Source organism: Agromyces sp. H66 (genome assembly GCF_004959775.1).
Lineage (GTDB): Bacteria > Actinomycetota > Actinomycetes > Actinomycetales > Microbacteriaceae > Agromyces.
Genome location: NZ_SJZG01000002.1, coordinates 173,015 through 286,179 on the forward strand (window position 1 = coordinate 173,015; position 113,165 = coordinate 286,179).

Annotated in this window: 106 protein-coding genes, 2 tRNA genes, 1 other RNA gene and 1 pseudogene (1 of these 110 cut by a window edge); 56 read left to right on the forward strand and 54 right to left on the reverse strand. The window is 70.5% G+C overall.

All coding sequences use genetic code 11. The features are described 5' to 3' along the window. Positions 1 to 332: the beginning of a glucose-1-phosphate adenylyltransferase gene (locus tag EZM51_RS04105; RefSeq protein WP_136706974.1), read on the reverse strand. The gene continues 916 nt to the left of window position 1, outside the view; only the first 332 of its 1,248 coding nucleotides appear in the window; its start codon is at positions 330 to 332; the stop codon falls past the left edge of the window. A 118-nt stretch (positions 333 to 450) separates the two neighbouring features. Here EZM51_RS04105 and glgA point away from each other — a divergent pair, with 118 nt between their 5' ends. The 4 genes from glgA to EZM51_RS04125 all read left to right on the forward strand — a co-directional run bounded on the left by glgA (position 451) and on the right by EZM51_RS04125 (position 3,625). Further along, positions 451 to 1,638 carry a glycogen synthase gene (gene glgA / locus EZM51_RS04110; protein WP_136706975.1) on the forward strand — a complete coding sequence of 396 codons (1,188 nt, stop codon included), beginning with the start codon at positions 451 to 453 and terminating at the stop codon, positions 1,636 to 1,638. Between the two features lie 83 nt (positions 1,639 to 1,721). Then, positions 1,722 to 2,513 carry an ABC transporter ATP-binding protein gene (locus EZM51_RS04115; protein WP_136706976.1) on the forward strand — a complete coding sequence of 264 codons (792 nt, stop codon included), beginning with the start codon at positions 1,722 to 1,724 and terminating at the stop codon, positions 2,511 to 2,513. 132 nt (positions 2,514 to 2,645) lie between these two features. Next, positions 2,646 to 2,894, forward strand: coding sequence for a type B 50S ribosomal protein L31 (locus tag EZM51_RS04120; RefSeq protein ID WP_136706977.1), 249 nt, complete (start codon positions 2,646 to 2,648; stop codon positions 2,892 to 2,894). Positions 2,895 to 3,340: 446 nt separating this feature from the next. Beyond that, positions 3,341 to 3,625 carry a hypothetical protein gene (locus tag EZM51_RS04125; protein ID WP_136706978.1) on the forward strand — a complete coding sequence of 95 codons (285 nt, stop codon included), beginning with the start codon at positions 3,341 to 3,343 and terminating at the stop codon, positions 3,623 to 3,625. Between the two features lie 195 nt (positions 3,626 to 3,820). Here EZM51_RS04125 and EZM51_RS04130 read toward each other — a convergent pair whose 3' ends face one another. Then, positions 3,821 to 4,522, reverse strand: coding sequence for an exonuclease domain-containing protein (locus tag EZM51_RS04130; protein WP_136706979.1), 702 nt, complete (start codon positions 4,520 to 4,522; stop codon positions 3,821 to 3,823). Positions 4,523 to 4,583: 61 nt separating this feature from the next. Here EZM51_RS04130 and EZM51_RS04135 point away from each other — a divergent pair, with 61 nt between their 5' ends. Next, a complete protein-coding gene (locus EZM51_RS04135) occupies positions 4,584 to 5,477 on the forward strand; it encodes an alpha/beta hydrolase (protein ID WP_136706980.1) in 894 nt (297 codons plus the stop codon). Beyond that, on the forward strand, positions 5,474 to 6,583 hold the full coding sequence (locus EZM51_RS04140) for a glycosyltransferase family 1 protein (protein WP_136706981.1): 1,110 nt from the start codon (positions 5,474 to 5,476) through the stop codon (positions 6,581 to 6,583). Before EZM51_RS04135 ends, EZM51_RS04140 begins: the two co-directional genes overlap by 4 nt. A 25-nt stretch (positions 6,584 to 6,608) precedes the next feature. On the opposite strand, the gene EZM51_RS04145 is transcribed toward EZM51_RS04140, so the two are convergent. After that, positions 6,609 to 7,391, reverse strand: coding sequence for a Sir2 family NAD-dependent protein deacetylase (locus EZM51_RS04145; RefSeq protein WP_136707293.1), 783 nt, complete (start codon positions 7,389 to 7,391; stop codon positions 6,609 to 6,611). A 153-nt stretch (positions 7,392 to 7,544) separates the two neighbouring features. On the opposite strand from EZM51_RS04145, the gene EZM51_RS04150 reads away from it, so the two are divergent. After that, the gene (locus EZM51_RS04150; RefSeq protein WP_136706982.1) at positions 7,545 to 8,366 is read left to right on the forward strand and encodes an RNA methyltransferase; all 822 of its coding nucleotides are present in this window, start codon (positions 7,545 to 7,547) and stop codon (positions 8,364 to 8,366) included. Then, positions 8,359 to 9,639 (forward strand): serine hydrolase, encoded by a 1,281-nt coding sequence (locus tag EZM51_RS04155; protein WP_136706983.1) that lies wholly within the window; start codon positions 8,359 to 8,361, stop codon positions 9,637 to 9,639. The genes EZM51_RS04150 and EZM51_RS04155 overlap by 8 nt, the downstream gene beginning before the upstream one ends. Here the strand turns inward: EZM51_RS04155 and EZM51_RS04160 are convergent. Next, entirely contained in the window at positions 9,621 to 10,403 is a 783-nt protein-coding gene (locus EZM51_RS04160; protein WP_136706984.1) for an SGNH/GDSL hydrolase family protein, read from the reverse strand. The two genes, EZM51_RS04155 and EZM51_RS04160, sit on opposite strands and share 19 nt — an antisense overlap. Positions 10,404 to 10,467: 64 nt before the next feature. On the opposite strand from EZM51_RS04160, the gene EZM51_RS04165 reads away from it, so the two are divergent. Beyond that, a complete protein-coding gene (locus EZM51_RS04165; protein WP_248305456.1) occupies positions 10,468 to 12,264 on the forward strand; it encodes a DEAD/DEAH box helicase in 1,797 nt (598 codons plus the stop codon). 9 nt (positions 12,265 to 12,273) lie between these two features. Here the strand turns inward: EZM51_RS04165 and EZM51_RS04170 are convergent, their stop codons facing one another. Next, complete coding sequence (locus tag EZM51_RS04170) at positions 12,274 to 13,494, reverse strand: aminotransferase class I/II-fold pyridoxal phosphate-dependent enzyme (RefSeq protein WP_136706986.1); 1,221 nt, start codon at positions 13,492 to 13,494, stop codon at positions 12,274 to 12,276. Between the two features lie 113 nt (positions 13,495 to 13,607). On the opposite strand from EZM51_RS04170, the gene EZM51_RS04175 reads away from it, so the two are divergent. Then, entirely contained in the window at positions 13,608 to 14,084 is a 477-nt protein-coding gene (locus EZM51_RS04175) for an Lrp/AsnC family transcriptional regulator (protein ID WP_136706987.1), read from the forward strand. Positions 14,085 to 14,126: 42 nt separating this feature from the next. Here the strand turns inward: EZM51_RS04175 and EZM51_RS04180 are convergent, their stop codons facing one another. From EZM51_RS04180 to EZM51_RS04210, 7 genes are all read right to left on the reverse strand, one after another. After that, the gene (locus tag EZM51_RS04180) at positions 14,127 to 15,218 is read right to left on the reverse strand and encodes a VIT1/CCC1 family protein (protein WP_136706988.1); all 1,092 of its coding nucleotides are present in this window, start codon (positions 15,216 to 15,218) and stop codon (positions 14,127 to 14,129) included. A 171-nt stretch (positions 15,219 to 15,389) separates the two neighbouring features. After that, positions 15,390 to 16,253, reverse strand: a complete 864-nt coding sequence (locus tag EZM51_RS04185) for a DUF3097 domain-containing protein (RefSeq protein ID WP_248305457.1) — start codon at positions 16,251 to 16,253, stop codon at positions 15,390 to 15,392. A 49-nt stretch (positions 16,254 to 16,302) separates the two neighbouring features. Then, positions 16,303 to 17,496 (reverse strand): MFS transporter, encoded by a 1,194-nt coding sequence (locus tag EZM51_RS04190; RefSeq protein ID WP_136706989.1) that lies wholly within the window; start codon positions 17,494 to 17,496, stop codon positions 16,303 to 16,305. 158 nt (positions 17,497 to 17,654) lie between these two features. Beyond that, positions 17,655 to 21,128, reverse strand: coding sequence for an error-prone DNA polymerase (locus EZM51_RS04195; protein ID WP_136706990.1), 3,474 nt, complete (start codon positions 21,126 to 21,128; stop codon positions 17,655 to 17,657). Between the two features lie 48 nt (positions 21,129 to 21,176). Then, positions 21,177 to 22,721 (reverse strand): DNA polymerase Y family protein, encoded by a 1,545-nt coding sequence (locus EZM51_RS04200; protein ID WP_136706991.1) that lies wholly within the window; start codon positions 22,719 to 22,721, stop codon positions 21,177 to 21,179. Continuing rightward, positions 22,718 to 23,455: a hypothetical protein gene (locus EZM51_RS04205; protein ID WP_136706992.1), complete on the reverse strand. Its 738-nt coding sequence runs from the start codon at positions 23,453 to 23,455 to the stop codon at positions 22,718 to 22,720. The genes EZM51_RS04200 and EZM51_RS04205 overlap by 4 nt, the downstream gene beginning before the upstream one ends. A 135-nt stretch (positions 23,456 to 23,590) precedes the next feature. Continuing rightward, positions 23,591 to 23,674, reverse strand: a tRNA-Leu gene (locus tag EZM51_RS04210). Positions 23,675 to 23,787: 113 nt separating this feature from the next. On the opposite strand from EZM51_RS04210, the gene EZM51_RS04215 reads away from it, so the two are divergent. Together EZM51_RS04215 and EZM51_RS04220 are read left to right on the forward strand one after the other, a co-directional pair. Further along, positions 23,788 to 25,113, forward strand: coding sequence for a M20/M25/M40 family metallo-hydrolase (locus tag EZM51_RS04215; protein WP_136706993.1), 1,326 nt, complete (start codon positions 23,788 to 23,790; stop codon positions 25,111 to 25,113). Between the two features lie 15 nt (positions 25,114 to 25,128). Next, on the forward strand, positions 25,129 to 25,977 hold the full coding sequence (locus EZM51_RS04220; RefSeq protein WP_136706994.1) for an undecaprenyl-diphosphate phosphatase: 849 nt from the start codon (positions 25,129 to 25,131) through the stop codon (positions 25,975 to 25,977). Between the two features lie 42 nt (positions 25,978 to 26,019). On the opposite strand, the gene EZM51_RS04225 is transcribed toward EZM51_RS04220, so the two are convergent. Beyond that, positions 26,020 to 26,961: a PAC2 family protein gene (locus tag EZM51_RS04225; RefSeq protein ID WP_248305458.1), complete on the reverse strand. Its 942-nt coding sequence runs from the start codon at positions 26,959 to 26,961 to the stop codon at positions 26,020 to 26,022. A gap of 75 nt (positions 26,962 to 27,036) precedes the next feature. Between EZM51_RS04225 and EZM51_RS04230 the strand changes: the two genes are divergently transcribed. The 9 genes from EZM51_RS04230 to lnt all read left to right on the forward strand — a co-directional run bounded on the left by EZM51_RS04230 (position 27,037) and on the right by lnt (position 37,066). Beyond that, positions 27,037 to 27,711 carry an HAD family phosphatase gene (locus EZM51_RS04230; protein ID WP_248305459.1) on the forward strand — a complete coding sequence of 225 codons (675 nt, stop codon included), beginning with the start codon at positions 27,037 to 27,039 and terminating at the stop codon, positions 27,709 to 27,711. Beyond that, positions 27,708 to 28,757: a tRNA (adenine-N1)-methyltransferase gene (locus EZM51_RS04235; RefSeq protein ID WP_136706995.1), complete on the forward strand. Its 1,050-nt coding sequence runs from the start codon at positions 27,708 to 27,710 to the stop codon at positions 28,755 to 28,757. Before EZM51_RS04230 ends, EZM51_RS04235 begins: the two co-directional genes overlap by 4 nt. Positions 28,758 to 28,800: 43 nt before the next feature. After that, on the forward strand, positions 28,801 to 29,736 hold the full coding sequence (locus EZM51_RS04240; RefSeq protein ID WP_169053787.1) for an FKBP-type peptidyl-prolyl cis-trans isomerase: 936 nt from the start codon (positions 28,801 to 28,803) through the stop codon (positions 29,734 to 29,736). Positions 29,737 to 29,786: 50 nt separating this feature from the next. Then, complete coding sequence (locus EZM51_RS04245; protein WP_248305460.1) at positions 29,787 to 30,806, forward strand: WYL domain-containing protein; 1,020 nt, start codon at positions 29,787 to 29,789, stop codon at positions 30,804 to 30,806. Next, positions 30,806 to 31,828 (forward strand): WYL domain-containing protein, encoded by a 1,023-nt coding sequence (locus tag EZM51_RS04250; RefSeq protein WP_136706998.1) that lies wholly within the window; start codon positions 30,806 to 30,808, stop codon positions 31,826 to 31,828. Before EZM51_RS04245 ends, EZM51_RS04250 begins: the two co-directional genes overlap by 1 nt. A 95-nt stretch (positions 31,829 to 31,923) precedes the next feature. After that, positions 31,924 to 32,190, forward strand: a complete 267-nt coding sequence (gene tatA / locus EZM51_RS04255; protein WP_136706999.1) for a twin-arginine translocase TatA/TatE family subunit — start codon at positions 31,924 to 31,926, stop codon at positions 32,188 to 32,190. Between the two features lie 4 nt (positions 32,191 to 32,194). After that, positions 32,195 to 33,004 carry a twin-arginine translocase subunit TatC gene (gene tatC / locus EZM51_RS04260; RefSeq protein WP_349236057.1) on the forward strand — a complete coding sequence of 270 codons (810 nt, stop codon included), beginning with the start codon at positions 32,195 to 32,197 and terminating at the stop codon, positions 33,002 to 33,004. A 25-nt stretch (positions 33,005 to 33,029) separates the two neighbouring features. After that, positions 33,030 to 35,459 carry a DEAD/DEAH box helicase gene (locus tag EZM51_RS04265; protein ID WP_136707000.1) on the forward strand — a complete coding sequence of 810 codons (2,430 nt, stop codon included), beginning with the start codon at positions 33,030 to 33,032 and terminating at the stop codon, positions 35,457 to 35,459. A 29-nt stretch (positions 35,460 to 35,488) separates the two neighbouring features. Beyond that, positions 35,489 to 37,066 carry an apolipoprotein N-acyltransferase gene (gene lnt, locus EZM51_RS04270; protein WP_136707001.1) on the forward strand — a complete coding sequence of 526 codons (1,578 nt, stop codon included), beginning with the start codon at positions 35,489 to 35,491 and terminating at the stop codon, positions 37,064 to 37,066. A 9-nt stretch (positions 37,067 to 37,075) separates the two neighbouring features. Here lnt and EZM51_RS04275 read toward each other — a convergent pair whose 3' ends face one another. The 5 genes from EZM51_RS04275 to EZM51_RS04295 form a co-directional block, all read right to left on the reverse strand. Next, positions 37,076 to 37,441: an RNA polymerase-binding protein RbpA gene (locus EZM51_RS04275; protein WP_136707002.1), complete on the reverse strand. Its 366-nt coding sequence runs from the start codon at positions 37,439 to 37,441 to the stop codon at positions 37,076 to 37,078. 86 nt (positions 37,442 to 37,527) lie between these two features. Continuing rightward, positions 37,528 to 38,280, reverse strand: a complete 753-nt coding sequence (locus EZM51_RS04280; protein WP_248305461.1) for a glycerophosphodiester phosphodiesterase family protein — start codon at positions 38,278 to 38,280, stop codon at positions 37,528 to 37,530. Between the two features lie 13 nt (positions 38,281 to 38,293). Then, entirely contained in the window at positions 38,294 to 39,256 is a 963-nt protein-coding gene (locus tag EZM51_RS04285; RefSeq protein ID WP_136707004.1) for an SPFH domain-containing protein, read from the reverse strand. A 28-nt stretch (positions 39,257 to 39,284) separates the two neighbouring features. Next, on the reverse strand, positions 39,285 to 39,755 hold the full coding sequence (locus tag EZM51_RS04290) for an NfeD family protein (RefSeq protein ID WP_136707005.1): 471 nt from the start codon (positions 39,753 to 39,755) through the stop codon (positions 39,285 to 39,287). A gap of 55 nt (positions 39,756 to 39,810) precedes the next feature. Next, entirely contained in the window at positions 39,811 to 40,281 is a 471-nt protein-coding gene (locus EZM51_RS04295) for an NfeD family protein (protein ID WP_248305488.1), read from the reverse strand. A 141-nt stretch (positions 40,282 to 40,422) separates the two neighbouring features. Between EZM51_RS04295 and EZM51_RS04300 the strand changes: the two genes are divergently transcribed. Next, positions 40,423 to 41,190 carry an SDR family oxidoreductase gene (locus EZM51_RS04300; RefSeq protein WP_136707007.1) on the forward strand — a complete coding sequence of 256 codons (768 nt, stop codon included), beginning with the start codon at positions 40,423 to 40,425 and terminating at the stop codon, positions 41,188 to 41,190. An 83-nt stretch (positions 41,191 to 41,273) separates the two neighbouring features. Here the strand turns inward: EZM51_RS04300 and EZM51_RS04305 are convergent, their stop codons facing one another. Further along, positions 41,274 to 41,882, reverse strand: coding sequence for a DUF308 domain-containing protein (locus EZM51_RS04305; RefSeq protein WP_136707008.1), 609 nt, complete (start codon positions 41,880 to 41,882; stop codon positions 41,274 to 41,276). Between the two features lie 241 nt (positions 41,883 to 42,123). On the opposite strand from EZM51_RS04305, the gene EZM51_RS04310 reads away from it, so the two are divergent. From EZM51_RS04310 to EZM51_RS04325, 4 genes are all read left to right on the forward strand, one after another. Further along, positions 42,124 to 42,567 carry a helix-turn-helix transcriptional regulator gene (locus EZM51_RS04310; protein ID WP_136707009.1) on the forward strand — a complete coding sequence of 148 codons (444 nt, stop codon included), beginning with the start codon at positions 42,124 to 42,126 and terminating at the stop codon, positions 42,565 to 42,567. A 9-nt stretch (positions 42,568 to 42,576) separates the two neighbouring features. Next, complete coding sequence (locus tag EZM51_RS04315; protein ID WP_136707010.1) at positions 42,577 to 42,987, forward strand: VOC family protein; 411 nt, start codon at positions 42,577 to 42,579, stop codon at positions 42,985 to 42,987. Between the two features lie 2 nt (positions 42,988 to 42,989). Beyond that, complete coding sequence (locus tag EZM51_RS04320) at positions 42,990 to 45,338, forward strand: excinuclease ABC subunit UvrA (protein ID WP_136707011.1); 2,349 nt, start codon at positions 42,990 to 42,992, stop codon at positions 45,336 to 45,338. Positions 45,339 to 45,427: 89 nt separating this feature from the next. Continuing rightward, the gene (locus EZM51_RS04325) at positions 45,428 to 45,814 is read left to right on the forward strand and encodes a DoxX family protein (protein WP_136707012.1); all 387 of its coding nucleotides are present in this window, start codon (positions 45,428 to 45,430) and stop codon (positions 45,812 to 45,814) included. A 34-nt stretch (positions 45,815 to 45,848) separates the two neighbouring features. Here the strand turns inward: EZM51_RS04325 and dgt are convergent, their stop codons facing one another. The 3 genes from dgt to EZM51_RS04340 form a co-directional block, all read right to left on the reverse strand. Continuing rightward, positions 45,849 to 47,363: a dGTP triphosphohydrolase gene (gene dgt, locus EZM51_RS04330; protein WP_136707013.1), complete on the reverse strand. Its 1,515-nt coding sequence runs from the start codon at positions 47,361 to 47,363 to the stop codon at positions 45,849 to 45,851. Positions 47,364 to 47,554: 191 nt separating this feature from the next. Continuing rightward, positions 47,555 to 47,995 carry a hypothetical protein gene (locus tag EZM51_RS04335; protein WP_136707014.1) on the reverse strand — a complete coding sequence of 147 codons (441 nt, stop codon included), beginning with the start codon at positions 47,993 to 47,995 and terminating at the stop codon, positions 47,555 to 47,557. A 147-nt stretch (positions 47,996 to 48,142) separates the two neighbouring features. Further along, positions 48,143 to 49,552 (reverse strand): PLP-dependent aminotransferase family protein, encoded by a 1,410-nt coding sequence (locus tag EZM51_RS04340; protein ID WP_136707015.1) that lies wholly within the window; start codon positions 49,550 to 49,552, stop codon positions 48,143 to 48,145. Between EZM51_RS04340 and EZM51_RS04345 the strand changes: the two genes are divergently transcribed. After that, positions 49,551 to 50,573, forward strand: coding sequence for a DMT family transporter (locus EZM51_RS04345; protein WP_136707016.1), 1,023 nt, complete (start codon positions 49,551 to 49,553; stop codon positions 50,571 to 50,573). The genes EZM51_RS04340 and EZM51_RS04345 overlap by 2 nt on opposite strands. A gap of 309 nt (positions 50,574 to 50,882) precedes the next feature. Here the strand turns inward: EZM51_RS04345 and EZM51_RS04350 are convergent, their stop codons facing one another. Then, positions 50,883 to 51,143, reverse strand: coding sequence for a hypothetical protein (locus EZM51_RS04350; RefSeq protein WP_136707017.1), 261 nt, complete (start codon positions 51,141 to 51,143; stop codon positions 50,883 to 50,885). 240 nt (positions 51,144 to 51,383) lie between these two features. On the opposite strand from EZM51_RS04350, the gene EZM51_RS04355 reads away from it, so the two are divergent. Together EZM51_RS04355 and EZM51_RS04360 are read left to right on the forward strand one after the other, a co-directional pair. Next, positions 51,384 to 52,025, forward strand: coding sequence for a helix-turn-helix domain-containing protein (locus EZM51_RS04355; RefSeq protein WP_211195811.1), 642 nt, complete (start codon positions 51,384 to 51,386; stop codon positions 52,023 to 52,025). A gap of 109 nt (positions 52,026 to 52,134) precedes the next feature. Beyond that, on the forward strand, positions 52,135 to 52,896 hold the full coding sequence (locus EZM51_RS04360) for a hypothetical protein (RefSeq protein ID WP_136707019.1): 762 nt from the start codon (positions 52,135 to 52,137) through the stop codon (positions 52,894 to 52,896). 420 nt (positions 52,897 to 53,316) lie between these two features. Here the strand turns inward: EZM51_RS04360 and EZM51_RS04365 are convergent, their stop codons facing one another. The 3 genes from EZM51_RS04365 to EZM51_RS04375 all read right to left on the reverse strand — a co-directional run bounded on the left by EZM51_RS04365 (position 53,317) and on the right by EZM51_RS04375 (position 55,382). Further along, on the reverse strand, positions 53,317 to 54,558 hold the full coding sequence (locus EZM51_RS04365) for a DUF6596 domain-containing protein (RefSeq protein ID WP_136707020.1): 1,242 nt from the start codon (positions 54,556 to 54,558) through the stop codon (positions 53,317 to 53,319). Further along, a complete protein-coding gene (locus tag EZM51_RS04370) occupies positions 54,555 to 54,890 on the reverse strand; it encodes a YciI family protein (protein ID WP_136707021.1) in 336 nt (111 codons plus the stop codon). The genes EZM51_RS04365 and EZM51_RS04370 overlap by 4 nt, the downstream gene beginning before the upstream one ends. A gap of 99 nt (positions 54,891 to 54,989) precedes the next feature. Continuing rightward, the gene (locus EZM51_RS04375) at positions 54,990 to 55,382 is read right to left on the reverse strand and encodes a VOC family protein (RefSeq protein WP_136707022.1); all 393 of its coding nucleotides are present in this window, start codon (positions 55,380 to 55,382) and stop codon (positions 54,990 to 54,992) included. Positions 55,383 to 55,476: 94 nt separating this feature from the next. Here EZM51_RS04375 and EZM51_RS04380 point away from each other — a divergent pair, with 94 nt between their 5' ends. Then, positions 55,477 to 56,418, forward strand: coding sequence for a WYL domain-containing protein (locus tag EZM51_RS04380; protein ID WP_136707023.1), 942 nt, complete (start codon positions 55,477 to 55,479; stop codon positions 56,416 to 56,418). A 3-nt stretch (positions 56,419 to 56,421) separates the two neighbouring features. Here EZM51_RS04380 and EZM51_RS04385 read toward each other — a convergent pair whose 3' ends face one another. Next, a complete protein-coding gene (locus EZM51_RS04385; RefSeq protein WP_136707024.1) occupies positions 56,422 to 56,754 on the reverse strand; it encodes a hypothetical protein in 333 nt (110 codons plus the stop codon). 65 nt (positions 56,755 to 56,819) lie between these two features. Here EZM51_RS04385 and EZM51_RS04390 point away from each other — a divergent pair, with 65 nt between their 5' ends. Further along, positions 56,820 to 57,584, forward strand: coding sequence for an SDR family oxidoreductase (locus EZM51_RS04390; RefSeq protein WP_136707025.1), 765 nt, complete (start codon positions 56,820 to 56,822; stop codon positions 57,582 to 57,584). 44 nt (positions 57,585 to 57,628) lie between these two features. On the opposite strand, the gene dhaM is transcribed toward EZM51_RS04390, so the two are convergent. From dhaM to dhaK, 3 genes are read right to left on the reverse strand one after another with little or no spacing between them, the layout of a single operon-like run. Next, positions 57,629 to 58,357: a dihydroxyacetone kinase phosphoryl donor subunit DhaM gene (dhaM, locus tag EZM51_RS04395; protein WP_248305462.1), complete on the reverse strand. Its 729-nt coding sequence runs from the start codon at positions 58,355 to 58,357 to the stop codon at positions 57,629 to 57,631. 1 nt (position 58,358) lies between these two features. Continuing rightward, complete coding sequence (gene dhaL / locus EZM51_RS04400) at positions 58,359 to 59,006, reverse strand: dihydroxyacetone kinase subunit DhaL (RefSeq protein WP_136707026.1); 648 nt, start codon at positions 59,004 to 59,006, stop codon at positions 58,359 to 58,361. Between the two features lie 9 nt (positions 59,007 to 59,015). Beyond that, complete coding sequence (gene dhaK / locus EZM51_RS04405; RefSeq protein ID WP_136707027.1) at positions 59,016 to 60,017, reverse strand: dihydroxyacetone kinase subunit DhaK; 1,002 nt, start codon at positions 60,015 to 60,017, stop codon at positions 59,016 to 59,018. A gap of 251 nt (positions 60,018 to 60,268) precedes the next feature. On the opposite strand from dhaK, the gene EZM51_RS04410 reads away from it, so the two are divergent. Together EZM51_RS04410 and glpK are read left to right on the forward strand one after the other, a co-directional pair. Beyond that, entirely contained in the window at positions 60,269 to 61,009 is a 741-nt protein-coding gene (locus tag EZM51_RS04410) for an MIP/aquaporin family protein (protein ID WP_136707298.1), read from the forward strand. A gap of 103 nt (positions 61,010 to 61,112) precedes the next feature. Then, a complete protein-coding gene (gene glpK, locus EZM51_RS04415; protein WP_136707028.1) occupies positions 61,113 to 62,633 on the forward strand; it encodes a glycerol kinase GlpK in 1,521 nt (506 codons plus the stop codon). 61 nt (positions 62,634 to 62,694) lie between these two features. On the opposite strand, the gene trpD is transcribed toward glpK, so the two are convergent. Continuing rightward, complete coding sequence (gene trpD, locus EZM51_RS04420) at positions 62,695 to 63,747, reverse strand: anthranilate phosphoribosyltransferase (protein WP_136707029.1); 1,053 nt, start codon at positions 63,745 to 63,747, stop codon at positions 62,695 to 62,697. 131 nt (positions 63,748 to 63,878) lie between these two features. Between trpD and EZM51_RS04425 the strand changes: the two genes are divergently transcribed. From EZM51_RS04425 to EZM51_RS04450, 7 genes and pseudogenes are all read left to right on the forward strand, one after another. Further along, a complete protein-coding gene (locus EZM51_RS04425; RefSeq protein WP_136707030.1) occupies positions 63,879 to 64,517 on the forward strand; it encodes a heme-copper oxidase subunit III in 639 nt (212 codons plus the stop codon). Positions 64,518 to 64,567: 50 nt separating this feature from the next. Beyond that, complete coding sequence (locus EZM51_RS04430) at positions 64,568 to 65,362, forward strand: c-type cytochrome (RefSeq protein ID WP_136707031.1); 795 nt, start codon at positions 64,568 to 64,570, stop codon at positions 65,360 to 65,362. Between the two features lie 38 nt (positions 65,363 to 65,400). Then, the gene (locus EZM51_RS04435) at positions 65,401 to 66,477 is read left to right on the forward strand and encodes a Rieske 2Fe-2S domain-containing protein (RefSeq protein WP_136707032.1); all 1,077 of its coding nucleotides are present in this window, start codon (positions 65,401 to 65,403) and stop codon (positions 66,475 to 66,477) included. After that, positions 66,474 to 68,111: a cytochrome bc complex cytochrome b subunit gene (locus EZM51_RS04440; protein WP_136707033.1), complete on the forward strand. Its 1,638-nt coding sequence runs from the start codon at positions 66,474 to 66,476 to the stop codon at positions 68,109 to 68,111. The genes EZM51_RS04435 and EZM51_RS04440 overlap by 4 nt, the downstream gene beginning before the upstream one ends. 38 nt (positions 68,112 to 68,149) lie before the next feature. Continuing rightward, positions 68,150 to 68,272: pseudogene (locus EZM51_RS21310) on the forward strand (putative RNA methyltransferase); the annotation flags it as partial. 48 nt (positions 68,273 to 68,320) lie between these two features. After that, complete coding sequence (locus EZM51_RS04445; RefSeq protein ID WP_248305463.1) at positions 68,321 to 68,998, forward strand: methyltransferase domain-containing protein; 678 nt, start codon at positions 68,321 to 68,323, stop codon at positions 68,996 to 68,998. Positions 68,999 to 69,019: 21 nt separating this feature from the next. Continuing rightward, positions 69,020 to 69,673, forward strand: coding sequence for a methyltransferase domain-containing protein (locus EZM51_RS04450; RefSeq protein ID WP_136707035.1), 654 nt, complete (start codon positions 69,020 to 69,022; stop codon positions 69,671 to 69,673). A 67-nt stretch (positions 69,674 to 69,740) separates the two neighbouring features. Here EZM51_RS04450 and EZM51_RS04455 read toward each other — a convergent pair whose 3' ends face one another. The 5 genes from EZM51_RS04455 to EZM51_RS04475 all read right to left on the reverse strand — a co-directional run bounded on the left by EZM51_RS04455 (position 69,741) and on the right by EZM51_RS04475 (position 74,860). After that, positions 69,741 to 70,163, reverse strand: coding sequence for a cytochrome c oxidase subunit 4 (locus tag EZM51_RS04455; RefSeq protein WP_136707036.1), 423 nt, complete (start codon positions 70,161 to 70,163; stop codon positions 69,741 to 69,743). Next, a complete protein-coding gene (gene ctaD, locus EZM51_RS04460; RefSeq protein WP_136707037.1) occupies positions 70,164 to 71,900 on the reverse strand; it encodes a cytochrome c oxidase subunit I in 1,737 nt (578 codons plus the stop codon). Then, the gene (gene coxB / locus EZM51_RS04465) at positions 71,897 to 72,793 is read right to left on the reverse strand and encodes a cytochrome c oxidase subunit II (protein WP_136707038.1); all 897 of its coding nucleotides are present in this window, start codon (positions 72,791 to 72,793) and stop codon (positions 71,897 to 71,899) included. Before coxB ends, ctaD begins: the two co-directional genes overlap by 4 nt. A gap of 202 nt (positions 72,794 to 72,995) precedes the next feature. Beyond that, positions 72,996 to 73,346 (reverse strand): iron-sulfur cluster insertion protein ErpA, encoded by a 351-nt coding sequence (gene erpA / locus EZM51_RS04470; RefSeq protein ID WP_136707039.1) that lies wholly within the window; start codon positions 73,344 to 73,346, stop codon positions 72,996 to 72,998. Between the two features lie 89 nt (positions 73,347 to 73,435). After that, on the reverse strand, positions 73,436 to 74,860 hold the full coding sequence (locus tag EZM51_RS04475) for a dipeptidase (RefSeq protein WP_136707040.1): 1,425 nt from the start codon (positions 74,858 to 74,860) through the stop codon (positions 73,436 to 73,438). Between the two features lie 37 nt (positions 74,861 to 74,897). Here EZM51_RS04475 and EZM51_RS04480 point away from each other — a divergent pair, with 37 nt between their 5' ends. Continuing rightward, the gene (locus EZM51_RS04480; RefSeq protein ID WP_248305464.1) at positions 74,898 to 75,482 is read left to right on the forward strand and encodes a DUF3043 domain-containing protein; all 585 of its coding nucleotides are present in this window, start codon (positions 74,898 to 74,900) and stop codon (positions 75,480 to 75,482) included. Positions 75,483 to 75,500: 18 nt separating this feature from the next. On the opposite strand, the gene EZM51_RS04485 is transcribed toward EZM51_RS04480, so the two are convergent. Continuing rightward, positions 75,501 to 76,649, reverse strand: a complete 1,149-nt coding sequence (locus EZM51_RS04485) for a nucleotide pyrophosphatase/phosphodiesterase family protein (RefSeq protein WP_136707042.1) — start codon at positions 76,647 to 76,649, stop codon at positions 75,501 to 75,503. Positions 76,650 to 76,724: 75 nt separating this feature from the next. Between EZM51_RS04485 and EZM51_RS04490 the strand changes: the two genes are divergently transcribed. After that, complete coding sequence (locus EZM51_RS04490; RefSeq protein ID WP_136707043.1) at positions 76,725 to 79,199, forward strand: DNA topoisomerase IV subunit A; 2,475 nt, start codon at positions 76,725 to 76,727, stop codon at positions 79,197 to 79,199. 340 nt (positions 79,200 to 79,539) lie between these two features. Here the strand turns inward: EZM51_RS04490 and EZM51_RS04495 are convergent, their stop codons facing one another. Beyond that, positions 79,540 to 81,618: a DNA topoisomerase IV subunit B gene (locus tag EZM51_RS04495; RefSeq protein ID WP_136707044.1), complete on the reverse strand. Its 2,079-nt coding sequence runs from the start codon at positions 81,616 to 81,618 to the stop codon at positions 79,540 to 79,542. A gap of 145 nt (positions 81,619 to 81,763) precedes the next feature. Here EZM51_RS04495 and EZM51_RS04500 point away from each other — a divergent pair, with 145 nt between their 5' ends. Then, on the forward strand, positions 81,764 to 82,000 hold the full coding sequence (locus tag EZM51_RS04500) for a hypothetical protein (protein WP_136707045.1): 237 nt from the start codon (positions 81,764 to 81,766) through the stop codon (positions 81,998 to 82,000). A 93-nt stretch (positions 82,001 to 82,093) separates the two neighbouring features. Here EZM51_RS04500 and EZM51_RS04505 read toward each other — a convergent pair whose 3' ends face one another. The 4 genes from EZM51_RS04505 to EZM51_RS04520 form a co-directional block, all read right to left on the reverse strand. Beyond that, complete coding sequence (locus EZM51_RS04505; RefSeq protein WP_136707046.1) at positions 82,094 to 82,837, reverse strand: cobyric acid synthase; 744 nt, start codon at positions 82,835 to 82,837, stop codon at positions 82,094 to 82,096. Next, entirely contained in the window at positions 82,834 to 84,090 is a 1,257-nt protein-coding gene (locus EZM51_RS04510; RefSeq protein WP_136707047.1) for a MurT ligase domain-containing protein, read from the reverse strand. The genes EZM51_RS04505 and EZM51_RS04510 overlap by 4 nt, the downstream gene beginning before the upstream one ends. A gap of 7 nt (positions 84,091 to 84,097) precedes the next feature. Then, positions 84,098 to 85,531 carry an RNA polymerase sigma factor gene (locus EZM51_RS04515; protein WP_136707048.1) on the reverse strand — a complete coding sequence of 478 codons (1,434 nt, stop codon included), beginning with the start codon at positions 85,529 to 85,531 and terminating at the stop codon, positions 84,098 to 84,100. Positions 85,532 to 85,822: 291 nt separating this feature from the next. Further along, the gene (locus tag EZM51_RS04520; RefSeq protein WP_136707049.1) at positions 85,823 to 86,749 is read right to left on the reverse strand and encodes a PAC2 family protein; all 927 of its coding nucleotides are present in this window, start codon (positions 86,747 to 86,749) and stop codon (positions 85,823 to 85,825) included. An 87-nt stretch (positions 86,750 to 86,836) separates the two neighbouring features. Between EZM51_RS04520 and EZM51_RS04525 the strand changes: the two genes are divergently transcribed. The 3 genes from EZM51_RS04525 (at position 86,837) to sucB (ending at position 91,462) form a co-directional block, all read left to right on the forward strand. Then, the gene (locus tag EZM51_RS04525; protein WP_136707050.1) at positions 86,837 to 88,300 is read left to right on the forward strand and encodes a leucyl aminopeptidase; all 1,464 of its coding nucleotides are present in this window, start codon (positions 86,837 to 86,839) and stop codon (positions 88,298 to 88,300) included. A gap of 96 nt (positions 88,301 to 88,396) precedes the next feature. Further along, positions 88,397 to 89,770 carry a dihydrolipoyl dehydrogenase gene (lpdA, locus tag EZM51_RS04530; protein WP_136707051.1) on the forward strand — a complete coding sequence of 458 codons (1,374 nt, stop codon included), beginning with the start codon at positions 88,397 to 88,399 and terminating at the stop codon, positions 89,768 to 89,770. Positions 89,771 to 89,836: 66 nt separating this feature from the next. Next, on the forward strand, positions 89,837 to 91,462 hold the full coding sequence (gene sucB / locus EZM51_RS04535) for a 2-oxoglutarate dehydrogenase, E2 component, dihydrolipoamide succinyltransferase (RefSeq protein ID WP_136707052.1): 1,626 nt from the start codon (positions 89,837 to 89,839) through the stop codon (positions 91,460 to 91,462). On the opposite strand, the gene EZM51_RS04540 is transcribed toward sucB, so the two are convergent. Continuing rightward, positions 91,459 to 93,036, reverse strand: a complete 1,578-nt coding sequence (locus tag EZM51_RS04540) for a hypothetical protein (protein WP_136707053.1) — start codon at positions 93,034 to 93,036, stop codon at positions 91,459 to 91,461. The genes sucB and EZM51_RS04540 overlap by 4 nt on opposite strands. Before the next feature lie 163 nt (positions 93,037 to 93,199). Between EZM51_RS04540 and lipB the strand changes: the two genes are divergently transcribed. The 3 genes from lipB (at position 93,200) to EZM51_RS04555 (ending at position 95,624) form a co-directional block, all read left to right on the forward strand. Beyond that, positions 93,200 to 93,841, forward strand: coding sequence for a lipoyl(octanoyl) transferase LipB (gene lipB, locus EZM51_RS04545; protein WP_136707054.1), 642 nt, complete (start codon positions 93,200 to 93,202; stop codon positions 93,839 to 93,841). Next, positions 93,838 to 94,827, forward strand: coding sequence for a lipoyl synthase (lipA, locus tag EZM51_RS04550; RefSeq protein WP_136707055.1), 990 nt, complete (start codon positions 93,838 to 93,840; stop codon positions 94,825 to 94,827). The genes lipB and lipA overlap by 4 nt, the downstream gene beginning before the upstream one ends. Positions 94,828 to 94,901: 74 nt before the next feature. Then, complete coding sequence (locus tag EZM51_RS04555; RefSeq protein ID WP_136707056.1) at positions 94,902 to 95,624, forward strand: DUF4191 domain-containing protein; 723 nt, start codon at positions 94,902 to 94,904, stop codon at positions 95,622 to 95,624. A gap of 53 nt (positions 95,625 to 95,677) precedes the next feature. Here EZM51_RS04555 and EZM51_RS04560 read toward each other — a convergent pair whose 3' ends face one another. Then, positions 95,678 to 96,112, reverse strand: a complete 435-nt coding sequence (locus tag EZM51_RS04560) for an RDD family protein (RefSeq protein WP_136707057.1) — start codon at positions 96,110 to 96,112, stop codon at positions 95,678 to 95,680. A 141-nt stretch (positions 96,113 to 96,253) separates the two neighbouring features. Between EZM51_RS04560 and glnA the strand changes: the two genes are divergently transcribed. Further along, complete coding sequence (gene glnA / locus EZM51_RS04565) at positions 96,254 to 97,678, forward strand: type I glutamate--ammonia ligase (RefSeq protein ID WP_136707058.1); 1,425 nt, start codon at positions 96,254 to 96,256, stop codon at positions 97,676 to 97,678. 89 nt (positions 97,679 to 97,767) lie between these two features. Here the strand turns inward: glnA and EZM51_RS04570 are convergent, their stop codons facing one another. Continuing rightward, positions 97,768 to 100,785 carry a bifunctional [glutamine synthetase] adenylyltransferase/[glutamine synthetase]-adenylyl-L-tyrosine phosphorylase gene (locus EZM51_RS04570; protein ID WP_136707059.1) on the reverse strand — a complete coding sequence of 1,006 codons (3,018 nt, stop codon included), beginning with the start codon at positions 100,783 to 100,785 and terminating at the stop codon, positions 97,768 to 97,770. Between the two features lie 10 nt (positions 100,786 to 100,795). Continuing rightward, positions 100,796 to 102,133 carry a glutamine synthetase family protein gene (locus tag EZM51_RS04575; protein ID WP_136707060.1) on the reverse strand — a complete coding sequence of 446 codons (1,338 nt, stop codon included), beginning with the start codon at positions 102,131 to 102,133 and terminating at the stop codon, positions 100,796 to 100,798. A gap of 87 nt (positions 102,134 to 102,220) precedes the next feature. Here EZM51_RS04575 and panB point away from each other — a divergent pair, with 87 nt between their 5' ends. After that, on the forward strand, positions 102,221 to 103,108 hold the full coding sequence (gene panB / locus EZM51_RS04580; protein ID WP_136707061.1) for a 3-methyl-2-oxobutanoate hydroxymethyltransferase: 888 nt from the start codon (positions 102,221 to 102,223) through the stop codon (positions 103,106 to 103,108). A 17-nt stretch (positions 103,109 to 103,125) separates the two neighbouring features. Here panB and EZM51_RS04585 read toward each other — a convergent pair whose 3' ends face one another. Continuing rightward, the gene (locus EZM51_RS04585; RefSeq protein ID WP_136707062.1) at positions 103,126 to 103,311 is read right to left on the reverse strand and encodes an SPOR domain-containing protein; all 186 of its coding nucleotides are present in this window, start codon (positions 103,309 to 103,311) and stop codon (positions 103,126 to 103,128) included. Between the two features lie 11 nt (positions 103,312 to 103,322). Here EZM51_RS04585 and map point away from each other — a divergent pair, with 11 nt between their 5' ends. Next, the gene (gene map, locus EZM51_RS04590; RefSeq protein WP_136707063.1) at positions 103,323 to 104,186 is read left to right on the forward strand and encodes a type I methionyl aminopeptidase; all 864 of its coding nucleotides are present in this window, start codon (positions 103,323 to 103,325) and stop codon (positions 104,184 to 104,186) included. Between the two features lie 34 nt (positions 104,187 to 104,220). Then, entirely contained in the window at positions 104,221 to 104,976 is a 756-nt protein-coding gene (gene ppgK / locus EZM51_RS04595; RefSeq protein WP_136707064.1) for a polyphosphate--glucose phosphotransferase, read from the forward strand. 3 nt (positions 104,977 to 104,979) lie between these two features. Here ppgK and rnpB read toward each other — a convergent pair. The 5 genes from rnpB to EZM51_RS04620 form a co-directional block, all read right to left on the reverse strand. After that, positions 104,980 to 105,372, reverse strand: an RNA gene (rnpB, locus tag EZM51_RS04600) — RNase P RNA component class A. 14 nt (positions 105,373 to 105,386) lie between these two features. Further along, positions 105,387 to 105,809 (reverse strand): reverse transcriptase-like protein, encoded by a 423-nt coding sequence (locus EZM51_RS04605; RefSeq protein WP_136707065.1) that lies wholly within the window; start codon positions 105,807 to 105,809, stop codon positions 105,387 to 105,389. Beyond that, positions 105,809 to 106,546: a C4-type zinc ribbon domain-containing protein gene (locus EZM51_RS04610; RefSeq protein ID WP_136707066.1), complete on the reverse strand. Its 738-nt coding sequence runs from the start codon at positions 106,544 to 106,546 to the stop codon at positions 105,809 to 105,811. Before EZM51_RS04610 ends, EZM51_RS04605 begins: the two co-directional genes overlap by 1 nt. Positions 106,547 to 106,583: 37 nt before the next feature. Beyond that, on the reverse strand, positions 106,584 to 107,402 hold the full coding sequence (locus EZM51_RS04615) for a Nif3-like dinuclear metal center hexameric protein (RefSeq protein ID WP_136707067.1): 819 nt from the start codon (positions 107,400 to 107,402) through the stop codon (positions 106,584 to 106,586). Between the two features lie 43 nt (positions 107,403 to 107,445). Next, complete coding sequence (locus EZM51_RS04620) at positions 107,446 to 107,907, reverse strand: MarR family transcriptional regulator (RefSeq protein WP_136707068.1); 462 nt, start codon at positions 107,905 to 107,907, stop codon at positions 107,446 to 107,448. 95 nt (positions 107,908 to 108,002) lie between these two features. Between EZM51_RS04620 and EZM51_RS04625 the strand changes: the two genes are divergently transcribed. After that, positions 108,003 to 108,368 carry a VOC family protein gene (locus tag EZM51_RS04625; protein WP_136707069.1) on the forward strand — a complete coding sequence of 122 codons (366 nt, stop codon included), beginning with the start codon at positions 108,003 to 108,005 and terminating at the stop codon, positions 108,366 to 108,368. A gap of 17 nt (positions 108,369 to 108,385) precedes the next feature. Here EZM51_RS04625 and EZM51_RS04630 read toward each other — a convergent pair. Together EZM51_RS04630 and EZM51_RS04635 are read right to left on the reverse strand one after the other, a co-directional pair. Beyond that, a tRNA-Val gene (locus EZM51_RS04630) sits at positions 108,386 to 108,461 on the reverse strand. Positions 108,462 to 108,530: 69 nt separating this feature from the next. Continuing rightward, positions 108,531 to 108,995, reverse strand: a complete 465-nt coding sequence (locus EZM51_RS04635) for a peroxiredoxin (protein WP_136707070.1) — start codon at positions 108,993 to 108,995, stop codon at positions 108,531 to 108,533. A gap of 172 nt (positions 108,996 to 109,167) precedes the next feature. On the opposite strand from EZM51_RS04635, the gene aceE reads away from it, so the two are divergent. Then, the gene (gene aceE / locus EZM51_RS04640) at positions 109,168 to 111,894 is read left to right on the forward strand and encodes a pyruvate dehydrogenase (acetyl-transferring), homodimeric type (RefSeq protein ID WP_136707071.1); all 2,727 of its coding nucleotides are present in this window, start codon (positions 109,168 to 109,170) and stop codon (positions 111,892 to 111,894) included. Positions 111,895 to 111,947: 53 nt separating this feature from the next. Continuing rightward, positions 111,948 to 113,120, forward strand: coding sequence for a helix-turn-helix domain-containing protein (locus EZM51_RS04645; protein ID WP_211195813.1), 1,173 nt, complete (start codon positions 111,948 to 111,950; stop codon positions 113,118 to 113,120). The last annotated feature ends 45 nt before the right edge of the window (positions 113,121 to 113,165 follow it).

Genomic DNA, 113,165 nt, shown 5'->3' on the forward strand with positions numbered 1-113,165 from the left:
AGGTTGAGGCTCTGCAGGATGGCATCGGCCGACCCCGAGAACCACCGCTTGCCGAGCCGCTGCTGGGCGGGCACCGAGGCGACGTACGAGTTGAGCAGCGGGCCCATCCGCCAGGTCTGCGAGACGTGCCGGTCGAGGCTGTGCGACTTGTACTGCGTCAGCACGACGATCTGGCGAAGGCCCGAGTTGAGCAGGTTCGACAGGGCGAAGTCGATGAGCCGGTACTGGCCGCCGAACGGCACCGCGGGCTTCGCGCGGTCCTCGGTGAGTGGCATGAGACGCTTCCCCTCGCCGCCGGCGAGGACGATGCCGAAAACCTTGCGCGTGGCCATGCCCCCAGCGTAGTCAGAGGATGCCTCGGTCGTGGGTCGAAGTCGGGGCATGACGATGGGGTTGACGGGTGCCGCCGCCGCATGCCGATGGCGGATGCCGCTGCGCTAGCGTTGCTGCATGCGCGTCGACCTGCTCACCCGCGAGTACCCACCCGAGGTCTACGGCGGAGCGGGGGTGCACGTCGCCGAACTCGTGCGCGCCCTGCGGCGCGACGTGGACGTGCTGGTGCGCTGCTTCGGCGCGCCGCGCGACGAACCCGGCACGTTCGCCTACGCGACGCCCGCCGAGCTCTCGAGCAGCAATGCCGCACTCGGCACCATGGGCGTCGACCTGCTCATGGCGGGCGACGCCGCCGGAGCCGACGTCGTGCACTCGCACACCTGGTACGCGAACTTCGCCGGATTCACCGCCAAGCGCCTCCACGACGTGCCGCACGTCGTCACGGCGCACAGCCTCGAGCCGCTGCGTCCGTGGAAGGCCGAGCAGCTCGGCGGCGGATACCGGCTCTCGTCGTGGGTTGAGCGCGCCGCCTTCGAGGACGCCGACGCCGTGATCGCGGTGAGCGCCGGCATGCGACGCGACATCCTCCGCGCCTACCCGGCGATCGACCCCGCGCGCGTCGAGGTGGTCTACAACGGCATCGACCTCGCCGACTGGCGGCCCAACCACGACCCCGACACCGCTCGGGCGCTGGGACTCGACCCCGACCGCCCGTCGGTCGTCTTCGTGGGGCGGATCACCCGGCAGAAGGGCCTGCCGTACCTCCTGCGCGCGGCACGGCTGCTGCCCGACGACGCGCAGCTCGTGCTCTGCGCCGGGGCGCCCGACACCGACGAGATCATGGCCGAGGTCACCGGGCTCGTCGAGGAGCTGCGCGCCGAGCGAAGCGGCGTGGTCTGGATCGACCGGCATCTTCCGCGGGCCGAGCTCACGGCGCTGCTCACGGCGGCCACGACGTTCGTGTGCCCATCCGTGTACGAACCGCTCGGCATCGTGAACCTCGAGGCGATGGCGTGCGGCGCGCCCGTCGTGGGCACGGCGACCGGCGGCATCCCCGAGGTGGTCGAGGACGGCGTCACCGGTGTGCTCGTGCCCATCGAGCAGGCCGACGACGGGACCGGCACGCCCCTGGACCCCGACGCCTTCGTCGCGGACCTCGCCGCCGCGCTGACGCGGATGATCGACGACCCCGCGGCGGCGCGCGCCATGGGCGAAGCGGGCCGTCGCCGGGCCGAAGACCGGTTCGCGTGGGACGCCATCGCCGCGCGCACCCGCGACGTCTACGACCGGGTGCTCGCCGGATGAGCGGGGCGAGCGGCCGGGCGGATGCCCCGGGGCGGTCACGGGGTGCGCCGGAGGCTCCGTTCCATCCCGATAGCATTGGTGGCATGGCGAGCACGGTTCTGGAGTTCCACGATGTGTCGGTGGTTCGAGACGGCAATGCGATCCTCGACTCGATCACGTGGAGCGTCGGTTCCGACGAGCGCTGGGTGATCCTCGGTCCGAACGGGGCCGGCAAGACCACGCTGCTGCAGATCGCCGCCGCGGCGATGCATCCGTCGAAGGGAACGGCCGACGTGCTGCAGGAGGCGCTCGGCAAGGTCGACGTCTTCGAGCTCCGCCCGATGATCGGCTTCGCCTCCACCGCCATGGCGCGCAAGATCCCGCGCAACGAGTCCGTGCTCGACACCGTGCTCACCGCGGCCTACTCGGTCATCGGCCGGTGGAACGAGGAGTACGAGGAGATCGACCTGCGTCGCGCCAACCGGGTGCTGAAGGAGTGGGGCCTCGAGGGCTTCGCCGAGCGTCGCTTCGGCAGCCTCTCCGACGGCGAGCAGAAGCGCGTGCAGATCGCACGCTCGGTGATGACCGATCCCGAGCTGCTGCTGCTCGACGAGCCGGCCGCGAGCCTCGACCTCGGTGCTCGAGAGGAACTCGTCGGACTCCTCGGCGGCTACGCCTCCTCGCCCGCGTCGCCGGCGATCATCATGGTCACGCACCACGTCGAGGAGATCCCGCCCGGCTTCACGCACGCCATGCTCCTCGCCCACGGCAAGATCGTCGCGGCCGGACCGATCGACGAGGCGCTCACGTCGGAGTCGCTCACCGAGACCTTCGGCATCCCGATCGAGCTCACCGAGCAGGACCAGCGCTACGCCGCACGGGCGGCCGCCGCCTGACCGGCGCGACGTGCGAGCGCGTCGGTTCTGCTAGAATCGATAGCTGGCCCGTGGGCCACCATGCTTTCCCGCCACCGTGCGCGTGCTCGTGGGTGGGATTCCGAACATCATCCGATCAGCAAGGAAGTCTCCATGAAGACCGACATCCACCCCGAGTACAACGCCGTCGTCTTCCGCGACCTCGCCTCGGGCGAAACGTTCCTCACCCGCTCGACCGTCACGAGCGACAAGACGATCGAGCTCGACGGCGAGACCTACCCCGTCATCGACGTCGAGATCTCGTCGGCATCGCACCCGTTCTACACGGGCAAGCAGCGCATCATGGACTCGGCCGGACGCGTCGAGAAGTTCAACCAGCGCTTCAAGAACTTCGGCAAGTAACACCTGCCACCGATCGAAAGCTCGGTTGTCACGCATCGAAAGCCTCGCCTCGAACGGCGAGGCTTTCGGCGTAGCTAGGGGAGTGAATCCTTGAACGGCCTACCGACCGTCGAGGTCATCGTCCTGACGGTGTTGTCACTAGCGTTCACTCTGCTGGGCATATATGGCCTCCGCCATCCGGATCGTCTCGCCGACTTCTTCAGGCGGCGAGGCACTGAGGTTTGGGGAAAGAAGATCGGTGATCGGGTCTACACGGCACGTAATCTGCGCTGGGCCCTTGTTGGTTTCGTGATTGTCGGGCCACCTTTCGTGATCATCGGGGTAGCAAATATCGCGTCCAGGATGTTCACCTAGAAAGCTCCGTTGCCACGCCATCCGGCAGGGCCCCTCGGTGTGTCTGGGATGGACCTACCATGGTGTCCGGAACCCGCCGTAGCGCACCGCCGATGGAGGCAATGTTGACCCCCGATGGATCGCCATCACTGAACCAGTCGCTGAATGTGCTCGGAAGGGACCCGCGGTATAAGTTGATCTCCGCGTGGGTCGCGATCGTCTTCTCACCGTTCTTCTTGTTCGTATTCTGGGTCCTCGCGCGGACGACGTCGCCGTGGTTCTGGGTGCTGGTCGTCGCCGTCGTCTTGAACCTCGTATACAGCATCTGGCTCGTGGTGAAGTATCGGCGCGCGTTTCGGCGCGAGAGTCCGACCGAGGGGCGTTTGCACCCCGAGTGACGCCGGCAAGTGGCAGCTGCCACGTCAAGGGCGGGTCGCCCGCCCTTCGCCGTGCCTGGGCGCGCCGCAGGCTCGGGTTGTTGACGAGTTGCAGGAAGAATCCGCGGCGGCGCGGCGTGTCGCGCGCGCGGATGGGCGTGTCGTCCTGCGACTCGCAAAACGCAGGGCGCCGGGCGCGAGCGGCGCGCGGCGGCGTCAGCGCACCGGCCACGCGCCCGACGTGGTGAACTCGGGCTCGCCGTTCGCGCGGCGCCACGCTTGGTAGCTCTCGGCCTGCTCGAGGCACCAGTCGACCTGGCGGGCGTGCAGGTCGGCCACCGCGATCGCCGCGAGCTCGGGATACGCGCGGGCGATCGCCTGCGCGACGCGACCGGCGGCCACGGCGTCGGCGCCGGCGTCGTGCGCGTTCGGGAGAGCGACCCCGTAGTGCGCGGCCGTCGCGCTCAGCGTTCGCTTGCCGCGACGGTACCGGTCGACGGCCTTGTCGATGACGAGAGGGTCGATGACCGGCGCCGGGCCGGGCAGGGGAGCGTGGCCGTAGCGCTCCGCCTCGCGGGCGAGCACGGTGAGGTCGTAGGCGGCGTTGTACGCGACGATCGGCAGGCTCCTCGTCGCAGCATCCCTCAGCGCCTCGATGATCTCGGCGACCGCGATCGCCGCGACCCGACCCTCGAGGCGAGCCCGCTCGGTGCTCACGCCGTGGATGAGCGAGGCCGCCGTGGGGATCTCGACGCCCGGGTCGACGAGCCACTCGCGCCGCTCGAGCACTTCGCCGCTCACGCCGATCACGCCGACGTGCGCCGTGACGATGCGACAGGTGTCCACGTCGATGCCGGTGGTCTCGAGATCGAAGACGGCCAGGGTGTTCGCCCAGTGGGCGCGCGGGGGGACATCCATGGACGAAGGCTACGGGCGCCCACCGTCAGGCGCGCAGGGGGCGCGCCGTAGAATGGCGGGGATGATCGCCTCCCCGTACGCCGAGCAGCTCGCTCGCATCCCCGTGCGCGGGCATCGCGTGGACGTCGACGGCACCGAGACGGCGTGGTGGGAGTACGGAGCGGCGGATGCCCCGGTGCTCGTGCTCGTGCACGGCTTCCGCGGCGACCACCACGGCCTCGAGCCCGTCGTCGCCCAGCTGCCCGGTTTCCGCATCGTCTCGCCCGACCTTCCCGGCTTCGGGGAGTCGGCGACGTTCGCCGGCCGCCCCCACGACATCGAGGCCTACGCCGACTGGCTCGCGGCCTTCATCGACACCGTCGGCATCACGGGTTCCTATGTGCTGCTCGGCCATTCGTTCGGCTCGATCGTCGCGGCCGCCGCCGTCGCGCGCGGCCTCGCACCCGAGCGGCTCGTGCTCGTGAACCCCATCGGCGCGCCCGCCCTCGAGGGCCCCCGCGCGGTGATGACGCGGCTCGCGGTGCTGTACTACCGCACCGCGGCGGCGCTCCCCGAGCGGGCCGGATTCGCGCTGCTGCGCAACGGCGCGATCGTGCGGGTCATGAGCGTCACCATGGCGAAGACGAGGTCGAAGACGCTGCGCCGCTGGATCCACGACCAGCACGACCGCTACTTCTCGGCGTTCGGCGACCGCGATGCGGTGCTCGAGGCGTTCCGGGCCTCGGTGGGCCATGACGTCAGCGAGTTCGCCCGCGACATCCAGGTGCCCACCCTGCTCGTCGCCGCCGAGCGCGACGACGTCACGCCCATCGAGGCGCAGCGCCGCCTCGTCACCCTGTTCCCCGACGCGACGCTCGAGGTCATCCCCGAGGTCGGGCACCTGATCCACTACGAGACTCCGGGCGACGCGGCGACGCGGACCCTGCGGTTCCTGCGCTCCGGAGCGCGGGCGTGAGGATCGTCGTCGACTGCCGGTACGTCCGCATCGGACACCACGACGGCATCAGCCGGTTCACGGCGGGCATCGTCACCGAGCTCGGCAAGCGGCATCCGCTGACCATGCTCATCAGCGATCACCGCCAGCTCGAGATGCTCCCGGCGCTGCCCTGGCAGCTCGTGAGCTCGCCCACGAGCGTCCGCGAGCCGCTCGTGGCGCTGCAGGTCAGGAAGCTCCGCCCCGACCTCGTCTTCACGCCCATGCAGACCATGGGTTCGTGGGGCCGCGACTACAAGCTGCTGCTCACCGTGCACGACCTCATCTACTACGAGAACCGCACGCCGCCGCGCGACCTGCCGGCGCCCGTGCGACTGCTCTGGCGCCTGTACCACCTGGCCTGGTGGCCGCAGCGGATGCTCCTGAATCGCGCCGACGCCGTCGTCACCGTGTCCGAGACCACGGCGGCCCTCATCCGCGACCATCACCTTACCGAGCGGCCGGTCACCGTGGTCCCGAATGCGGCCGACGACCTGGGTGCGCCGGCGCTGCCGCGCGTGCGACCCGCGGGCAAGCGGCTCGTGTACATGGGCTCCTACATGCCGTACAAGAACGTCGACACGCTCGTGCTGGCCGTCGCAGCCCTTCCCGACCACGAGCTGCACCTGCTGAGCCGCATCAGCCCAGACGAGCGCACCCGGCTCACGCGGCTCGCCCCGCAGGCGCGGCTCGTCTTCCACGACGGGGTGACGGATGCCGCGTACGCCGAGCTGCTCGCGGGTGCGACCGCCCTCGTGCACGCGTCCCGTGCCGAGGGGTTCGGCATCCCGCTCGTCGAGGCCATGCGGCTCGGCACCCCCGTGGTGGTCAGCGACATCCCGATCTTCCGCGAGATCGGCGGCGACGCAGCGCTGTACTTCGACCCGGCCAGCCCCGAGTCGCTCGTCGGCGCGCTGTGGGCGCTCGAGCGCGACGGGGAGTGGGAGCGGCGCTCCGCGGCATCCGTCGAGGTGGCGGCCCGCTACGACTGGGCGACCTCGGCCGAGAAGCTGCTCGAGCTCATGCGGCGTACCGTGGGCCCCGGCGGCCGTCGTCGTCGTGGACGCCGAGGCCGGCTTCGCGCCTGACGGCGGCGCGGCTGCGCGCGGCTGCTCAGCGCAGCAGCGCGTCGGCCATGGCGGTGAGCGTCTCGCTCGTGCCGCCGTCGATCTTCACGGTCGCCCGGCCGTCGCCCTTCGTCACGCCGCGATTGACCACGATGATCGGCATGCGGCGTCGGCGGGCGAGCTCGATGAGCCGGATGCCCGAGTTCACGACGAGCGAGGAGCCCGCCACGAGCAGCGTGTCGGCACCGCGCACGAGGGAGGCGGCAGCGTGGAAGGTGTCGGTCGGCACGAACTCGCCGAAGAACACCACGTCGGGCTTCAGCACGCCGCCGCACACCGTGCACGCGGGGATCGCCATCGACTCGATGTCGTCGACCTCGACGTCGCCGTCGGGCGCCGGCCTGATCGCGGCGTGCAGGTCGACGAGCGGATTCAGGTCGGCGAGTCGATCGGCGATGGCCTGACGGGCGTAGTGCTGGCCGCAGGTGAGGCAGCGCACCCGGTCCATGCCGCCGTGCAGCTCGACGACGTGGCTGCTGCCCGCGCGACGGTGCAGGCCGTCGACGTTCTGCGTGACGATGCCGGGCACCACCCCGTGCGCCTCGAGGTCGGCGAGCGCCCGGTGTCCGGAGTTGGGCGCGGCGGCCGCGAACGTGCGCCAGCCGAGGTGGCTGCCCGCCCAGTACCGCTTGCGCGCCGTCTCGGAGGCGAGGAAGGTCTGGAACGTCATGGGCGTGCGAACGGGCGCACCCTCGCCGCGGTAATCGGGGATGCCGGAGTCGGTCGAGACGCCGGCACCGGTGAGCACGGCGACGTTCGCGCCGCGCATGAGTGAGACCGCCTCGTCGAGCAGTTCGTCGGTCAGCGGCGGAGCGTCCAGGCCTGTTGCCACGTGGATTCCCTTCGGCAGTGTCCCTCAGTGTAAACGCGTCGGTTTACCGGATTGTTTCGTGGGACTGGCAGGCTGGTGGGGAGGAGACCCATGCACATCGAACGAGTCCGCGACGCGGCATCCGACGAGGTGGCCGATTACGCCCGGCTCACCGACGTCTCCCTTCGCAGCGCGCACGAGCCGGCCGCAGGCCTGTACATCGCCGAATCCGCGAAGGTCATCCGCCGGGCCATCCGCGCCGGTCACCGCCCGCGCTCGGTGCTCATGGAGGAGAAGTGGCTCGAGCCGCTCGAGCCCGACCTCGCGCCGTTCGACGTCCCTGTGCACCTCGCCGACCCCGACCAGCTCGAGGCGATCACCGGCTACCGCGTGCACCGGGGCGCCCTCGCGGCCTTCGAACGGCCCGTGCTGCCCGACCCGGCCGCGCTCCTCGCGGGCGCCCGGCGGGTCGTGGTACTCGAGGACATCGTCGACCACACGAACGTGGGTGCGATCTTCCGCAGCGTCGCCGCGCTCGGCGCCGACGCCGTGCTCGTCAGCCCGCGGTGCGCGGACCCGCTCTACCGGCGCAGCGTACGGGTCAGCATGGGCACCGTGTTCCAGGTCCCGTGGACCCGCCTGCCCGAGTGGCCGGAGGCGGCGCGGATGCTGCACGCCCACGATTTCTCCGTCGCAGCCCTCGCCCTCGCCGATGACGCCGTGTCGCTGCGCGACCTCGCCGCCGACCCGCCCGAGCGGCTCGCCCTCGTGTTCGGGGCCGAGGGCGACGGGCTCAGCCGCATGGCGCTCGCCGCCGCCGATCGGGTCGTCACCATCCCCATGTCGCACGGCGTCGACTCGCTGAACGTCGCGGCGGCCGCCGCGGTGGTGCTCTACGCCCTCGCCGTCGACGAGGAGGCCGCGCATGCCTGACCGCGATCCGCGCGCCGATCGCGCCAGGGTGTACCGACGTCGTCGGATCGTCGTGTTCGGCGCGCTCGCACTCGTGCTCGCGCTCACCACGAGCGGGGTCGTCTACACGGCCAACGCGCTCGGCGCACCCGTGCCGGCGGCGACTCCCGTCGTGACCGATCCCGAGCCGGTCGCGGCGGCGCCGCAGCAGCTGAGCCTGCCGGGCTTCGGCAGCTACGCGGTCGGTGCCGTCGGGTTCGACGGGCTCCTCGTCGCGGGCGACGAGACGGCACCCGTGCCGATGGCGAGCATCGCGAAGATCGTCACGACGCTCGTGCTCCTCGAGGCGCACCCGATCGCGCCCGGCGAGGGCGGACCCGAGATCACCTACACCGACGAGGACGTGGACATCTACTGGGACATGGTCGCCCAGAACGGCTCTGTCGCCCCCGTCGTGCCCGGCGCGACGCTGACCCTCCGCGAGAGCCTCGAGGCGATGCTGCTGCCCTCGGGCAACAACTACGCCATCTCGCTCGCGAACTGGGGCTTCGGTTCGGTCGATGCACTCGTCGAGCGTGCGAACGCCTGGCTCGCCGAGCACGGCCTCGTGAATACGCACTTGGCCGACACGAGCGGCCTGTCGCTCGACAACGTGTCGACCGCGGCCGACCTCGTGCGGCTCGGCGAGATCGCCCTCACGGACCCGGTGCTCGCCGAGATCGTGGCGACGCCCGCGGTCGACATCCCCGAGCTCGGCGCGCTGAAGAACTCGAACAAGCTCCTCGGCACGCGCGGCGTCGACGGGATCAAGACGGGAACGACGGATGACGCGGCGAACCTGCTCTTCTCGGCCGACGTGCCCGTCGGCTCCACGTCGGTGACGATCGTGGGCGTGCTCCTCGGCGGCGAGACGCACGCCGTGCTGAACGAGGCCATCGCGGCCCTTCTCGACTCGATCGCTCCGGGGTTCCACGAGGTCGCGCCGCTCGAGGCCAACCAGTCCCTCGCCGAATACGCCACGCCGTGGGGCGACACCGCCCGCGCGCGCACGACGTCCGGGGCATCCGTCGTCGTCTGGAGCGACACCCCGGTCGACGTGGAGGTGCGCGCCGAACCGGTGACGTTGGCGTCGCGCGGCACCGAGGTGGGCGCCGCCGTGGTGCGCGCCGGCGCCCAGGAGATCACCGTGCCGCTGGTGCTCGACGCGACTCTCGACGATCCCGGCACCTGGTGGCGGCTCGCCAACCCGGGCGCGCTCGACGCGGCCCGAGGCGCTCAGTCGGGCAACGAGTAGGGGCCGGCCTCGGGTCGTTTCGCCGAGACGAAGTCGCCCGACGACTGGTGGCGGATGCGTCGCAGCACCCACGGCACGAGGTGTTCGCGCGCCCACGAGAGGTCTTCGACGCGGGCCTGGCGCCAGGTGCCCGTGGGCAGCGGCTCGGGCTTCATGGGTTCGAGGTCGTTCTCGACGTTGAGGGCTGCGAGCACCATGCGGGCGACCGTGTGGTGGCCGAGCGCGTTCAGGTGCAGCCGGTCGGGCGCCCACATGCGCCGGTCCTGGACCTCGGTGAGCGCCCATTGGTCGGCCACGATGCAGTCGTACTTCGCCGCGACCCGGCGCAGGTTCTCGTTGTAGATCGCGACCTTGCCACGGATGCCGCGGAACACGGGGGAGAAGCCCACGTCGACGCCCGTGAACAGCACGATCGTCGCATGATCGCGGGAGAGTCGCTCGATGGCGTATTCGAAGCGCGCCGCGATCTCGTCGGGGTCCGTGCGGGGACGGATGACGTCGTTGCCGCCCGCGGAGATCGTGATGAGGTCGGGGTGCAGCTCGAGGGCCGGTTCGATCTGCTCGTCGATGATCTGCTGGATCAGGCGGCCGCGGATGGCGAGGTTCGCGTACGCGAAATCCTCGGCGCTCTGCGAGAGCACCTCGGCGACGCGGTCGGCCCAGCCGCGGTGGCCGCCGGGAACGCCGGGCTCGGGGTCGCCGATGCCTTCGGTGAACGAGTCGCCGATGGCGACATAGCGCGACCATGGGTGCTGTAAGACCATGGGTTCCATTGTGCCGGGTCCGCCGGTTCGGGGATGTCGGGCGCCTCCGCTACGCTCGGATCCAGTGAGCACAGCGACCCCCTCCGGCCATCTGCCGGGCACGTCGGCCGCCGAGCACCTCCCGCCCTCGTTCCCCGCGCGCGCCCCGTGGGGAACGGCGAACAAGCTCCGTGCGTGGCAGGCCGAAGCCCTCGAACAGTATCTCGCCGAGATGCCCCGCGACTTCCTCGCGGCGGCCACGCCCGGCGCCGGCAAGACGACCTTCGCGCTGCGACTGGCCGCCGAGCTCCGGGCGCGGCACGTCATCGACCGCATCACGGTGGTCGCCCCCACCGATCACCTGAAACGGCAGTGGGCGGATGCCGCGGCGCGGGCCGGCATCCGGCTCGACCCCGGGTTCCGCAACGCGCACGGGCAGACGGCACGGCACTTCCACGGCGTCGCGGTCACCTACGCCCAGGTCGCCATGCGCCCGGCGCTGCACCGGGAGCTCACGCTCTCAGGACGCACGCTCGTCATCCTCGACGAGGTGCACCACGGCGGCGACACGCTGTCGTGGGGCGATGCGATCCGCGAGGCGTTCGACCCGGCGGCCAAGCGGCTCTCGCTCACGGGCACGCCCTTCCGTTCCGACACCGCGCCCATCCCGTTCGTGCGCTACGAGCCCGACGCGCAGGGCGTCCGGCTCTCGAAGACCGACTACGACTACGGCTACGGTCGTGCACTGGCCGACGGCGTCGTGCGTCCCGTCCTGTTCATGGTCTACGCCGGCCACATGCGCTGGCGCACGAAGGCCGGCGACGAGATGGAGGCGAAGCTCGGCGAGGACAACACGAAGGACATCACGTCGTCGGCGTGGCGCACCGCGCTCGAGCCCACCGGCGAGTGGATCCCCGCCGTGCTGGCCTCCGCCGACCGCCGCCTCACCGAGGTGCGGCACGGCATCCCCGACGCGGGCGGCCTCGTCATCGCGACCGACCAGTCGATGGCGCGCGCGTACGCGCAGATCCTCGAGGGCATCTGCCGCGAACCCGTGACGGTCGTGCTCTCCGACGAGAAGGAGGCGAGCGCGCGCATCGAGGAGTTCTCGAAGAACTCCCGGCGGTGGATGGTCGCCGTTCGCATGGTGTCCGAGGGCGTGGACGTGCCGAGGCTCGCCGTCGGCGTGTACGCCACGAGCGCGTCCACGCCGCTGTTCTTCGCGCAGGCGATCGGCCGGTTCGTGCGGGCGCGTCGGCGTGGCGAGACCGCGTCGGTGTTCCTCCCCAACGTGCCGACCCTCATGAATCTCGCGGCACAGCTCGAACTCGAGCGCGACCACGCGCTCGATCGGCGCAGCGGCGACGCCGACGACGACGGGCTCGACGACAGCCTCCTCGAGTCCGCGAACCGTGAGGAGCGGGCCAGCGAGGAGGCGGGCCTCGGCACCTGGGAGGCCATCGGGTCGGATGCCTCGTTCGATCGCGTGCTGTACGACGGCACCGAGTTCGGCACGCTCGCCGAACCCGGCAGCGACGAGGAGTACGACTTCATCGGCATCCCGGGCATCCTCGAGCCCGAGCAGGTCTCCGAACTGCTTCGCCATCGCCAGGCCCGGCAGGCTCGCCGCGCGGGGGACCGGCGGAAGCAGGCCCTCGAGGAGGAACGACCCGAGCCCGTCGCCCTCTACCGCACGTTGAAGGAGCAACGCTCGCTGCTCAACAGCCTCGTGGGGCTGTGGGCCCGGCACACGGGCGAGCCGCACTCGCAGGTGCACGCCGAGCTGCGCCGGGTCTGCGGGGGGCCTGCGGTCGCCCAGGCGACGGTCACCCAGCTGCAGTCGCGCATCGAACTCCTGCGCAGGCGGCTCGGCAGTCGCTGAGCGGCCGCCTCAGGCGGCGTCGGCCCCGCGTTCGCGGTCGACGCCGCCGACCTGTGCGGCAGCATCGAGGGCCGCAACGAGGTCGGCCGCGAGGTCATCCACATGCTCGAGGCCGATCGAGATGCGCACCACGCCCGCTCCCGGCTTCGCATCGCCGGCGACCGGGCGATGGGTGAGCGAAGCCGGATGCTGCACCAGGGAGTCGACGCCGCCGAGGGAGACGGCGTGCGTCACGAGTTCGCACGATTCGGTGAAGCGGGCGGCGGCGGCGAATCCGCCGACGATTTCGAGCGCGATGATCGAGCCCGGCCCGTCGAGTTGGGTGCCGAGGAGCCCCGCCGGGTCCTGGCCGGGGAGGCCGGGGTAGTGCACACGTGCGACGGCGGGGTGGCCGGCCAGCCGTTCGGCGAGCACGCGCGCGGTCTGCTGCTGGGCGCGAACGCGCACCGGTAGCGTACGGAGTCCCCGGTGCAGCAGGTACGCGGCCATCGGATGCAGCAGGCCACCGGTGAGGGCGCGCACGCGCCGGAGCCGCTCCACCCATTCGCGGTCGCCCGCCACGATGCCGCCCATCACGTCGCCGTGACCGCCGAGGTACTTCGTCGCGCTGTGCAGCACGAGGGTGGCGCCGTGCTGCACCGGACGTTGCAGCACCGGGGTCGCGAAGGTGTTGTCGACGAGCAGCGGCACATCGCCCGCGGCGACGGCGACGCGACGAAGGTCGACGAGCTCCAGCGTCGGGTTGGCCGGCGTCTCGACGATGACGAGTCCGGTGTCGGCCTCGATGGCGCCGGCGATGCCGTCGGCGTCGGTCCAGGTCACCCGCGTGCCGAGCAGGCCCGACTCGAGCACGTGGTCGCTGCCGCCGTAGAGCGGACGCACGGCGACGACATGAGGCCGTCCTGCCGTGACCGTCGCGATGAGCGTGGCCGTCAGCGCCGCCATGCCGCTGGCGAACGCGACGGCCCCCTCGGTGCCCTCCAGGCCCGCGAGCGACTCCTCGAACCGTGCGACACCGGGTTGCCACAGCCGCTGGTAGACGGCGGAGCGCCCCTCGCCCAGGTCGTGACCCGCGGCGAGCTCCTCGTAGGAGAGGCCCCCGGTCTCGACCGACTCCAGCGGGTTGGTGGTCGAGAGGTCGATGGCGGGCACATGGGATCCGCTCGCTCGGACCCCGCTCATGCCGCCGTGGACGGCGCGGGTCTCGAACTGCGACGACGATGTCTGCATGCCTCGAATGAAGCAGAATGCGCAGAGAATCGCAAACTGATCGAAGAATCAGTATAATCGAGGTAGAATCTCGAAGGTTCTGCAAATCAAACGCGGATGCTGGAGGCCTGCTGATGGCGCAACGACCCGAACTCGACCGCGTCGACCGAGCCCTCCTGCAGGCCCTCTCGACGAACGCCCGCGCGTCGGGCGCCGCCCTCGCCGCCGAGGTCGGCGTCGCCGAGTCCACCGTATCCCTCCGGCTCCGGCGGTTGCAGAGCCTCGGCACCATCCGCGGCTACCGCGTCGACGTCGACCTCGCCGCGCTGGGGGTGTCGTTGCAGGCGCTGATCGCGGTGCGACTCGTGAAGCACGATCGCGCCGAGATCGACGCGTTCCGCGCCCAGGTGCCGCACCTGCCCGGCGTGCTCGGCGTCTTCCACATGGCCGGCGCCGATGACTACCTCATCCACGTCGCCGCGCGCGATGCCGAAGAGCTCCGCGAGTTCGTGGTCGCGTACCTCACGGGGCATCCGGCGGTCGCGCACACCGAGACCAACCTCATCTTCGAGCACGTCGACGGCGACGGCTGGAACAAGCTCGTCGGCTGAGCGCCCGCTCGGCGCGGGCGCCCGCACGGCGGCGAGCGCCGCTCACGCCAGCGTCGTGCCGAACGCCAGGCCGAGCAGGTACGTGACGGCAGCCGCGCCGAGTCCGATGCCGAGCTGCCGCAGCGCCCGCTTCAGCGGCGAGGCCCCCGACAGCAGCCCGACGATCGCGCCCGTCGCGAGCAGGGCGATCCCCACCAGCACGGTGGCGGTGACGACGGCCGCCGTGCCGCTCAGGCCGACGAGCCACGGCAGCACCGGGATCAGCGCCCCCGACGCGAAGAAGGCGAAGCTCGACACGGCCGCCGACAGGCCCGTGCCGACCGCATCGTCGTCCTGCGGCGTCAGGGCGAGCGCATCGGCCGGCGCGTGCCGACCGGCGGCCTGCACCCGCGCCACGACGAGGGCGGCATGCTCGCGCGCCTCGTCCACCCCCATGCCACGCGCACGGTAGACGAGTGCGAGCTCGTTGGCGTCGATGTCGAGGTCGACGAGCGCCTCCTTCGCGGTCGGGTCGGGAGCGGATGCCTCGAGCAGCTCGCGTTGCGAGCGCACCGACACGTACTCGCCGGCGCCCATCGACAGCGCCCCCGCGAGGAGGCCGGCGATGCCGGTGAAGAGCACGACGGGCGCCGGAACCCCGGTCGCCCCGATGCCGAGCACGAGGGCGAGGTTCGAGACGAGGCCGTCGTTCGCGCCGAAGACCGCCGCGCGGAAGGTGCCGGCGAGTCGTCGCCTCCCGCGAGCCGCGAGTCCACGCACCACCTCGCCGTGGATGCGCTCGTCGGCGGCCATCGCCGCGGTCGCATCGGGGTCGCCGGCATACGGCGAGCGAGCCTCGGCACGCTGTGCGAGGGCGAGCACGAAGATCGAGCCGAAGCGGCGCGCGAGCGCACCCAGCAGGCGCGTGCGCAGGTCGGCGCGGCGCACTCCCACCTCATCGCCGCCGAGGAGTGCGAGCCAGTGCGCCTCGTGCCGGCCCTCGGCGGCGGCCAGCGCGAGGAGGATCTCCCGCTCCTCGCCCTCTCGGCTGGCGGCGAGCTCGCGATAGACCGCGGCCTCGGCCCGCTCGTCGGCGAGGTATCGGCGCCATTTGGCCCGGTCGGCCGCGGTTCCCGGCCGCTGTTCGTCGTTCATCTCGCCCCACATCTCGACGGGAGCCGGACGCCCGCATGTTCGCTCCCGCTCCGTCACGTCGTGGCCGCCGCGGCGGCCGACAGCAACCATATCGGCGCCCCACGCGACATCCGGCCGGTGCATCGGGATTGGCAGCATTTCGGAGCGCCGAAGCGCCCGCGACTCAGCGCCCTACTGGGCGGTGACGAAGTCGATGAGCTCCTCGACGCGGCCCAGCAGGGCGGGCTCGAGGTCGCCGTAGCCCCGGACCCGGCCGAGGATGTGCTGCCACGCCCGCGCGATGTCGGCCTGCTCGGCGTGCGGCCAGCCGAACGCCTCGCACACGCCGTGCTTCCACTCGGTGCCGCGCGGGATCACGGGCCAGGAGTCGCGACCGAGGCGGGCGGGCTTCACCGCCTGCCAGATGTCGACGAACGGATGTCCCACCACGAGCACGTGCGCGCCGTGCGGCCCACTGGCGACCGCGTCGGCGATGCGCTGCTCCTTCGAGCCCGGCACGAGGTGATCGACGAGGATGCCCGCGCGCCGGCCGGGGCCCGGGCGGAACTCGTCGAGCTGCGCCTCGAGCACGTCGACGCCTTCGAGGTATTCGACGACCACGCCCTCGATCCGAAGGTCGGTGCCCCAGACCTTCTCGACGAGCTCGGCGTCGTGCCGGCCCTCGACGAAGATGCGGCTCGGCAGTGCCACACGGGCCGGCGCGGCGTCGACGGCGAAGGACCCCGACGCCGTGCGGGTCCGGCCCGCGGGCGCCTTGGGAGCGGGACGCACGAGCTCGACGGCCTCGCCGTCGACGAGAAAGCCGTGTCCGAGGGGGAAGAGCCGCGTTCGTCCGAACCGGTCCTCGAGCACCACGTGCTGCTTGTCGAGGCCGACGACGGCGCCGACGTACCCGTCGCCGGCGAGCTCGACGACGAGGTCGCGTGCGGCCTCGACCTTCGGAATCGTGCGTCGTCCGCGTGCCCGCCAGTCGCCGGCGAGCACGTCGCCGCCGTAGCGATCGGGCCCGTTGGAGTCGTGAGTCGTGATCGGCACCGGACGAGGGTATCGGATGCCAGTCCCGCGGACGGTGCGACACGGCCGTTCATGCCGGCGCCGGCGCGCGTCGCATGAGACCGACCGTCCAGAGCGCCCCGACGAGGGCGATCGCTGCGGCCAGGGCGAACGCCCACGGGATGCCGTACGGCGCGGCCACGAACCCGAGGAGGATGGGACCGACTCCCAGCCCGAGGTCGAGCGCGGCGCTCGCGGTTCCCGACGCGATCCCGCGTTCGGAGGGCGAGGCGGTGGCGAAGACCGCGGAGAAGAAGGCCGGCGTACTGAATGTGATGCCGACCGCCATGAGGGCGATCCCGGTGAAGAAGCCCCACGGCGAGGCCCACCCCGCTGCCACGAGGAGTCCCAGTCCGATCGCGACGAGCGACGCCGCGGCGAGCGGGAGCGACGGAAGGCGATCGGGCACCCGGGCGAACGCGATCCGGCAGAACACGACGATCGCGCCGTAGGCGAAGAGGGCGAGGCTCGGGTTCGGGATCCCGACCCGGGTGGCGTGGAGCGAGGCGAACGCCATGAATCCGCCGACCGCGGCGAGTGAGGCGAGGAAGCCGATCGAGATGGGGATCGCCGGCCGGTGGATGAGCCGCCGGGGACCGTCGGGTCGGGGCCCGGTGCTGCGGGTCTCGCCGACGACGGTCGCCAGGCCGGCCGCGAACAGCGCGAGGGCTGCCGCACCGAGCCAGGTCGCGACGTGTCCGCCGTTCGCGAGCAGGAACTCGCCCAGCGGCGGACCGAGTGCGATGCCGAGATAGAGGCCGAGGGAGTTGTACGACAGCGCCTCGCCCATGCGCTGCGCCGGGGCGATGTCCGCGAGCGCGGCGAAGCCCGCCACGAAGAACGCCGCCTCTGCGACACCGGCGACGAGGCGCAGTGCGATGACCACGACGAGATCGCTCGCCGCCGCGGTGAGCGCCAGGCACGACGCGGCGAGCAGGGCGCCGCCCACGAGCAGCGGGCGCCGACCGATCCGATCCGACAATCTGCCGGCGAACGGCCGCAGCACGAGCGCGGATACCGCGAACGCGCCGAACGCGATGCCCGCCGCGGCCTCGTCAAGGCCCAGCGGTCCGGTCACGAAGAGCGGCAGGGCGAAGATCGCCGTGCCGACGGCGGTGAAGTACGCGAGTTCCGCGACGGAGAGCGAAATGAACGCGCGCGTGAACAGGCGCTCGGCGGAAGGCGGCGTCGAATCGTCATGCCCGGTTGAACGAGCCCGATCCATGCGCTCATGCTATGCCCGCGCCCTCGTCGTTCTTCAGCCTTCGCCTTCGTTCCCGCCGTCGCCTGGTTCTGCGGTCGGCCGAGCTGCTCCTGGAGGCGTGCCTGCTCATCGCGGATCCACTGCTGCTCGGCCTCGGTCGCCGCATCGGCGCCGTCGGGTCACCGGAAGTCGCGCGACCGGGAGGGTGCCGACATGACGAGCGGCTCGAACCGGTCGGCGACGAGGTTCGTGACGCCCTCGGGCGAACGCTCCAGGATGCCGCGCACGATCATCGCGGGCGCCTCGCGCGCCACCCGGCGGTACCGGGTCCACACGCCGACCCCGGCGATGACGTTGAGGGTGCCGGACTCGTCTTCGAGGTTCATGAAGGTGATGCCGCTCGCCGTGGCCGGACGCTGCCGGTGCGTGACCACGCCGCCGACCTCGACGCGTCGGCCGCTCTCCGCGTGGCGCAGCAGGTCGATGCGAACGGCGCCCCGCTCGTCGAGCCGATCCCGGATGTGCCGGATGGGGTGGTCGTCGGGAGAGATGCCAGTGGCCCACAGGTCGTAGACCACCTGCTCCGCGTCGGTGAGCATCGGCAGGAGCGGCGGTTGCACGACGACGACCGACCCGGCGAGGTACTCCTCGCGATCCTGCGCGGCCTCGCCGGCGAGCCAGAGCGCCTCGCGCCGTTGCAGGCCGAACCCCTCGAATGCGCCGGCCGCGGCGAGCGCCTCGAGTTGCTCGGCGCTCAGCGCGGCCCGGCGGGCGACGTCGGCCATGTCGCGGTACGGCCCTCGGGCGTCGCGCTCGGCGACGATGCGCTCGGCCACGGTCGTGCCGATGGAGGAGACGTCGGCGAGTCCGAGCCGCACCGCGAACGCGCCGTCGCGCCGGTGCTCGGCCGACCGGTCGGGGTCGTCGCGATGGAAGGCGCCGACGGGCGGCTGCACGGGATCGGTGCACGCGGGCATGCCGGTCGGCTCCGCCTTCGCTCCCTGAGCCTGCCGAAGGGAATCTTTCACTTCGACGGGCTCGGCGACCGTCGTCGCTTCGGCAGGCTCAGCGACCAGGGCCTCGAGGCCCGCGCTCACGCCCGACCGCAGGATGTCGGGCCGCAGCACCTCGACGCCGTGCCGGCGCGCGTCGGCCGTGAGCGTCTGCGGCGAGTAGAAGCCCATGGGTTGAGCGCGCAGCAGGGCGGCGAGGAACGCGGCGGGATAGTGCAGCTTCAGCCACGAGCTGGCGTAGACGAGGAGCCCGAAGCTCAGGGCGTGGCTCTCGGCGAAGCCGAAGTTCGCGAACGCCTCGATCTTCTCGTAGATGGAGTCGGCCACGTCGGGCTCGATGCCGTTGCGGGCCATGCCGTCGTAGAGCTTCGCGCGCAGCCGCTCGATCTTCTCGACGCCGCGCTTGGAGCCCATCGCCCGGCGCAGCAGGTCGGCGTCGGCCGCGTCGCAGTCGCCCACGGCGACCGCCATCTGCATGAGCTGCTCCTGGAAGAGCGGCACGCCGAGCGTGCGTGCGAGCACGGGTTCGAGCTTCGGATGCAGGTAGCTGACGGGCTCCTCGCCCGTGCGTCGCCGGATGTACGGATGCACCGCGCCGCCCTGCACGGGACCGGGGCGGATGAGGGCGATCTCGACGACGAGGTCGTAGAAGCAGCGCGGCTTCAGGCGGGGGAGCGTGCCCATCTGCGCGCGGCTCTCGACCTGGAACACCCCGATCGAGTCGGCGCGGCAGAGCATGTCGTAGACCGCCGCCTCCTCCTTCGGGATCGTCGCGAGCTCCCACTCCTCGCCGGTGTGCTCGCGCACGAGATCGAACGTGTACTGCAGCGCGGCGAGCATGCCGAGGCCGAGCAGGTCGAACTTCACGAGGCCCATCCACGCGCAGTCGTCCTTGTCCCACTGCAGCACCGTGCGGTTCTCCTTGCGGGCGTGCTCGATGGGGCACACCTCGCCGACGGGGCGGTCGGTGAGCACCATGCCGCCCGAGTGGATGCCGAGGTGGCGCGGGAAGGTGAGCAGCTGTTCGGCGAGCTCGACGACCGGCTCGGGGATGTCGTGGTCGTCGGTCGACACCACGGCGCCCCAGCGCTCGACCTGGCGCGACCAGGCGTCCTGCTGGCCGGTGGAGTACCCGAGCGCCTTCGCCATGTCGCGCACCGCCGCCTTCGGGCGGTAGCTGATGACGTTCGCGACCTGCGCGGCGTTCATGCGGCCGTACTTGCCGTAGACGTACTGGATGATCTCCTCGCGACGGTCGGAGTCGAAGTCCACGTCGATGTCGGGCTCCTCGTCGCGCAGCGCCGACAGGAACCGCTCGAACGGCAGGTCGAAGAAGATCGAGTCGACCGCCGTGATGTCGAGCACGTAGCAGACCGCCGAGTTCGCGGCCGACCCCCGGCCCTGGCAGAGGATGCCGCGGCTGCGTGCCTCGCGCACGAGGTCGTAGACGATGAGGAAGTACCCGGGGAAGTCCTTCTGCTCGATGACGTCGAGCTCGCGTGCGAGGCGTTCGCGCACGTGCTCGGGCAGGCCCGGGTAGCGCTTCTCGGCACCCGCCCACACGAGCTCGCGCAGCCAGCTCATGGGCGTGTGGCCGTCGGGCACCTCCTGGCGGGGCAGGCGCGGACGGGCGCTGCGCAGCCGGAAGCCGAGCTCTTCCGCGAGCGTCACCGATCGTGCGACGGCGCCCGGGTACCGCTCGAAGCGCCGCATCATCTCGGCACCGCTGCGCAGGTGCAGGCCGTCGGAGGCGGGGAGCCAGCCGTCGAGCTCGTCGAGCGAGCGCCGGGCCCGCACCGCCGCGAGCGCCGACGCGAGCCGGTGCTCGCCGGGGGTCGCGTAGTGCACGGCGTTCGTCGCGAGGAGCGGCAGGCGGGCGCGCGCGGCGAGCTCCGCGAGCGCGTCGTTCGCGTCCTGGTCGAGCGGGTGCCCGTGGTCGAAGAGCTCCACGACGACGTGGTCGCGGCCGAAGAGCGCGACGACGCGGTCGAGCTCGCGCCACGCGGCATCCGGCCCGCCCTGCGCGAGCGCCCGCCGCACCGCGCCCTTGCGGCATCCGGTGGGCACGATCCACTCGCCGGCCGCCCGTTCGGCGAGCTCCTCGAGCGAGTACACCGGCCGCCCCTTCTCGCCGCCCGCGAGCTGTCCCGCGGTGATGGCGCTCGCGAGCCGGTGGTAGCCCTCCTCGCCGTGCGCGAGCACGAGCAGGTGCTCGCCCTCGGGGTCGGCGACGCCCATCTGCGGCTCGGTGAGCCCGAGCGAGAGCTCGGCGCCGAACACCGTCTGGAGCTCGGGGAAGCTCTCGGCGGCCTCGGCGAAGCGCACGATGCCGTAGAAGCCGTCGTGGTCGGTGACGGCGAGTCCCGAGAGCCCGAGGCGGTGCGCCTCCTCGACGAGCTGCTCGGGCGTCGAGGCGCCGTCGAGGAAGCTGAACGTCGAGTGCGCGTGCAGCTCGGCATACGGCACGATGGGCCCGGCCGGCGCCTCGAGGCCGTCGGACGGGCGGTACGGATGCCGTTTCCGGCTCCACGCGGGACTGTCGCCGCCGTCGGCGATGACGGGTGGCCCGCCCGGCCGCTGCCGGTCGGAGAGCTTGCGTTCGAGCTCCGACCACGGGATGCCGGGATTGTTCCAGCCCACGTCACACCCCCGGCTCTACGGATGCCGCCATGCGATCGGATGCCGCCATCAGTCGTACCTCGCCTCGGCCCACCAGCCCTCGAGATCGCGCACGAGGAGCCAGGCGCAGCCGTCGTCGTCGACGATCTGGAACCGGTGCACGCGCTTGGCCTGCTCGGCGTCCCACCAGCGCTCGACCACGGGCCACGGGCCGGCCCACGCGCGCACCGGCGCCGCCTCGCCGCCGCCCACGGCGAACCGCTCGGGCGACGCGGAGATCGCGCCGCGGTCGTCGACGGCGACGACGGCACCGCGCTCGTCGAGGAGCGCGATCGGCAGCCGTTCGCGGAAGACGCTCGCGGGCGCGAGGGCGGGCAGGCTCCCGGGCCACGGCGCGTCGCTCGTGCGCTCGGGGGGCCGGTCGCCCCACGGCACGAGCACCTGCCGGTCGGCGAGCATGCGGCCCCCGCCGATCGCGGCGGTCACCACGGCCTCGTGCCCGAGCATGCTCTGCACGCGCGTGAGCCCGTGGTGCACGCGCTCGTCGGGGCCGCCGCCCCACAGGCCCTCCTCGTGGTTGCCCGTGGAGTCGACGCGCTCGGGGATGACGCGCAGCCGCACGATGGGGGAGGCGAGGCCCGTGTCGGCCGAGCCCGCGCCCTGCAACTGCCAGCGGATGCGGTCGATGACGTCGGCCGGCGTGAACCAGCGCGGATGCAGCCAGCTCCGGCTCGAGTGCCCGCCGCGCTCGTCGTCGAGCTCGATGCGCAGCCCGGTGCACACGAGCCGCACCGCGCGCATGCGGTCGATGAACTCCTCGGCGCCCACGCGGAACGCGAACGCGAGCTGGTCGATGCGGTCGAGCGGGGGCTCGAAGTGCTGCTCGGCCTCGAACTCGGGCGGCGGCGTGCGGGCGATGACGCGGGCCTGCTCCCGCCCGGCGGCGCGGTCGTGCGCGAACGCGCCGGCCGCCCCGAACCGGCGCCGCACGTCGGCGGCGGGCAGGGCGGCGAACTCGCCGAGCGTGCGCACGCCGAGCCGGTTCAGCAGGATGGCCGTGCGCGGGTCGACCACGAGCGCGACGGGCAGCGGCGCGATGAAGGCGGCGGATGCCCCGGGCGGCACGACGCCGATGGGCGCCTCGCCCGTGGCGCGCGCCGCCTGCTCGGCCGCGAACGGTCCGTCGGCGATGCCGATCCGGGCACCCGGCACCCCGTGCTCGGCGACCGTGGCGAGGAGGGCCGACGCCGCGGCATCCTCACCGCCGTAGTACCGGGCCGGACCCCTCGCCCGCATGGCGAGCGTGCCCGGCCGGACGAGCTGCACGCCGGGCACGGCGGCCTCGACGGCGCGCACGACGGGCTCGAAGACGCGGGCGTCGAGGTCGGCGTCGTACTCGAGCACGGTGAGGGCGGGGGAGCGGTACTGCGCCTCGCGGAGCTTCAGTCCGCGAGCGACGCCGTCGCGACGCGCGGCCGCCGAGCAGGCGAAGACGAGGCCGGCCTCGGTGAGCGCGATGGGCGCGGTCGGGTCGAGCCCGGTCTCGCGGCACACGGCGAAGACCGGCCAGTCGGGGCACCAGAGCACGATGGTGCGGCCGAGGTCGGTGGTCATCCGGTGGCCCTCCGTTCGATGTCGTCGAGGTGGATGGGCTCGGCGAGCCGGATCGACTCGGCGAAGCCGGGCGTCGGAGCCGCCGGCGCGAACTCGAGATGGCGCCCCGGCAGCCGGAGGCGTGAGCGCGTACGCCGCACGAACTCGCCGCGGCCGGCGACGCTCACGACGACCTCGCGTTCGGCGAGATGCCCGTGCCCGCGCTCGAGTCCCTGCCACTCGCTCGTCTCGACGCCGAGCCGGGCGTCGCTGCCCGGCCACTCGCCCGCGACGAGCAGGGTGGTGCCGCGCTGGCGGAGCCTCGCCTGGACGCGACTCGACTCGGCGGGCGAGATCCGACCCGCCGGCCGCACGGCGACGACGGGGATGACGTCGGCGAGCGCCGCGACGACCGTGAGCCACTGGCGCCCTGGATCGGGCACGAGCACCAGTCGGTCGAGGTCGATGCCGAACCGCGCCGCGGCCTCGACGCCGAATTCGGGCATGCCCGCCACGGCCACCCAGCGCCCGCTCGCGCTCGGTCCGGCCAGGAGCGCCATGAGCAGGGTCGTCGACCCCTCGACCTGCACGACCGTGCCCTCGCGGAGCGTGCCGCCCGGCAGCACCTGCGTGAGAGCCGGATGCGTCGGCACGGCCTTCGAGTCGAGGCGCGTGGCCTGCATCCCACGGATGCGGGCCTGCAGCTCCTCGACGCGCGCCGGCCGAGGGCTTGGAGCGGCGTGGGGAGCGGTCATGGTCATACCCCAGTTTCGAACACATGTTCGAATGAGGCAAGCCGGGAAGGCCGTCCGTCCACCCCCCGCGTTCGGGGCATCCCGGAAAACGGAAGAAGGCCCGGATCAGCACGATCCGGGCCTTCTCACAACGCGTGCGCGAGGGGGGACTTGAACCCCCACGCCCGTTAGGGCACTAGCACCTCAAGCTAGCGCGTCTGCCATTTCCGCCACCCGCGCGTTGTGTCGGGCACTCCGGTCTCCCGCAGGCCCGAGAGAAGACATTAGCACGGTTTCCGGGGGCGCTCGAACACGCGTGGCCACCCGTCACGAGGGCGGCTACGGTGAAACGCATGGCCCCGACATCCGCAGTCCCACAGCCGACCACCGAACTCGAGGAGACCGCGGCGATCGCCCGGGACCTGATCCGCTTCGACACCTCGAACTACGGCGAGGGCAAGGCGAAGGGCGAGCGCGAGGCCGCCGAATACGTCGAGGCGAAGCTCGCCGCGCTCGGGCTCGCACCGCAGCTGTTCGAGTCCGAACCGCGCCGTACGAGCGTCGTCGCGCGCGTGCCGGGGCGCGACCCCGAGAAGCCGGCGCTCGTGCTGCACGGCCACCTCGACGTCGTGCCCGCCGATGCGCGCAACTGGAGCGTCGACCCGTTCGCGGGGGAGATCCGCGACGGCATGCTCTGGGGACGCGGCGCGGTCGACATGAAGAACATGGACGCCATGATGCTCACGGCGCTCGGCGACATCATCGGCGCCGGATCCCTGCCCGAACGCGAGATCGTCGTGGCGTTCTTCGCCGACGAGGAGGCGGGCGGCGGCCTCGGCGCGAGCTGGCTGGTCGACCACCACCCGAACCTCTTCGCGGGCGCCACCGAGGCGATCAGCGAGGTCGGCGGCTACTCGATCACGGTCGACGGCACGCGCGCCTACCTCCTGCAGACCGGCGAGAAGTCGCTCATCTGGGTGCGTCTCATCGCGCGGGGCGTCGCCGCGCACGGATCGCGGCTGATCCGCGACAACGCCGTCACCAAGCTCGCCGAGGCCATCGCCCGCATCGGCCGTCGGGAGTGGCCGCTGCGGCTCACCGACACCACCCGCGAGCTCCTCGCCGAGATCGCGGGCGTGCTCGGCGTGGACCCCGAGCAGGTCTCGCCCGACGAGCTCGCGCTCGCCACGGGTTCGGCGTCGGGGTTCATCACGGCCACGCTCCGCACGACCGCGAACCCGACCGTGCTCGACGCCGGCTACAAGCACAACGTGATCCCCGACCACGCCGAGGCCCTCGTCGACATCCGCACCCTGCCCGGCGAGGAGGACGCGGTGCTCGCCGAGATCCAGGAGCTCGTCGGCGACGACATCGAGATCCGGGTCGTGCACCGCGACGTCGGGCTCGAGGCGCCGACCTCCGGTCCGCTGGTCGACGCCGTCAGGCGCACGATCGAGGTGCACGACCCGGGCGCCCCGGTCTTCCCATACCTCCTGGCGGCCGGAACCGACAACAAGTCCCTCAGCCGACTCGGCATCGCGGGCTACGGGTTCGTGCCGCTGCGCCTGCCCGCGAGCCTCGACTTCCCGGGCATGTTCCACGGGGTCGACGAGCGCGTCCCGCTCGACGCACTATCCTTCGGGAGGCGGGTCCTGCGCGACCTGCTCCTCGGCTACTGACCGCGACCGGTCTCGATCCACGACCCCCGGAAGGCGGACGTCCCCGTGCTCGACGCGATCATCCTCGGCCTCGTGCAGGGCCTCACCGAGTTCCTGCCGATCTCCTCGAGCGCGCACCTGCGGATCCTGGGGGAGTTCCTCCCGAGCGCCCAGGACCCGGGCGCCGCGTTCACCGCGATCACCCAGATCGGCACCGAGACGGCGGTCGTCGTGTTCTTCTGGCGCGACATCACGCGCATCATCTCGCACTGGTTCCGATCGCTGTTCGGCCGCGTCCCGCGACACGACCCCGACGCGCGGATGGGCTGGCTGATCATCATCGGGTCGATCCCGATCGTCGTGCTCGGCATCCTCTTCCAGGACCAGATCGAGACGACGTTCCGATCGCTCTGGATCGTCGCCACCATGCTCGTCGTCTTCGGCATCATCCTGGGCCTGGCCGACTGGGCGGGCGCGAAGAACCGCTCGCTCGACCGGCTGAACGTGCCGCACGGCATCCTGTTCGGCCTCGCCCAGGCCCTGGCGCTGATCCCGGGCGTGTCGCGCTCGGGGGGCACCATCACGATGGGACTCCTGCTCGGCTACGCGCGGCCCGCGGCGGCGCGGTACGCGTTCCTCCTCGCCATCCCCGCGGTGTTCGGCTCCGGCTTCTACCAGCTCTTCAAGAGCTGGGGCGAGCCGGCGGTCTTCGGCCCGCTCGAGACCGGGGTCGCCACGCTCGTCGCGTTCGTCGTGGCGATCCTCATCATCCACTTCTTCATGAGCTGGATCTCGAAGCACAGTTTCCTGCCGTTCGTGATCTACCGCCTCGCGCTCGGCGGATTCATCTTCTGGATGCTCGCCACGGGCGCGATCGACGCCTGACGGCGTCGGCGCGGTGCCGGATGCCGCGGCGGCGCGTGCGGCTCAGGCGCCGTCGCGCGGTCGCCAGGGCTCGTCGCGCGGACCGTCGCCACGACCGTCGGCCCGACCCTCGGGCCCCTCGCCGCGACGGCGCAGGTAGCGCTCGAACTCCTGCGCGATCGCCTCGCCGCTCGCCTCGGGCGCGTCCACGGCGTCGCGCGCCTGCTCGAGCTGCTTGATGTAGCCCGCCATGTCCTCGTCGTCGGCCGCGAGCGCGTCGACGCCGGCCTCCCACGCCTTGGCCTCCGCCTCGAGGTTGCCGCGCGGGATGCTGAGCCCCGTGAGCTCCTCGACCTTGCCGAGCAGGGCGAGCACGGCCTTCGGCGAGGGGGCGTTGTGCACGTAGTGCGGCACCGACGCCCACAGCGACACCGTCGGGATGCCGACGCGCTCGGCCTGGTCGGCGATGACGCTGAGGATGCCGACCGGACCCTCGTAGCTCGAGCGATCGACGCCCAGCGCCCGACGCACCTCGGCGTTCTCGCTCGATGCGAACACCGAGAGCGGGCGCGTGTGCGGGGCATCCGCCAGCATCGCGCCGAGCAGCACGATGCCCTCGATGTCGGCGGTGAGCGCCGCATCGACGAGTTCGGCGGCGAATCCCTTCCAGCTGCGTGCGGGCTCGGCGCCGATGAGCACGTGCAGCGACCCGGCACCGGGGCCGGTCACGCCCTCCTCGTCGTCGGATGCGGGCATGCCGCTCGGACCGAGGATGGCCGCGCCGGGCCATTCGAGCCGGCGCGTGCCGTCCTCGCCGGCCACGACCGTCGGGCGCGTGAACTGGTAGTCGAAGTAGAGCTCGGGGTCGACCGAGGCGATCTCGACGAGGCCGAGGCGGTCGATGAGGAGCTTTGCGGCACCGGTCGCCGCCTCCCCGGCGTCGTTCCACCCCTCGAACGCGACGATGAGCAGCCTTCCGCCCTCGAATCCGGCCGGCTGTTTCACTCCTGGTGCCCCGCTTCCCGCCCCGGTGGACCCGGGACACCTCCACAATAGGGCGTGCCCGTAGACTTGCGGGTTGTGACCACTCGCCTCCCCGCCGCCGTCCTCTGGGACATGGACGGCACCCTCGTCGACACCGAACGCTACTGGATGGCGGCCGAGGAGGAGCTCGTGGAGTCCTTCGGCGGCCGTTGGACGCACGAGGACGCGCTCGGCCTCGTGGGCAGCGGGCTCTGGGAGGCCGCGGCGGTCTTCCAGTCGGCGGGCGTCGCCCTCGACGCCGACACGATCGTGGCGCGACTCACCGCGCGCGTGCAGGAGCAGCTCGCCGAGCACGGCGTGCCGTGGCGGCCCGGCGCCCGCGAGTTGCTCGAGGCGCTGCGCGAGGCATCCGTGCCCACCGCGCTCGTCACCATGTCGGTGCGGTCGATGGCCGACGACGTCGTGCGGGCGATCCCGTTCCACGCGTTTGACGTGCTCGTCACGGGCGATGCCGTGCAGCACGCCAAGCCGCACCCCGAGCCGTACCTGAAGGCCGCGGCGGAGCTCGGCGTCGACGTGCGCGAGTGCGTCGCCATCGAGGACTCGCCCGCCGGCCTCACCTCGGCGTGGGCGTCGGGGGCGGTCACGATCGGCGTGCCGAACATCCTCGCGCTCGAGGAGGCACCCGCCCACGTGCTGTGGCCGACCCTCGACGGCCGATCCGTCGCCGACCTCGCCGCCCTGCTCGATCACCGGGAGGCGCGCGCATGATCGAGAGTCGCGGCGAGCGCAGCGGACCGTTCCGCGCGGGCGATCGGGTGCAGCTGACCGGTCCCAAGGGCCGCCTGCACACCATCACGCTCGAACCCGGCAAGCTCTTCCACTCCCACAAGGGCGCGATCGCGCACGACGACCTCATCGGCCTTCCCGACGGCTCGGTCGTGACCAACCAGGCGGGTGTCGAGTACCTCGCGCTCCGGCCGCTCCTCAGCGACTTCGTGATGTCGATGCCGCGCGGTGCGGCGATCGTGTACCCGAAGGATGCCGCGCAGATCCTCGCCCAGGCCGACATCTTCCCCGGCGCCACCGTGGTCGAGGCGGGCGTCGGATCCGGCGCGCTGTCGCTCTGGCTCCTGCGCGCGATCGGCCCGACCGGGCGCCTGCAATCGTTCGAGCGCCGTGACGAGTTCGCGGATGTCGCTCGCGGCAACGTCGCGACGTTCCACGGCGCAGACCCCGAGAACTGGTCGATCACGCTCGGAGACCTGGCGGAGGCGCTGCCGCGACAGGCGGCCGCGGCATCCGTCGACCGGGTGGTGCTCGACATGCTGGCGCCGTGGGAGTGCCTCGACGCCGTCTCGACCGCGCTCAAGCCCGGCGGCGTGCTGCTCTGCTACATCGCGACCGTGACGCAGCTGTCGCGGGTGGCGGAGGCGATCCGCGCCACCGGCTGGTACACCGAGCCGCAGGCGAACGAGACCATGGTGCGCGGCTGGCACGTGCAGGGCCTCGCCGTGCGGCCCGACCACCGCATGATCGCGCACACGGGCTTCCTCATCACCGCCCGTCGGCTCGCGCCGGGCACTGAGTTGCCCGAGCTCAAGCGCCGCCCGTCGAAGACCGAGTTCAGCGACGAGGACGTCGAGGCGTGGACGCCCGGCGCGCTCGGCGAGCGGCAGGTGAGCGACAAGGCGCTTCGCAAGCGGGCCCGGGCAGCGGATGCCGCGGCCGCGAGTTCCCGCGCGACCGAGCCCGGCGGGGCGGAGCCCGACGCAGGCGCTGCCGACCGCTCCGAATCCGCGGGCGAAGCCGGGTAGGCTACCAACGCCCCTCCGCGACCCATCGAAGAATCGAGGATCAGTGCGCTCGTCATTCGCGCTCATCGCCACGGCCGGACTCGTCGCCGTGACGCTCTCCGGATGCGCCTCGGCGCCCGCTCCCCAGGCCACGGCCGGGCAGTCGTCCGACGCCGTCGTCGTGCGGGGGGATTTCGGCGAGAAGCCGAGAGTGGAGTTCCCGACCCCGCTCGTGCCCGGCGAGACGCAGTGCACCGAGGTCATCGTGGGCGGAGGCGAGCGGCTCCAGGAGGGCCAGCATGCGCTCATCCGCTACGCCGTCTACAACGGCGCCAACGGCGAGCAGGTCGAGGTTGCGGGCTACGACGATCAGGACCCGTTCGAGGTGACCCTGGTCGAGGGACTCATGCCCGGGCTCCGCAAGGCGCTCACCTGCGCGAGCGAGGGCTCCCGGGTCGCGGCCGTGATCCCGTCCGACGAAGGCCTGGGCGAAGCCGGCAACGCTGCGCTCGGCATCGCCGGAGGCGACAGCCTCGTGTTCGTGGTGGACGTGGAGCGATCATTCCTCATGCGTGCCGACGGCTCGGTGCGCCTGTCCCGAGACGAGTTCCCCGCGGTGGTGCTCGCGCCCGACGGGCGCCCGGGCATCACGGTCCCCAAGTCGACGCCGCCCGAGGACCTCGAGATCGAGGTGCTGAAGCAGGGCAACGGCGAGCTGGTGGAAGACGGTGACTCCGTCGTCGTGCACTACACGGGCGTGCTGTGGAGCGACAACGAGGTGTTCGACTCGTCGTGGGAGAACGGCCGGCCCGCGACCTTCGTGGTCGGCGAGGGCGGCAACGTGATCCCCGGCTTCTCGGCCGCGCTCATCGGCCAGCCGGTCGGCTCGCAGGTCGGCGTCATCGTGCCGCCCTCGGAGGGCTACGGCGACGAGGGCAACGCGCAGGTGCCGGGCGGTTCGACGCTGTTCTTCGTGGTCGACATCCTGGGTGTCATCTGACCCGGTCGGCGGCGGTCGGGGGCAGCCCCCGGATGAGTATGATCGCTCGTGTGGCTGGCGCAGCGGGCAAGGGGGAGTCGAGGATTCCGGTCGAAGACCGGCTCTTCAGCCTCGTTCTCGCCCTCCTGGCGACCGAGACGGGACTCCTGAAGTCCGAGATCCTGTCGTCGGTGCGCGGCTACGCCGATCGATACGACGCATCCGGCGGCAACGCGAACCTCGAGCGCCAGTTCGAACGCGACAAGGACGACATCCGCGAGCTCGGCATCCCGCTCGAGACGGTCGAGTCGCCCGACCGACCGGGTGACAACCAGGCGCTGCGCTACCGCATCCCGAAGGGCCAGTACGACCTGCCCGACGAAGTGCGATTCACGCCCGACGAACTCACGCTCCTCGGTCTGGCGGCCGAGGTGTGGCGCGAGGCGTCGCTGTCGGCCGACTCGCAGCGGGCCCTCACCAAGCTCCGCTCGTTCGGCATCGAGCCCCGCGACCCCGTCATCGGCTACGCCCCGCGCCTGCGCGTGCGCGACGCCGCGTTCGAACCCCTGCGCCAGGCGCTCGACCGCCGGCAGACCGTGCGGTTCCGCTACTTCAAGCCAGGCGAGGCCGAGCCGCGCCTGCGCACGGTGAACCCGCTCGCGGTGGTGCTGCACGAGGGGCGATGGCACCTGCACGCGTACGACCGGGATGCCGCAGGCCCGCGCACCTTCCTGCTCTCCCGCATCGTCGACGACGTCGTGCCGGTGCCCGGCATGACGTTCGACGCACCGCCCCCGGGCATCCAGGACCGTATCCTCGCCGAGCTCGACGAGCTGCGGCTCCGCAATGCCGCCGATCTCGCGGTGACCGCGGGCACCGACGCGGAGGTTCGCCTCGGCAAGCGCGCCGTGCTCCGCGACGAGGAGGCCGGGGTCATCCGCCTCCACTACACGGATGCCGCGGTGTTCGCCGACGAGCTCGCCGCCTACGGTCCCGAGGTGCGCGTCATCAACCCCGAGTCGCTGCGCGAGGCGGTGCGCAGCCGGCTCGCCGCCGTCGCCGCCGCCCATCACGACGAAGGAGCCGGGTGATGGCCGCGCGCCGCGCCAGGCCGCTGAAGGCGCCCGACAAGCTCGTCTTCCTGCTCTCGTTCGTGCCGTACCTCCTCGAGCAGCGGGTCGTCGCGGTGTCCGAGGCGGCGGCGCACTTCGGCATGACCGACGACGAGATCCGCGACGCCGTGCGGCTCATCGCCACGTCGGGCCTGCCGGGCTCGACGGGCACCTACCAGCCGAACGACCTCTTCGACATCGACTGGGACTCGTTCGAGGACGACGACGTCATCGTCATCGTGCACCACGTGGCCATCGACGATGCGCCGCGGCTGTCGGCGCGCGAGGCGGCGGCGCTCATCGCCGGCCTCCAGTACCTGTCCGCATCCCCCGAGAACGCGGGCAGCGCCTCACTCGCCTCGCTCATGGCGAAGCTCACCGCGGGCGCCTCGGCCACGCCGAGCCGGCTCGCGGTCGCCGAGACGGAGGCCGACGCGTCGCTGGCGGTGATCCGCCAGGCCGTCGCGGTCGGCCGTCAGATCGAGTTCGACTACCTCAACGCCCGCGGCGTGGCGAGCCGCCGTCGCGCCGACCCCCTGCGCATCATCTCGCAGGACGCCGACTGGTACCTGCAGGCCTACTGCCACACGCGCGAGGACGTGCGCAACTTCCGCGTCGACCGCATGAGCGCCCTCGTGCTCACCGACGAGCCCGTCGGCGACCATTCGCAGCACGTCGTGCCCGACACCCTCTTCCAGCGCTCGGACTCCGATCTCGACGTCGTGGTCGACGTGTCGCCGTCGACGCTGCCGCTCCTCGCCGACTACCTGGCGGACTCGCGGACGCACGAGGTCGGTGGGCGTCTGCGCGTCACGCTGCGCCTCGCGCACGTGCACGGGCTCAAGCGCCTCGTCGCGGGGCTGCCGGGTCTCGTCACGGTCGTCTCGCCGCCCGAGGCTCGGGCCGCGGTCGCGGAATGGGCGGAGGCGGGCCTCGACGCGTATCGTGGACGCGACGCATCCGCCGAGACCCCCGGAACGGCGGGCGACGGCGAGCCGTGAGGGCCCCGGCGGACGAACGATCGCCGTCTCGACCCGTCGGCACCGACGGCAGGTAGACTGTCGTGACGATCCTCCCTGAGAACGGACGAATTCCTATGTGGCAAGGCTTCACTGGTTGGCACGCGCTGATCATCCTCGTGGTCATCCTGCTGCTCTTCGGCGCGCCCAAGCTCCCGGCCCTCGCCAAGAGCCTCGGCCAGTCGATGAAGATCCTGAAGAGCGAGGTGCGCTCCGACAAGGACGAGACCGGTACCGAGGGCACCGCGACGGGCGACGCCGCCACGCCTGCGGCCCCCGAGGCGAGCGGCACCGCCGGCGTCCAGGCCAAGAACGACGAGGCCGACACCGGCAAGAGTCGCTGATCCGATGTCCGCGGTGAAGGATCGCGGGGAGAAGAACCGCGAGAAGAACCGCGAGAAGCGGATGTCGCTCGGTGAGCACCTCATCGAGCTGCGCAAGCGTCTCTTCATCTCGGCGATCGCCATCGTCGTGGGCGGCATCGTGGGCTGGATCCTCACCGACCTGTTCGTCTGGGAGGCGATCCAAGACCCGGTGCAGCGTGTCGCGGAGGCGCGGGGCGATGATACGGGGATCATCTTCCAGACGATCTCCAGCGCGTTCGACCTGCGACTGCAGATCGCCCTCACGCTCGGCATCGTGATCTCGAGCCCCGTCTGGCTCTACCAGATCTTCGCGTTCCTCGTGCCCGGCCTGAACACCAAGGAGCGCAAGTTCACGTTCGCGTTCTTCGCCACCGCCATCCCGCTGTTCTTCGCGGGCTGCGCGGCCGGCTGGTTCGTGCTGCCGAACATCGTGAAGCTCATGACGGGCTTCGTGCCCGAAGGCGGCGCGTCCCTCCTCACCGCCAAGGAGTACATCGACTTCGTGCTGAAGCTCGTGGTGGCGATCGGCGTCGCGTTCGTGGTGCCGGTGTTCGTCGTGCTGCTGAACTTCGCGGGCGTGCTCAGTGCGGCGGCGATCATCAAGTCGTGGCGGGTGGCGATCCTCGTGATCGTGCTCTTCACGGCGCTCGCGACGCCCTCGGCCGACGTCATCTCGATGTTCATGCTCGCGATCCCGATGATCGCCCTGTACTTCGCGGCCTGGGGCATCGCACACGTGCACGACAAACGGGTCGAACGGCGCAACCGCCTCGAGTTCGGGGCTGCCGTCTAGGCACCGTGTCTAGGCTGGAGGGGTGATGAGCCTCTCCCCGGCCGAACGGTACGCGATCTCTCGCGAACAGCGGCGGAAGCCGCGACTCGCGGAGTTCGCCTCGAGGCTCCGCTTCGATCTCGACCCGTTCCAGCGGGCCGGATGCTCCGCGCTCGACGAGGGCCGCAGCGTGCTCGTCGCCGCGCCCACCGGCGCGGGCAAGACGGTCGTCGCCGAGTTCGCGGTCTTCCTCGCCATGCAGGAGCCGGGTGCGAAGGTGTTCTACACGACACCCATCAAGGCGCTGAGCAACCAGAAGTACCAGGAACTCGCCGACGAGTGGGGTGCAGCCGACGTCGGCCTGCTCACGGGCGACACGAACGTCAACTCGGGTGCCCGCATCGTGGTGATGACCACCGAGGTGCTGCGCAACATGCTCTACGCGGCCTCGCCGCTCCTCGACCGGCTCGCCTACGTCGTGATGGACGAGGTGCACTACCTCGCCGACCGCTTCCGCGGCGCCGTCTGGGAGGAGATCATCATCCACCTCCCCGAGGAGGTACGGCTCGTCTCGCTGAGCGCCACGGTGTCGAACGCCGAGGAGTTCGGCGACTGGCTGCAGGCGGTGCGCGGCGACACCGACGTGATCGTCTCGGAGGAGCGTCCCGTGCCGCTCGAGCAGCACGTGCTCGTGAAGGCGAAGCTCATCGACCTGTTCGACTCGTCGGGCCAGGCGTCGACGAATCGCGTGAACCCCGAGCTGCAACGCCTCGCGCGCTCCGGCGGCAGGTCGATCTCGTCGCGATCGACGCGGGGGCGCCGTGGAGGCGATCGTGGTCGCTTCCACCAGCAGGCGCAGGCGAGCGGGCGCCTGGAGCGGCCCGAGATCGTCGAACTGCTGCACGGCAAGCACCTACTCCCGGCGATCGTCTTCATCTTCTCCCGTGCGGGCTGCGACCAGGCCGTGCGCCAGGTGCTCCGCTCCGGCATCCGGCTCACCGACGCGGCGGAGCGCGACGAAATCCGCTCGATCGTCGAGGAACGCGCGCGGATGCTCCGCGACGAGGATCTCGCCGTGCTCGGGTACTGGGAGTGGCTCGAGGGCCTGCAGCGCGGCGTCGCGGCGCACCACGCGGGCATGCTGCCGGCGTTCAAGGAGGTCGTCGAGGAGCTGTTCCAGCTCAAGCTCCTGAAGGTCGTCTTCGCGACCGAGACGCTGGCCCTCGGCGTGAACATGCCGGCTCGCTCGGTGGTGCTCGAGAAGCTCGAGAAGTTCAACGGCGAGGCCCGGGTGCCGATCACGCCGGGGGAGTACACGCAGCTCACGGGCCGCGCGGGTCGTCGCGGCATCGACGTCGAGGGCCACTCGGTCATCCAGTGGGTCGACGGACTCGACCCCGAGGCCGTCGCGTCCCTCGCCTCACGCCGCAGCTATCCGCTGAACTCGAGCTTCAAGCCGACCTACAACATGGCGGTGAACCTCATCGACCAGTTCGGCCGCGAGCGCACCCGCCAGATCCTCGAGCTCTCGTTCGCCCAGTTCCAGGCCGATCGCGCCGTCGTCGACCTCGCGCGCACGCTGCGCAAGCAGGAGGAGTCGATGACCGGGTTCGAGGAGGCGATGCGATGCCATCTCGGCGACTTCGCCGAGTATGCCGCGATCCGCCGCCGCATCGGCGAACTCGAGCGTCAGGCCTCGAAGGGCAACCCCACGCACGCCCAGCGCGAGCGGATGCAGCGCGAGCTGAACGGCGCCCGCAAGGCGATGCGCGCGCATCCGTGCCACGGATGCGCCGAGCGCGAGCAGCACGCACGTTGGGCCGAACGCTGGTGGCGGTTGAAGCAGGAGCACGACCAGCTGTCCCGTCAGATCCGCACGCGCACCGGCCAGGTCGCGAAGCGGTTCGATCGGGTCACCGAGGTGCTCGAATCGCTGGGCTACCTCGAACGCGACGCGGGCGGGGAACTCGTCTCGGCAGCGCCGGGTCGCATCCTGAAGCGGATCTACGGGGAGCGCGACCTGCTCGTGGCCGAGAGCCTGCGACTCGGCCTCTGGGACGGCCTCGACGTGCCGTCGCTCGCAGCGATGGCGGCCTCCCTCGTGTACGAACCCCGCCGCGACGACCGCGGCGAGCAGTTCCGGATGCCACGGGGCCGGTTCCGCGATGCGTTCGATCGCACGACCGATGTCTGGAGCGAACTCGACGACCTCGAGCGCGAGCACCGACTGACGGGCACGGAGCAGCCGTCGCCGGCGCTTGCCATGGCGATGCACGCATGGGCGAGCGGCGCGGACCTCGGCAGCGTGCTCGCCGACACCGAGCTGGCCGCGGGCGACTTCGTGCGGCTCACGAAGCAGGTCGTCGACCTGCTCGATCAGATCTCGATCGTCGCGGATGCGGAGCTCGGCAGCACCGCTCGTGCGGCGATCGACGCCGTGCGCCGCGGCGTGGTGGCCTACGGCTCGGTCGCCTGACCGGGCGCCGGTTCGCCTAGGCTGATCTGGTGCCCGAACGAGACCAGCGACCCCTTCTGCCGCTGTGGGCGGGAGTGCTCGCGTCGATCGCCGGTGGGCTCGTGTACGACCTCGGGTTTCCGGGGGCGAGCGTGTGGCCACTCGCCTTCGTGGGCATCGGGCTCGCGCTCGTCAGCCTGATCGGCCGCTCGTCGTGGGCGGCGTTCCACCTCGGGCTCGCGTTCGGCCTCGCGTTCTACCTGCCGCACGTTTCGTGGACGTCGCTGTACCTGGGACCGATCCCGTGGCTCGCCCTGTCGATCTTCCAGTCGTTGTTCGTGGCGGGCGGCGCGGTGCTCATCACGCTCGCCTACCGGTGGGTGCCCCGCGCCAGCGCATCCCGCTGGGTCCGGCTGATCTGGCTGCCGCTGCTCGTCGCAGGCCTCTGGATCGTACGCGAGGCGGCCACGGGTTCGATCCCGTACGGCGGGTTCCCGTGGGGGCGCGCAGCGCTCAGCCAGTCCGAGAGCCCGTTCGCCGCGGTCGTCTCGTGGGTCGGGTCGACCGGCCTCGGGTTCGTGATGGTCGCGCTCGTCGCGGGGTTCATCGAGTGGATCCGGCTGCGCGGCTGGCAGGACCTGCGCTCGGCGATCCCAGTCGCGGCGCTGGCCGTCGTCGCCGTCGCGGTGCCGGCCTGGCCGACCGTCGCGGTCGGCGAGGTGCGAGTCGCGAGCGTGCAGGGCAACGGCAAGGCCGGCTACTTCGACGAGCGCGAGCCGGGCGACCTGCTCGCGGCGCAACTGGCGGCGACCGAACCGATCCTCGACGAGGAAGGCGTCGACGTGCTGCTCTGGCCGGAAGGCGGCTCCGACGTCGACCCGACGCGCAGCGAATCGGGGGCGCGGATCTTCGACTCGCTCAGCACGGAGCTCGACGCCCCGGTCGTGCTCAACACCGTCACCACGCGCGACGAGCAGTTCTACAACACGTCGCTCCTCTGGCGCGCCGGCGAGGGCGCAGTCGACGGCTACGACAAGCGCAACCCCGTGCCGTTCGGCGAGTACATCCCCGATCGCTGGTTCTACGATGCGATCGCGGGCGACTTGACGGGACTGATCCAGCGCGGGTACTCACCGGGCACGAACGCCCCGGTCTTCGACCTCGGCAGCGCCGTGGCCGGTCTCGCGATCTGCTTCGACGTCATCTACGACGGGCTCATCTGGGAGGGCGCGCGCGACGGTGCGCAGCTGTACCTGTTCCAGACGAACAATGCGGACTTCCGGGGCACCGACGAGAACGAGCAGCAGCTCGCGATCGCTCGTCTGCGCGCGATCGAGACCGGCCGTTCGGTCGTGAACATCTCGACGGTGGGCACCAGCCAGGTGATCGACCCGACGGGTCGCACCATCGACTCGCTGCCCGCGTACGAACCGGGGGCGATGGTCACCGACGTGGAGTTGCGCGAGGGCCTCACGCCGGCGGTCGTGCTCGGCGGCGCGGTGCCCGTCACGATCGTGCTGGGTGCCGTCGGCGGGCTCATCGCGGCGGGCATCCTCGCGCGCCGCACGATGCGCGGGCGCGGCGAAGCCAACGTCGACGACGAGACCGACGAGGTCGAGGCGGACTGAGCCCGGGGCTCAGGCGCCGATCTTCTGCTGGCCGCGACGGGCGCGCAGGTAGTTGAGCCGCTCCTCGAGGATCTCCTCGAGTTCGGCGCGGGTGCGGCGCTCGAGCAGCATGTCCCAGTGGGTGCGTGCCACCTTCTCGCCGGAGCGGTCGACCTCCACCGGCTTCGAGTCGACGAGCAGGGTGGCGGCTGCGCCGCAGTGGCGGCACTCCCACGTCTCGGGAAGCTCGGCCTCGGTCGAGAAGGTCATCACCGTTTCACGGCCGCACGTCTCACAGCGGTAGGTGTAGTCGGCACGGTCGGCGAAGACGACGCCGTCCTCGCTCTGCAGGCTCTGTGCGCCGATTCGCATGCCCCGAAGGCTCCGGTCCGCCATGGCGTACTCCTCTCGATCGTCTACAAGGTATAAACGATCAAGCTGGGCATTCCCTTGCCGGGGACTGGGTGATTGCCGGGGAATTCTCAGCTTCGCGCTGCCACCAGCGGGACGGCGAGATCGGCCCGATCGGTGACGAGTCCGTCGACGCCGAGGTCGAGCAGCCGGGTCATGTCGGCGGGCTCGTTCACCGTCCAGACGTGCACCTCGGCTCCCGCGCGCTGCACGGCTCTCACGAAACCCGCCGTGACGAGCCGAACCGAACCCACGCGCTCGGGGATCTGCAACGCGGCCGCGCGGCGGCGAGCCAGCGACACGACGGCCGACCAGCGGACCGAGGAGGCGAGCCGTGTCGTGATGACGCCCATGCGGCCGGCCGATGTCACGGCGTCGGGCACGAGATCGCCGAGCCGTCGGCGTCGCCGATCCGAGAAACTCGTGAGCAGCACGCGATCGGCGGCACCCGTGCGCTCGAGCGCCGTGACCGCCGGCCCGACGGCGCCCTCGACCTTGACGTCGATGTTGAATCGGAGATCGGGGAACGCGCCCAGCGCCTCCTCGAGCGAGGCGAATCCCTGGCCGTGCCCGAGGTCGACCCGCCGCAGCTCGGCCATCGTGAGCCGCGACACCTCGACGTCGCGGCCGGCCACCCTGCGCAGGGAGGAGTCGTGCGCGACCACCGCCACTCCATCGGCAGACACGTGCACGTCGGTCTCGACGTAGGCGGCGCCGACGGCGGCGGCGCGATCGAACGCGAGCAGGGTGTTCTCGGGCGCCTCGATCGCGAGGCCGCGGTGCGCGAGCACGCGCGGCCTCGGCAGATCGAAGTACGTGGACACGAGGTGCGTCGGTTCAGATGCGGCCGGGCGACCCCGTGGCGGGCCCACCGGGCGGCGTCGCGGCATCCGTGCCATCCGCCGTGCCCGGCGTGAACGCGCGGCCGATGCCCTTGAGCGCCTCGCTGAACTCACTCGGGACGATCCAGAGCTTGTTCGCCTCGCCCTTGGCGATCTGCGGCAGCATCTGCAGGTACTGATAGCCGAGGAGCTTCGGGTCGGGGTCGCCCTTGTGGATGGCGTCGAACACCGTGAGGATCGCCTCGGCCTCGCCCTGCGCCCGCAGCACGGCGGCCTTCGCATCGCCCTCCGCCTTGAGGATGGCGGCCTGCCGCTCGCCCTCGGCCGTGAGGATCGCCGACTGCTTGGTGCCCTCGGCGGTGAGGATGAGCGCACGGCGGTCGCGCTCGGCGCGCATCTGCTTCTCCATCGAGTCCTGGATGGAGTGGGGCGGGTCGATGGCCTTCAGCTCCACTCGCGAGACGCGGATGCCCCACTTGCCCGTGGCCTCGTCGAGCACGATGCGCAGCTTGCTGTTGATCTCGTCACGCGAGGTGAGTGCCTCTTCGAGGTTCAGTCCGCCGACGACGTTGCGGAGCGTGGTGGTGGTGAGCTGTTCCACCGCCCCGAGGTAGTTCGCGATCTCGTAGGTCGCGGCCCTGGCATCCGTGACCTGGAAGTAGACGACCGTGTCGATCGAGACCACGAGGTTGTCCTCCGTGATGACCGGCTGCGGCGGGAACGACACCACCTGTTCGCGCATGTCGACGAGCGGGCGCACCCGGTCGATGAATGGGACGAGGATGTTCAGGCCGGGCGAGAGCGTCTTGTGATACCGGCCGAGCCGTTCCACGACGCCCGCGTAGGCCTGCGGGATGATGCGGATCGCGCGGATCAGGACGACGATCACGAAGATCGCGACGACGATCAAGAGGACGACGACGAAGATCTGGCCGACGAATCCATCGATGCTGATCATGCGGGCTCCTGTGCGGTTGGGTTGGAGGTCAGGCGCTCTCGCGCGCGACCGGGACGATGACGACGGTGGCTCCATCGACGAGCACGACCGTGACGGATGCTCCGGCGCCGACGACCTCCTCGTCGGCATCGGGTGCCAGGCGCGCCGTCCACGTCTCGCCGTTGGCGAGCTTGACGAGCCCGCCCGTCTCGGAGACGGACGAGACGACGCGGCCCGACATGCCCGGCAGGGCGGCGACGTTGCTCGGGGTCGGGTCCGCCCCGCGACGCATGTAGCGCAGCATCACCGGACGGATGGTGAGGATGAGCAGCACCGAGACGGCCGACGCGACGAGGATCTGCACCCACCATTCCCAGCCGAGGAGGTCGGCGCCGAGCCCGGCGACGGAGCCGAACGCGATCATGAGGAACGTGAACTCGAGGGTGAGGAGTTCGATGATGACGCAGACGAGGATCAGGATGAGCCAGACGATCCAGGTGTACTGGGTCAGGTCCACCATGCGATCGCCCCTTCGACGTCTTGTGCCTCGAACCTAGCACCGTGGGAGGGTCCGTTCACGGGTTCGGCGTGGCGCGCTCGACGGGAACCACGACCGCCGTCGCGCCGTCGATTCCCGTGACGAGCACCCGGTCGCCGACCGGGACATCCGCCTGCTCGGTGATGGGGGAGAGCCGGGCGGTCCAGACGTCTCCGTTCCGGAGGCGGACCTGGCCGCCCGACGGCGTGACGGTGCGCACCACCGATCCCCCGGCACCGATCAGCGCGTCGATGTTGCTGCGGGCGGGATCGCCGCGCTGCCGGAGCATCCGGAGCAATGGCGGTCGCAGGGTGAGGATGAGCGCCAACGAGACGACGGCCGCGACGATGAACTGCGCCCACCACGGGATCCCGAACAGGCCGGAGACGAGGCCGGCGACGCTGCCGAGCGCGAGCATCAGGAACGTCATCTCGAGGGTGAAGATCTCGATGGTCGCGAACACGAGGATCAGCACCAACCAGACGATCCACGCGTACTGGGTCAGCACATCCAAATCCGGTCTCCTTCGCCTGCGGTCCGCTCCGAAACTAGCAGGGCGAAAGCCGCTGCGGGGCGAGTTGATAGTCTCGGTTCGGCGTACCGCCCAGGACCCGCGAGGTCCGTCCCCAGAGCCACGAGGAGTCCCGCCGTGACCAACCCACTCGCCCCCGGATCGCTCGACGGACGCGTCGCCCTCGTGACGGGCTCGTCACGGGGCATCGGCGCGGACACCGCACGGTACCTGGCCGGCGCCGGGGCATCCGTCGTCGTGAACTACCGCAGCAAGGCGCCTCGGGCCGAGAAGGTCGTCGGCGAGATCGCGGCGGCGGGTGGGCGAGCGATCGCCGTCGGCGCCGACCTCACCGACGCGGCATCCGTCGCGGCCATGTTCGAGCGCGCCGTCGCGGAGTTCGGCCCGATCGACATCCTCGTGCTGAATGCCTCCGGCGGCATGGAGAGCGGCATGGGCGAGGACTACGCCATGCGCCTCAACCGCGACGCGCAGGTCAACGTCGTCGAGGGCGCGTTGCCGCACCTCGCGCGCGGCGCGCGCATCGTGTTCGTCACGAGCCACCAGGCGCACTTCATCCGCACCACGCCGACCATGCCCGAGTACGAGCCCGTGGCGCTGTCGAAGCGCGCCGGCGAGGACGCCCTGCGCGCGAAGCTGCCCGAACTCGAGGCCGCGGGCGTCGAGTTCGTCGTCGTGTCGGGCGACATGATCGAGGGCACCATCACCGCGACACTGCTCGAGCGGGCGAACCCCGGCGCCATCGAGGCCCGCAAGCAGGATGCCGGTCGTCTCTACAACGTCGCCGAGTTCGCCGCCGAGGTCGCGCACGCCGCGGTCGACCCGGTGCCGGCCGATCACACGCGCTACGTCGGCGACATCTCGGGGTTCGCGCACGAGGGCTGACCGGCTTCGGGCCCGGCACGCGGAAGGGCCGGTCGCGAGTGCTCAGCGTCTCGAGACCGACCCCCCGTGGATCGGGATGGCCGCTACGCGGCGGCGGTCGCCCCGCGCCCGAACGTGAACGCGCGCACGATCTGCATGACGCCGAGCACGATGAGCGCGATACCCGTGATGATGAACAGCACCACTGCGCCCCACAGCGGGGAGAACAGCAGCACGATGCCGGCGACCACGCCGAGGATGCCGAAGAAGATCGCCCAGCCCTTCGACGGTGCGTCGCTCGACTGTGCGAGCGCGACGACGCCCTCGATGATCCAGAGGATGCCGACGAACACGCCGAGGAAGATGCCCAGCACCACCGCCGACTCGCTCGGATTCACGAGCAGGACGATGCCGCCGATGATGAAGAGCGCACCGAGGATGATGTCGAGCGCCCTCGCACCCCCCGAGATGCCCTTCGAGAAGATCCCGAGCCCGACGTAGGCGATGCCTGCGATCAGCAGGTAGATGCCGAGCATGATCGTGAGCACGACCGCCGATCCCTTGGGCCAGAAGGTGATCAGAAGGCCGATGATGAGCGCGGCGGCTCCCGAGATCCCGAGTGTGGTGCGCACCGTGTTGATGGCGGACTTCGACAGGTTCGCTGAATCCAGGGAGAACGCAGCGAACACCGTGTTGGACTGCGGCGTCGACATGACAGGTCCTTTCTGACGACCACGAGGTGGTTGTTGCAGGGTCAGGCTAGACCTGCACGGCACCTGAGTGTCGGATGTGAGCCCGCGCGTCCCGATGCGTCGTCGCCCGGGATTCCGGGGGAGTCCGGCGACCTATTCAGGAAACACTCAGGTTTGATCGGCCGCCCCCGCGAGATCGCGGTGCCATTCCCGCGGGTCACCTCGCTGGACAACGTCGGTGCGACGTGTCACGATCTGGCAGGTGGGCACGAGTTCCGGCGACGAGCAGCACTTGCGAGACCTCGCGCGGTTGCGTCGGGTACGCGACCGCATCGACCGCGAGTACGCACAACCGCTGGACGTCGAGGCGTTGGCGCGCGGCGCCAACATGTCGGCCGGTCACCTGAGCCGCCAGTTCCGGCTCGCGTACGGCACCTCGCCGTACTCCTACCTCATGACGCGGCGCATCGAGCGGGCGATGGCGCTCCTGCGCCGTGGCGACCTGAGCGTCACCGAGGTCTGCTTCACGGTCGGATGCTCGTCGCTCGGCACGTTCAGCACCCGGTTCACCGAACTGGTCGGGGTCCCACCGAGCGTGTACCGCGAGCGGGAGGCGCAGGCCACCGTCGGGATCCCGGCCTGCACCGCGAAACAGGTGACCCGGCCCGTCAGGAATCGAGAAGCGCACGCCGTCGCGCCGCGTTAGCGTGACGGTATGGACCTCACGATTCACCACAGCTTCCTTCCGCACACCGATCCCGATGCCTCGCTCGGGTTCTACCGCGATCTCCTCGGCTTCGAGGTGCGCAACGATGTCGGGTACCAGGGCATGCGCTGGATCACGGTGGCCCCGGCCGACCAGCCCGACACCTCGATCGTGCTGCACCCGCCGATGGCGATGCCCGATCTCACCGAGGACGAGCAGCGCACCATCCTCGAACTGATGGCGAAGGGCAGCTACTTCGGCGTCAACCTCGCCACGGCCGACGTCGACGACACGTTCGCGACGTTGGAGGCCGGCGGTGCCGAGGTGGTGCAGGAGCCGACCGACCAGCCGTACGGGGTGCGTGACTGCGCGTTCCGAGACCCGTCGGGCAACATGATCCGGATCCAGGAGCGCGCCTGAGGATGCACGTCGCCGACAGCCACGACCTGATCCGCGTGCGAGGGGCCCGCGAGAACAACCTCAAGGACGTCAGCGTCGAGATCCCGAAGCGCCGGCTGACGGTGTTCACGGGCGTCTCCGGGTCGGGGAAGAGCTCGCTCGTCTTCGACACCATCGCCGCGGAATCGCAGCGCATGATCAATGAGACCTACAGCGCCTTCGTGCAGGCCTTCATGCCGACGCTCGCGCGCCCCGACGTCGACGTGCTCGACGGGCTGACGACGGCGATCCTCGTGGATCAGGAGCGGATGGGCGCGAACGTGCGGTCCACGGTGGGCACCGCCACCGACGCCAATGCGCTGCTCCGCATCCTGTTCAGCCGACTCGGGCAACCGCACATCGGGTCGCCGCAGGCGTTCTCGTTCAACGTGCCCTCGGCGCGGGGGAGCGGGGCGATCACGGTCGATCGCGGCGGCGAGGAGACCCTCGAACGCACCTTCACGGTGATCGGCGGCATGTGCCCCCGCTGCGAGGGCATGGGAACGGTCTCGAATATCGACGTGCATCAGCTCTACGACGAGAGCAGGTCACTCGCCGAAGGAGCGATCACCGTGCCGGGCTACACCGCCGACGGCTGGTCGACGCGCGTGTACTCGGAATCCGGGTTCTTCGACGCGCACAAGCCCATCCGCGACTACTCCGAGACCGAACTGCACGACCTCCTGCACCGTGAAGCGACCAAGGTGAAGGTCAACGGCATCAACCTCACCTACGAGGGACTCGTGCCCAAGGTGCAGAAGTCGATGCTGTCGAAGGACGTCGACGCGATGCAACCGCACATCCGCGCCTTCGTCGAGCGCGCCGTGACGTTCGCGCCGTGCCCCGAGTGCGGCGGCACCCGGCTCAACGAGGCGGCCCGGGCATCCCGCATCGACGGGATCAACATCGCCGACGCCTGCGCGATGCAGATCAGCGACCTGGCCGAATGGGTCGGCGGACTCGATGAACCGTCCGTGGCGCCACTGCTCGCGTCGCTGCGTCACCTGCTCGGCTCCTTCGTCGAGATCGGCCTCGGCTACCTCTCGCTCGATCGAGCCTCGGGCACCCTCTCCGGCGGCGAGGCGCAGCGCACGAAGATGATCCGGCACCTGGGGTCGTCGCTCACCGACGTCACCTACGTCTTCGACGAGCCGACCGTCGGCCTGCACCCGCACGACATCCAGCGGATGAACCGACTGCTGCTGCAGTTGCGAGACAAGGGCAACACCGTGCTCGTCGTCGAGCACAAGCCCGAGGCGATCGCGATCGCCGACCACGTCGTCGACCTCGGTCCGGGCGCCGGCACGGCCGGGGGAGAGGTGGTGTTCGAAGGCACGGTCGACGGGCTGCGGGCCAGCGCCACCCTGACGGGGCGCCACCTCGACGACCGCGCCGCCGTGAAACCGTCGGTGCGCACCCCCTCCGGTGCCCTCGAGGTGCGGGGGGCCGACGCGAACAACCTGCAGCACGTCGACGTCGACATCCCGCTCGGCGTGCTCGTGGTCGTCACCGGGGTCGCCGGCTCGGGCAAGAGTTCGCTGATCCAGGGCTCCGTCTCGGGCCGCGAGGGCGTGGTGACGGTCGACCAAGGCGCGATCAAGGGGTCGCGTCGCAGCAACCCGGCGACGTACACGGGGTTGCTCGACCCGATCCGCAAGGCGTTCGCGAAGGCCAACGGCGTGAAGCCAGCCCTGTTCAGCGCCAATTCCGAGGGCGCCTGCCCGAACTGCAACGGCGCGGGCGTCATCTACACCGACCTGGGGCCGATGGCGAGCGTCGCCAGCACCTGCGAGGTGTGCGAGGGCAAGCGGTTCGATGCATCCGTGCTGGAATACCGTCTCGGTGGTCGCGACATCAGCGAGGTGCTGATGATGCCCGTGACCGAGGCCGTGGGGTTCTTCGGCGCCGGCGAAGCGCGAACGCCGGCCGCCCACGCGATCCTCCGACGGTTGGCCGACGTCGGGCTCGGGTACCTCGCGATCGGGCAGCCCCTCACGACCCTCTCGGGCGGCGAACGGCAACGACTCAAGCTCGCCACCCGCATGGGCGAGCAGGGCGGCGTGTACATCCTCGATGAGCCGACCACCGGCCTTCACCTCGCCGACGTCGAGCAGCTGCTCGGGCTGCTCGACCGGTTGGTCGACTCGGGCAAGTCGGTCATCGTCATCGAGCACCACCAGGCCGTGACGGCCCACGCCGACTGGATCATCGACCTCGGCCCCGGAGCGGGCCACGACGGCGGCCGGATCGTGTTCGAGGGAACACCGGCCGACCTCGTCGCGGCCCGCTCCACCCTCACGGGCGAGCACCTCGCGGGCTACGTGGGCGGCTGACGAGCACCGACGCCGGTCGCCTGACGATGTCACAGCCGGACATCGCGCGGTGTCCAATGTGCGAACCACCCACGACGAAGGGAAATCGCATGGATGTCGCACTCTGGATCGCCGCTGGACTTCTCGCCCTTGTGGCCCTGGTCAGTGGGAGCAGCAAGGCCTTCGTGCCCAAGGAGAAGCTCAGCGCGGTCCACGGCGGGGAATGGACCGACGACGCCGGCGTGGGCTTCGTCAAGACACTCGGCCTGATCGAGATCTTGGCGGCGGTCGGACTGATCCTGCCCGGTCTCCTCGGCGTCGCGACGTTCATGGTGCCGGTGACCGCCGTGTGCTGGATCGTGCTCATGGTCCTGGCGATCATCACGCATCTCCGCTACGAGGGCGGCGTCAAGTTCGCACTGTTGAACGTGACGTACCTGGCGATCGCCACGTTCATCGCGTGGGGTCGCATCGTCGCCGAGCCCTTCACCGCCTGACCCTTCGTGGTGCCGCGGGCTCGGCCGATTCGGGTCAGAGATTCTGCCCGATGTCCCAGAGCCGGTCGGGCCGGCCATCGATCGCCTCCGACACCGCGAGCGCCTGATCGTCGGAGAGCGAGGCGACATAGTCGATGACTCCTCGCCCCACTCCGAGCGTGAGCACGTCGGATGCCTCGGGGATCGGGATGCCCTCGGGCCTGGCCGCGCGCAACCGGGCGTAGCCGTCGGCGGCGATGTCGACCAGCTCCCTGAGTCGCTGGGGAACGCGGTTCCGGTCGTAGTCGTCGGTGATCCACGCGGCGAGGCCCTTGACGGCCCGCGTCAGCACCCGGCTGAGCCCGCGCTGGTACATCACGATGTCGGCCCGGTCGAGGATGAAGTGGCGGTGCACGAACTTCAGGATCTCGACCTCGTGCCAGGCACGCCGGTCGAGGGTCACGAGTCCCGAGCGCACGACGTCCGCCGGTGCCGGCACCACCGACGTCTGCAGGTGGCCGATCCACCGGTTCGTGAACGACGACAGCGCCCGCTCCGAGGCGATCGACCCGTCGAACGGGGTGGCGAGCAGGCCGTCGACGAGATCGTCGGCGACCACGACGACCGCCTCGGCGAACGCATCGTCGTCGGCGATCCACGGGTCGCTGCGTTCGAGCTTGCGACGGAGCCCGTCGAGCGCGGCCCCCGGCGGCGCCGACCGCAACGCCAGCTCGGCGTCCGGGAGGGCGCCGAGCTCGGCCGCACCCGAGAGCCAGCCGCGGAACTCGCGAGCGACCGCCCCGTGGCTGAGCAGGCCGGCCCGGTAGAAGTCGTCGACGTCGTGGATCGAGTAGGCGATGTCGTCGGCGATGTCCATGATGGAGCACTCGAGCGACTGCTCCATCGGGGGCAGTCCGCGCCGAGCGGCGAAGAGGTCGTCGGCGTCGAGGTCGTACGCCGAGAACTTCACGACCTCGATTCCGCCGTCGGCGCGCCGGAGGCCGCGGGGGAGTCCGTCATCGAACTCGGCGGCGTCGACGAACCGAGTCCACGGGTACTTCGCGACGGCGGTGCGCACCGCTGCCGTGAGGTTCAGCCCGCGCGGCGCGGCCTCGCAGACGTCGAGCGCCGTGATGATGCGATACGTCTGCGCGTTGCCCTCGAAGCCGTCGGCCAGGCCGAGGCTCTCACGAGCGAGACGGTCGAGCACGCGCTCGCCGAGGTGCCCGAACGGCGGGTGCCCGAGGTCGTGGGCGCTCGCCGCCGCCTGAACGACGACCGCGTCGCAGCCGTGCTCGAGCGCGAAATCACGCGCTGGCGACGAGGCATCCGTCAATCCGACCGCGATCGCGCGCGCCACGGCGGTGACCTTGATCGAGTGGGTGAGCCGGTTGTGGATGAGCGGGCCGGCGCCCGGCTGCGCGATCACCTGCGTGACGGCGGAGAGTCGGGAGAAGTACGGGGAGAAGCGGATGCGCTCGAGGTCGAGCCGGAACTGCGAATGCTCGCCCGTCACCTCCACGCTGCTGCGCGGTTCGGCGACCCGTCGGGTGGCGCGTCCCCGGTTCATCCGGTGGCTCCTTCTCGTGGACTTGCGGGCGACGGATGCCGCGACCGCTCGCCTCCCAATCTAGGCCGGGCCGCTCCGATCCGGATGCTCCGAACATCGGGGCGGCCGACGGCGGTTGCGGGTCGAGAACGCGGGGCAAAGCATCGATCCTCGTGCTCGACGACGATCCGCTCCGCCCCGCGATCCGATACTCAGCTGACGGCCTTGCGCACGAGTTCGGTGATCTTCTGCTCCACCGCGGGCGTCCAATTGCGGACGGCGAACGCGACGGGCCACAGGTCGCCGTCGTCGAGGCTCGCCTTGTCCTCGAAGCCGATCGTCGCGTAACGCGTCTTGAACTTGTTGGCCGGCTGGATGAACACCATCATCTTGCCGTCGCCGTTCGCGAAGCCGGGCATGCCGTAGTACGTCTTCGGCGCGAGGTCGGGCGCGACCTCGGTGACCACGCGGTACAGGCCTTCGGCGAGCGCCTTGTCGTCGGGTTCCAGCTGGGCGATGGCGTCGAGCACCGCCTTCTCGCCGGCGGCGCGGTTCTTTCCGGCCTTCTCCTGCTCGCGGAGCTCCTTGGCGCGCTGCTTGACCGCGTCGCGCTCCTCCTTGCTCAGTCCATCGGACGTCCCGGTCTTGGCCATGAGGGTTCTCCTTCTGCAACTCGTCTCGGCGATACCACTGGGTGAGGCATCGGGTTCAGGCTATTCGCCGCATTCGACGTGTGCTTCTTCGATCCTGATCGATGCGACCGCGCTGATCGATGCGACCGTCCTGCAGTCTGATGCGGCTCAGGCGTGCTCGTCGAGCACGGCGCCGATGACGCGGGCGGCCTCCGGGAACCGTTCGGGATCGGGACCCGAGTAGTTGAGCCGGAGATGCGGGCCCGAGGGCTCGGCGGGGAACCACTCGGTGCCCGGGGCGACGATGACCCCGCGGCTCTCGCAGTCGCGGACGAATCTCTCCACGTCGATGCCGTCGGGAAGCCGCACCCACAGGTTCAGCCCACCGAGCGGAGGCCGCTCGACGTGGGCGCCGGGCGCATGCTCTCGCAGGCTGTCGATCATGAGGTCGCGACGCGAGCGGAGCTGGTCGCGCAGTCCGCGCAGGTGACCGCGCCAGCCCGGCTGGGTGACGACATCGAGGGCGGCCGATTGGAGGAGTGCGCTGACGTACATGGACTCGGCCGCGCGGTCGGCGATGATCCGGTCTCTCGCGGGCCCCCGGGCGACGAGGGCTGCGACGCGCAGCGACGGGGAGACGCTCTTGGTCAGGGAGCGCAGGTAGATCACGTGCCCGTCGTCGTCGTGCGCGGCGATCGGGCGCGCGTCGGTGTCGATGGCGAGGTCGTGCGCCCAGTCGTCCTCGATGAGGAACGCTGCGTGTCGTCGCACGACCTCGAGGACGGCGACGCCGCGCTCGGTCGACCATTGCGCGCCCGTGGGGTTGCTGAAGGTGGGCTGGGCGTAGACGGCACGTGCGCCGCTTTGCGCGAACGCCCGCTCGAGGTCGTCGGGATCGGGCCCGTCCGGCCCGGACGGGATCGGCACGAGCACGACGCCGGCCTGGGCCGCGGCAAGGATCGCGCCCCAGTAGGTCGGCGACTCGATGACGAGTGGATGCCCCGGGCCGACGAGGGCGCGGAAGATCGAGCTGAGCCCGCTCTGGCTGCCGGGAAGGATCAGCACGTCGCGGGCGGTCGGCGGTGTGACCCCGACCGGTGCGAGGGCGGCGAGGTCGGTCGCGAACCAGGCCTGCAGGTCGGGAAGACCGGTCGCGGGGGAGCGGGTCATCGCCGCATCGGTGCGCGCGGCGCGGGCGATCGCCGCGCGCACGAGCCGCTCGGGCAACAGGTCGCGGGCCGGGTATCCGGAATGCAGGGCGATCGCGTCGGGTGCGACCGTGCGCTGCGTCGATGAGAGCGCGGCGATCCGGGCGTGCGGCGATCCCAGCACCGCCGTCTGCCACCCGTAGTCGGCCGGCCGGGTGGTGCGCACCGAGCGGACGAACGTGCCCACGCCCGGCCGACTCTCGATGAGGCCGAGCGAGGCGAGTGCGCGCATCGCCTTCTGCACGGTGACCGGGCTCGCACCGTATTCCGCCATCAGCGCGCGGCTGGAGGGCACGCGGGCACCGGGCGGAGCGTGCGCGATCCATTCGCGCACGCCGGCGATGATCCGCCCGGTGCTATCGTTGTTCATGTCAGTACAGAGTAGCGCTATCCAATCCAGCCGAGGAGTGCTATCCGGTCGTGCCGGGCTGTGGTGGGGACTGCTCGGCGTCACCGCCTTCTCGTTCACGATGCCGTTCACGCGCGTCGCGGTCGGGGGACTGTCGCCGCTGTTCATCGGTTCGGCGAGGGCCGTCGTCGCCGCCGTCCTCGCGGTGATCGCCCTGACGTTGACTCGCCAGCACTGGCCGAACGGTCGGCAGTGGGCGCGACTCGCGGTCGTCGCGGGCGGTGTCGTCGTTGGCTTCCCGCTGCTCAGCTCGTACGCGCTGACGACGGCTCCGGCCAGCCACGGCGCCGTCGTGGTCGGGCTCCTGCCCGCCGCCACCGCCGTGGTCGCCGTGATCCGAACCCGGGAGCGACCGACACGCTCGTTCTGGGTGTTCGCAGCGCTGGGCGCTGTCGCCGCGGTCGTGTTCGCCTCGCTCCAGGGCGGGGGACTGGGCCACCTGCACCAGTCCGACCTGCTGTTGTTCGGAGCCGTCGTCTCCGCGGCGATCGGCTACGCGGAGGGCGGTCTGCTCGCACGAGAACTCGGCTCGTGGCAGACCGTCTCCTGGGCGCTCGTGGTCGCCGCGCCGTTGATGATCGCCCTCATGACCGCTTCGGTGCTCGTTGCACCGCCAGCCGCGACACCTGCGGAGTGGTCGGCGTTCGCCTACCTGGCGGTCGTGAGCATGTTCCTCGGGTTCTTCGCCTGGTACCGCGGGCTCGCGATCGGCCCGATGGCCCAGGTCAGCCAGGTCCAGCTCGCGCAACCCGTGATGAGCATCCTGTGGGCGGCGATGATCCTGGGGGAGCAGCTCACCTGGCCGACCGTGCTCGGCGGGGTCGCCGTCATCGTGTGCGCCGGTCTTGCGGTCCGCACTCGGCTCGGCATGACGCGGAGCGCTGAGCGCACGAACGGAGGGCGGCCGGTCAGCGTCGGGCGACCAACAGATCGAGCACCTCGCACTCAGCCTTCCAACCTCCGGGCGCGGGCGGTCAAGTAGTCAAGATCGGGAATCGAGAGGGTTCTCTGGGCGGCCCCTCGGTATTCGTCAATCGCTTCGCCGGTTCGGCCCGCCCGTTCCAGCGGATGCGCATGCACCGAGTGGCCTCGTTCGTCGCGGCGCGCGGCGTGGTACCCGCGTCATCGTGTGGTCGGAGTCGCAGTGGCGTTCTCGCCGCTATCGCCCGCTCGTATTCCGAAGCGATCGCCGCCGGCAGCAATCCCGCTGACGGTCCCTCGCTCATGATCACGTTTCATTCGACCTGATCCGGCAGGAGGATCTCGCGGGCCCTCGAAGGTGTAGACCCGGCTAGTGGCCGCCTTTCGCGAGGTAGTCGGCGGGGTTGTACTGGATGTGGAGCTCGCGGATCTTGTCGCCGCCGAACTCGAAGAACTCGGAGAATCGGACGGTTCCTCCGGGCAGTTCGGCGTCGTACAGTACCGCGGCGCTCGTCGAGGTGACGACGGCCTGCAGGGGAGTGATGCTGTGCGCCGCCTCGATGAAGCCCCGCACGCCGTGTGCGAAGCGGCTCCCGCCCGCGATGCGGCCGGCGATCGGGCCGTCGAACACGAAGTCATCCGTGAGCAACGGCAACGGGGTCGCGCCCGTCAGCGTAGGCGTCGATGCCGGCGCCGAGAATGCCGTAGTAGTGGCTGAGCGTCGGGTGCTCGTCGATTGCGGTGGTCGTAGGCATGACAGCTCCGTTCATGTGATCGGTTGGATGATGCTTGAAATAGTAAAGTACGAGCGTGTCCTTCTCAAGCGTCGGGATACACTTGGTGCATGAGAACGTATGGGCAGTACTGTGCGTTGGCGCGCGGCCTCGATCTGGTCGGCGACCGCTGGACGCTGCTGGTCGTCCGCGAACTGCTGTCGCTCGGGCCCTCCAGATACGCGGATCTGCAGCGCGGACTGCCAGGGATCGCGACGAACCTGTTGGCGAACCGGCTCCGCGAGATGGAGGCCGCCGGCCTCGTGTCGAGGACGGAATTGCCGCGACCCGTGAACGCGACGGTGTTCGCCCTCACAGAGCGCGGTGCCGCGCTCGAGGGCGTGGTCCGCGAGTTCGTCAAGTGGGGCGCCCCGCTGATGTCCCCGCCGGGGCCGGAAGAGGCGTTCCGGGCTCACTGGCTCCTGATCCCATTGCGTGCGCTCTGCCGCGACAACACGCCGAACGCCCCGGCACAGGTCGTGCGAGTCGGCTCCGCCGACGACGGCTGCGACATCGCTGTGGGCACGGGTGTCGTCGAGGTCACCGCGAGCAGCCCGTCGACAATGGTGGACGCGACCGTCGACGGGGATCCTGGCGCGCTGGTCGCCCTGTTCACAGGGCAGATTCCGGTTTCGGCCGCCGATGCTGCCGGGATGATCGCCGGTGACATCGACGCGGTTCGGCGCGTCATCGGCGGAATGCCCGCGCAGATGCCTCCGCCCGCGGGGGCGACGTCGTGATCGGGCTTCGAGTTCGCCGCGAAAACGGCGGATCCCGAAGTCGGGGAGGGGAGATGTCGACGACTCGTCGTCCTTGATCCGGAGCTTATTCTCCGCGAGTATCGACCGCATGACCCGACGCCTCTCTCTGCGGCCTGTGGCGGCCGCCGGATGGTGCCTCGCCCTTCCCGTGGCATCCGTCTTCGTGCTGACCGCATGCACCACGTCACCGTCCGGCGAAGCCGCCGCTGCACCGACGGACCCGACACCGGCCGTGGTGAGCATCGAGATGCCCGACCTGGCGCCGTACCCTGAGCCAGACCCGCCGCTCACCGAGGCGGAGTCGGAGACGAGGCGGCTCGAGGATGCCGACCTGCTGTGGCAAGGGGTGCTCGCGAGCCACCCGAACGCGGTACGACCAGAGGTCGCCTTCGAGGGCCACGTCACCGATGAGAACCGCATCGAGGTGCTGCGCGCGTGCTACGAAGCGGCGGGCCTGCAGATCGACGAGGGCAGGACCTCCGGGAACCCCGATGGGCCGCCCGACGCCATCGGCTGGTCGGGCAGTGGCGAGGCCGACGTGGTTGCCGGGTATGCCTGCGCCGTCGCGCACCCCACGAAGATCACGAATCCGGGACCGAACGATGCCGAGCTGGAGTGGATCTACGACTACCTCACCGACTTCTACGCCCCCTGCCTCGAGGCGAACGGTATCGAGGTGCCCGAGTCGCCCGGGCGCGACAACTGGGTCGAGACGTGGCCCGGATACGTCTGGTTCCCGTCGGCCGGTGACGACGAGCGATTCTGGGAGCCGGAGATGGATGCCGCGTTGCGCGAGGCGTGCCCGGACCCGGACACCTATGTGCGGACGGTGCTGCAGCCGACCGGGTAGGGAGCCGACGGCGCGCAAGAGCACCCTGACAGCCGCCGGATGTCAGGAGGTACTCGCGTGCTCGAGCGGTGACGAGAAGATGCCATCTGCACCGCCGATCGCCGACCGCGGTGCAGATGGCATCATGTCGATTCGGCGGGCACGATAGGTGCGCCGATAATGTGCATTATGTCGGTTTACGGGAACCAGGGCGATCGCGCCGCCCTCCCCGTCCGCGGCCAGTGGGATGCCTCGGCCCGCCCCCGGCCGGCGCCACGCGTGCGTGCGATCGGGCCCCGGCCCCTCGGCCGGCACGGCGAAGGCCCGTCACGTCACGCGCTCCGGCGCCGGATCCGGATGAAACCTGAACGTTTCCTGAGTCTGCTGCGATCACGCTCCACCGATCCCGTCACGTGAATCGAGCCGATCATATCGAGCCGATCATTCCGTTCCGGCCGGCCCCAGCTGGTCTCGACGGCGGGTCAGGTAGGCGGTTTCGCCGACATTGCCCGCCAGCTCGATGGCCCTGTCGTATGCCGCGCGCGCCTCCCGGCTGCGACCCAGCCGGCGCAGCAGGTCGGCGCGGGTGGCGTGGTAGGCGTGATAGCCGGACAACTCCCCCTCGAGGCGGTCGACGTCCGCCAGGGCCACCTCGGGTCCGTCGATCTCGGCGACGGCGATGGCGCGGTTGAGCGCCACGATCGGCGAAGGGTCGAGACGCACGAGCTGGTCGTAGAGGGCGACGACCTGTGCCCAATCGGTGTCGCGGATGTCGCGGGCGGAGGTGTGCACGGCGTTGATCGCTGCGAGGATCTGGTAGCGGCCCGGGGCCACGCCCGTGGCCAGGCGGTCGCGCACGAGCTGATGCCCCTCGGCGATGAGCGCCGCGTCCCAGGCTCCACGGTCCTGTTCGTCGAGGGACACCAGCTCGCCGCCGGCCGAGACCCGGGCGGTCCGGCGGGCCTCCGTGAGGAGCATGAGCGCCAGCAACCCGGCGACCTCGCCGTCCTCCGGCAGGAGCGCACGGATCAGGCGGGCGAGCCGGATCGCCTCGGCCGTCAGGTCATCGCGAACGGGATCGGTTTCGGGGCCGGTCGCCAGGTAGCCCTCGTTGAACACGAGGTAGAGCACGGCGAGGACGCCGGAGACGCGTGACGGGAGTTCCTCGGCGGACGGCACCCGATACGGGATGCGAGCCGCCGCGATCTTGGCCTTCGCACGGGTGATCCGCCGTCCCATGGTGCTCTCCTGCACCAGGAAGGCCCGAGCGATCTCGGGCACGGTGAGGCCGCCGACCATGCGCAGCGTCAGCGCCACCCTGGCCTCCATCGCGAGCGCCGGGTGACAGCAGGTGAAGATCAGCCGGAGGCGGTCGTCGTCGATGGCGCCGAGAGGCTCGGGCGGGTCGTCGTCGTACAAGATCCGCGCCTCCCTGTGCTTGTCGTGGCGCCTGCGCTCGCGACGGATCCGGTCGATGGCCTTGCGGTTGGCGGTGGTGGTCAGCCAGCCGCCGGGGTTGGCGGGAACGCCGTCGGCCGGCCACCGCTCGACGGCGACCGCGAACGCCTCCGCCGCCGCCTCCTCGGCGACGTCGAGGTCACCGAATCGCCTGGTGAGGGAGGCGACCACCCGCGCCCACTCCTCGCGGTGGGCCCTGGTGATCGCCGCCCGGATGTCGCTCACTCGGGCACGTCCAGGAACGGCCGCACCTCGACCTTCCGATTGCAGGCCTTCGACCCCGCGGCGGCGAGCTCGAGCGCCACATCGAGGTCGGGGGCCTCGATGATCCAGAATCCGGCGAGGTACTCCTTCGACTCCAGGAAGGGACCGTCGGTGAACATCGCCGGTTCGCCTCGGTTGTCGACGACGGTCGCCGTGTCGGGAAACCCGAGGCCGCCGGCGAAGACCCAGTGGCCCTCGGCCTGGAGCCGCTCGTTGAACGCGTCGATGGCCGCCATCTCGTCGTCGGGGGCGAGCTCGAGCTTGTCGTGGATCACGGAAACCAGGTACTGCATCTCGAATCATCTCCTGTGCTCGGGGCCGCCCATAGTGGGTGGCCGCTCACCCCTGCTACGAACACCGCTCCCCCAATCCGACACCGTCTCACCGGTCTGTCACAAGTCGCGGTCGAGCACGTCGAGGTAATGCTGGTTGAACATGACGCCGAGCACGTTCCCGAAGGGATCCACGACGGAGGCGGTCACGAAGCCGGGCCCGCGCTCGATCGGCGGCTGATGGCTCGTCGCGCCGAGCTCGAGCAGCCGGTCGTAGGAGCCCTGCAGGTCGTCGACGTGCCAGTAGATGATCTCGCCTCCCGGCCGCTCCGGCGCGGCCGGCCGGTACGCCGCGTCGATGATGCCCAGCTCGTGCCCGTAGTCCCCCACCCGGAACTCGACGTAGCCGGGGCGCTCGAAGTACGGCTCGATGCCGAGCACCTCCGAATACCAGGCGGATGCCGCGGCGAGATCGGCGGCGTAGTAGCTGACGGTGGCGAATCCCCTGAGCATGTCGTGCTCCTCCGGTGGTCGGTTGATCTGGTGCATCCAGTCTCGAACGCAGAAGTGCTCACCATGTGACCACTTTTCCGGCGAGAATCGAGGTATGCGCGCAGACCGTCTCGTCGCCACCCTCCTGACCCTGCAGGCACGGGGGCGCGTGACCGCCGCCCAGCTCGCCGACGAGCTCGAGGTGTCGGTCGCGACCGCCCGCCGCGACCTCGAGGCCCTCTCCGCGGCCGGCATCCCCGTGTACCCGCAGCCGGGCCGCGGCGGCGGATGGCAACTCCTCGGCGGCGCCCGCACCGACCTCAGCGGACTCACGGCCGCCGAGGCGCGCGCGTTGTTCCTGCTCGTCGGGCCCGCGGCATCCGTCGACCCCGACGCGAAGGCGGCATTGCGCAAGCTCGTGCGCGCGCTGCCCGAGACCTTCCGGGCGGATGCCGCGTCCGCCGCCGAGGCGATCGTCATCGATCCCGACGACTGGGGTCGCCGGCCGACCGAGCGCCCCGCACTCCTCCCCGTGCTCGAGTCCGCCGTCGTGGCGCGCCGGCGCGTGCGTCTCCGCTACGCCGCGTGGAATCGCGAGCCGGTCGAGCGGCTCGTCGACCCCTGGGGCCTCGCACGCAAGCAGGAGCACTGGTATCTGCTGGGTGCGGTCAGCGGAGCGGAGCGCACCTACCGCGTCGATCGGATCCTCGACGTGGCGGTGACCGACGACGCGGCCGAGCGCCCCGACGGCCTCGACCTCGCCGATGTGTGGGAGCGAGTCACGAACGCGGTGAACGCGCAGCGCGCGTCCGCGACGGCCCTGATCGTGGTCGATGCGGGGATCGTGCCGCTGCTCACCACCCAGTTCGGGCAGCGAGCCGTCGGGGAGGAGTCCGTCGACCCCGTTCGCTCGAGGGTGCGCGTGACCGCGCCGACCGAGCAGCTGCTCGCACGCGGACTCGCCGGGTGGGCCGAGTTCATCGAGGTGCTCGAGCCGGCCGCGGTGCGCGACGAACTCCGCCGCCTCGGCGAGGCACTCGTGCGTCGGAACGGGTGACGGTCAGCCCGAACTGCGCTGCACGAACTTCTCGAGCCGGCGCCCGCTCGCGGGCATGCCGAGCTCGTTGAGGGGTCCCGTCGTCGGCTCGTGCTCGGGCAGCCGCTCGTCGGTCGGGCAGACGAGCACGGTGTTGGGCGTGGAGTGGTCGACCACGTGCTCGAACATGGGATGCCCGCAGATCGGGCATGCGCGCTCATCGAGCGGCGTGGTGTCCTCGTCGCGGCCGTCCGAGATCGGCGGTGGCCCGAACACGGGCATCAGGGCCCGGTCGACGCGATCGAAGAATCGTGTGAACGTGTTGCCCTCAGGCGGGCTCGCCCCTTCGCGTGCCATGGTGCCGATGGTACGCCCGCTCCCCCGGGCACGCCAGAGCAACCGTCCGCCATAGGCTGGGGATCATGCACCCGGATCCCGCCTCCCGCCCCGTCACGATCGTCACCGGCGCGAGCCGCGGCATCGGTCGCGCCATCGCCGAGCGCCTCGCGGCCGACGGGCACGACCTGGCGCTCACCTACCGCGATCGCGGAACGGATGCCGCAGCCGCCGTGCGTGCGTGCGAGGCATCCGGTGCCCGGGTGCTGCTGCTCCGGGTGGACCTCGCCGACCTCGAGCAGGCCGAGTCGGTGGTCCCGGCGGCGATCGCGGAGTTCGGCACGGTAACCGGGCTCGTCAACAACGCCGGCATCACCGGTCGGATCGGCGGCTTCCTCGACGTCTCGATCCACGAGGCCGAGCTCCTCTTCCGGGTCAACGTGCTCGCGCCCATCGTGCTCACGCAGGCGGCGATCGCGCACATGGCCACCGACCGCGGCGGCGCCGGCGGATGCATCGTCAACATCTCCTCGGGTGCGGCCACGTCGGGCGCCCCGAACACCTACATCCCCTACGCGATGAGCAAGGCCGCCCTGAACGCCCTCACCACCGGCGCCTCCAGGGAGTTCGGACCGGTCGGCGTGCGCGTGAACACGGTCTCCCCCGGGACGACGCGCACTGAGATCCACGCCGCGGCGGGCCGCCCGAACGCGCCCGACGAGCGCGCCCCGAACATCCCCATGCGCCGACCCGGCGAGGTGCACGAGATCGCCGGCGCGGTCGCGTACCTGTTCTCGTCGGATGCCTCGTACACGTCGGGTGCCGACATCCGCGTCGCGGGCGGCAAGTAGACCCGGCACGCGGCCCCGCCCCCGCCGACTCGTGCGGCGGGCGATCAGTGCTCGCCGAACCCCGACTCCGCCAGCGCGGCGATCGCGTCGACGGCTTCGCGCCCGTCGGGGTCGTCACTCGCGATCTCGATCGTCGCACCCTTCGTGAGCCCGAGCGACATGATGCCGAGCAGGCTCTTCGCATCGGTGCCGTTCACGGTGACCCGGGGCCCGAACGTGCTCGCGAGCTTCACGAGTTCGGCGGCCGGACGGGCGTGCAGGCCGTCGGCGTTGATGAGCGTGACGCGGCGGGCGTGGGAGCCCGCGGCCGTCGCCTCGGCGCGCGAGGCGGCGTCGGATGCCTCGGCGGCACCGGTCTCGGTCGCACTCGCGCCGGCGGCCGATCCCCGAGCGGTCTCCGCGGCGGCGACCACGTGCTCGAGGTCGTCGCCGGCCTCCGCCGCCACCGCTGCGGCCACGCCGCCCTCGACGAGCGGCGCGTCGACGATGCGCACCCGGCCGCGCGTCTCGTCGTCGAGGAAGTCGAGCGCGGTCTCGGCGGTGAGGATCGCCGAACCCAGGTCGCAGAGGATGACCACGCCGGCACCGGCGTCCGCCTCGACGATGCCGGCGCTCACGAGGTCGAAGCTCGTGCCGATCCGCCCGTCATCGGTCCCGCCGGCGGCGACCAGCGTCGCCGATGGCGCCATCTGCCGGGCGAGTTCGACCAGCCCCTCCGCGATGCGCGCGGAGTGCGACACGAACACCACGCCGACTCGGTCGGATGCCGCCACCTCAGGCCCCCGCGGCGGCGGATGCCGCGTCCGCGGCGGCCCGCAGCAGCAGGGCCGATGACTGTGCTCCCGGATCGCGGTGACCCGCCGAGCGTTCGCCGAGGTAGCTCGCCCGCCCCTTTCGGGCGACGAGCGGAATCGTCGCGTCGGAACCCGCCGCCGCGGCATCCGCCGCCGCGTCGAGCACGGACGCGACATCCGACCCGTTCGACGCGGCGGCCTCGGCGGCCTCGACCGCCGGCGTCCACGCGTCGACCATGGTCTTGTCGCCCGACTCCGCCTTGCCGCGCAGCACGATGCCGTCGCGCGCGGCGGTGAGGACCGCGGCGATCGCCCGACCGTCGAGCGAGGTCGCCGAGCCGGCGACCCCGGCGCCCTTCAGGTAGGCGGTGCCGTACAGCGGCCCGGCCGCGCCGCCGACCGTGGAGATGAGCGTCGTCGCCACGAGCTTCAGGACGTCGCCGGGCGTCGACCCGGCGGGAAGGTCGTCGAGCTTCGGAAGCACGGCCTGGAAACCGCGATCCATGTTCTCGCCGTGGTCGCCGTCGCCGATCTCGCGGTCGAGCTTGATCAGTTCGAGACGGTGCTCGGCGATGACGTCCGCGCTTCGCCTGACCCAATCCACCGCCCAGGTGATGTCCAGCCCCACAGGTCCCCCCTATCGTCCCCACCGGAGTGCCGCGGTCTGCACCGGGGCATCCCACAGTTCGATCATCTCGTCATCGAGCCGCAGCACGGTGATCGACATCCCCTGCATCTCGAGCGAGGTGATGTAGTTGCCGACGAGCGAACGGGAGATCGTGATGTCGCGTTGCTGCAGCACCTCGGCGGCACGGCGGTACGCGAGGTAGAGCTCGATGAGCGGCGTGCCGCCCATGCCGTTCACGAAGAGCAGCACGCGATCGCCGTCGGCGAACGGGAGATCCTCGAGCACCGGCTCGATCAGCCGGTCGACGAGCCGGTCGGCGGGTTCCAGCTCGACCCGGTCGCGTCCGGGCTCGCCGTGGATGCCGATGCCGATCTCGATCTCGTCCTCGGCCAGGGTGAAGCTGGGCTCCCCGGCGTGCGGCACGATGCAGGGCGTGAGCGCGAGGCCCATGGACCGCACGTTCGCGTTCACGCGTTCGGCGATCTCGGCGACCTGGTCGAGCGAGTCGCCGCGCTGCGCGGCCGCCCCGGCGATCTTCTCGACGAGCACCGTGCCGCCCACGCCGCGGCGGCCCGCCGTGTAGAGCGAGTCCTTCACGGCGACGTCGTCGTCGGTCACGACCGCGCGCACCGTGATGCCGTCGGCGGCGGCCAGGTCGGCGGCCGTCTCGAAGTTCAGCACGTCGCCCGTGTAGTTCTTCACGATGTGGAGTACCCCCGCGCCGCCGTCGACGGCCTTCGTGGCGGCGAGGATCGGATCGGGCGTCGGCGAGGTGAAGACCGCACCGGGCACCGCGGCGTCGAGCATGCCGAAGCCGACATATCCCGCGTGCAACGGCTCGTGGCCGCTGCCGCCGCCGCTGACGATGCCGACCTTCCCGCTGACGGGCGCGTCGGCCCGCACGACGTGGATCGGGTCCACCTCGACTCGGACGATGTCGGCGTGGGCGAGCCCGAACCCGGCGACCGATTCGTCGACGACGCGCTTCGGGTCGTTGATGATCTTCTTCACGAGTATCCCTTCCCCATCGCTGCCGCACGCCGTGCGACCGTGCATCGGCGTCGACGCAGCACTCCCCCGTCAACCTACGCCCGCGCCGCAGCCCGCCGGAAGGGGCTCCGATGAAATCGGAGAGACCATTCCCACCTGAACGCCCGCTGAGTATGGTGGGCAGTGTTCCGCCCCCGGGCGAAGCCCTGAGGGCCAAGCGAAAAGGATGGAAGGTCAACGTGGACGATCTCGGTGTGCTGTTCCTCTCCGAAATGGTCGGGACCGCGATGCTGGTGCTCCTCGGTTGCGGTGTGGTGGCAAACGTCGCCCTCGCGAAGACGAAGGGCTTCAGCGGTGGGTTCCTCATGGTGAACGTCGGCTGGGGACTTGCGGTCTTCGCCGGTGTCATCGTCGCCTATGCTTCTGGCGCGCACATCAACCCGGCGGTCACCCTCGGCCTCGTCGCGAACGGTGCCACGGAGTTCGGCAACCCGAGCTTCGGCACCACGGTCCCGGTCGATGTCGTCTCGGTTCTCGCGTTCATCGGTGCGCAGTTGCTCGGCGGCATCATCGGCGCGGTCTTCGTGTGGCTGGCCTACAAGCAGCACTTCGACGACGCGCCCGAGCCTGCGGCGAAGCTCGGCGTGTTCTCGACCGGTCCGGCGATCCGCTCCTACGGCTGGAACGTCATCACCGAGGTCATCGGCACGTTCGTGCTGGTCTTCGTGGTGATCGGCTTCGGCCGTCAAGGGGATGCCTCGGGGCTCGCGGCCCTCGGCGCGCTCCCCGTCGCCCTGCTCGTCATCGGCATCGGCGCCTCGCTCGGTGGTCCGACGGGGTACGCCATCAACCCGGCGCGCGACCTCGGGCCGCGCATCGCGCACGCCATCCTCCCCATCCGCGGCAAGGGATCGTCGGACTGGGCCTATTCGTGGGTCCCGGTCGTCGGCCCCATCATCGGCGGGCTCCTCGCCGGCTGGGCCGCCATCCCGCTCCTTCCCCTGCTCGGCTGAACCCGGCGGGGCCGGTCCGCGAGAACCGGCCCCGCCGCGTTCCGCAGGTTCTCCGTGCCGCCGCCGGTGATGGCGGGGCATCCGCAACATCTGAGAGGAAGTCATGGCTGACTACATCCTGGCGATCGACCAGGGCACGACGTCGTCGCGCGCGATCATCTTCGACAAGAGGGGTTCCATCGTCGCGACCGGACAGCTCGAACACGAGCAGATCTTCCCCAAGGCCGGCTGGGTCGAGCACGACCCCATGGAGATCTGGCGCAACACGCGGGAGGTGATCGGCCAAGCGCTCGGCAAGGCCGACCTCACCCGCCACGACATCGCGGCCGTCGGCATCACCAACCAGCGCGAGACGGCCGTGGTGTGGGACAAGAACACCGGCGAGCCCGTCTACAACGCCATCGTCTGGCAGGACACCCGCACCCAGCCCATCGTCGACCGGCTCGCGGCCGACGGTGGCGTCGAGCGGTTCAAGCAGGACGTCGGACTTCCGCTCGCGACGTACTTCTCGGGCACGAAGATCGTGTGGATCCTCGAGAACGTTCCCGGCGCCCGCGAGAAGGCGGAGGCGGGCGACCTGCTGTTCGGCACCACCGACTGCTGGGTGCTCTGGAACCTCACCGGCGGACCCGACGGCGGCGTGCACGCGACGGATGTCACGAACGCGAGCCGCACGATGTTCATGGACCTCGCGACCCTCGAGTGGCGCGACGACATCCTCGCCGCGTTCGGCGTGCCGCGTTCGATGATGCCGGCGATCCGGGCGTCGTCGGAGGTCTACGGCACGGTCGAGCCGTCGAGCCTCCTCCGGGAGGTGCCGGTCGCGGGCATCCTGGGCGACCAGCAGGCGGCCACGTTCGGGCAGGCGGCGTTCGATCCGGGCGAATCGAAGAACACCTACGGCACCGGCAACTTCCTCATCTTCAACACCGGCGAGGAGATCGTCCACTCCAAGAACGGCCTGCTCACGACGCTCGGCTACAAGCTGGGCGACGACAAGCCGCACTACGCGTTGGAGGGCGCGATCGCCGTCACCGGCTCGCTCGTGCAGTGGGTACGCGACAACCTCGGGCTCATCTCGAACGCGTCCGAGATCGAGGACCTGGCCAAGACCGTCGACGACAACGGCGGTGCGTACTTCGTGCCGGCGTTCTCGGGCCTGTTCGCGCCGTACTGGCGACCCGACGCCCGCGGAGCGCTCGTCGGCCTCACCAGGTACGTGCACAAGGGGCACATCGCCCGGGCCGTGCTCGAGGCGACCGCGTTCCAGACCCGCGAGGTGCTCGACGCGGTGAACGCCGACTCGGGTGTCGACCTCACCGAGCTCAAGGTCGACGGCGGCATGATCGCCAACAACACCCTGATGCAGTTCCAGGCCGACATCCTTGGCGTGCCCGTCGTGCGTCCGGTCGTGGCGGAGACCACGGCGCTCGGCGCCGCCTACGCGGCCGGCCTCGCGGTCGGCTTCTGGTCGAGCCTCGACGAACTCCGAGCCAACTGGCAGGAGGACTCGCGCTGGGAACCGAAGATGGAACCCGCCGAGCGCGACCGCCAGTTGCGGCTCTGGAAGAAGGCCGTCACGAAGACGTTCGACTGGGTCGACGACGACGTATCGCACGGCTGATGCGGAGCATGCAACAGCAATGAGGTGAGGGGTCCCGCGGCATCCGCGGGGCCCCTCGTCGTCACCGCTTCGTGGCCGCGATCCACTCCTCGAGCTTCCGGGCCGCCGCGCCGCTGTCGATGGCTTCCTCGGCCACGGCGAGCTTGTCGCGGAACCGGTCGAGCACGGCGCGCTGGAACTGGCTCGGGTCCTTCGCGAGCTCGAACGACACGAGGCCGGCGGCCGCGTTGAGCACGACGATGTCACGCACCGGGCCGCGCTCGCCGGCGAACACGCGGTGCACGATCTCGGCGTTGTGGGCGGCGTCGCCGCCGACGAGCTCGTCGATCGTCGTGCGCTGGATGCCGAGCTCGCGCGGGTCGAGGTCGTGCTCCTTGACCGTGCCGCGCGAGACCTCCCAGATGTGGCTGTGCCCGGTGGTGGTGAGCTCGTCGAGGCCGTCGTCGCCGCGGAACACGAGCGCCGTCGCCCCGCGCGTCTGGAAGACGCCGACGATGAGCGGGACGCGATCGAGGTTCGCGACGCCCACGGCCGATGCCTCGGGCCGGGCCGGGTTGCAGAGCGGGCCGAGGAAGTTGAAGACGGTCGGCACGCCGAGTTCGGAACGGACCGGGCCGGCGTGGCGGAAGCCGGGGTGGAAGGCGCCGGCGAAGGCGAAGGTGATGCCGACCTCCCCCAATACGCGGGCCACGCGCTCGGCGGGCAGCGACAGGTCGAGGCCGAGCGCGGCCAGCACGTCGGAGGATCCCGAGGCCGAGCTCGCGGCCCGGTTGCCGTGCTTGATCACGGGGACTCCGGATGCCGCGGCCACGACCGAGGCCATCGTCGACACGTTCACGGTGCCGAAGCGGTCGCCCCCCGTTCCGACGATGTCGAGGGCCATCGGGTCGACCTGCAGCGGGACCGCGTGCTCGAGCACGGCGTCGCGGAACCCGACGATCTCGTCGACCGTCTCCCCCTTCACGCTGAGGGCGATGAGGAACCCGGCAAGCTGGGCAGGCGTGACCGTGCCGGTCATCACCTGCTCCATGCACCACGCCGCGTCCGACACGCTGAGGTCCTCGTGCTCGAGGAGCGCGGAGATGATGGTCGGCCAATTCTGTCGGGTGGGCATGGACTCGATCCTATCCGCCGGATTCAGGGCGGATTCCCGGCTTCGACACATGCGAATTTAGGGTTCCCTTACCGGCCGGGACGGACACTGCTGTCCGGGATGACGAAAACTCACCCGCGATTTCGGCCATAATGGTGTGCGTGACGAGCACCTCAATCACTTATCAGGCGAGCGCGCCCGTGATCAAACGACCGAACACCGTCGCGGTGGGCACGATCGTCTGGCTCGGCAGCGAGGTCATGTTCTTCGCTGGTCTGTTCGCGATCTACTTCACGCTGCGGTCGATGTCGCCCGAGTTGTGGGAGTTCGAGGCGAATCGCCTGAACTTCCCGTTCTCGTTGACGAACACGATCATCCTCGTGGCGTCGTCGTTCACGTGCCAGTTCGGCGTGTTCGCAGCAGAGCGGCTGCAGCCCTACGCCACCGGCTGGAAGCCGACGCAGTGGGGCATGGTCGAGTGGTTCTTCCTCACCTACGCCATGGGCGCCGTGTTCGTCGCCGGCCAGATCTGGGAGTACGCGTCGCTCGTCTCCGAGGGCATCGCGATCGACTCGAACGCGTACGGGTCGGCGTTCTACCTCACCACCGGCTTCCACGGCCTGCACGTCACCGGCGGTCTGATCGCGTTCCTGCTCGTCATCGGTCGCGTGTTCGCCGTCAAGAACTTCGGTCACCGCGAGGCGACGAGCGCGATCGTGGTGTCGTACTACTGGCACTTCGTCGACGTCGTCTGGATCGGCCTGTTCCTCGTCATCTACGTCCTCAGATGAGTCCCGGCAGGAGCGCCACGAACAGCATGCCCGCGAACAGGAAGAAACTGATGAACCGCTCGAAGCGACGCACCGGCCGCCGGCACCCGCTCGCCACCGCCGCGCTCCTCGCGCTCGGACTCGTCTTCACGGGTGGCGCGTATGCGGCACTGAGCTCCGGCTCCGTGGCGCAGGCCGAGGCGGAGCCCACCTCGCAGCAGACGATCGAGGAGGGCAAGAAGCTCTTCCAGGCGAACTGCTCGACGTGCCACGGCCTCGAGGCGCAGGGCTCCGACGACGGGCCGAGCCTCATCGGCGTGGGTGCGGCATCCGTCGACTTCCAGGTCGGCACCGGCCGCATGCCCATGCAGATGCAGGGGCCGCAGGCGCAGGTGAAGCCGCCGCAGTTCACCGACGAGCAGGTCAAGCAGCTCGCCTACTACGTGGCGTCGCTCGGACCCGGTCCCGACATCCCCGCCGACCACCTCGTCAACGGCGGGGGCGATGCAGCCAACGGCGCCGAGCTCTTCCGCATCAACTGCGCCATGTGCCACAACGTGGCCGGCGCGGGCGGTGCGCTCACCGAGGGCAAGTTCGCGCCGCCGCTCACGGATGTCTCCGGGGTGCACATCTACGAGGCCATGGTCACGGGCCCGCAGAACATGCCGGTCTTCAACGACCTGAACATCTCGCCCGAGGACAAGCGCGACATCATCACGTACCTCAAGTACGTCCAGGACAACCGCTCGCCCGGCGGTTTCGAACTCGGCTCGCTCGGTCCGGTCGCAGAGGGGCTGTTCATCTGGATCTTCGGTCTCGGCGCGATCGTCGCGATCACCGTGTGGATCACGGCGAAGTCCAACTAGCGCACGCCCGGCACCGCAGCAGCTGAAGAAGGAGAACCATGGCCCAGGACGACCACAGCGGCGTCGACCTCGTCGCCGCCGACTCGTCGCACGCCGAGCAGGAGTTCGCCGGCTCGACCGGCACGGCGGTCATCCCCCACGACGCGTTCGAGAACCCCGGCTTCGAGCCGCATCGCCTTCGTGTGACCGACGAGGACCCCAAGCGCGAGAAGCGCGCGCAGCGCACGGTCTACACGCTCTTCTACCTCTCCGTCCTCGGCAGCGTGTGGGCGATCGCCGCGTACATGCTGTTCCCGATGGAGTCGAACGACGTCGGCGCCGTGCGCCTGAACAACATGTTCGTCGGCATCGGCGTCACGCTCGCTCTGCTGGGCCTCGGCTTCGGCGCCGTGCACTGGGGCAAGTCGCTGATGACCTCGGCCGAGTCGATCGACATCCGGCATCCCATCGGCGGAGCCCCGGCGACCCAGCAGGGCGCCGTCGAGGTGATGCGCCAGGCCGATGAGGAGTCCGGATTCAGCCGGCGCACGGTCATCCGGAACAGCCTCATCGGAGCGCTCCTCGCCTTCCCCCTTCCGGCCGTCGTGCTATTCCGCGGCCTCGGCCCGCAGGACCAGCTGCCCGTCGAGCTGCTGAGCCACACGATGTGGAAGCAGGGCACCCGCCTCGCGCTCGACCCGTCCGGCGTCCCGATCCGGGCGTCCGACGTCACCATCGGCAGCGCCTTCCACGTGATCCCCGAGGGGCTCAACGACCTGGAGCACGGCAAGCTCGAGGAGAAGGCCAAGGCGGCCGTGCTCCTCATGCGCCTCGACCCGGCCGACCTCACGGAGTCTCCCGAGCGCGCCGACTGGTCGTACCAGGGCATCGTCGCGTACTCGAAGATCTGCACCCACGTCGGATGCCCCGTGGCGCTCTACGAGCAGCACACGCACCACCTGCTCTGCCCGTGCCACCAGTCGCAGTTCGACGTGACGAACCACTGCGAGGTCATCTTCGGCCCGGCCAAGCGTCCGCTGCCGCAGCTTCCGATCGCCGTCGACGATGAGGGCTACCTCATCGCACAGAGCGACTTCACCGAACCCGTCGGCCCGAGCTTCTGGGAGCGCCATTGAGCACCGCAACGACCCGATCAACTGCGCCCGAGAAGCGTTCGTTCACCGCGGCGGCATCCGAGTACGTCAACGATCGAACCGGCATCGCCGTCGCGATCAAGGGGCTCGGGCGCAAGGCGTTCCCCGACCACTGGTCGTTCCTCCTCGGCGAGGTCGCGCTCTTCAGCTTCATCGTCGTGCTCGTCTCCGGCACGTTCCTGACGTTCTTCTTCCAGGCGTCGATGGCCGAGGTGCACTACGACGGCTCGTACGTACCGCTCAAGGGCGTCGAGATGTCGGTGGCGATGGCCTCGACCCTCGACATCTCGTTCGACATCCGCGGCGGACTGTTCGTGCGGCAGATGCACCACTGGGCGGCGCTGCTCTTCGTCGCCGCGATCGGCCTGCACATGCTGCGCGTGTTCTTCACCGGCGCGTTCCGCAAGCCCCGTGAGATCAACTGGGTGTTCGGCTTCCTCCTCTTCATCCTCGCGATGGCCGAGGGCTTCACCGGATACTCGCTCCCCGACGACCTGCTCTCGGGCAACGGCCTGCGCATCATCGACGGCATGGTCAAGGGCATCCCCCTGATCGGCACGTGGACCTCGTTCCTCCTCTTCGGCGGCGAGTTCCCCGGCACGGCCATCGTGGGGCGCCTCTACACGCTGCACATCCTGCTCCTGCCGGCGCTCGTGGTGGCGCTCATCGCCGTGCACGTCGGCTACGTGTTCATCCACAAGCACACGCAGTTCGCCGGACCTGGGCGCCAGCCGACGAACTCGGTCGGCCCGCCCGTCCTGCCGATCTACGCGGCCAAGGCCGGCGGCTTCATGTTCATCATCTGGGGCGTCATCGCGCTCATCGCGTCGCTGTTCACGATCAACCCGATCTGGAACTACGGCCCGTACGACCCGTCACCGGTCTCCGCGGGAACGCAGCCCGACTGGTACATCGGCTTCGCCGACGGCGCCCTTCGACTGATCCCGCCGGGCTGGGAGTTCGTGTGGCTCGAGCGCACGTGGTCGTTCAACATCCTCGTGCCCCTCATCGCGATCGGCATCTTCCTCGTACTCGTCGTGAGCTACCCGTTCATCGAGGCGTGGATCAAGGGCGACCGGCGAGAGCACCACATCGCCGACCGTCCCCGCAACGCGCCCACCCGCACGGCGATCGGCGCCGCCGGTGTCACGTTCTACGCCGGCCTCTGGGCCGCGGCGAGCTCCGACCTCCTCGCGACGCACTTCTCGCTCACCATGGAGGGCGTCATCAACGCGCTCCAGGCGACGGTGATCCTCGGACCGATCATCGCGTACTTCATCACCAAGCGCGTCTGCATCGCGCTCCAGAAGAAGGACCGCGAGATCGTGCTGCACGGCTACGAGTCGGGTCGCATCGTGAAGCTGCCGGGCGGCGAGTTCATCGAGGTGCACCAGCCTCTCGACGAGTACGACCGCTGGCGCCTCGTGAGCTTCGAGTCGTACGAACCGCTCATGCTCCGCCCGAATGCACGTGGCAAGATCACTGCCGGGCAGCGCCTGCGGGCATCCCTGTCCCGTTGGTTCTTCGAGGACCGCATCGCTCCGGTCACGAGGGGTGAGCTCGAGGCGGCGCACTCCGGCCACCACGCCGCCGAGGTGGACACCACCCACAGCTGAGGCAGCGGCTCACTCACCGATTCGGGCACCGGAAACCCATGTCGATCGACTCGACGTGGCTCCGGTGCCCGAACTGCTTCGCCGATCTCTCCCCTGTCGACGACCGTGTGTACGGCTGTGAGCGCGGCCATCGATTCGACCGCTCGAAGCACGGATATCTCACACTGCTTCCTCCGAGGGCGCCGCGGACGCTCGGCGACGACCGGGAGATGCTCGCCGCCCGCGCGGCGGTTCTCGGCCGCGGCGCCTATCTGCCGATCGCCGAGGAACTGGCCCGCACGGCCTTCTCCGCCAACGGACCCGTGTCAGGCCGGCCGCGCGTCGCCGATCTGGGCTGCGGCACCGGGTACTACGCCGGACACCTGAGCGCGGCCCGGCACGAGGCGAGCTTCCTGCTCGCCGACCGCTCGCCCCATGCGGTGCGGAGCGCCCTGCGAGCGGTGCCCGGTGCCACCGGTGTCGTCCTCGACATCTGGCGGCCGCTGCCCCTGCGCGACGAGGTCGCCGATGTCATCCTCAACGTGTTCGCGCCTCGCAACCCGAAGGAGTTCGCCCGCATCCTCAGGCCCGGCGGTCGAGTGGTGGTCGTCGTCCCGCGCGCCGATCACCTCCGTGAGCTCAGGTCGAGCGGGCTGCTCGTCGACGTTCCGGCGGCGAAGGCGAACGCGGTGACGGAGCAGCTGGCCGCAGCCGGCCTCGTCCGGATCAGCGAGGTCCCGGTGCAGTACGTGCTCCCGACAGACTCCGACACTCGCGCGATGCTCGCCGGCATGGGACCATCCGCGCACCACGCCGGCTCACTCCCGGGCATCCCCGCCGACGGCAGCGCCGACGTCACGATCGCGGTGGACGTCCTCTCCTTCGAGCTCGCCTCGCCGCCGGGCTGAGACCGGGTGCATACTGGGCGCATGCCCGACTGCTGCAGCCCGGGATCGCCGCGATACGAAGGCGTGTTCGACGATCGCTTCGCTCATGACATCGCCGAGCGGTACCGCCGGCGCGGACTGACCGCGCCCGAGCATCGCATCGTCGACCATCTGGCCGGGATCGGCTTGGCCGATCGCAGCGTTCTGGAGATCGGGGGCGGCGTCGGCGAGATCCAGCTCGAGCTCCTCTCGCGCGGAGCCTCCCTCGCGACGAACCTGGAGTTGTCGGGCGCCTACGAGGCCGAGGCTCGCGCGCTGCTGGTCGAACGCGGCGTCACGGACCGCGCTGACCGGCTCGTCGGCCTCGACCTGGCGTCGGACGGCGATCGTATCGCCGCGGCCGACTTCGTGGTGCTCCATCGGGTCGTCTGCTGCTACCCCGACTCGGAGCGGCTCCTGGAAGCCGCGGCCGCCCACGCACGTCGTGCCGTCGTGTTCAGCCATCCGCCGCGAACGTGGTTCACACGTCTGTCGGTCGCCCTGAGCAACGCGTGGATGCGAATGCGCGGACGGGAGTACCGCGGATACGTCCACTCCCCCAGGGCGATGTACGGCGCCCTCGAGCGCGCCGGATTCGGGATCCACGTGCTTCGGACCGGCGCGAAGTGGTGGGTCGTCGCTGCGGCCCGGGCATGAACGTGCTGGTCGACATGGAGAGGCCCTGGTACCTGCGTAGGTACCAGGGCCTCTCGTCTCGCCTGCGTCAGCGGGCGAAGTTGCCGCGGTAGTACTCGTACACCCAGCCGACGATGCTCACGAGGAAGAGCACGAAGGCGATGGGGAACATCCACCACCCGACCGCGAGGGAGAGGAAGCCCAGAGCAGCCGATCCGGCGAGCATGATCGGCCACCAGCTCCACGGGCTGAAGAAGCCCAACTCAGGGTCGCCGTCGTCGACGTTCGCGTCGAGACGATCCTCGGGGAGTTCCGCTCCCTGCGCGCTGCGCACTCGACCGAGATAGAACGCGATGAATGCGGAGAGCACGAATGTGAGCCCGAGTGCGACGGTGCCCGCCCATTCGGGGTGCGTCCATTCGTTGCTGGCCGAGGTCCAGGTGGCATACAGCACGGTGTCAGCCGCGAAGAAGACCGCCAAGATCCAGAACAGGACGACATTCGCGCGCATCTACTTGACTTCCTTCGTCGCTGCATCGTACACGGGTGCGTCGGGCGCGTCCTTCGCCGGGCCGATGCCCACCGGGATGCCCGCCTCGGGGTGGTTGAGGTCGAACGCCGGCGACTCCGAGCGAATGCGCGGGATGGAGGTGAAGTTGTGGCGCGGCGGCGGGCAGCTGGTCGCCCACTCGAGCGAGCGGCCGTAACCCCACGGGTCGTTGACCGTGACCTTCGGCGCCCGACGGGCCGTGATGTACACGTTCAGGAAGAACGGGATCATCGAGACCGCGAGGATGGCGGCGCCGACCGTCGAGAGCTGGTTCATCCAGGTGATGTTGTCTTCCGGCAGGTACGAGTAGTACCGGCGCGGCATGGCCAGGACGCCGAGCCAGTGCTGGATGAGGAACGTCGTGTGGAACCCGATGAACAGCAGCCAGAAGTGCCACTTGCCGAGCGTCTCGTTGAGCATCTTCCCGGTCCACTTCGGCCACCAGAAGTAGAAGCCCGCGAACATCGCGAATACGACCGTGCCGAAGATGACGTAATGGAAGTGCGCGACGACGAAGTACGTGTCGGAGACGTGGAAGTCGAGCGGGGGCGACGCGAGGATGACGCCGGTGAGACCGCCGAACACGAACGAGATGAGGAATCCGATCGCCCAGACGATCGGTGTCTCGAAGGTGATCGATCCTCGCCACATGGTGCCCACCCAGTTGAAGATCTTCACACCCGTCGGCACGGCGATGAGCATCGTCATGAGCGCGAAGAACGGCAGCAGCACCGATCCCGTGACGTACATGTGGTGCGCCCAGACCGTCGCCGACAGCGCGGCGATGGCGATGGTCGCGTAGATCAGGGTCTTGTATCCGAAGATCGGCTTGCGGCTGAAGACCGGGAAGACCTCTGAGATGATGCCGAAGAACGGCAGCGCGATGATGTAGACCTCGGGGTGACCGAAGAACCAGAAGAGGTGCTGCCAGAGGATCACTCCGCCGTTCTCGGGGTTGTAGATCTGGGCACCGAGGATGCGGTCGGCAGCGGCGGCGAGCATCGCGGCCGCGAGCACCGGGAACACCATGAGGATCAGGATCGACGTGACGAGGGTGTTCCACGTGAAGATCGGCATGCGGAACATCGTCATGCCGGGTGCGCGCATCGTGATGATCGTCGTGATGAAGTTCACCGCACCGAGGATCGTGCCGAATCCCGACAGGCCGAGGCCGACCATCCAGAGATTGCCGCCGACTCCTGGTGAGAACGTCGTCGAGGCGAGTGGCTGATACGCGAACCAGCCGAAGGACGCCGCACCCTGCGGGGTGAAGAACCCGGCGACGGCGATCAGCGAACCGAAGTTGAAGAGCCAATAGGCGAACGCGTTCAGGCGCGGGAACGCGACGTCGGGAGCCCCGATCTGGAGCGGCATGAGCACGTTGGCGAAGCCCGCGAACAGCGGGGTCGCGAACATGAGCAGCATGATCGTGCCGTGCATCGTGAACAGCTGGTTGTACTGCTCACGCGTCTGGACGATCTCGAGGCCGGGCTGGAACAGCTGGGCGCGGATGATGAGCGCCATGATGCCGCCGACGCAGAAGTAGATGAACGAGGTGATCAGGTAGAGATACCCGATGACCTTGTGATCGGTGGAGGTGATCCACCGCACGAGGATGTTGCCCTTGCGCTCGACCTTCGAGGCGCCGATCGGCAGGCTGCTCGACTGCGGCCGAGCCGGTGCGGTCGTGGTGCTCATTCGGCTTCCTGCTCCTCTTTCAGTTCGGGTGCGCCAGCGCCGGGCTGGTTCTGGTTGCGGTTGTACTCGACGGAGAGCTGCCCCTCTTGGCCGAGGTCGCGAAGCGACTCGATATAGGCGTCGTACTCCTCCTGGGAGACGACCTCGACGTTGAACAGCATCAGCGAGTGATACTCACCGCAGAGCTCGGCGCACTTGCCGGCGAACGTGCCCTCGCGCTCCGGCACGAACGACATGTAGTTCGTCTTGCCGGGGATCATGTCCTTCTTGTAGAGGAAGTCGGGAACCCAGAACGAGTGGATGACGTCGCGGGCCTCGAGCTTGAGCTCGACGTTCTGACCGACGGGCAGGTAGAGGGTCGGGAGGTCGGTCACGGTGCCGGCCGGACCCTCGTCGGAGACCTGGCCCTGAATGCCGGGCGAATAGACGTCCTCATCCGTGTAGTTGATGTCCCACGACCACTGCTTGCCGATCACCTCGATGTGCACGTCCACGTCATCCTCGGCGAAGCGCTGCTCGATCGCGGCCTGATCGCGGGCGGTGAAGGCGAAGAACCCGAGCACGAGGATGAGCGGGACGACGGTGTAGAACACCTCGATCGGCATGTTGTACCGCAACTGCACCGGAAGGCCCGTCTGGCCCTTGCGGCGGCGGTACGCGACCATCGCCCAGATGGTGAGTCCCCAGGTCACGACGCCCACGACCAGCAGCACGATCCACGACGTGACCCAGAGGCCCGAGATGCGGTCGGTGTGGTTCGTGGTCGGACCCGCTCCCTCCTCGAACCCCGGAAGGAATCCGTTCAGCTGGGCCTGCGTGCATCCGGCGAGGACGAGGCTGAGCGACGCTGCGATCGGAATAGCAGCCCATCGGAGACGGCGATTGTGGCGCACCGGTGACCTTTCGGGAGACTCGAAGGCGCTTCACAGCGAAGCGCGGTGATCGGTCCCTAGCCTACTCCGACTCGACAGCCGGGGTGTGCACCGGAGAGCGGTGTCCGGCGCGTCGGAGGTGGAATTTCCGGCTCGATCAGCCGAAACGCCGAAGGGGGGTCGCGTGCGCGACCCCCCTTCGGGAGCGGAATCCGGGCCGGAATCAGTGGAAAGAGTCACCGCACGCGCAGCTGCCCTGCGCGTTGGGGTTGTCGATCGTGAAGCCCTGCTTCTGGATGGTGTCCTCGAAATCGATGGAGGCGCCGTCGAGGTACGGCACGCTCATCTTGTCGACGACGACCTCGACGCCCGAGAAGTCCACGACCGCGTCGCCGTCGAGGAGTCGCTCGTCGAAGTAGAGCTGGTAGATCAGTCCGGAGCATCCGCCGGGCTGCACCGCCACGCGGAGCCGGAGGTCGTCGCGGCCCTCCTGTTCGAGGAGGCTGCGGACCTTGTCGGCGGCCGTGTCGGTCAGCTTCACGCCGTGCATCGTCTCGGTGATCGTGTCGCTCATGTCTCTCCTCGGTGCGTCAGGGAACGCGGATGTCTCCGACAATGGTAACCGGCGGAACTGCGAGTCGGCCCCACGCGCGCTCAGAACCCTCAGGAACCCGTGCGAGCCTCGAGACGGGCGAAGAACAGGGCCTCCGCGAGCAGCGCGCGCTTGAACACCCCGAGGTGCAGCGATTCGTTCGGGCTGTGCGCACGCGAGTCGGGGTCCTCGACGCCGGTCACGAGGATCTGCGCCTCGGGGAACTCCTCGACGAGCTCGGCGATGAACGGGATCGATCCGCCGACGCCGATCTCGAGGGGCTCCCTCCCCCACGCCTCGGCCATGGCCGCACGCGTCTCGGCCACCGCCCAGCCGCTGGTGTCGACGAGGAACGGCTGACCGGTGTCGACGTCCTCGAAGGTGAGCCGGGCACCGAACGGCGCGTGCGCCTCGAGGTGGGTCCTGATGGCCGCGAACGCCTCGGCGGCGTCCTGGCCCGGGGCGATGCGGGCACTCACCCGCACCCGCACGCCGGGAACGAGCGTGTTCGACGCATTCGCGACATCCGGTGCGTCGATGCCCGTCACGGTGATGGCCGGCTGCGCCCAGATCCGGGACAGGAGCGTGCCGTTGCCGATCGGCGTGACGCCGTCGAGCAGCCCCGCCTCGGCTCGCAGCTGCGCCTCGTCGTAGGACGGGGTCGTGAGGTCGATGCTGCGCAGGCCATCGACGGCGACGGAGCCGTCGTCCGCCCACATCGAATCGAGCAGGCGGATCGCCGCCAGCATGGCGTCGGGAGCGGCACCTCCGAACATGCCGGAGTGCGACGCGTGCGCCAGCGTGTCGATGCGGAGGTTGAACGCGACGGCACCGCGCAGCGCGACCGTGATGGCCGGCGTCTCGACGTCCCAGTTCCCCGAGTCGGCGACGATGATCGCGTCGGCCGCGAGGAGGTCCCGGTTCTCGTGCAGGAAGTTCGCGAACGAACGCGACGCCCACTCCTCCTCGCCCTCGATGAAGACCGCGAGTCCGAGGTCGAAGTCGCCGGCGGCCTCCGCGAAGGCGCGGATGGCGCCGACGTGCGCCATGATGCCGGCCTTGTCGTCGGCGGCGCCGCGGCCGTGCAGGCGGTCGCCTCGCTGGGTGGGCTCGAACGGCGGCGTCTCCCAGTCCTCGTCCCGGCCCGGCGGCTGCACGTCGTGGTGCGCGTAGAGGAGCACCGTCGGGCGTCCGTTCCGCGCGGCCCGGCTCGCGACGACCGCGGGCTGGCCGAGCTCGGCGCCGTCGGCGACCGGCGCACGGCGAACGTCGACGAGTTCGAAGACGCCCGTGCCCCGCAGGAGCTCGGCGACGGCGTCGGCGCTCGTGGCCACGTGCGCGGGGTCGAAGGCCGGCCAGGAGACGGACGGGATGCGCACGAGGCGGGCGAGATCGGCGACGGTCGCGGGGAATCCGGCGTCGACCGCCTGGCGGATGGCGTCGGCGGCCTCGTGGGCGCCGGCGACCGTGGATCCGGTGGGATGGGTCTGGGTCATGCCGGTAATCTTAAGGGCAACCGATTCGAGGACTCCCGTGGCAAAGCACCCCACCAACACCCCTGCGCCCGAGGCCGGCGCCGACGACGAGGCATCCGCGACCCCCAGGGTCGGCAAGGGAGCCCCCACCCCCAGCCGCGCCGAGCGCGAGGCCGCACGCAAGCGTCCGCTCGTGCCGAACGACCGCAAGGAGGCGGCGCGGCAGGCCCGGGCGAAGCAGGCGGCGGCCCGCGAGCGTGCCCGCGTGGGCATGGCGATGGGCGACGACAAGTACCTGCCCGCGCGCGACCGCGGCCCGCAGAAGAAGTACGTGCGCGACTACGTCGACGCCAGGTTCAGCATCGGCGAGATCCTCATCCCGTTCATGTTCCTGATCATCCTGCTCACGTTCGTGCCGAGCGCCGAGGTGCAGGCGATCGGCATCATGGCACTCTGGGCCTTCTTCCTGGTGGCCGTGCTCGACGTGGTCATCCTCGGCTTCATCCTGACCCGCAAGGTCAGGGCGAAGTTCGGCGAGGACAAGGCTGAGCGCGTGCGGTGGTACGCCGCGATGCGGGCGCTCCAGCTTCGTCCGCTCCGGCTGCCGAAGCCGCAGGTCAAGCGCGGTCGGTACCCGGCCTGAGCCCGGCCCGGGCCGCGGTCAGTCGCGGGCGTAGGCTCCGGCGCGGATGAGCGGGATGCGCGTCTCCTCGTCGGTGAGCGAGCCGTGCTGGCCGATCATGGACTCCCCCTGCCGGTTCGCCTCGCGACGGTCGTAGTAGGCGACGCCCGACCGCGCGGCGATGAGGATGTCGCCGATGCGTTCGCGCACCTCATCGGCGACGGGACCGAACACGCCCGCCTCGATCGCCTCGTCGCGCCCGAGCACCCAGGCGCGGTGACCCTCGGCCGCGCGCCAGCCCTCGACGAGCGCCGAGCGCGCCGCGGCGTCGAGTTCGGGCTCGACGTAGAACGAGAAGAACCGCGGCTCACCGCCGACGTGCCGGATCCCCTCGAGGAGTTCCGGGCGAGTGTCGACGAACACGTGGCGACGCGCCGGCACGTCGATCACGCCGTGGTCGGCCGTCACCAGCACGCCGACGCCGCGCGGCAGGCCGCGCTCGAACGCCGCCAGCTCGGCGTCGAGCTGTTCCAGGGCGGCGAGCCAGCGATCGGACTCCCATCCGTGCGCGTGCGCGATGCGATCGAGCTCCGACACGTAGACGTAGACGAGGCATCGCGGCTCGGTCGCGACCACGTCGCGGGCCACGGCGAAGGACTCGGCGATCGTCCCCGCCGCTCGGTACTCGACGCCGCGCAGCACCGCACGCGAGAAGCCCGACCCGATGTGCTTGGGCGATCCGACCGCGAAGCTCCGGGTGCCGGCATCCCTGGCCGTCTCGAAGAGCGTCGGCACCCGCTGCCAGGTCTCGGGCACCATCCGGTCGTCCCAGCCGTTGAGCTGGTTCACGATCCGGTCGTTGGCGCGATCGAGCACGCGATAGCCGACGAGGCCGTGCTCCCCCGGCATCCGCCCGGTGGTGAGGCTCGTGATGCCCGCCGCGGTCGTCGAGGGCAGCACGGTGCGGATGACGTCGCGCCGCGACATCCGTGCCGCCAGGAAGCGCGCGTGACCGGCCCGTGCCTGGATGTTGGCTGCGCCGAGCCCGTCGACGAGCACGACCACGGCGCTGGATGCCGCGGGCAGTCCGAACAGGTTCGACTCCCCGCTGAGGCTGGCGAGCGAACTGCCGAGCACCCCGGTGAGCCTCGGGGCACTGACGGCGGGCACCGGTAGCATTGCAGGCATCGCGCCCAGTCTGGCACAGGCCGGGCGCGGCCCCGTTCCCCCGCGTGCCGAGCACGCCAGCCCCAGAGACGACGGATGACCCGAGCAAAGAACCCGCCCGCCGACGAGCCGATCGTCGAACGCATCGAAGACGTCGACGTCGCCACCGAGATGCAGGGCTCGTTCCTCGAGTACGCCTACTCGGTCATCTACTCGCGGGCCCTGCCCGATGCGCGCGACGGGCTGAAGCCCGTGCAGCGACGCATCCTGTTCGGCATGTCCGAGATGGGGCTGCGTCCCGACCGCGGTCACGTCAAGTCGTCGCGCGTCGTCGGCGAGGTCATGGGCAAGTACCATCCGCACGGCGACACCGCGATCTACGACGCCCTCGTGCGCATGGCGCAGCCGTTCACGTTGCGGGTCCCGCTCATCGACGGGCACGGCAACTTCGGCTCGCTCGACGACGGGCCCGCGGCCCCCCGCTACACCGAGGCCCGGCTGGCCGCCTCCGCGCTCGCGATGACCGACGGCCTCGACGAGGACGTCGTGGATTTCGTGCCCAACTACGACAACTCCGCCCAGCAGCCCGACGTGCTGCCCGCCGCCTACCCGAACCTCCTCGTGAACGGCGCGAGCGGGATCGCCGTCGGCATGGCCACGAACATGGTCCCGCACAACCTCATCGAGGTCGTGGGCGCGGCCCGGCACCTCATCGCCCACCCCGACGCGACCCTCGACGAGCTCATGGAGTTCGTGCCTGGCCCCGACCTGCCCTCGGGCGGCACCATCGTCGGGCTCGCCGGCATCAAGGACGCCTACGCCACCGGGCGAGGCAGCTTCAAGACGCGCGCCAAGGTCTCGATCGAGTCCATCACGGCACGCAAGATGGGCCTCGTCGTCACCGAGCTGCCCTACCTCGTCGGACCAGAGAAGGTCATCGAGAAGATCAAAGACGGGGTGAACGCGAAGAAGATCAGCGGCATCTCCGATGTCACCGACCTGACCGACCGCACGAGGGGCCTCCGCCTCGTCATCGGCATCAAGACCGGCTTCAGCCCCGAGGCCGTGCTGGAGCAGTTGTACCGGCTGACGCCGCTCGAGGACTCGTTCAACATCAACAACGTCGCCCTCGTCGACGGCGGTCCGCAGACGCTCGGACTGCGTGAACTGCTGCAGGTCTACGTCGCCCACCGCATCTCGGTCGTCACCCGCCGGTCGCAGTTCCGCCTCGCCCGCAAGCAGGAGCGCCTGCACCTCGTGGAGGGGCTCCTCATCGCGATCCTCGACATCGACGAGGTCATCCAGGTGATCCGCACGAGCGACGAGGCCGACCAGGCGCGCACCCGCCTCATGGACGTCTTCGACCTCACCCAGGTGCAGGCCGAGTACATCCTCGAACTACGGCTGCGCCGCCTCACCAAGTTCTCCCGCATCGAGCTCGAGACGGAGCGCGACCGGCTGCGCGCCGAGATCGCGGAGCTCGAGGAGATCCTCGCGAACCGGCACCGCATCGAGGCCCTCGTCTCCGACGAGCTCGCCGAGGTCGCCGAGCGCTATGGCACGCCCCGGCGCACCCTGCTCACCGATGCGCGTCCGAGCGTCGCGCGCGCGTCGGCGAAGCACGCGGCGGTCGCCCTCGAGGTGGCGGATGTCCCGTGCCGGGTGTTCCTCAGCGTCACGGGCCGCATCGCGCGCGTCGACCTGCCCGAGGGCCCCGAGGGCCCGGTCGCCATCACGACGCCGGCACGCCGAAGCAAGCACGACGCGATCCGCTCTTCACTCGACACCACGAGCCGTGCCGAGATCGGCGCCGTCACGAGCCTCGGCCGACTCATCCGGTTCACGCCCGTCGACCTGCCGATGCTGCCGCCGACCTCGGTGCAGCTCGGCGCCGGCGTGCGCGTGGCCGACTACCTCGCCCTGCCGAACCGGGACGAGAAGGTGCTCGCCCTGGTCTCGCTCGACGCCGACCGGTCGATCGCGCTCGGCACGAAGCTGGGCGTCGTCAAGCGCGTCTCGACGGGCGCCTATCCCAACAAGCCCGAGTTCGAGGTGATCGGGCTGAAGGCCGGCGACGAGGTCGTCGGCGCGGTGCAGGGCGACGAGACCGACGAGCTCGTGTTCGTGGCATCCGATGCACAGTTGCTGCGCTTCCCGGCAGCGTCGGTGCGTCCGCAGGGCTGCCCGGCCGGCGGCATGGCGGGCATCAACCTCGCCAGTGGCGCGCACGTCATCCACTTCACGAGCGTGCCGGCGGATGCCGCAGCCGACGCCGTGGTCGTCACGATCGCCGCGAGCAACGAGACCCTCCTCGGCACCGATCCCGGAAGCGCCAAGGTGAGCGCCTTCGCGGAGTTCCCCGGGAAGGGCCGTGCGACCGGCGGCGTGCGGGCGCAGCGGTTCCTGAAGGGCGAGGACGCCCTGCACCTCGCGTGGGTCGGCCGCTCCCCCGCCCTCGCGGTCGGCGTCGACGGGTCGGCGAGGCAGTTGCCCGACGGCGGCGCGAAGCGCGACGGGTCGGGGCAGGCGCTCGAGGCGGTCGTCGCGGCGGTCGGGTCGCGCATCGGCTGAGACGCGGCCCGCGTCGCCGGCTCGGCCATAGGCCGTGATGCGAGTCGCCGCGAGCTTCCCGCGGTCGCCCTCGGCGCCATGATTCGATACTGCGCGCCCGACTCACGGCCGTGGCGCCCTCGCCCGCCCCACCACGGGTCGCGGCTCAGCGTTTCGAACGCGAGTCGATGCCATCTGCACCGCTCCGGCCGGCTCACGGTGCAGTTGGCATCCATTCGTGATCGGCCGCGAGCCGCGGGCCGCGGGCCGACCATCCCGCCTGCACGGGGCATCGCCGACCACCCCACGATCCGCCCACCGGCTCAGGGCATCGATGCAGCCAGCCCGATGACCCGCCCGGTCAGGCGTCGATGCGGTCGCGCTCCAGCGCGTCCGAGCTGTCGATGATGAACTCCTTGCGCGGGGCGACGTCGTTGCCCATCAGGAGCTCGAAGACGCGGCCCGCGTTCTCGGCATCGCCGAGGCCCACCCGGCGCAGCGTGCGATTGCGCCTGTCCATGGTGGTCGTCGCAAGCTGGTCGGCGTCCATCTCGCCCAGGCCCTTGTAGCGCTGGATGGGGTCCTGATAGCGCTTGCCCTGCTTCTTCAGGGTCGCGAGCACGCCCTGCAGCTCGGCCTCCGAGTACGTGTAGATGGTGTCGTTCGGCTTGGAGCCCGGATTCATCACGACCACCCGGTGCAGCGGCGGCACCGCAGCGAACACGCGGCCCTCCTCGATCATCGGCCGCATGTAGCGGAAGAAGAGGGTGAGCAGCAGGGTGCGGATGTGGGCACCATCGACGTCGGCGTCGCTCATGATGATCACCTTGCCGTACCGCGCCGCCGACAGGTCGAAGCTCCGGCCCGAGCCGGCTCCGATCACCTGGATGATCGAGGCGCACTCGGCATTGCCGAGCATGTCGGAGACGCTCGCCTTCTGCACGTTGAGGATCTTGCCACGGATCGGCAGCAGCGCCTGGTGCTCGCTGTCGCGCGCGAGCTTCGCGGTGCCGAGCGCCGAGTCGCCCTCGACGATGAACAGCTCGCTGTGCGCGACATCCGTCGACCGGCAGTCGACGAGCTTCGCCGGCAGCGACGAGCTCTCGAGCGCGTTCTTGCGTCGCTGCGTCTCCTTGTGCGCCCGCGCGGAGATGCGGGACTTCATCTCGGCGACGACCTTGTCGAGCAGCAGGGCCGACTGCGCCTTGTCGTCGCGCTTCGACGACGAGAACCGGGCACCGAGCTCCCTCGTGAGCACGTTGGCCACGATCGCGCGTGCGGCGGGCGTGCCGAGCACCTCCTTCGTCTGGCCCTCGAACTGAGGCTCGGGGAGCCGCACGGTGATGACCGCGGTGAGGCCGGCGAGCACGTCGTCCTTCTCGAGCTTGTCGTTGCCCGCCTTCAGCCGCCGCGCGTTCTGTTCGACCTGCTGCCGGAGGAACTTCAGGAGCCCCTGCTCGAAGCCGGTCTGGTGGGTGCCGCCCTTCGGCGTGGCGATGATGTTCACGAACGACTTCACGATCGTGTCGTAGCCGGTGCCCCAGCGAAGCGCGATGTCGACCTGGCACTCCCGCTGCAGTTCGGTCGGCACCATCGCACCGCCCTCGGTGAGCACGGGCACGGTCTCGGTGAAGCCGCCCGAGCCGGTGAGGCGCCACACGTCGGTGATCGGGGCATCCGTCGCCAGGTGCTCGACGAACTCGGAGATGCCGCCGTCGAACTGGAACGAGGTGGTGTGCGGCTCGGGTCCGCGCTCGTCGGTGACGTCGATCGCGAGGCCTGGCACGAGGAACGCGGTCTGGCGCGCCCGGCCGAGCAGCTCGTCGGTCTGGAACTCGGCGCCCTTCGTGAAGATCTGCCGGTCGGCCCAGTATCGGATGCGGGTGCCGGTGACGCCCTTCGCGACCTTGCCGACCACGCGGAGCTCGCTGTGCTCCTCGAACGGCGTGAACGGTGCGTCCGGGGTCGGCTCTCCCGTGTCCTCGAAGAACCCGGGCTCGCCACGGTGGAACGACATGGCCCACGTGCGCCCGTCGCGGTCGACCTCGACGTCGAGTCGTTCGGAGAGGGCGTTGACGACGGATGCCCCGACCCCGTGCAGGCCGCCGGACGCGGCATAGGAGCCCGAGCCGAACTTGCCGCCGGCGTGCAGCTTGGTGAAGACGACCTCGACGCCCGAGAGGCCCGTCTTGGGCTCGGCATCGACGGGGATGCCGCGGGCGCGGTCGCGCACCTCGACGCTGCCGTCGGGATGCAGGATGACGCCGATCTCGTTGCCATGGCCCGCGAGCGCCTCGTCGACGGAGTTGTCGATGATCTCCCACAGGCAGTGCATGAGGCCCCGGGAGTCGGTCGACCCGATGTACATGCCGGGTCGCTTGCGCACCGCCTCGAGGCCTTCGAGGACGGAGAGATGGCGGGCGGAATAGTCGGAGCTCACGTCGGTCAAGCCTACTGACGCCGGGCGACACGACGCGTGAGGCGCTACGCGCACAGCGAAATGCCAGCCTCAACGGGAGGATCCCCCTCCTGCGCGTGCTTTCATTGAGGGACGGAATCATCGAGGTCGAGCAGGAGGAGGAGCCATGACCCAGTACACCGAGACCACCGGTGCGGTCGAGGAACTCGACACCCCGTATGAGCTCACTGCGCTCGACCGCTGCGACGCCTGCGGTGCGCAGGCCTACATCCGAGTCGTCGTCGCCAATGGCGAGCTGCTCTTCTGCGCCCACCACGGCCGCAAGCACCAGGAGAAGCTCGCCCAGATCGCGCAGAGCTGGCACGACGAGTCGAGCCGCCTGCTGGCGGAGGGTCGCGACTGACGCCGCCGCCCCACGAACGCATGAACGCCCCGGCCTCGGCCGGGGCGTTCGGCATTTCCATGCCGGTGACCGCGCAGGTGCGGATGCCCCGACTCAGCCCCGCGCCAATGGCGCCGCCGCGCGAACCGCACCGAGCTGCGCCTCCCTGGCCGCGGTCGCGTACTCGTCCACCATGGCGGCGCGTGGACCCGGCTCGTACGCGAGGCTCGCACGCTCGGCGGCGACGCCGAGGAGGTGGTCGGCGAACGCCGGGTTCTTCGCGAGCACCGGGCCGTGAAGGTGAGTGCCGATGACGGAGCCCATCACGACGCCCTCCTGGCCGGATCCCCGGCTGTTGCCGACGCCCGAGCGCACGCGACCGAGCGGCGAGCCCTCGGCGCCGACGTACTCGCGGGCGTGGTTCTCGAAGCCGACGAGCGTGCCGAAGCGCGGCGAGGCGACCACGAGGTCGCCGGTGATGCGCGCCGGCGCCGGCACCGCACGGCCGGGCAGGATGCCGAGTCCCTCGACGCTCGATCCGTCGGGGCGTTCGATCCCCCAGCTGAGGAGCTCCCACCCGGTGCCCACCGCGAGGATGGGAACGCCCTCGGTGCCCCAGGTGCGAAGTTCGTCGTGCATCGTGAGCAACCGGCCTCGGCTCTGCTCGAGCGACGAGTCGCTGCCGGACCCGAGCACGACGGCGTCGACACGAGCGGGAAGCTGCTCACGCGTGTCGACGGCCACGACCCGGGCCTCCAGGCCGGCCCACTCGGCGCGGCGACGGAGCACCGCCGCGTTCTCGGAGTCTCCGTTCGTGTTCTGGTACGCGGGCAGCAGGGCGACGATGGTGAGGGTCATTCCGCTCCCGAGAGTCCGAGGTGGGCCCGAGTGCGCCGCATCGAGTCGGCCGTGAACACGATGGTCTTCACGCCCGACGCTGGGGCGGGCAGGGCGAGGAAGTCGTCGAGGGCGCGCGACAGATCGGTCTCCACGCGATCGATCTCGACGCCGTCGTAGGCGAGCATGAGCGCCGCCTCGGCCGACTTCGAGCCGCTCACGATCGCCACCCGGCGAAGCGACGAGGCATCCGTCGGCCAGAAGTACGAGGGATCGCGCACGTCGGAGCCCATCGCGAAGAGGATCTGCTCAGTGCCCGGTTCGATGCTGTCGACGTTGAGCTGGTAGCTCGTGGGGTTCTGCACGAGCACGAACTCGACCTCGTGGCCGCGCACGGTCACTCGCTCGCCACGACCGAACACGGGAGGGATGGAGCCGAGCGCCTCGTTCGCGGTCTGCGCGGAGAATCGTTCGCCGAGCACGGCCTTCGCCGTCGCGTACGCGGCGGCCGCGTCGACGGCGTAGTGCACGCCGCGAGCCGGCAGCGACGTCGTGATGAACGCCCGGCCGTCGTTGACGAGTGCGGTACGACCGTCGACCCCTTCGACGATGACCCCGTCGCCGGGCGCGAGCCGAGTCGCGCTCGTCTCGGTGTATCCGAGCCCGCGCGGCGTCGCGTCGACGACCGCCTGCGAGACCCCGAACCGATGCACCGCGACCTCCGGCGACACCTGCGCAGCGAGACGCTCGAGGTAGGCGTCGTCGGCGTTCACGATGATCGCCTCGTGCGCGCGCGCCGCGATCTTCGCGAGCATGCCCGCGACCATGTCGGAGTCGTGGAACCGGTCGATCTGGTCGACCATGACGTTCGTCAGGGCGACGGCGCGTGCGTCGACGCCCTGCATGACGAGGGCGCCGTGGCCCTCGTCCATCTCGAGCACGGCCATGTCGCCGGGCACGCGTCCCCGCCAGTCGGCACGTTCGAGGAGCGCCGAGGTGAGTCCCTGGCTGATGTTCGCCGTCGACGGGTTCGTGAACACGTCCACGCCGTGGGCGCGGAGGATCGCGACGAGCATCTTCGTCGTGGTCGACTTGCCGCTCGACCCCGAGACGACGACGAGGCCCTGCGGGAAGCCCGAGAGCGTCCGCCTGAGGTAGCCGGGAGCGATCCGGTTGACGATCAGGCCCGGAATGGCCGATCCGCCGCCGGGCTTGCGCAGCCGGGCGGCGAATCGGACGAGCCTGCCGACGAGGATCGCCGGCGCGTAGCGCACCGGTGGCCTACTCGAGGTAGTCGCGGAGCGACTGCGAGCGCGACGGGTGGCGGAGCTTCGCCATCGTCTTCGACTCGATCTGGCGGATCCGCTCGCGCGTGACGCCGAACGTGTCGCCGATCTGGTCGAGGGTCTTCGGCATGCCGTCGCCGAGGCCGAAGCGCATGCGGATGACGCCCGCCTCGCGCTCGCTCAGCGAGTCGAGCAGCGACTCGAGCTGCTTCTGCAGCATCGTGAAGCCCACCGCGTCGGCCGGCACGACCGCCTCGGTGTCCTCGATGAGGTCGCCGAACTCGCTGTCGCCGTCCTCGCCGAGCGGCGTGTGCAGCGAGATGGGCTCGCGACCGTACTTCTGCACCTCGATGACCTTCTCGGGAGTCATGTCGAGTTCCTTCGACAGCTCCTCGGGGGTGGGCTCGCGCCCGAGGTCCTGCAGCATCTGGCGCTGCACGCGGGCGAGCTTGTTGATGACCTCGACCATGTGCACCGGGATGCGGATGGTGCGGGCCTGGTCGGCCATGGCGCGCGTGATGGCCTGGCGGATCCACCAGGTCGCGTACGTCGAGAACTTGAAGCCCTTGGTGTAGTCGAACTTCTCGACCGCACGGATGAGGCCGAGGTTGCCCTCCTGGATCAGGTCGAGGAACTGCATGCCGCGGCCCGTGTAGCGCTTCGCGAGCGAGACCACGAGGCGCAGGTTGGCGCCGAGCAGGTGGCTCTTCGCGCGCTGGCCGTCCTTCGCGACCCACTGCAGCTCGCGGCCGAGCTGCGAGCGACGCTCGGCGTCGGACATGTGCGACAGCTTCTCCTCGGCGAAGAGCCCTGCTTCGATGCGCATCGCGAGCTCGACCTCTTCGGCCGCGTTCAGGAGCGCGACCTTGCCGATCTGCTTCAGGTAGTCCTTGACAGGGTCGGCCGTCGCACCGGTGATGGCCGTCGAGTAGACCGGCACCTCGTCTTCGTCGTCGGCCGCGCGCAGCACGAGCGCACCCGTGGGGTGCGGCTCGACCGCGACCGGCTTGGACTCCTCCTCGGAGTCCTCGTCGGTGTCGGCATCGGATGCCGCGTCGTCGGTGGTCTCCGCGACCGCTTCCGCCCCTTCTGGGACGTCGACCTCCGCCTCGGCGTCGACTTCGACCTCGACGTCCTCGATCTCGTCGGGCTCGATCTCGTCCTCGTCGTCACCGGCGGCGCCGGCCTTCGCCTTGCCACGCGGCTTCGCCGCCGACTTCGCGGTGCTGGTACGCGGGGTCTTGCCCGCCGTCGTCGCCGCGGCCTTCGAGCCCCCGGCCTTGGCACCGCCCTTCGCTGCGGGCTTCGTCTTCGCCGGGGTCGCCCCGGCGGTGGCCTTCGCGGCCGTCGACTTCGCGGCCGTCGCGCGCGTCGAAGCGGGCTTCTCCGCCTCGCTCGCAGCCTTCGTCGCAGCCTTCGTCGTTGCCATTCGTTGAACCTCTCCTACCGTCGCGCGGCGTGTGCCCTCTCGGACGCGCGGCTCGTGCATTCGGCCCGGTCGTTTTCGGACACTATGAGGACCCATGTCAAGTCCGCTTGTTCGGCGCGAACATGTCGTGCCAGCGGACCAGAACGGGTCCTGTCCTCCATTATACAGTCACCCGTGCGCGCGGGCGTCCACGCGCCGGCCCGCTCCCCACTGGATGACAACGAATCCGGGCCGCCGGGAATTCCCTCTGAGCGGCGATTCTGCCGCGATTCCGGCCGCGGCGCCGCGCGATCAGCCGCCGAGCGGCGATTCGTCGTCGCGCGTGCGTCGGAATGCGAGGAACTTCTCGAGTTCGGCGGCGATCTCGTCGGCCGAGGGCAGTTCTCCCGCCTCATCGGTGAGCGGCGATCGCAGCGTCGTGCCCTCCATGTACGAGTCGTGTCGCTCCTCGAGCGTGCCGACGAGCTTCCCGAGTTCGCCGTTCTCGGCCACCTGCTCGTCGATCCGCGCCACGAACTCACGACCCTGCTCGCGCAGCGCGTCGGTGGGGAAGATCCGTCCGGTCGACGCGCTGATCGCCTCGAGCGCGGCGACCGCGGCGAGCGGGTACTCGGTGTCCGACAGGTAGTGCGGGATGAGCAGCACGAAGCCGGTCGTCGGATGCCCCTGCTCGTGCAGGCGATACTCCACCAGATGCAGCGCGTTCGACGGCACCTGGGTCGTCGGGCGCCAGATGGACATGGCCTCGATGAGGTCGGCTCGGTTGCCGCTCACGGTCATGCCGATCGGCCGGGTGTGCGGCACGGGCATGGGGATGGAGTTGATCCACGTCGTCGACGACACGCCGAGGTCGTCGATCAGCCCGAGCACCGCCGAGCCGAATCGCTCCCACTGGAAGTCGGGCTCGTAGCCCGTGAGCAGGAGGAACGGCTGTCCGAGCTCGTCGCGCGCGAGGTCGAGGCTGAGCCGCGGCGGGCGATAGTCGGCGAGGTGGTCGCCCGCGAAGAGGATGATCGGCCGCCGCGCGCGGTAGTCGAGCAGTTCGTCGGCGTCGAACGTCGCGACCACGGTGCTCTCGAGTGTGGAGAGGAGGTACTCGGTCGTCTGTGCGACGGCGGCGCCGGCATCCGCGAATCCGGTCAGGCCCGCGACGAGTGGCAGCCCGGGCGGCACGACGACGTCCGGATTCAGCTCGTACAGGGCACGGGGATCACGCATGCTTCCAGCCTACTGACGGGGCCCTCGCCACCCGTGCGATCGCGGACCGGCGGCGTGACGCTCGGAGCGAACACGTACGATCGCTGCATGACCGTGCCCGAACTCGCCCGCTCCTCCGACCCCCTGACCGATTCCGACGCCGACGTCGTGCTCCTCGCCGCCCGACCCGGGGGCTCGGGCGTCGAGCTCGTGGCACCCGAGGAGTACGAATGGGTGGGCCCCATGCTGTCGAGACTCGGTGCCACCGGTGCGGCCGAGGAGCTCACGCGGATCCTGTCGCCGGGCGCCGGGCCCGGCGTCGTCGCCGTCGCAGGACTCGGAGACCGATCGGATGCCGCGGGTCTCCGCTCCGCCGCCGGAAGCGCCGTCCGCCAGCTGGCCGGAACGGGTTCGGTCGCGATCGGCATCCCCGTCGTCGACGCCGCCGAGGCCGAGGCGGTGCTCGAGGGCGCGGCCCTCGGCGCCTACGCCTTCACCGAGTACCGCGCCGAGGCGAAGTCGCCGGTCGCGTCCGTCACGCTGCACACCGGCGTCGACGCGCGCGTCGACCGGGTGCGTGCCATCGCGACCGCCGTGGCGCGCACGAAGGATCTCGTGAACACGCCGCCCGGCGACCTCTCGCCCGAGCGGCTCGCCGAGCTGGCGGTGGCCGCCGCGGACGCCGCCGGGGTGTCAACGCGTATCTGGGACGAGGGGGCCCTCGAAGCCGACGGCTTCGGCGGCATCCTGGCCGTCGGGCTGGGCTCGAGCCGCGGGCCGCGGCTCGTGCGCCTCGAGTACGCCCCCGACGGGGCATCCGTGCACGTCGCACTCGTCGGCAAGGGCATCACGTTCGACTCGGGCGGCCTGTCGCTGAAGCCCATGGCCTCGATGGTCGGCATGAAGAGCGACATGGCCGGCGCCGCGGCCGTGCTCTCGGCGATCGTCGCGCTCGCCGAGCTCGAGGTGCCCATCCGCATCACCGGATGGCTGTGCCTCGCCGAGAACCTGGTGTCGGGCATGGCCATGCGTCCGAACGACGTGCTGCGTACCTTCGGCGGCACCACCGTGGAGGTGCTGAACACCGACGCCGAGGGGCGTCTCGTGATGGCCGACGGGCTCGCCGCCGCGAGTGCCGAGCAACCCGACGCGATCGTCGACGTCGCGACCCTGACGGGTGCGCAGGTCGTGGCACTCGGCCACCGCGTGTCCGGGCTCATGGGCGAGGACGCACTCGTCGCGCGCACGCGCGCCGCCGCCGACGCGGTCGACGAGGCCGTCTGGCCGATGCCGCTGCCGGGCGACCTCAAGGCGTTCCTGAAGTCGGATGTCGCCGACCTGGCGAACACCAAGCTCGGGGTGACCGTGCCCGGCATGCTCCTCGCCGGCGTCTTCCTGAGGGAGTTCATCGGCACGCGGGCCGAATCGGGCGACCGGATCCCGTGGGCGCACCTGGACATCGCGGGCCCCTCGTTCAACTCCGGCGGCGCTTGGGGATTCACCGGATCCGGCGGCACCGGAGCAGCCGTTCGCACCCTGATCCGGCTGGGCGAGGACCTCGCCGCAGGGTAGTAGGGTCGTATGGGCGAGATCGTCGCCCGTACACCCGCCCCCGCTTCGACGAGGGGTGGTCCGTGTCGCAGATCTGGTGCGCAAGGGAGATTGCGGTTGTCCGAGCAGAACTTTGACATTGTCATCCTCGGTGGCGGCAGCGGCGGGTACGCAGCGGCGCTGCGTGCCGTGCAGCTGGGCTTCACCGTCGGCCTGGTCGAGAAGGACAAGCTGGGTGGCACGTGTCTGCATCGGGGCTGCATTCCCACGAAGGCCCTGTTGCACGCGGCCGAGATCGCCGACAACTCGCGCGAGTCATCGAAGTTCGGCGTCCGCTCCGTGTTCGAGGGCATCGACATCGCCGCGGTGACGAAGTACCGCGAGAGCATCGTCGCCAGCAAGTACAAGGGCCTGCAAGGTCTCGTCAAGGCGCAGGGAATCACGGTCATCGAGGGCGAGGGTCGGCTCGTCGGCCCGAACGCCGTGCAGGTCGGCGACGACCGGATCGTCGGCAAGAACGTCATCCTCGCCACGGGCTCGTACTCCCGGTCGCTTCCCGGCCTCGAGATCGGCGGCCGCGTGATCACGAGCGAGCAGGCGCTCGAGCTCGACTTCGTTCCGAGCAGGGTCGCCGTGCTCGGCGGCGGCGTCATCGGCGTCGAGTTCGCGAGCGTCTGGAAGTCGTTCGGCGCCGACGTCACGATCGTCGAGGCGCTCCCCCACCTCGTGCCCAACGAGGAGGAGTCGGTCTCCAAGCAGCTCGAGCGCGCCTTCCGCAAGCGCGGCATCGCCTACAAGCTCGGCGTCAGGTTCCAGGGCGTCACGCAGCACGAGGACGGCGTCGTGGTGACCCTCGAGAACGGTGAGACCGTCGAGGCCGACCTGCTGCTCGTGGCCGTCGGCCGCGGCCCCGTCACGCAGGGCCTCGGCTACGAGGAGGCCGGCATCGCCCTCGACCGGGGATTCGTGGTCACCGACGAGCGCCTCGCCACCAACGTGCCCGGTGTCTACGCGGTCGGCGACATCGTGCCCGGACTGCAGCTCGCGCACCGCGGGTTCGCCCAGGGCATCTTCGTCGCCGAGGAGATCGCGGGCCTGAACCCGATCGTCGTCGAGGACGTGAACATCCCGAAGGTCACGTACTGCGAGCCCGAGGTCGCCTCGATCGGCTACACCCAGGCGCGTGCGGCCGAGAAGTTCGGCGCCGACCAGGTCTCGTCGTACGAGTACAACCTCGCCGGCAACGGCAAGAGCCACATCCTCGAGACGAGCGGTTCCATCAAGGTGGTGCGCGTGAACGACGGCCCGATCGTCGGCGTGCACATGATCGGCGCCCGGGTCGGCGAGCTCATCGGGGAAGCACAGCTCGCCGTGAACTGGGAGGCCTACCCCGAGGACATCGCCCCGTTCATCCACGCCCACCCGACCCAGAACGAGGCCCTGGGCGAGGCCTTCCTCAAGCTCGCCGGCAAGCCGCTCCACGTGAGCTGACCCGGCGTCCCGAAATTCGACTGCAATAAGCTAGAAAGCGTCACACGCTGTGAAGGAGACAAGCGCATGAGCGAATCCGTCAGCCTCCCGGCACTCGGCGAGAGTGTCACGGAGGGCACGGTCACCCGATGGCTGAAGAACGTCGGCGACCGTGTGGAGGTCGACGAGCCGCTGCTCGAGGTCTCGACCGACAAGGTCGACACCGAGATCCCGTCGCCCGTGGCGGGCGTCGTCGAGGCGATCCTCGTCCAGGAGGACGAGACCGTCGAGGTCGGCACGCCCCTGGTGACCATCGGCGCCGGCTCGGGCGGCGCCGAACCGGCGGCGGCTGCTCCCACGGCTGAGGCGGCTCCCGCCGCGCCCGCCGCGCCTGAGGTTGCACCGGCTCCTGCCCCGGCACCTGCGCCGGCTCCTGCACCTGAAGCCGCACCCGCCGCGCCGGCTCCTGCACCTGAAGCCGCACCCGCCGCACCTGCCCCGGCGCCCGAGCCGGCGACGGCTCCTGCCCCGGCACCGGCTCCTGCCCCGGCACCGCCGGCTCCTGCCCCTGCGCCCGCACCGGCTCCTGCCCCTGCGCCCGCACCGGCTCCTGCGCCTGAAGCCGCGCCTGCTGCGGCACCGGCGCCCACGCCTCAAGCGGCACCCGCGCCCGCTCCGGCACCCGCACCTGCGCCCGCGCCAGCACCGGAGGCCGCTCCGGCGCCTGCGCCCACCACGCCCGCACCTCAGGCTGCTCCGCCCGCACCCGAGCCCGCTCCGGCCGCCGCTCCCGCGGCACCGGCCGGTGCACACGCCGGCCCCAGCGGCTATGTCACCCCGATCGTGCGCAAGCTCGCCAACGAGCAGGGCGTCGACCTCGCCAGCGTCACGGGCACCGGTGTCGGCGGTCGCATCCGCAAGCAGGACGTGATCTCGGCCCACGCGGCTCCGGCCGCCCCCGCGGCCGCGCCCACCCGCGCACCGCTCGAGACGTCGCCGCTGCGCGGCACGACCGTGCCGATGACGCGACTGCGCAAGGTCGTCGCCGAGCGTGCGGTGGTCTCGATGACCTCGACCGCCCAGCTCACCACGGTGGTCGAGGTCGATGTCACCCGCGTCGCACGGCTGCGCGATCGCGTGAAGGGTGCGTTCCTCGAGAAGACCGGCAACAAGCTGTCGTTCCTGCCGTTCTTCGCCCTCGCCGCCGCGGAGGCCCTCCGCGCCTACCCGATCATCAACTCGACCGTCGACGGGGACAGCATCGTCTACCCCGCGACCGAGAACATGAGCATCGCGGTCGACACCGAGCGAGGTCTGCTCACCCCCGTGATCCGCGACGCCGGTGAGCTGGACATCGCGGGACTCGCAGCCCAGATCGCCGACCTCGCCGATCGCACGCGCAACAACCAGCTCAAGCCCGACGAGCTGTCGGGCGGCACGTTCACGCTCACGAACACGGGCTCGCGCGGCGCGCTGTTCGACACGCCGGTCGTGTTCCTGCCGCAGTCGGCGATCCTCGGCACGGGCATCGTCGTGAAGCGACCCGTGGTCGTGAGCCAGGACGGATCCGAGGCGATCGCGATCCGCTCGATGGTCTACCTCGCCCTGTCGTACGACCACCGCATCATCGACGGCGCCGACGCAGCCCGCTTCCTGACCGCGGTCAAGGAGCGGCTGGAGGAGGGCGACTTCGAGTCGGTGCTCGGCATCTAGTCGAAGATCTCCCGCAGACGCCAGCCGGCCTCGCCCCTCACCACGAGGAGCGAGGCCGGCTCTCGTCCGACCTCCGTGCGGGACACCTGGACCAGCACGGCGCCTCCCATCTCCACCGTCACGGCCGCGCTGGACGCATCGAACCCGTCGGCCGGCGGGGGCGCGCCGTCGCGTGCGGCGAGCATCGCCTCGCGATCGTCGGCCTCGATGGTCGAGCCGTGCTGCACCACCTCGTCGAGGCACGCGAGGTCGAGGGCGGCGAAGCATTCGGCGCGGCGCTCGAGCAGCGCCGTCGCGGCCGCGGCCGCATCGTCGCCCGACACGTCGTCGATCTCGGCTCCGGCAGCACCGGGCGCGGCGACGGGGAGCTCGCCGGGCGGTGCGGGAGACGCCGTCTCGGCGACACCTGAAGCCGAAGCCCCCGCCGCGGCATCCGAACCGCCGGAGTCGCCGTCGGCCGGAGCAGGGGGTACGAGGGTGAGCAGGAGCACGAGTGCCCCTCCGCCGATCAGCCCGCCGACCGTGAGCGCACCACGGCGTGCCCGCAGCGCGGCGCCGGCGCGGCCGCGCAGCCGCTCGATCGGCGATGCCTCCATCGCCGCGATCACGCGCGCAGCGAGCTCCTCGGGCAACTGCACCAGTCCGAGGAGCGCGCGGAGGCCGCCGAGCGGTCTCCTGCCCGCCCCCGGCTCCTGGCCTGGCATCGCATCGTCGTCGGCGTGCGCCGGCAGCACGGGTGCCATGACTCGGGCGGGGACGCGCGTCGCCCCGACCCGAACCTCGACGCCCGCGATCGGCTCGGGCGCGGCCACCCCGAAGAGGTGCCGCTCGAGCTCGGCTTCGCAGGGGATGAACGGCCGTGCCGCCAGCCGCGCACGGACGAGTTCGACGGCCGGGTCGAGCACGCCGGCCGGCCGCACGGCGGCAGCGATCTCCTCGAGCAGGTCCGCCAGGGCGACATGTCCGGCCCGGAGGAGCGCCGTGCGCTCGGCCGGCTGCCCCGGCCCGGGCAGGCGGCGCAGCGCGCCGAGCCCGATGAGTCGCGGACGCCCGGCCTCGTCGAGGAGCAGGTCGGCCGCCGAGAGACGGGTGTGCACGAAGCCCTGCGCGGCCAGGTCGGCGACCGCGACGGCGATCGGCGCGAGGATCGTGACCGCCTCGCCCGCGGTCAGCGCGCGTTCGGTGATCACTCGCGCCACGGACGGCCCGGGGATGCGCTCGACGGCGAGGCAGCATCGCCCGTCGTCGAACCCGGCCATGTCGAGCAGCACGGGGAGCGCGCCGCCGGAATCCGCCGACATCGCCTCGATCTCGATCGCGACGGACTCGCCGGACACGTGCGCCGGATACACGCGCACGGCCACGAGCGGCGGCGCACCCGGGGCGGGCGTCGTCGCCGATGCGTCCGTCGGCGCCGTGGCGCCGGCCGGGCCGTGATCGTCTGCGGCATCGGGACCAGCTGCTGCGAGGTAGACGTCGGCACGCTCGCCGGAGGCGATGCGACGGAGCAGCCGGTACCCGGCGAGATGCCCGCTGAGCGGCGACGGATGCACGACCGACGCGGGAGACGGCACGACGTCATCGTGACGTTGACGGCGAACGCGGCTCATGCCGAGATCCTGCACGGCCGCCCGGGCGACGGGGCGCCGCCGGGGGTCCATCGTGACGACGCACGCCCGCCGACCGGCATGTGGAGGACGAGTCGGGAACCACCGCGGCACGCCTAGACTGGTCGGCATGCTCGACTTCGTCGTCGCGGGGCTAAGCGCCAACTCCGTGCCGTACATCGAGGGTCTCGACCTTCAGCGCGCCGTCCATCGCGCGGTCGTCGCGGGCGAACGCCCCGACACCGTCATCCTCTTGGAACACCCCTCCGTCTACACCGCCGGCAAGCGCACCGCGCCCGACGAACGACCGACCGACGGGACCCCCGTCATCGACGTCGATCGCGGCGGCAAGATCACCTGGCACGGCCCCGGCCAGCTCGTGGGCTATCCGATCCTCCGGCTCGCCGAACCCATCGACGTGGTGGGCTACGTCCGCCGGCTCGAGGGCATCCTCATCGACGTGCTCGCCGGCCTCGGCGTCGACGGCCGTCGCGTCGAGGGCCGCTCCGGCGTCTGGGTCGGCACGCCCGGCCTCGAGAACAAGATCGCCGCGATCGGCATCCGGGTCGCCGACGGCGTCACGATGCACGGGTTCGCGCTCAACTGCAGCAACTCGCTCGAGCCGTACGAACGCATCGTCGCGTGCGGCATCCGCGACGCCGGCGTCACGACCATCACGCGCGAACTCGGCCGCGAGATCACGCCCGAGCAGCTCGTCGAACCGATCACGCAGCGGTTCCTCGCCGAGGCCGGGGCGGCGGTCGCGGCATGAGCACCCCACCCGAGGGGCGCCGGATGCTGCGCCTCGAGGTCCGCAACGCCCAGACGCCGATCGAGCGCAAGCCCGAGTGGATCAAGACCCGCGCGAAGATGGGCCCGGAGTACCGGCGGCTCCAGCACCTCGTGAAGAGCGAAGAGCTCCACACGGTGTGCCAGGAGGCGGGCTGTCCGAACATCTACGAGTGCTGGGAGGACCGCGAGGCCACCTTCCTCATCGGCGGCTCGCAGTGCACGAGACGCTGCGACTTCTGCCAGATCGACACCGGCAAGCCGGCCGACTACGACGTCGACGAGCCGCGTCGGGTGGCCGAGTCGGTGGTGCGGATGCAACTGCGGTATTCGACAGTGACAGGCGTCGCCCGCGACGACCTCCCCGACGAGGGCGCCTGGCTGTATGCCGAGACCATCCGCGAGATCCACCGCCAGTCCCCCGGAACGGGCGTCGAGATCCTGGTGCCCGACTTCTCTGGGAGACCCGGGCTCCTCGGCGAGGTGTTCTCCGCCCGGCCCGAGGTGTTCGCCCACAACGTCGAGACGGTCCCGCGCATCTTCAAGCGCATCCGGCCGGCGTTCCGCTACGAGCGCTCGCTGGACGTCATCACGCAGGGCCGCGACGCCGGCCTCATCACGAAGTCGAACCTGATCCTCGGCATGGGCGAGGAGCGTGCCGAGATCTCGCAGGCCCTCCTCGACCTGCACGAGGCGGGCACCGACATCATCACGATCACGCAGTATCTCCGCCCCAGCCCGCGCCATCTCCCCGTCGCACGCTGGGTGCGTCCCGAGGAGTTCGTCGAGCTCAAGGAGGAGGCCGAACAGCTCGGGTTCCTCGGTGTGCTGGCGGGCCCCCTCGTGCGCTCGTCGTATCGCGCCGGCCGCCTCTGGGCGCAGTCGATGCAGGCGAAGGGGCGCGAGCTGCCGCCCTCGCTCGCCCACCTCGCCGACACGTCGCTCGGGTTCGCGCAGGCGGTGGGCTGAGGCATCCGGACGCCGCCTCCGTCCACCGAGAACACGGTCGGAGGCGGCGTTCGCACGCCGGTATCCTTGTCACCATGGCACGCACCAAGGACGCGGGATCCGCCCCCAAGCCCCGCAAAGAGCCCGGCCGCATGAAGCAGATGTGGCAGGTCTTCCAGATGACCCGCCGCTACGACAAGAGCTCCCAGTGGCTCATGCTGCTCGGCTTCCTCGGCCCCGTGCTCGTGGGGCTCGCCCTCGCCCTGTGGTTCGGCGACGGCAACGGCTTCACCATCGCGCTCTGGATCGTCGCCGGAGTGCTGGCGGGCATCCTGCTCGCGCTCGTCATCCTCGGCCGACTGGCCGAGCGTGCGGCGTACTCGCAGATCGAGGACCAGCCCGGTGCGGTCGGCGCCGTGCTCCGCAGCGGACTGCGCGGCGGCTGGGTCGGCAACGAGATGCCGATCGCTGTCAACGGCAAGACCCAGGACGCCGTCTACCGTGCGGTGGGTCGTGGCGGCGTCGCGCTGATCAGCGAGGGGCCCGTGTCGCGCACGCAGCGCATGCTCGACGACGAGAAGCGGAAGATCGCCCGAGTGCTCCCGAACGTACCGGTACGGCTCCTCTCGGTGGGCCACGATGAGGGCTCCATCAGGTTGCACCGCCTCCCCGCCACCCTGCGGAAGACCAAGCGCACGCTCACGAAGCCCGAGGTGCTCGCCGTCACGAACCGCCTGAACTCCCTGCAGACGCAGTTGCCCATCCCGAAGGGCATCGACCCCATGAAGGTGCGGCCCCAGCGCGGCAAGATGCGCTGACCCTCGCTCATGTGCACGCGGCGTCCGTCGATCGGCGGATGCCGCGTCGCACGTCAGGCGCGAATGAGCACCGTGCCCGCGATCTTGTCGTGGAAGCCCCGTTGGTCGGAATCCCACACGACGGCCGGCAGCACGATGACGAGCAGGGCCGTGCGGACGACGGGTCGCCAGGGGCCCACCCAACCGCCCGCGACCGGCAAGACCCGCAGGCCCACCAGCCGATGGCCGACGCTGCCGCCGATCGTCGGGATGAAGAGGATCTGCATCAGGGCGAAGATGCCGAGCGTGACCCACGAGTGCAGCATCGAACTGTAGGGGGCGAACAGCAGCGCGATCACGATCGCGGCCACCCAGTCGATCGCGAGCGCCGCGATGCGGCGACCCACCCGGCCCACCGAACCGGGCCCGGATTCGGGGAGCCCGAGCCGCTCCCCCGGCCACCGACCGGGTTCGAGATCTCCGGAGGTTCTGGGCTGGGTCGCTGGCACCCCCCGATTCTACCGGGCCGCCTGTCGCGTAACATGGCCGAAACATCCGCGTCACGGTCGGGAAACCGCGACTCGATACCGTCGGGAGCGGCTGTGCAAGTCCGTCCGGTCCCCACCCGCCCCTCTTGGAGTGTTCGTCACATGTTCAGTGATTCGTCTGAAGTGCTCAAGTTCATCAAGGAGACGGATGTCAAGTTCCTCGACATCCGCTTCACCGACCTCCCGGGTGTGCAGCAGCACTTCAACATCCCGGCGTCGACCGTCGACGAGGAGTTCTTCACGGTCGGCCAACTGTTCGACGGCTCCTCCATTCGCGGGTTCGCCTCGATCCACGAATCCGACATGCAGCTGATCCCGGATGTCTCGACGGCCTACGTCGACCCGTTCCGCGCCGAGCGCACGCTCATCATGGTCTTCGACATCTACAACCCGCGCAACGGCGAGATCTACGGCAAGGACCCCCGCCAGGTCGCGAAGAAGGCCGAGAAGTACCTCGCCTCCACCGGGATCGCCGACACCGCGTTCTTCGCGCCCGAGGCCGAGTTCTACATCTTCGACGACGTCCGCTACGAGGTGAAGCAGAACGCGAGCTTCTACTCGGTCGACTCCAACGAGGGCGCCTGGAACTCGGGCCGCGCCGAAGAGGGCGGCAACCTCGCGAACAAGACCGCGTACAAGGGTGGCTACTTCCCCGTCTCGCCGGTCGACCAGCATGCCGACCTCCGTGACGACATCGTGCTGAAGCTCATCGACGCCGGCCTCGAGGTCGAGCGCTCGCACCACGAGGTCGGCACCGCCGGCCAGGGCGAGATCAACTACAAGTTCGACACGATGGTGCACGCGGCCGACGACATCCTGAAGTTCAAGTACATCGTCAAGAACACCGCCAACGAGTGGGGCAAGACCGCCACGTTCATGCCGAAGCCGCTCTTCGGCGACAACGGGTCGGGGATGCACACGCACCAGTCGCTGTGGAACGAGGGCAAGCCGCTGTTCTACGACGAGGCCGGCTACGGCGGCCTCTCCGACGTCGCGCGCTGGTACATCGGCGGCATCCTCAAGCACGCCCCCGCGATCCTCGCCTTCACGAACCCGACGGTGAACTCGTACCACCGGCTCGTGCCGGGCTTCGAGGCTCCCGTGAACCTCGTGTACTCCGCGGGCAACCGCTCGGCGGCCATCCGCATCCCCATCACGGGCACGAACCCCAAGGCCAAGCGCATCGAGTTCCGTGCGCCGGATGCCTCGGGCAACCCGTACCTCGCCTTCGCCGCGCAGCTCATGGCGGGCATCGACGGCATCCGGAACCGCATCGAGCCGCACGAGCCCGTCGACAAGGACCTCTACGAGCTTCCGCCCGAGGAGGCCAAGTCCATCCCCCAGGTGCCGGGTTCGCTCGACGCGGTACTCGACGCGCTCGAGGCCGACCACGACTTCCTCCTCGAGGGCGGCGTGTTCACCAAGGAGCTCATCGAGACCTGGATCGACTACAAGCGCGAGAAGGAGCTGAAGCCGCTGGCCCAGCGTCCGCACCCCTTCGAGTACGAGCTCTACTTCGGCGTCTGAATTCCCGCTCCCCCAGGGCGACGGTCCCGCACCCGCGTGGTGCGGGACCGTCGTTCGTTCGGCCCCGGTCGGTGTCGCGCGACGCGCGGTCAATGCGTGGTGGGATCGCGGCGCGGCTCGACGCCGTAGAAGCCCCGCTCGAACACCGCACGCGCTCGCCGCGTGACCGCGAGATAGTCGCTTTCGAGGCGGCTCGCCGACCCGGGCGGGTACCCCATGATGCGCGCCACGCCCTCGAGTTGCGAGCGTTCGACGGGCAGCACGTCGATCGTGCGGTCGAGCCACAGCGTCAGCGCCGACCTCGCACGCGACGCGAACACCCACGCCGTGCGCAGCACGCTCGCATCCGCGGGGGCGACGTGGCCGTGCTCGACGGCCGCGTCGAGGGCATCGAGCGTCGACGTGGTGCGGAGCGACGGATCGGCGGCGCCGTGCTGCAGCTGCACGAGCTGTACGTACCACTCGACGTCGGAGAGCGATCCCCGCCCGAGCTTCAGGTGCCGGGTGGGGTCGGCGCCCTGCGGCAGCCGCTCGTTCTCGACGCGCGCCTTGATGCGCTTGACCTCGCGGATGTCCTGCTCGGTGATCTCCGCCGGATAGCGCACCGAGTCGGCGAGGTCCGTGAAGTCGTGGATGAGCGCCGGGTCGCCGGCCACCCCGCGGGCGCGCAGCAGGGCCTGCGCCTCCCACGTCAGCGACCAGCGCGCGTAGTAGGCCCGGTAGGCGTCGAGCGACCGTGCGATGACGCCGTTGCGACCCTCAGGTCGCAGGTCGGCGTCGAGCTCGAACGGCAGGCGTGCATCCTCGCTCAGGCGAACGAGCTCCGACACGATGCGGAGGGCCCGGGCCTGCGCGGCCTCGGGCGAGGCATGCGTGGGCCGGAAGACGTAGACGATGTCGGCATCCGACCCGATGCCGAGCTCGCGACCGCCGAACCGGCCCATGCCGATCACGGCGAACTCCAGCCCGTCGTCCTCGCCCCCGCGGATCGCCTCGACCAGGGCGGCGATGTGGCTCTCGGTCACGTCGGACAGCCCTCGCCCGAGCTCCTCCACCGAGCACACGTCGAGGATGGCGGAGAGCGCCAGGCGCAGCACCTCGCGACGGCGGATGGCCCGGAACACCTTGGCCGAGGCATCCGCGTCGCCGTGGCGGGCGAGCACCGCCCGCTTCTCGTCCTGGAGCGCCGAGAGCGGGCGGGGCCGCAGCTCGTCGACGTCCTCGAGCCACGCGACCGCCTCGGGGATGCGCTCCAGGAGCTCGCCGGCGAACCGCGACCCCGAGAGCACGCGGGTGAGCCGGAGCGCGGCGTCCGACGAATCGCGCAGCAGGCGCAGGTACCAGTGCGTGGTCCCGAGGGTGTCGCTCACGCGGCGGAACGCGAGCAGGCCGTAGTCGGGATCGGCGCCGTCGGCGAACCAGGAGATGAGCACGGGCATCAGGTGCCGCTGGATGGTCGCCCGTCGCGACACGCCCGCGGTGAGCGCGCCGATGTGGGCGAGCGCGCCCTTCGGATCCCGGAAGCCGATCGCCGCGAGCCGTGCCTCCGCCTGTTCGCTCGTGAGCTCGAGCTCGCCCGGGGGCAGTGCCGCCACCGCCGACAGGAGCGGGCGGTAGAACAGCCGTTCGTGCAGCCCCCGGACGCGCTGACGGGTGTCCTGCCAGACCGCGGTCAGGTCTTCGGCGTTCCGTGCGAGACCCGACGAACGTGCGAGGGTTCGCAGCCGTGCGGCGTCGCGGGGCATGAGATGCGTGCGTCGCAGCCGGTCCAGCTGCAGGCGGTGCTCGAGTACCCGGAGCACGCGGTAGTCGCGTGAGAACTCGGCCGCCTCCTCGCGACCCACGTAGCCGCGTGCCGCGAGCGCCGTGAGGGCCGGCAGGGTTCCGCCCTGCCGGATCTCGGGGTCGGTCGCCCCGTGCACGAGCTGGAGGAGCTGCACCGTGAACTCGATGTCCCGGAGCCCGCCGGGGCCGAGCTTCACCTGCACGTCGACCTCGTCGGCGGGGATGTGCTCGGTCACGCGTTCGCGCATCCGCTGCACCGACTCGACGAACCCGTCGCGGCCGGAGCTCGCCCAGACCTTCGGGGCGACGCCCGCGGCGTAGCGGGCGCCGAGCTCCGCATCGCCCGCGATCGGCCGCGCCTTCAGGAGCGCCTGGAACTCCCAGCTCTTCGCCCACCGATCGTAGTACTGCAGGTGCGAGTCGAGCGTGCGCACGAGGGCGCCGTCCTTGCCCTCGGGCCGGAGGTTCGGGTCCACCTCCCAGAGCGGCGGCTCGATGCCGTGCTCGGCGATCATGCGCATCGCCACCATCGCGAGTCGGGTCGCGATGTCGAGAGCGCGGGCCGTCGAGACGACGTCCTCGTCGGCGGACTCGGCGACGAAGATCACGTCGACGTCGCTCACGTAGTTGAGCTCGCGCGCGCCGGCCTTGCCCATGCCGATCACGGCGAGACGGGTCGCCGCAACCTCGCGCGCGGGATAGCGGCCGGGCGAGGCGGGGTCGCCGTCGGCGCGCGAGATCGAGCGCCGAGCCGCCACGAGCGCCGCGTCGAGCGCCGCGCCGGCGAGGTCCGCGAGACCGGCCGCGACGGTGTCGACGGCCTCGATCGTGCTCGGGCGCGTGAGGTCGTACACGGCGATGCCCGCGAGCAGGCGCCGGTAGCGCACCCGCACCGCGGTCGCCGCAGCGGTCGGAAGATCGGCCTGCGGCACGTCGAGGTCGTCGATCGCCGCCGTCAGCACGACACGTGCGTCATCCGCTCCGAGCGGCGGCAGGGGCACCTGCTGCAGCACCGCGAGCTCGGCCGGATGCCGCAGCAGGAAGTCGGCGAATCCGCGCGACGCCCCGAGCAGGCGCGCCAGGCGCTCGGCCGAGGCATCCTGACCGAGCACCGAGGCCACCTCGTGCGGCGCGCGCTCGTGCAGGCGACGGATCGCCGCGAGCGCCTCGTCGGGATCGCCGGCATGCGCGAGCGCGCCGAGCAGCCGATCGCCGTCGAGCCCGGTCGTCGAGGCGAGCTCCTCGAGCGAGGCGGCAGCCCGGTCGAGGTCGTCGAAACCCGCTCGGGCGAGCCGGCCGAGGGACTGCGCCTGTCGTGACATCCGTCTCAGGTCAGAGGATCTCGAGATTGCGCTGCAACTCGAACGGGGTGACCTGCACCCGGTAGTCGCGCCACTCCGCTCGCTTGTTCGCGAGCACGTAGTTGAAGACCTGCTCGCCGAGCGTCTCGGCGACGAGCTCGGACTCCTCCATGTACTCGATCGCGTGGTCGAGGCTGGCCGGCAGGGGGTCGTAGCCGAGCGCGCGTCGCTCGCTGTCGGTGAGCGCCCACACGTCGTCCTCCGCCTCGGGCGGGAGCTCGTAGCCCTCCTCGATGCCCTTCATGCCCGCCGCGAGGAGCAGCGAGAAGGCGAGGTACGGGTTGGCGGCCGAGTCGATTGCGCGGTACTCGACTCGCGCGCTCTGGCCCTTGTTGGGCTTGTACAGGGGCACGCGCACGAGCGCCGACCGGTTGTTGTGGCCCCAGCAGATGAAGCTCGGCGCCTCGTCGCCGCCCCAGAGCCGCTTGTAGGAATTCACGAACTGGTTCGTCACGGCCGAGATCTCGTTGGCGTGCCGGAGGAGCCCGGCGATGAACTGGCGGCCGATCTTCGACAGCTGGTACTGCGCCCCCGCCTCGAAGAACGCGTTCGCGTCGCCCTCGAAGAGCGAGAGGTGCGTGTGCATGCCGCTTCCGGGGTTGTGCGAGAACGGCTTCGGCATGAACGTCGCGTACACGCCCTGCTCGATGGCGACCTCCTTCACGACCGTGCGGAAGGTCATGATGTTGTCGGCCGTCGTCAGGGCGTCGGCGTAGCGGAGGTCGATCTCGTTCTGGCCGGGCCCGGCCTCGTGGTGGCTGAACTCCACCGAGATGCCGAGGTCCTCGAGCATGCGCACCGAGCGTCGACGGAAGTCGTGGGCGGTGCCGCCCGGCACGTTGTCGAAGTAGCCCGCCGAGTCGACGGGTTGCGGACCCTCGGGTCCGTACTTCGACGACTTCAGCAGGTAGAACTCGATCTCGGGGTGCGTGTAGAAGGTGAAGCCGCGGTCGGCCGCGCGTGCGAGCGTGCGCTTCAGCACGTTGCGGGGGTCGGCGACGGCCGGCTCCCCGTCGGGAGTCGTGATGTCGCAGAACATGCGTGCCGTGGGATCGATGTCGCCGCGCCACGGGAGCGTCTGGAACGTGGTCGGGTCGGGGAAGGCGAGGAGGTCGGACTCGTACGTGCGGCTGAGGCCCTCGATGGCCGAGCCGTCGAATCCGATGCCCTCGGTGAACGCCCCCTCGACCTCGGCGGGGGCGATCGCCACCGACTTCAGGGTGCCCACGACGTCGGTGAACCAGAGCCTGACGAACTTGACCCCACGTTCCTCGATGGTCCGGAGAACGAAGTCGCGCTGCTTATCCATCCACACCCTCTCTCGCACCTCTCAGGGTAGCGGTTCGGCGACCGGCCGAGCGCCGACCGCCGCTGCCCGTTGTGCCAGACTGGCGGCATGCCAGAGCAGCCTGTGAACGACCCAGCATCCGCGAGCTCCGCACTCCCCGAGACCAACCCGTACGGCGGCGCCGCGGCGACCGGAGGCCCGAAGCGAGTGCGCACCCGGCACTTCCAGAACGCCAAACGCGAGGGCATCAAGATCACCGGACTCACGAGCTACGACATGCTCACGGCGCGCATCTTCGATGAAGCGGGCATCGACTTCCTGCTCGTGGGCGATTCGGCGGGCAACACCGTGCTCGGCTACGAGACCACCCTGCCCGTGACTCTCGACGAACTCATCCCCCTCACGAGAGCCGTCGCCAGCGCCGTGCGGCGCGCGTTCGTCGTGGCCGACATGCCGTTCGGCTCCTACGAGAACGGCCCCGAGGACGCCCTCAAGACCGCGGTCCGGTTCATGAAGGAGACGGGTGCCCACGCCGTGAAGCTCGAGGGCGGCGAACGCAGCGCCAAGCAGATCCGGCGCATCGTCGGCGCCGGCATCCCCGTGATGGGGCACATCGGCTACACGCCGCAGAGCGAGCACGGCCTCGGCGGCCACGTCATCCAGGGGCGCGGCGAGGGCGTGCAGCAACTGCTCGCCGACGCGAAGGCCGTGCAGGAGGCGGGCGCCTTCGCCGTCGTGCTCGAGATGGTGCCGGCGGATGCCGCGCGGCAGGTGACCGAGCTCCTCGAGATCCCGACCATCAGCGTGGGCGCCGGACCGCACACCGACGGCCAGCTCCTCGTCTGGACCGACTGGGCGGGCCTCACGATCGGCCGCGTTCCGAAGTTCGTGAAGCAGTACGCGAACCTGGCCGGCGTCCTCAGCGAGGCCGCGACTGCGTGGCGCAAGGACGTCGAGGCGGGGAACTATCCCGACGCCGAGCACAGCTACGAGTAGGCGCGGCGGCGCGACACTCAGTCTTCGGCGGCCTCCTCCTCGGCCCACTTCGCGCTGTTCGCCCGGAGGATCTCCAGGGCGCGCTCGGCCTCCTCGCGGGTCTCGAACGGTCCGACCCGTTCGACCGCCGGTGACTGGAAGCCCTGCTCGACCTCACCGGTCTTCATGTTGTACCAGAACATGTGCTCGACATCCTCGGCCATAGGCTGATCCTATGCCCAAGGACCCCGCAGGCCACCTGATCCCCGGCCGTCTGTCGCCGACCCGTGAGGTGCCGGCCGGCATCGCCCGGCCCGAATACGTCGGCCGCGCCGCGCCGACACCCGGCGCGGGCGGCGATCGCTACACGGCCGAGGAGATCGAGCGCATCCGCGCGGCCGGTCGCATCGCCGCGGGAGCGATCGACGCCGCGGCATCCGCCATCCGGCCGGGAGTCACGACCGACGAGCTCGACCGCATCGTGCACGAGTACGTCGTCGCGCACGGCGCCTACCCCTCGACGCTCGGCTACCGCGGCTACCCGAAGTCGTCGTGCACCTCGGTCAACGAGGTCATCTGCCACGGCATCCCCGACGACACCGTGCTGGACGACGGCGACCTCGTCAACATCGACGTCACCGCGTACCTCGACGGGTACCACGGCGACCTCAACCACACGTTCCTCGTGGGCCGGGCCGACGAGCAGGCGGCGCTGCTCGTCGAGCGCACGCGGGAGGCGCTCGCACGCGGCATCCGCGCCGTCGCACCGGGTCGGCAGGTGAACGTGATCGGGCGCGCCATCGAGGCGTATGCGAAGCGCTTCGGCTACGGCGTCGTGCGCGACTACACCGGACACGGCGTCGGCCGGGCGTTCCACACGGGGCTCGTCATCCCCCACTACGACGCACCCGAGTTCGACACGATCATGGAGCCCGGCATGGTCTTCACGATCGAGCCGATGCTCACGCTCGGCGCGATCACGTGGGACGTCTGGGACGACGACTGGACGGTCGTCACCCGCGACCGGTCGCTCACCGCGCAGTTCGAGCACACCCTCGTCGTCACCGAGCGCGGCGCCGAGATCCTGACCCTCCCCTGAGGGTCGCTCCTCGTGCCCGCGATAGTGTGGCGCCATGGCGAGTGAGCACGCGATCGGCATCGACATCGGCGGCACGGGCATCAAGGGAGCGGTCGTCGACCTCGCCACCGGACGGCTCGTCAGCGAGCGGTTCAAGGTGCGCACGCCCGAGGGCGGCCGGCCCCGGGACATCCTGCGGGCGGCCGAGGAACTGCTGGCGGGCATCGCCGACGAGGCCGACGGCACGAAGCTGCCGCTCGGCCTGTGCTTCCCGGCGATCGTCAAGCACGGCCGCACCCTCTCGGCGGCGAACATCTCCGACGAGTGGATCGGCCTGCCAGCCGAGGAACTCTTCGAGCAGGCGCTCGGGCGTGAGATCCACTTCATCAACGATGCGGATGCCGCGGGCATCGCCGAGCTGCGGTACGGCGCGATCGCGGGCGTCGCCGGGGTCACGATCCTCACGACGCTCGGCACGGGGATCGGCTCGGCGATCATCAACGACGGCGTGCTCGTGCCGAACACCGAGCTCGGGCACCTCGAGCTCGACGGACACGACGCCGAACGCCGCGCCGCCTACTCGGCGATGGAGCGTGAGTCGCTGAGCTGGGAGCAGTGGGCCGAGCGGCTGCAGCGGTACTACTCGCACCTCGAGTTCCTCTTCTCCCCCGACCTGTTCGTCGTCGGCGGCGGCGTGTCGAAGCACCACGAGCAGTTCCTGTCGCTGCTCGACCTCCAGACGCCGATCGTGCCGGCCGTGCACCGCAACAACGCGGGCATCCTGGGGGCGGCGTCGCTCGCGACGCGGTAGGTGCGAATGGGCCGGCTGATACGCCGGGTTCTGTTCACCGGGCGCTTGCGCGACACCGGCTGGACGGCCATCTCTCTCGGAGTCACGTCACCGTGACCCTCCAGCGGCCTACCCGGGAACGGGACGGGCCGCCCCATGGTTCCCTGTCTGGCCTTGCTCCGGACGAGGTTTGCCGAGCCGACCGCGTCACCGCGGCCGCTGGTGGGCTCTTACCCCACCGTTTCACCCTTACCCCGGGCCTGCGCCCGGGGCGGTCTGCTTTCTGTGGCACTGTCTCGCGGGTTGCCCCGGGTGGGTGTTACCCACCGTCCTGCCCTGCGGAGCCCGGACGTTCCTCGGCATCCGCCACCGCGCCCGAAGACGCGGACCGGATGACGCGACCGTCTTGCCGACCCACTCGCATCGCCAGATTACAGCCCGAAGCTGGACTTCCGATCCATCGCCCGGTTCGCGAGGGCGTCGGCGCGCGAGTTCTCCAGGCGCGGCACCCACTCGAACGTCGCGTGCCGGCGGCCGATCAACTCCCGCGCCTCGCGGGCGATGTGCTGCATGTCGGGGTGCCTGATCTTCCACCGGCCCGACATCTGCTCCACCACGAGCTTCGAATCCATGCGCACGTGCACGGATGCCCCGGGGTCGATCTCGAACGCGCGACGCAGGCCCTCGAGCATCCCGCGGTACTCGGCCACGTTGTTGGTGGCCACGCCGACGTAGACGCCGATCTCCGCGAGCACCTCGCCGGATTCGCCGTCCATGACGATCGCCCCGCCCGCCGCGATGCCCGGGTTGCCCCGTGAGCCGCCGTCGGCCTCCACGATGAGCGTGCGCGACATCAGATGCCGGACTCCTCCGTGCGCACGAGGATGCGGTCGCAGTCGGGGCAGAGCAGGACGTCGTCGGCGGCCGCCCGGCGCACCGTGTCGAGGTCCGATCCGGTGAGGGTCATGTTGCAGCCCTGGCACGTGCGCTGGCGCAGGAGTGCCGCGCCGATGCCGGCGCCGCGCGCGCGACGCTGTTCGTAGAAGGCGAGGAGCTCGGCGGGCACGCCGCCCGCCACGACGTCGCGGTCGCGTTCGGCCGCCTCGCGTTCCTTCGTGAGGCCCGCGGCCGCTTCGTCGCGCTCGGCTTGGAGCTTCTCGACCTCGGACTCGATCGTGGCACGCTCCTCGTCGATGTCGGCGACCCGGAGCTCCGCGTCCTCGACGCGCTGCATGACGACGAGCTCCTGGTCTTCCAGGTCGGAGCGCCGTCGGGCGAGCGAGGCGAGCTCGGACTCCAGCGCCGTGACATCCTTCACCGACGACGTGTGCTGCAGCCGGTCGCCGTCACGGGCGATCCTTGCCTCGACGATCGCCACATCCGACTCGAGACGGGTCAGCTCGGCACGGGCTCCCTCGAGGGCGCCGACGGCCTCCGCGCGCGTGCCGCGCACGGCCGTGTGGCGCTTGGCGAGCTCGGCGAGCGGTGCGGTCTGCGGGAGTGCGCCCAACCGGTGGGCCAACTGCTGGAGGCGGGTGTCGAGGGACTGCAGCCGGAGCAGTTCCTGCTGGTCGGCGGGGCTTGCCTTCACGTGGTGCTCCTCGTGGGGTCGGAGTGGGAAGTGGAAATCATTGCACGACCTGGAAGTCCCACGGGTCGGTGCGCAGTTCGCTCACGCGGACCTCGAGGTCGGGGTGTTCGGCGCGCAACTGCGCGGCGGCCTCGTCGAGCCAGAGCCATTCGCTGGCCCAGTGCGACACGTCGATGAGCGCGGGCCCGCCACCGAGGAGAGCCTGTTCGCGGGCCTCGGATGCCGGGTGGTGACGCAGGTCGGCCGTCACGTAGACGTCGGCCGCACGCACCGCGGGGTCGCCGAGCAGCGAGTCGCCCGCCCCGCCGCACACCGCCACGGTCTCGACCGGGGCGTCGAACTCACCGGAGGCGCGCACGCCGGTCGCCGTGGCGGGCAGGATCTCGGCGAGGCGGCGGGCGAGCCGGCCGAGCGTGGTGGGTTCCGCGAGCCGGCCCACGCGCCCGAGGCCGAGGGCCGGGTCGGCGCCGGGCACGATCGGTCGCGCGTCGAGCAGGCCGAGGCGGCCGGCGAGCACCGCCGAGGTGCCGCGCTCGACGACGTCGGCGTTGGTGTGCGCCGCGAGGAGCGCGCATCGCGCACGGATCAGGCGCGCGAGCAGGGCGCCCTTGTAGCGGTCCTCCGCGATGGTCGTCACCCCGCGCAGCAGCAGCGGGTGGTGCGTGATGAGGAGGTCGGCGTGGGCCTCGATCGCCTCGTCGACCGTGCTGCCCACGGCGTCGACGGCCAGGAGCACACGTTCGACCGGGGCATCCGGATCACCGGTGACCAGGCCCGGCGCGTCCCATGGCTCGGCGCCCTCGAGCGGCCAGAGTCGATCGATCGTGGACATGACCTCGGCGAGTACGACTGGCACCCGCCCAGCCTATCGTCGCCGGTACCTCGGGCCCCGGCGGTCGTCAGGCGGGCACCGGCGGGTCGGTTCGTCCTTCGAGCGCCGTGATGCAACGGCCCAGGTAGTCGAGGAGGTCGAGGCGTTCGGCCTCGGTGAGACCGGAGATCATGAGGTCGTCGATCGCGGCGACGCGGCCGGATGCCTCGGCGAGGAGCCGTACGCCCGATTCGGTGAGCACGACCGGACGCGCGCGACCCGACGGGGCCACGTCGGCTCGCGTCACGAGGCCCCGATCCTGGAGGCCGCGCAGCACCGCGTTCATGGTCTGGCGGGTCACGAATGCCCCCCGCGCGAGCTCGGAGGCCGAGATCCCCGGCGTGCGCTGCAGCAGCTCGAGGCACGCGTACTGCGGCGTCGTCACGCCGAGCGGCCGGAGCACATCATCGATCCGGGTGCGCAGGGCGGACTGGGCTCGCTTCAGGACGTAGCCGATGACCTCCCCGAGGTCGTCCAACGTCGGTCGCATGTCAGTAGCCTGACATAGAGTTCATATGTCAGGGTACTGACATGTGGATGTCAAAGCCCTGACATGCATCCCCGCTTCGAGAACTGGAGAACACCATGACCGTGACCGGACCCGACTTCATCGCACTGCAGGTGCGCGATGTGCCGCGCGCTGCGGCCTTCTACGAGCAGCGGCTCGGTCTCACGCGCGCCGCCGCGTCTCCGCCCGGCGCCGTCGTCTTCGCCACGAGCCCCATCCCGTTCGCGGTGCGCGAGCCGCTTCCCGGCGTCGACCTCGATTCCGGCCGACCCGGTCTCGGCGTCGCCCTGTGGCTGCATGCCGACGACGCTCGGTCGCTCCACGACACGCTGGCCTCGAGCGGGGTGCACATCGTCGCGGCCCCGGCCGACGGCCCGTTCGGCGCGACCTTCAGCTTCCTCGACCCCGACGGCTACACCGTGACGGTCCACGACGGGCGCTGACTCGACGCGAGGCTGAATGGTGGGCCCTGCCGGGCTCGAACCGACGACATCCACGGTGTAAACGTGGCGCTCTACCAACTGAGCTAAAGGCCCCCGCGCCGACCGGCGCATGCCAATGCTATCCCGGTCGGCCGGTGGTGGGCGCGCCGCGGCGAGCCCGGATCAGGCGGAGACGCCGGCCAGCGCCTCGCGGTACTGTTGGAGCGATCGGGCCTGACCGCGCGGCGTCGCGAAGCTCGCTCGCACCACCCCATCGGTGCCGATGACGAACGTCGCCCGGCGGGCGACGCCGTTCGTGTCGTCGAACGCGCCGTAGGCGTCGGCGACCTCGCCGTGCGGCCAGAAATCCGCGAGGAGCGGGAAGTCGTACGACTGCGCCTCGCTCCACGCCCGGAGGGTGTGCTTGGAATCCACGGACACCGCCACGAGCTGCGTGCCGCCGGCCTCGAACATCGAGAAGTTGTCGCGCAGCTCGCACAATTCGCCCTGGCAGATGCCCGAGAAGGCGAGCGGGAAGAATACGAGGGTGACCGGCCCGTCGGCGAGCAGCGCGTCGAGCCGGACGGTCTGCCCGAACTGGCTCGAGAGCGAGAACTCGGGGGCCCGGCTGCCGGGTTGCAGGATCATCGGATGTCTCGCTTCCAGTGTTCACGCGGCATGACGGGCACTCAGCCTAGCCCCCGCATGCGGGGCATAGAATCACTAGGATGGCGTGGTGCCACGCGACCGTGATCCGGTCCCTCCGTCGTGCGCACGTCCCACACCCGCAGGCATGATCTGCTGAAGAGAGAGGTCGAGTGTGACTGTCAACGACCAGGACCCCTACTCGGTCGAGGCGATGGACTCGGATCCCGAGGAGACATCCGAATGGGCCGAATCCCTCGACGCTCTCGTCTCCGAGAAGGGGCACCAGCGTGGTCGCGAGATCATGCTGAGCCTGCTGAAGCGCTCGAAGGAGCTGCACCTCGGCGTGCCCATGGTCCCGACGACGGACTACCTCAACACCATCGCCCCCGAGAACGAACCCGACTTCCCCGGTGACGAGGAGATCGAGCGCCGCTTCCGTGCCTGGATCCGCTGGAACGCCGCGGTCACCGTGCACCGCGCGCAGCGTCCGGGCATCGCGGTCGGCGGCCACATCTCCACGTACGCGTCGTCGGCCTCGCTCTACGAGGTCGGCTTCAACCACTTCTTCCGCGGCCAGGACCACCCGGGCGGCGGCGACCAGGTCTTCATCCAGGGTCACGCCTCCCCCGGCATCTACGCGCGTGCGTTCCTCGAAGGCCGTCTCTCCACCGACCAGCTCGACGGCTTCCGTCAGGAGAAGTCGCACGCGCCGAACGGCATCTCGTCGTATCCGCACCCGCGGCTCATGCCCGACTTCTGGCAGTTCCCGACGGTGTCGATGGGCCTCGGCCCGATCAACGCCATCTGGCAGGCGCAGCTCAACAAGTACCTCACCAATCGCGGCATCAGGGACGCCTCCGACCAGCACGTCTGGGCGTTCCTCGGCGACGGCGAGATGGACGAGATCGAGAGCCGCGGTCAATTGCAGGTCGCCGCGAACGAGGGTCTCGACAATCTCACGTTCGTCATCAACGCGAACCTGCAGCGACTCGACGGGCCGGTGCGCGGCAACGGGAAGATCATCCAGGAGCTCGAGAGCTTCTTCCGCGGCGCCGGCTGGAACGTCATCAAGGTCGTCTGGGGCCGCGAATGGGATGACCTGCTCGCGCGCGACCACGACGGTGCCCTCCGCAACCTCATGAACGTCACGCCCGACGGCGACTACCAGACCTACAAGGCGGAGTCCGGCGCCTACGTGCGCGAGAACTTCTTCGGTCGCGACCCGCGCGCGCTCGAGCTCGTCAAGGACCTCACCGACGACGAGGTGTGGGGCCTCAAGCGCGGCGGCCACGATTACCGCAAGGTGTACGCGGCGTTCAAGGCCGCCATGGAGCACAAGGGCCAGCCCACCGTCATCATCGCGAAGACGATCAAGGGCTACGGGCTCGGTCCCGCCTTCGAGGGCCGCAACGCGACCCACCAGATGAAGAAGATGACGCTCGACAACCTGAAGACCTTCAGGGACACCATGCGCATCCCGATCTCCGACGCACAGCTCGAGGAGAACCCCTACCTCCCGCCGTACTACCACCCCGGCAACGACGACGAGGCCATCCAGTACCTGCACGAGCGCCGTCGCGCGCTCGGCGGATACCTGCCCGAGCGCCGCACGACGCACACCGCGATCACGCTGCCCGACGACTCGGCCTACGCGATCGCGAAGAAGGGCTCGGGCACGCAGGAGATCGCCACCACCATGGCCTTCGTGCGCCTGCTGAAGGACCTCATGCGTTCGAAGGACTTCGGCAACCGCATCGTGCCGATCATCCCCGACGAGGCGCGCACGTTCGGCATGGACGCGTTCTTCCCGAATGCGAAGATCTACAACCCGAACGGCCAGCACTACACCTCGGTCGACCGGGAACTCCTGCTCGCCTACAAGGAGAGCCCGCAGGGGCAGATCCTGCACGTCGGCATCAACGAGGCTGGCGCGCTGGCCGCGTTCACGGCGGTCGGCACGTCGTATTCGACGCAGGGCGAGCCGCTCATCCCGATCTACGTCTTCTACTCGATGTTCGGGTTCCAGCGCACGGGCGATGCGATCTGGGCCGCCGGCGACCAGATGAGCCGCGGCTTCATGATCGGTGCGACCGCCGGACGCACGACGCTGACGGGCGAGGGCCTCCAGCACGCCGACGGGCATTCGCTGCTCCTCGCCGCCACGAATCCCGCGGTGGTCTCGTACGACCCGGCCTACGGCTACGAGATCGGGCACATCGTTCGCGCCGGCCTCGACCGGATGTACGGCGGATCGCACCCCGACCCCAACGTGATGTACTACCTGACGGTGTACAACGAGCCCATCGTGCAGCCAGCCGAGCCCGAGGGCGTCGACGTCGAGGGCATCGTGCGAGGCATCCACCGCATCGCGGACTCGCAGGTGCAGGGACCGAAGGCGCAGCTGCTCGCCTCGGGCGTCGCCGTGCCGTGGGCGCTCGAGGCCAAGCACCTCCTCGAGACGGACTGGGGCATCTCGGCCGACGTGTGGTCGGTCACCAGCTGGACCGAGCTGCGCCGCGACGGCATGGCCGCCGACGAGCACAACTTCCTGAACCCCGACGCCGAGCGCCGCACGCCGTACCTCACGCAGAAGCTCGAGGGGTCCTCGGGACCGGTCGTCGCAGTGTCGGACTTCATGCACGCCGTTCCCGACCAGATCCGCGCCTACGTGCCCAGCGACTTCGCGACGCTCGGGGCCGACGGCTTCGGCTTCTCCGACACGCGTCCGGCGGCCCGCCGGTTCTTCAAGATCGACGGCCCCTCGGTGGCGGTGCGCGCACTCGAACTCCTCGCGGAGCGAGGCGAGGTCGACCGCTCACTCCCGGCGCAGGCCATCGAGAAGTACCGGCTGCACGACGTGAACGCCGGCACCACCGGGACGGCCGGCGGCGAGAGCTAGCAGGCGACGAGGTGGCGGCGAAGTCCAGGACGAAAGCGGAGACGCTGGCGTGGTTGCGCACCATTGCGGGCGAGCTGTCGACCCAGACCCTGAAGCGCCTCGAGGATACGCTCCCGTGGTACGGCGACATGCCGCCCAGCCGACGTTCGGCCGTGGGGCTCGTCGCCCAGGCCGGCATCTCGTCGTTCATCGCGTGGTTCGAGGATCCGCGGTCGACGCCGTGGATCGCGGCCGACGTGTTCGGGGCCGCCCCGCGTGAGCTCCTCCGCTCGGTGAGCCTGCAGCAGACGCTGCAGCTCATCCGCGTCACGGTGGAGGTCGTGGAGGACCGCGTCGTGAAGGACGGCGGCGAGGCGCTGCGCGAGGCGATCCTGCTCTACTCGCGCGAGATCGCCTTCGCCGCCGCCGACGTCTACGCGCGCGCCGCCGAGGCGCGCGGCCTCTGGGATGCGCGCCTCGAGGCGCTCGTCGTCGACTCGATCCTCTCGGGCGAGTACGACGACGAACTTCCGAGTCGCATCGCCGCGCTGGGCTGGCACGGCCACGGCGAGGTCGCCGTGCTCGTCGGCACGGCGCCGAAGCAGCTCGATGTCGACCACGTGCGGCGGGCGGCCCGGCACATGCACGCCGATGTGCTCATCGGGGTGCAGGGCAACCGGCTGGTGCTCGTGATCGGTCGCTCCGATCCGCTCGGACGCGAGCCCGAGGAGTCGATCGGCACGTCGCCGGCGCTCACCTTCATGGAGATCGCCACCCAGCTCGAGCCGCACTTCGGCCCCGGCCACCTGGTGCTCGGCCACGAGGTGCCGAACCTCGTCGACGCGTCGAAGAGCGCGAAGGCCGCGCTCGCGGGCTTCGCGGTCGCGCGGTCGTGGCGGCACGCGCCGCGGCCCGTGCACGCCGACGACCTGCTGCCCGAGCGGGCGCTGGCGGGCGATCCGCTCGCGCGCGCCACGCTCGTGCACCGCATCTACCGGCCGCTGCAGGCGCACTCGACCGAGCTGCTCACCACCCTCTGGAGCTACCTCGACAACGGCCGGTCGCTCGAGGCCACGGCCCGCGAGCTGTTCGTGCACCCCAACACGGTGCGGTACCGGTTGAAGCGCGTCTCCGACGTGATCGGCTGGGATGCCACCGGCGCTCGCGAGGCCCTGATCCTGCAGGCCGCGCTCATCATCGGTTCGATGAGCGACCACGAGCACACGCCACGGCGCCGTCCGTCGTGACGCGCGCCTCGCGCGTGTCATGTGGGCCACGCACAAGGCTTTCGG

Coding starts and splice junctions, on each gene's coding strand:
- EZM51_RS04500 (WP_136707045.1), top strand. CDS start 81,764: ATGACCCAGTACACCGAGACCACCGGTGCGGTCGAGGAACTCGACACC.
- EZM51_RS04215 (WP_136706993.1), top strand. CDS start 23,788: ATGGCCCCGACATCCGCAGTCCCACAGCCGACCACCGAACTCGAGGAG.
- EZM51_RS04125 (WP_136706978.1), top strand. CDS start 3,341: ATGGAGGCAATGTTGACCCCCGATGGATCGCCATCACTGAACCAGTCG.
- EZM51_RS04345 (WP_136707016.1), top strand. CDS start 49,551: ATGTCAGTACAGAGTAGCGCTATCCAATCCAGCCGAGGAGTGCTATCC.
- EZM51_RS04380 (WP_136707023.1), top strand. CDS start 55,477: ATGCGCGCAGACCGTCTCGTCGCCACCCTCCTGACCCTGCAGGCACGG.
- EZM51_RS04505 (WP_136707046.1), bottom strand. CDS start 82,837: ATGACCCTCACCATCGTCGCCCTGCTGCCCGCGTACCAGAACACGAAC.
- EZM51_RS04265 (WP_136707000.1), top strand. CDS start 33,030: ATGAGCCTCTCCCCGGCCGAACGGTACGCGATCTCTCGCGAACAGCGG.
- EZM51_RS04290 (WP_136707005.1), bottom strand. CDS start 39,755: ATGGTGGACCTGACCCAGTACACCTGGATCGTCTGGCTCATCCTGATC.
- EZM51_RS04285 (WP_136707004.1), bottom strand. CDS start 39,256: ATGATCAGCATCGATGGATTCGTCGGCCAGATCTTCGTCGTCGTCCTC.
- EZM51_RS04130 (WP_136706979.1), bottom strand. CDS start 4,522: ATGGATGTCCCCCCGCGCGCCCACTGGGCGAACACCCTGGCCGTCTTC.
- EZM51_RS04315 (WP_136707010.1), top strand. CDS start 42,577: ATGGACCTCACGATTCACCACAGCTTCCTTCCGCACACCGATCCCGAT.
- EZM51_RS04335 (WP_136707014.1), bottom strand. CDS start 47,995: ATGGCCAAGACCGGGACGTCCGATGGACTGAGCAAGGAGGAGCGCGAC.
- EZM51_RS04390 (WP_136707025.1), top strand. CDS start 56,820: ATGCACCCGGATCCCGCCTCCCGCCCCGTCACGATCGTCACCGGCGCG.
- EZM51_RS04250 (WP_136706998.1), top strand. CDS start 30,806: ATGGCCGCGCGCCGCGCCAGGCCGCTGAAGGCGCCCGACAAGCTCGTC.
- EZM51_RS04305 (WP_136707008.1), bottom strand. CDS start 41,882: ATGTCGACGCCGCAGTCCAACACGGTGTTCGCTGCGTTCTCCCTGGAT.
- EZM51_RS04605 (WP_136707065.1), bottom strand. CDS start 105,809: ATGTCGCGCACGCTCATCGTGGAGGCCGACGGCGGCTCACGGGGCAAC.
- EZM51_RS04430 (WP_136707031.1), top strand. CDS start 64,568: ATGAACCGCTCGAAGCGACGCACCGGCCGCCGGCACCCGCTCGCCACC.
- EZM51_RS04325 (WP_136707012.1), top strand. CDS start 45,428: ATGGATGTCGCACTCTGGATCGCCGCTGGACTTCTCGCCCTTGTGGCC.
- EZM51_RS04115 (WP_136706976.1), top strand. CDS start 1,722: ATGGCGAGCACGGTTCTGGAGTTCCACGATGTGTCGGTGGTTCGAGAC.
- EZM51_RS04585 (WP_136707062.1), bottom strand. CDS start 103,311: ATGGCCGAGGATGTCGAGCACATGTTCTGGTACAACATGAAGACCGGT.
- sucB (WP_136707052.1), top strand. CDS start 89,837: ATGAGCGAATCCGTCAGCCTCCCGGCACTCGGCGAGAGTGTCACGGAG.
- EZM51_RS04575 (WP_136707060.1), bottom strand. CDS start 102,133: ATGGATAAGCAGCGCGACTTCGTTCTCCGGACCATCGAGGAACGTGGG.
- EZM51_RS04375 (WP_136707022.1), bottom strand. CDS start 55,382: ATGCTCAGGGGATTCGCCACCGTCAGCTACTACGCCGCCGATCTCGCC.
- EZM51_RS04370 (WP_136707021.1), bottom strand. CDS start 54,890: ATGCAGTACCTGGTTTCCGTGATCCACGACAAGCTCGAGCTCGCCCCC.
- EZM51_RS04485 (WP_136707042.1), bottom strand. CDS start 76,649: ATGCCTGCAATGCTACCGGTGCCCGCCGTCAGTGCCCCGAGGCTCACC.
- EZM51_RS04150 (WP_136706982.1), top strand. CDS start 7,545: ATGCACATCGAACGAGTCCGCGACGCGGCATCCGACGAGGTGGCCGAT.
- EZM51_RS04520 (WP_136707049.1), bottom strand. CDS start 86,749: ATGCGTGATCCCCGTGCCCTGTACGAGCTGAATCCGGACGTCGTCGTG.
- EZM51_RS04435 (WP_136707032.1), top strand. CDS start 65,401: ATGGCCCAGGACGACCACAGCGGCGTCGACCTCGTCGCCGCCGACTCG.
- EZM51_RS04340 (WP_136707015.1), bottom strand. CDS start 49,552: ATGAACAACGATAGCACCGGGCGGATCATCGCCGGCGTGCGCGAATGG.
- glgA (WP_136706975.1), top strand. CDS start 451: ATGCGCGTCGACCTGCTCACCCGCGAGTACCCACCCGAGGTCTACGGC.
- EZM51_RS04555 (WP_136707056.1), top strand. CDS start 94,902: ATGGCACGCACCAAGGACGCGGGATCCGCCCCCAAGCCCCGCAAAGAG.
- EZM51_RS04175 (WP_136706987.1), top strand. CDS start 13,608: ATGGCGCAACGACCCGAACTCGACCGCGTCGACCGAGCCCTCCTGCAG.
- EZM51_RS04620 (WP_136707068.1), bottom strand. CDS start 107,907: ATGCGACCGACGTTGGACGACCTCGGGGAGGTCATCGGCTACGTCCTG.
- EZM51_RS04170 (WP_136706986.1), bottom strand. CDS start 13,494: ATGCAGACATCGTCGTCGCAGTTCGAGACCCGCGCCGTCCACGGCGGC.
- EZM51_RS04135 (WP_136706980.1), top strand. CDS start 4,584: ATGATCGCCTCCCCGTACGCCGAGCAGCTCGCTCGCATCCCCGTGCGC.
- ctaD (WP_136707037.1), bottom strand. CDS start 71,900: ATGAGCACCACGACCGCACCGGCTCGGCCGCAGTCGAGCAGCCTGCCG.
- EZM51_RS04180 (WP_136706988.1), bottom strand. CDS start 15,218: ATGAACGACGAACAGCGGCCGGGAACCGCGGCCGACCGGGCCAAATGG.
- EZM51_RS04155 (WP_136706983.1), top strand. CDS start 8,359: ATGCCTGACCGCGATCCGCGCGCCGATCGCGCCAGGGTGTACCGACGT.
- EZM51_RS04190 (WP_136706989.1), bottom strand. CDS start 17,496: ATGGATCGGGCTCGTTCAACCGGGCATGACGATTCGACGCCGCCTTCC.
- EZM51_RS04635 (WP_136707070.1), bottom strand. CDS start 108,995: ATGATCCTGCAACCCGGCAGCCGGGCCCCCGAGTTCTCGCTCTCGAGC.
- ppgK (WP_136707064.1), top strand. CDS start 104,221: ATGGCGAGTGAGCACGCGATCGGCATCGACATCGGCGGCACGGGCATC.
- EZM51_RS04205 (WP_136706992.1), bottom strand. CDS start 23,455: ATGACCGCTCCCCACGCCGCTCCAAGCCCTCGGCCGGCGCGCGTCGAG.
- EZM51_RS04570 (WP_136707059.1), bottom strand. CDS start 100,785: ATGTCACGACAGGCGCAGTCCCTCGGCCGGCTCGCCCGAGCGGGTTTC.
- dgt (WP_136707013.1), bottom strand. CDS start 47,363: ATGAACCGGGGACGCGCCACCCGACGGGTCGCCGAACCGCGCAGCAGC.
- EZM51_RS04385 (WP_136707024.1), bottom strand. CDS start 56,754: ATGGCACGCGAAGGGGCGAGCCCGCCTGAGGGCAACACGTTCACACGA.
- EZM51_RS04515 (WP_136707048.1), bottom strand. CDS start 85,531: ATGGCAACGACGAAGGCTGCGACGAAGGCTGCGAGCGAGGCGGAGAAG.
- glpK (WP_136707028.1), top strand. CDS start 61,113: ATGGCTGACTACATCCTGGCGATCGACCAGGGCACGACGTCGTCGCGC.
- glnA (WP_136707058.1), top strand. CDS start 96,254: ATGTTCAGTGATTCGTCTGAAGTGCTCAAGTTCATCAAGGAGACGGAT.
- EZM51_RS04145 (WP_136707293.1), bottom strand. CDS start 7,391: ATGCGCGGCGCGAACGTCGCCGTGCTCACCGGTGCCGGCGTCTCGACC.
- EZM51_RS04235 (WP_136706995.1), top strand. CDS start 27,708: ATGATCGAGAGTCGCGGCGAGCGCAGCGGACCGTTCCGCGCGGGCGAT.
- EZM51_RS04360 (WP_136707019.1), top strand. CDS start 52,135: ATGACCCGACGCCTCTCTCTGCGGCCTGTGGCGGCCGCCGGATGGTGC.
- EZM51_RS04445 (WP_248305463.1), top strand. CDS start 68,321: ATGCTCGCCGCCCGCGCGGCGGTTCTCGGCCGCGGCGCCTATCTGCCG.
- trpD (WP_136707029.1), bottom strand. CDS start 63,747: ATGCCCACCCGACAGAATTGGCCGACCATCATCTCCGCGCTCCTCGAG.
- EZM51_RS04120 (WP_136706977.1), top strand. CDS start 2,646: ATGAAGACCGACATCCACCCCGAGTACAACGCCGTCGTCTTCCGCGAC.
- EZM51_RS04200 (WP_136706991.1), bottom strand. CDS start 22,721: ATGACCACCGACCTCGGCCGCACCATCGTGCTCTGGTGCCCCGACTGG.
- EZM51_RS04450 (WP_136707035.1), top strand. CDS start 69,020: ATGCCCGACTGCTGCAGCCCGGGATCGCCGCGATACGAAGGCGTGTTC.
- map (WP_136707063.1), top strand. CDS start 103,323: ATGCCCAAGGACCCCGCAGGCCACCTGATCCCCGGCCGTCTGTCGCCG.
- EZM51_RS04475 (WP_136707040.1), bottom strand. CDS start 74,860: ATGACCCAGACCCATCCCACCGGATCCACGGTCGCCGGCGCCCACGAG.
- erpA (WP_136707039.1), bottom strand. CDS start 73,346: ATGAGCGACACGATCACCGAGACGATGCACGGCGTGAAGCTGACCGAC.
- EZM51_RS04275 (WP_136707002.1), bottom strand. CDS start 37,441: ATGGCGGACCGGAGCCTTCGGGGCATGCGAATCGGCGCACAGAGCCTG.
- EZM51_RS04320 (WP_136707011.1), top strand. CDS start 42,990: ATGCACGTCGCCGACAGCCACGACCTGATCCGCGTGCGAGGGGCCCGC.
- tatC (WP_349236057.1), top strand. CDS start 32,195: ATGTCCGCGGTGAAGGATCGCGGGGAGAAGAACCGCGAGAAGAACCGC.
- EZM51_RS04160 (WP_136706984.1), bottom strand. CDS start 10,403: ATGGTCTTACAGCACCCATGGTCGCGCTATGTCGCCATCGGCGACTCG.
- EZM51_RS04455 (WP_136707036.1), bottom strand. CDS start 70,163: ATGCGCGCGAATGTCGTCCTGTTCTGGATCTTGGCGGTCTTCTTCGCG.
- EZM51_RS04490 (WP_136707043.1), top strand. CDS start 76,725: ATGACCCGAGCAAAGAACCCGCCCGCCGACGAGCCGATCGTCGAACGC.
- lipB (WP_136707054.1), top strand. CDS start 93,200: ATGCTCGACTTCGTCGTCGCGGGGCTAAGCGCCAACTCCGTGCCGTAC.
- panB (WP_136707061.1), top strand. CDS start 102,221: ATGCCAGAGCAGCCTGTGAACGACCCAGCATCCGCGAGCTCCGCACTC.
- lipA (WP_136707055.1), top strand. CDS start 93,838: ATGAGCACCCCACCCGAGGGGCGCCGGATGCTGCGCCTCGAGGTCCGC.
- EZM51_RS04525 (WP_136707050.1), top strand. CDS start 86,837: ATGACCGTGCCCGAACTCGCCCGCTCCTCCGACCCCCTGACCGATTCC.
- EZM51_RS04410 (WP_136707298.1), top strand. CDS start 60,269: ATGGTCGGGACCGCGATGCTGGTGCTCCTCGGTTGCGGTGTGGTGGCA.
- EZM51_RS04625 (WP_136707069.1), top strand. CDS start 108,003: ATGACCGTGACCGGACCCGACTTCATCGCACTGCAGGTGCGCGATGTG.
- tatA (WP_136706999.1), top strand. CDS start 31,924: ATGTGGCAAGGCTTCACTGGTTGGCACGCGCTGATCATCCTCGTGGTC.
- EZM51_RS04425 (WP_136707030.1), top strand. CDS start 63,879: ATGGTGTGCGTGACGAGCACCTCAATCACTTATCAGGCGAGCGCGCCC.